Below are 114,636 nucleotides of genomic sequence, written 5' to 3'. Positions count from 1 at the left end.
AGTTATTGGAGTGCCTTTATTTAACGGTTTTCTCCACGCCTTTATTATCTCGTACACAAAAGAAAGGGGAACGCGCATTCCTCTCCCACTTACTCTCTTTGGTCGTTGAAGTGGGAGTCTCCTGCGCGAAATAGGATGAAACAATTTTACAAACTTTCTTACGTTTTTTATTATCTTATAACTTCTCATTTGTCGCAATACCTTTTTATAAATAAAATACGTAAGTTTATTTAGTTTTAAACAAAAATGTTCGGAAAATGAGGGATGCTTGATGAACATCACCATGCATTGGGAGAAAAGCTGGAAAGATGAATTTGCCAAACGTATTGAACGTGACGGCCCGTGGTCAAATTGGGAATTATATGAGTTGGCGCTTGAAGCAACGAAATCGTTAGCTATCCCTCAATTTGATGGGCTACAAGCGCCAAAGCATTTACCGCATGTAACGATTTTACCTCATCAATATGAGGTCGCACGCCAAGTTGTTGAACAAATGAACGGGAAAGCGATTTTAGCTGATGAAGTTGGACTTGGAAAAACGATTGAAGCCGGATTAATTTTAAAAGAATATATGATTCGAGGTCTGGTGAAAAAGGCGCTTATTCTTGTTCCTGCATCCCTCGTTTCACAATGGGTGCAAGAATTAAATGAAAAATTTTTTATTCCTGCTGTTGCCCAAAAAAAAAGCTACGTATGGGAACAATGCGATGTTGTCGTTTCATCCATTGATACCGCCAAAAAGCAACCACATCGTGACATCATTTATGAACAAGCATATGATATGGTCATTATTGATGAAGCGCATAAGTTAAAAAACAATAAAACGAAAAACTACGAATTTGTTCAAGGATTGAAAAAAAAGTTTTGTTTATTATTAACAGCAACACCGATCCAAAACCGCGTCGAAGAAATTTTCCACCTCGTTTCCTTACTGAAGCCTGGACATTTAGGAAATGCCGAACAATTTCAAAAAAGGTATGGAAAATTGCGGACATTACATGATGATGCCCATTTAAAAGAGCTCATTCGCAAAGTAATGATTCGTCATCGTCGCCATGATACTGGTATTGAGTGGACAAAACGGCACGTTGAAACGTTTTTTATTGATTTCTCAGAAGCGGAGCGAAATGTATATGAAACGATTCAACAGTTGAAGACTCATTTTTCAGATACATCGCTGTCACATATGACATTGTTGCGTGAAATATGTAGCAGCAAAGAAGCGCTTTTTTGCACGCTAAAGGACATGCTTGAACAAAAACCGCATCTTGAAACGACAATCGGGGCATTGTTGCAAACAATGAACGACATTACCGACCACGCAAAAGCGAAAAAAGCGTTAGAGCTCATTCAAACAATAAACGATAAAGTCATTGTCTTTACGGAATATCGAGCAACACAATTATATTTGCAGTGGTTTTTTAAACAACACGGCATTTCGTCTGTACCTTTTCGCGGTGGTTTTAAACGAAGTAAAAAAGATTGGATGAAAGAGCTATTTCAGCATCGTGCACAAGTGTTGATCGCAACCGAGGCAGGAGGAGAAGGAATTAACTTGCAGTTTTGTAATCATGTCATTAACTACGACTTACCATGGAATCCGATGCGTCTCGAACAACGAATCGGGCGTGTTCATCGCCTCGGTCAAACAAAAGATGTGCACATTTACAATTTTGTTGTACGCAATACGGTTGAGGAACATATATTTACGTTATTATACGAAAAAATTCGTTTATTTGAACGTGTCGTTGGCGAATTAGATGATATTTTAATGAGGTTGCAATCTCCGACGTTTTCAAATCATTTAGAACGTATCATTGTCCAATCGAAAAGCGAAGGAGAATTAAAAATTAAAATGCAAAATTTTGTAGAAATTTTTGCGAATATGGAGGATCGCACGCATGCAGCAACATGACATTCAATCGTTTCTTGAACGTTTTTTCACCTCCACCCATTGTCCGATTCTAGAACGGAGCGATGGGCATCTCCGCGTTCAACTGACCGTTGAAATGGATAAACAATTAATGAATCGCCCGTTTTATTGGCATTACGTTGAACGCATCGGGGCCGTTGGTGAGCCATTAGAGCTATCATTGATTACAAAGCCGTCTATCGCTGAAAAAGGAGAACATATTCACTTCGGTTCCCCACGTCTTCATCAAATTTTTTCTGTTGCTAAAATGAACGGGCGCTTCGTCCGTCTGTACGAACGAGTAACTGAACGCTCTGTCGCTCTTCATCCTTGGCTTCATACAAACATATTGCTTTCATATGAATGCGATCGGAAACAAGATCGTTTATTGTCGTTAGGCATCCATCTCATCAGTGGAACGATCGTCGAGTCATTTTATGACGTGTTAAAAGAAAAGCAATGGATCGCCACAGTACCTGACTATTGTTTTACGATTTCTCCGATCATTAAGCCAATGAGTGGATTTGCGCGACTCGAAGCATATGTCGAACGTCTAATGGCATCAGAAACGCACGAGTGGGCGAATGAAGCGCGAATACGCTGGGAAGAAGATTTGGCGTTGTTGCAACATTTTTACGAAGGTGTAGAAGAAAAACAGGAAGAATACGAAAATGAAAAAGAAGCGTTGCGCCAAAGATATGAACCGAGAATTCAAATTTCAGTCATCAACGGTGGGTTATTTTATTTGCAGGCGAAATAAGGCTATCTTTCGCCTTATTTTCGCCTAAATAAAAGAATGATTGCATACGGAATGACGCCGAACCAACGGTATAAAAACGGCTGCTTTTGTTGTTTTTTCAATTCTTTCTTTTGTTGTCGTTGTTTTTTCCGTTCCTCTTTTGGTTGGTCTAAATATCGCACGACTTGTTCAGTCATAAACTTGACATAGTCGTTTCCTGCCATCGTTCATCACCTCGATGCTAGTATCGTCAAAAACGGGACGATTTAAGCATGAGGACAATGTTTTCTACAATGTCATCTACCGTGCGATTTGTTGTATCAATTGTTATATGCGCTTCATGATACCACGGAAGTCTTTGTTCAAATAGCTGTTTCATTTTCTTTTGTTTATTTTCCATCAATAGCGGTCGAGTCGCATCATCACCTAACCGCTGAAGCAATTCATATAACTCGCAATGCAAGTAAATGACGATCCCATGCTTGCGCATAAATTGACGATTTTCTTCTTGAATCACAATTCCGCCGCCTGTTGTGATGACGACATGTTCCGTTGGAAGCTTCTTTAATACTTCCCGCTCATACGCACGAAACGCCCCTTCCCCCTCTTCTGCAAAAATGGCCGCAATCGTTTTTCCGACTTGCTGTTCAATATATGCATCTGTATCTATCACAGGTAGCTGCAATACTTCTCCTAACCGTTTTCCAACCGTCGTCTTTCCTGCCCCCATAAATCCTGTTAAATAAATCGCTCTCATGTTCTCTCCCCCCTCTAGTACAGTTCTTTCCATGCTGATATGTCGTTTGTTAATGCGTCAAATTCAAATTGGACGTCATAACGAAATTGCGCATTCGTCACACACGATACATTGACAGACCAGACAGCCTTACCGATCCTTGTTGCAGTATACGTCGCTTGCCCATGAACAAATGAAACTGCTTGGCTTAATGATGGCACGTTTTCTGAGGTGTTCGCAAGTGTTTGTTTCACATGAGTGAGCGTTTGTTTCATTAAATAATCCGCTTCATACCATTTCTTTTCTTCTTCATAAAACTGTATTTCTGTATTGTACAATGCGACAGCATGAAGAAAAAGCGCGCTAATTAACAATGAACACATAACGGTAAATGGAAAAATGACACCTTGTTCATTTTTTGTTTTCATGAAAAGACGGGATAAACGCCTCATACTCATCCCCCTTGTCCGTTAGTACATGAACACGAATGCCTGTTTGTTCTTTTTCATATGATACATGTTGAATAAATTGAAGCATAATTTCATGTCCTGTACTATTCACACGTCGCCGAATAATTGTCCCATACTTTTCGTACGTTACACGCTCACCCGTCCATTTATCGAATCGAATCGTTGTCCCATATATCCAAACGTCTTTTGATTCTCTTAGTTCAATTTTTGCTTGTTGAATAAAAACAAGCCACTCGAAATAATGAAACTCTCCACGTTTTACTGTATAGTTCGATGCTAGATGAAATGTTGTTATCAATAAAGATAAAACAACGAAAAAAATCATTAGCGACATCAATACTTCAATTAACGTAAAACCTTTTTCTTGTTGAATCATTGCAACAATGGCTCACATCTTTCCTTTGTTCGTTTCAACCAATCTTCCCAACGGACACATCGCTCACCGGAACGCATAAATAAGGAAAATGCTTTCTTTTCCCGCACAACGATCGTTTCGTTTACAAACCGCTCGCTCATCATTGCCTCATATAAAATTTGATTTGCGATCGTTTCTATTTTCTTGTTTTCTCGTTCCACAACAACGATTGTCCAATTGGCAATTAGCATCGCTATAAGCCCACCCCATAAGCTTAATGATACGAGCAGTTCAAAAAACGTAAAACCGCTACAATTTTTGCACATACAATCGCCCTTTCCCTAATTGAAAAACGATTTTATATTTTTTACTCCCGTACGCTATGAGTAGCGTCCCAGCCTTATTGATGTTACCGTTTGGATAGTAAAACAACGGTGGAGATAATGTACCCATTTGAATTTGAAAGGGGGAAGGAAAAGAGCGAGCGAGCAGCTCCTTGCCAAACGTTCTCCCTTCTTTTACTTGATAACGACATGTGTCAAAATAAAACATGATAGCTACCGTCTTTTTGCGACTAATCGCATATTGTTGAGCATATAACATATCGTTGCTAAACTGTTCTAAAAAATATTGTAACTGTCGCTCGGCCAACACTTGTTGAAGCGGCGGAACGGCAAACAACATAATGCCTGTTACGATAAAAAGAACGATTAACATTTCAATCAACGTAAATCCTCGTTCATTCACTTGCTAAAACGTCCCCTTCGCTCGTAATGACAATTTCTTTTCCATTTGGACAACGATTGCCTTCGATATATTTTCCATCTACTAACTGCTGAACAGTCGGAATGGTTCCATATTCCATTTCATATGCTTTTACTTGGGATTGTACCATCTTAAGAAAAGCAGAACATCCTTTGTTATTAATCATACTGTTATGTTTTGTCACATTTGGGATGGTAATTAAAATTAAAATAGTAATAACCATTAACACAATTAACATTTCAATTAATGTAAAGCCTTTTTCATTTCGCATACATATCCCCCATTATATGTGATTTAATAACTGAAAAATTGGCCATAACATGGCGATATACATGAAGATCACAAAAATGCCGATACAACTAAGCAACAATGGTTGAATGATATATACAATTTTTTTTAGACGATTTTCTAATTTTTGTAATGAAAATTGGCTGTAATGAAATAATTCTTGAACTAATTCTCCGTTCGACTGACCGTGACGAATGACAAACGACAGCTCCTTTTCGTAATACTTCCGCTGCTGAATCATCTCATCTAGCTTTTCGCCTGCACATAGTTGCTGTTTCATCATTTTTGCTTCTTCTTTTAGTAATGGCAGATGGGATTGATGTTCAAAAATTTGTAGCGCCTCATAAATCGATAGCCCTCCTTTTAACAAGTGGCTTAATTGTAAAGAAAACACTTGCGTATGAAACGAGACAATCCATGAACGAACGATAGGAAACCTCATGAGCAAATCCATTTGCTTATAAATGGGCCACGAACGAACGACAAACAAGTAAAACAATCCAAACAAAACGAACATCATGAGCACAACGGAAAGTATACGTGGAAGCCATACAGTAATCGTAACAATGAAAGTAGAAAAAGATGAACGAGCATGAAACGAAGAAAGAAGATGAGAAAACTGCGGAGCTAATACTTGTTGAAACATAAAAAACATCATCATACAAAAACTAAAAAGAAATAATGGATAACGCAACATGCGCTTCACTTGCTCAACGTAATGCGCCCTCATTTGTCCAATTTCCCCCGCTTCAATAAATCCGTGAGCCAATTGTCCATGTTGCTCAGCAAAAAATATATATCCTAAAAGATAAGGATGGAATTGGATGCGAGAGAAAGCTTCATGAATCGGCACACCTGCCCACAATGCATGTATACAAACGTCCAAATCACGTTGCTTGGCAGCAGGTTGCTGAATTTGCAAAAACTCAATCGCCTGAGCAAGCGAATATCCTTTGCTGAGTAATTTGCCAAGTTGAATGAAAAAAGCACTTTGCTCCCGTAACGACCAATTACAGCGTCGCTTCATCTAACAACCAACTCTCCATGACGCTTTCGTGTAAAAAACCAAGCGCAATCCCTTTTTTAATGACATCTTTTAATCGAGTATATACATATGTGGCTTCTTCTCCTTTCGCTGCTCGCATCGCTTTCGCTAGTTCCCTTCCATATAGCAGTTCATAAACGCCTGCCCGCCGAATCGGTCGATATTGCCGACAAAAAGGCGAACACTCCCCTTCACAAAATGGGCACTTCAGCTGCACAAGTCGCTGTGCTGTCACAGCTACTAATGTTTGCGCCATTTCTTGAAATGGCACCCCGAACTCAAGGAGACGATAAATTGCCCCAACAGCATCTTTCGTATGCATCGTCGTTAAAACAAGATGTCCTGTTAGTGCAGCACGCACAGCAATTCGCGCAGTTTCAGCATCACGAATTTCTCCGACCATAATGACATCTGGATCGTGTCGCAAAATCGCTTTTAATCCTGCAGCATACGTGATTCCTGCTTTTTCATTTACTTGCACTTGCAACACATCATCCGCCCGCTTTTCCACAGGATCCTCCAAGGTAATAACATTTCGCTGAAAATGATGACGGCATATGTTTAACAAGCTGTATAATGTTGTCGTTTTTCCTGATCCGGTCGGTCCTGTAAAAATAATAAGCCCATGAGAATAATTTAATAACGCGAGCAGCTTTTTTACCGTTGAAGGAAATAGAGCGAGTTGGTTGAGCGGAAGAAATGCGTGTAGCGGAAGCAAGCGGATGACTAAACTTTCGTCATAGATGGTAGGCAACGTTGATAAGCGGAGATGTACAGTCGTGTAGGCAATATTCATTTCCATCGCTCCGCTTTGTGGACGCCGGCGTTCACCAATATCCATATCAGCGAGGAATTTAAAATGCGCCAGCAACCGTTCACACGTCTGTTTCGATAACACATTTTTCGTAACGAGCATCCCTCCTAAACGAAATTGGACAAGCGCATCATGTTTGCGTGGAATGATGTGAATGTCGGAAGCCTGAAGAATATAAGCTTCTTCAACAAGTCGATCAGCTAGCTGGTCAATAGCCTGCAACGCCATCCCCCCTTCTCCATTTTTTCGTCTTCATTATTCAACATCTTTCGTCAAATTCCTGCTTCATCCGTAAAAAAATTCAAAAAAAATATTCACCCATATGTGGGTGAACGTCATGAAATACATACGCGACGATATTTTTTCGCAATATTTTTTAATGGTAAGCATGGAGACACACTCCTCTCTTCACTTTTTATACATGTTGTATAACTTTTGTTTAATTTTTGTGCATTAATTTGTTTTAAAACTTTGTGAACATTGCAAAAGAGATAGAAAAAAAGACCTATACATACATTTCCATTGTGAAAATACATGTATTATAATGTAAATGAATGAACATATAGGAGTGAGATATAATGGACCAAGTATTAAAAATTACAAGCGTCCTTGCCGATCCGACTCGTTACGAAATTTATCAGTATATTGCTAGAAAACATCAAGAAGTAACCGTTCAAGAAATTGCTGATGCTTTTCATATTCATCCGAATGTTGCTCGTCTTCATTTGACAAAGCTTGAAGATGTCAACATGATTGTATCTGAAACAAAAAAAACAGGAAAAGGTGGAAGACCGAGCCGAATATATCGTCTATCCGACGATGTCATTCAACTTCATTTTCCGTTTCGTGATTACCAGCTGTTATCAAAAATCGCTATTCAAGCGATGATGAAACTCGGAGAAGCGGGGAAACAGGCGTTATATGAAACAGGAAAGTTATTCGGTCAAGAACTTGTGCAACAACACGTTCAATCGATGCAAACGCTTGACCAATTAAGCATTGAAGAAAAAATGAACATTTTACAAAAAGCGGCCGAAGCCGCAGGATTTTATCCGACGTTCCATTATAGTGAAAATCAAGGAAAGATTTATTTTGAAATTTTCAACTGTCCTTTTAAAGAAATTGCATTTACGCATCCGGATTCCGTCTGCTATATGCATAATGCCTTTTTAAAAGGAATGTTAGAGGTATTATTTACAAACGCTGAACTTGTAACGGAAGAAATTATGTCATCTGGCTGCCATTCATGTACATATCAAGCCATTCTTAAAAAATAGAACGTTTACACAACCATTTCATGTACATTATAATAAGTAAGGGAAACGGTCAGAAAAGGAGGGATACATATGGATCGTATGTTCCGCGTCTTGTCGTTTTGGACAGGGATTTTCGCTGTTATGTTTTATCTTGGCCATATGCATACAACGTCATTATTGTTTCTCAGCCAAACAGGGTTCTTTCTTTTGTTAAGCTACTTAAAATTAACAGAAAGAATGTACATTTACATTTTCGGTGCGTATTTAACGGTCTTCTTTGCCGGATTTACGTACTGGACAACGTTTATGATGGTCCCTGGCATGGGCGAATAAAAAGCGATGAGTGCATCTCATCGTTTTTTTATGTAAAAATCGGAATGTTCATGTTTTTTTGTTGAATCATCACTTGAAACGCTCTTCCGATGTCGCCCATCACTAACGAGCGAATGGCACGATTGTATCGATTTTGCTCAGAAAATGGATTCGGGTCATGATGCTCAATCAATTGATTTAAAATGCCGGCCTGCAACAAAAATTCATCTTGACGCCATAAATAGGTAAATGTCCAGCCGACCTGTTCCCCATAAAATCGCAACGCATCCCACTGAATATGTGTCGTGAGATCCATTTCTCCCGGATAACAAAGCGGATCATCAATTAATTGATGGCGGTAATAACCGCGCAAGCTTCCTTTTTGTCGTGCTGGATGTTTCCATTCTTCATCTGTATAGCCATAATCAACGGTAAAAATAATTGCTTGATCAATAGCACGATTAAGCTGAAAAATAAACTTTTTCATCGCTAACGGAATTTCAAATCGTTGCCCGTCAACGAGTTGAATGTTTCGCTCTGCTAAATATTGTACAATCTCCTCGTCTTCTAGCACATAACGTTGTTCAACAAGCCGATCGTCTTCGACCGTAACAAAACATTCATATATTTGACCATTCCGCCTTTCAATGACATGAACAGGAAACGCATCAAATAATTCATTGCTAAATACAATGCCAGAAAAAGAAGATGAAAGCTCAGCGAAACTGGAAACGATACGTACATGATCGTTAAACGGTGCGAGCATTTCCGCTTGTTTTTCCCGATGATACGGACTTGCTTCAACAATCATATATTGACCGCTTAAAAATGTTTCAGGCGATCGTCGCTTCCATTGTTCTAACACAGCATAAGCCAAGCGACCGGTTCCTCCACCGATTTCACATATGAATGGAGGTACACCATATGTTTCCATTAAACGAACGAAAACATTTGCAAACATATGACCAATGACATTGCCTACGTTGCTCGTTGTAATAAAATCACCTGTACGCCCGATTTTTTCTTTTCGTTGCATATAATATCCGTACTGCTCATCATATAATGCCCATTCCATGTATTCCGCATATGACAAACGTTTATTTCTCATTTTTTCTAACATTTTTTATTCGCACCCTTTTTCACTATTGACATAGTGTTAAATTTGTTATATTGTTAGATCAGTAGCTTAACTATATCCCCTCCCATTATAGGAATAAAACATCCCCCAACCCCCCTTCTCTGTATGGAGAAGGGAGTTTTTTTGTTTAAAATCCGTTTAAAAATGGATTCGTATCCATCTCCGCTCCAATCGTTGTTTCTGGACCATGTCCGCATAACACAACCGTTTCTTCAGGAAGAACAAGGAGCTTGCGATGAATACTTTGTAACAGTTGGTCGTAATTTCCTCCAGGCAAATCGGTGCGGCCGATGCTTCCCGAAAACAATACATCTCCTGATATAATCGCTTGAGCATCTTCCACATAGTATGATACACTGCCCGGAGAATGTCCCGGCGTTTCAAACATATGAAGCGAAAACGCACCAATCGTTAATGTTTGCTCTCCTTCAAGCAACTTGTCCGCTTCTTTTACAATCGTCGCTTCTCCCATAAACAACAAAGAACCATTTTTCATCGGATCTGTTAACCAATGCTGTTCTTTTTTATGTACATATACAGGAATGGACCATCGATTTCTTACATCGTCAACAGCCCCAATATGGTCAAAATGAGCGTGCGTAAGCAAAACAGCTAGCGGCGTCCAACCGTTTGCTTCAATATGCTGAATCAATTTTTCTCCTTCGCTACCTGGATCAAAAACTAAACATGTCCCATCTTCATGGGCAAGCACATACGCATTTGTTTGCAACGGACCTAAAGGGATTCGTTCCCACTTCATTATATTTCCTCACTTTCATTCCATATTCTATTCTCATTGTACACGAACAACATACGTTTTGCACCTCGACAAACGTAACAAAAACGATTACAATGGAAAAGGGGTAATCGGTGTACATAAGGAGGGGAAGTTATGCCGACAGGGATCATTTTAGTTGTGATCTTTACGTTAGTGACGTTGCTCGCTGCTTACGGTACAATCCGTTCATTGCGCGAGAAAAATTTCCTCGGCGTCTTGTTCGGATTAGGAACAGTTGCCGTATTCGGTTGGTTTACAATTATGACTGTGATTCATCACGGATATCCAGTTGCCCGTTAAAAAGACGCCAACGCATATTGGCGTCTTTTTACGTGCGAGCAAGGGCAGTCATAAAAATGCCGATGCTGTCGTTGTAAATGGAAGGAAACTGAGAAAACGGAAGCGGATTTACCCCTTCGCCAAGTTCAATTGTGTAACCACATCGTTTCCAATTGAGAATAAACCAATCGCGATATCCTGCATGACTATCAATGTAGCGAATAGGTGTATAACCACTCCATTTCGCAAATTCATTCACTTCCTCTTCCGCTTCAGGTGGCTCACATTGTTCATATCCCCAATAAATTTCTTTTCCTTGCGTATGAAAAGCCAGCACTTTAAAAAAATTTCGTTCCGTTGTCAGCTTTGCCATCGCCTGCACTTCTGGTTCTGTTAATGGAGAAAATCCTGGAAAATCACGTGGGGCTGGTTTTTTTGGGATTTTCCTTTCCTTTTCTACCTCCCATTTTGCGGGAAATTGATTATTTAAATCCACCCCGTGAATATTTGCTTTCCATTGCGAAAAATCATCGCTTCCTTCGTTTATGCGCAACACTTCATCTGCGTAATGTTGTGCTGCTTTCCTCCCGTGCAACACAAGGTCAACCCCATCTGGATTGACCATTGGCACAACCGATAGTGTCGTTTTTTTATACAGCAGTTGCACATCATACCCACAAAGATGTTGGCTTTCCTCTATCGCTTGCACATAGTCGCGCACGAACGCCATTACGACTGCTGAAGTAATCCATTCATTCGCATGAAATGACGCATTCATATGCACATGTGTTTTCCCTTCACCAATTTGCAATTCAATAATCGGCTTGTTTAACACACTTCGTCCAATCTCCTGTATACGAACAATGGAATGATCCCGCAATTGATCAATATCATGCATGAATGTCGAAAAATCGTACATCTTTCTCTCCCCCTTGCTTCATTGTATGAAACATGAATTTGTCCATATGTATCAAACGTAAAACAAAAAAGCTAGCCCTATCATCAGAGCTAGCTTATTGTTTATTTTCCTGCTTCTTATTGTAGAAGCGCAACAAGTCACCATATACAATTTTATCAGAGTAATCAAGCTCTTGACGCGCCTTTTCCATATACGGTTCACAATGAGACGCATCGACTTCTGTTCCGGTTTTCTTATCGTAACATGCATTTTTCGTATATACATAATCTTTCGTTACAAAGCTACCATCACGAAGAACAACAAAGTCAAGCTTATCTTTCGCGAATAAGTCTTCACCAAAATGAATTTGATTGCGTGTATTAATGCCAAGCAAATGAAGCAATGTCGGCTTCACATCAATTTGTCCAGATACTTTCGAAATCACTTTCGGATGTTTATCCGTCACACCAGGAATATGAATGATTAACGGAACACGTTGCAATTGAATGTGATCAAACGGTGTAATTTCGTCCTTTCCTAAATATTGAGCCATCGCTTTATTATGATTTTCAGAAATACCGTAATGGTCCCCATACATAATGATGATGGAGTTTTCATATAGCCCTTCTTTTTTCAACTGCTCAATAAACACTTTTAACGCCTCATCCATATATCGAACCGTTGGGAAATAACGATTTAGCGTCCGGCTATTTGATGTGTACTCCGGAACCATTTTATCTTCTTCCCCTAACTCAAATGGGAAGTGGTTCGTCAACGTAATAAACTTTGCATAAAATGGTTGTGGCAATGTTTTTAAATGTTGCACAGATTGTTCAAAAAACGGAATGTCTTTTAAACCCCAACCAACTGAATTTTCTTCCGTAATGTTATAATCTGTCATCGAGAAGAAGCGATCATACTTCATCGATTGATACATGACGTCACGATTCCAAAAACTTTTGTTATTTGCATGGAATACAGCTGAATAGTATCCGTAGTTTTTCAATATTTCTGGCGTTGCGTTATACTCATTTGTCGCATGCGTGAAAAAGACAGCACCACGACCAAGTGGATATAACGAATTTTCAATTAAAAACTCCGCATCAGATGTTTTTCCTTGTCCTGTTTGATGATAGAAGTTGTCAAAGTAATAGCTTTGTTTAATAAAGTCGTTTAAAAACGGCGTAATTTCTTGACCGTTTACCGTATTGTTAATGACAAAGCTTTGGAGCGACTCCATCGAAATAACGATGACGTTGCGCCCTTTTGCGATGCCAAACAATTCTTTGTTCGGTGCTTTTTCGTTTGCATTAATGTAGTTTTGAATATCCACTAATTCGTTGCTATCCGCTAATGCACGTTGCGCTTTAGAACGCGACTGTAAAATGATATCGTACACATGATAGTTGTATATACCTAAATTTTTAATCAACATTTCCCGGTCAAACGTGCGCGTTAACAACTCTGGGCGCTCTGTTTCCGCCAATCCTAAGTTAAATAAAGCAATCGCTGCGGTCGCAATAAAATATGTGCGACGAAAACGTTTTGTCGCTGGCACATATTGCGCAATAGACACTTTTTTATACGCGATCCAAGCAAGTAGAACAACGTCAAGGAAAAAGAAAATATCAGAAATATTCATTAACTCAAAAACACTATTTCCTAAATCGCCCATGTTGTTCGTTTGAAACAGCACAGGAATGGTAATAAAGTCACTAAAAAAGCGATAAAACATGACGTTCGCATATAAAACAAATGAAACGATGAAACTCGTGATGACAATATAGCGATTCCGTCGTTTTTCGCTCATAAATAATGCAAGCCCAAAAATAAATAACAGGAAGCTTAATGGACTAATAAATAAAATGAACTCCTGCTTCCATGACTCAATTTTTATATCGAAACTATTTTTATAGACTAAATACGTTTTCAACCATAAAAGCAATACCGTCAAAAGAACAAAACGGTAGTTTTTCATATGCTCTCCCTCCTTTAATCCACTACACATCCGATACTCATTCTATGCTGTATGAGGTACATCCGTTTTTTTTACATTTTTTTATCTTAACCAAGAACAATATTAATACTTTCTTAACAAAAAAGCAACTGTTATCTTAAACTATAAACGGTATAATAGACAAGTCGCACATCCACATAGGACTGTTTTACACCTTTTCTTATGAAAATGCAAGACGTTTTTTTTCGACAAATTTTGGACAAAAAAAACAGACGAGCGCTTCGTCTGTTTTTACAACATATTTGTTTTGACTAGCCATGCGCCACCGATCACACCGGCATCGTTTCCAAGCGTTGCAATGACAATGTCAGCAGCTTCAGCGACGCGCGGGAACGCAAAGCGTCTGAAATGACGAGCAACCGCTTGCGCTAACATATCCCCTGCTTTCGATACACCGCCACCGATGACAATTTTCTCTGGATTTAAACCGTTCGCTAAATGAGCGAGTGCTAAACCGAGATGAAACGTCACTTCATCAACAATTTGTAGCGCTAATGCATCGTTTTCTTTCGCGGCATCAAACACATCTTTCGCAGTAACGACTCCTGTTTGTTTCCATACGTCGCGCAACCGGCTTGGCTCATCGGTTTGTTGCAAGCGCTCTGTCGCGATACGTGCAATACCTGTTGCTGAAGCAATCGTCTCTAAACATCCTGTTTTGCCACAATTACAAGGAGCCCCTCCTTCTGGAATGGATGTGATATGACCAATTTCACCACCAGCGCCGTTTGTTCCGTGCACGATTTGGCCGTTTACAATCACACCGCCACCAACACCTGTGCCCAGCGTAACAAGGATTAAATTTTTTGCGCCATCGCCTGCCCCTTTCCACATTTCTCCGATCGCTGCAATATTCGCATCGTTATCGACGACGACAGGAAGTCCTGTTTCCATTTCTAACCGATCTTTTAAAGGGTAGTTTTTCCATCCTAAATTGACAGCTTCATAAATGTCCCCTGTCGCCATATTGACCGGTCCTGGTGCACCGATGCCAATGCCGATCAACCGTTCTTTTGATTCATCTAATTCACGTAACTTTTCATCAATCGCTTTTGCAATGTGTGTTGTAATATGTTTCCCTTGTTCGGATTTATCCGTTGGAATCTCCCATTTACAAATGATTTCCCCATACATGTTCACAAATGCTAATTTGACTGTCGTTCCGCCTAAATCTACACCGACTAACCATTGTTCCATTGTTCTTTCATCCCTCTTTCTCTTTTTTCTCGTTCGATTTGCGCTTCATGACGCAAAATAAGAAGCGCCATTTGATAATCTTTTACGTCAATGAGCTGCGCTTGAAATAATTCTTTCAGTTCGTCTTCCATCAATTCTAAATCAGCGAGACGGTCACCGACGTAAATAATCGTTCCATATTTTTTTAATAACTGTTGTACATCATATACAGATTTCATTTTCTTCACCTATCGTGTATAAGCGTTTTCAATCTTCATATTCTAAATGTATAAAGAAAACAAAAGGGCGTCAAGAACTGAACAATGACTTTGCTATATTTTTCACATTTTATCGATCCGGATCTTTCGGATGCAAGACAGTCGGTCGTCGATTTTTTAACGGAATTGGGGAACGGATGAGCACATCGCGCATCCCGCGATATGAAAATGGAATAAACGGCCATAAATATGGGACGCCAAACGATTGCATGCGAGCAAGCATAACTAACCATGCAGTAATACCAACAACGTAGCCAATGACACCAAATAATGCTGTAACAACGAGCAAAGCGAGGCGAACGAGCCGATTGGCTAGTCCTAGCTCATAACTCGGTGTCGCAAACGTCCCGATCGTCGCCATCGCAAAATATAAAATGACTTCGTTAGAAAATAAGCCAACCTCAACCGCAATTCCACCAATCATCAATGCTGCAACAAGTCCAAGCGCTGTCGCTAAGGCAGATGGGGTGTGAATAGCTGCCATCCGCAACATATCTAATCCAAATTCGATCAGTAAAATTTGTCCAAACAACGGAACATTCCCTTCCGTTGATTTTGCGACAAACGATAATGCATGTGGCACGAGCTCTGGTGTTTTCATCCACATATACCAAAGCGGTAATAAAAAAATCGATAGCCATACCGCAAGAAACCGAACAAAGCGCAAATATGCACCAACAATTGGTTTATTTCTATATTCTTCTGCATGCTGCAGATGATGCCAAAATGTTGCAGGTGTAATTAACACGCTCGGAGACCCATCGACAAAAATGAGAACATGTCCTTCATATAAATGAGCTGCAGCCGTATCTGGCCTTTCTGTATAACGAACGACAGGATATGGGTTGAAGTGCCTGCCTGAAATAAATTCTTCTACCGTTTTTTCCCCCATTGGCAAGCCGTCTGTATCAATTTTGGCTAATGACTGTTTCACTTCTTCCACAATGTGTGAATTCGCAATATCTTCAATATAACAAACACAGACATCCGTTTTTGAACGGCGACCAATTTGCATATATTCCATTCGTAATGAACGATCTCGCACGCGCCGTCTTGTGAGCGCTGTGTTAAATACAATCGTTTCCACATATCCATCGCGTGCACCTCGAACAACACGCTCCATATCTGGCTCTTGAGGCCCGCGCACAGGATATGTGCGTGCATCAATTAAAATCGCTTTTGCCATTCCGTCAACGAACAAAGCGGTCGGCCCTGCCAACACACCATCAATTACCCGTTCGAAATCATCTGTTTGATCCAACTCTACATACGGAAGATGCGTTTTTAATAATTTATCTAACGGTTGTTCATCTAATGTGCCATTTGGTAGCTCAGATAATAATTTCATTAAATAATGAAGAATGTCATCTTTCACAAATCCGTCAATCATAAATAACGCCATGTCTTTTCCAGCATAATGCACGTCTAAGTAAATGACGTCAAAACTTTTCCCTACTCCAAGCTTTTCCTTCATATATGAAACGTTTTCTGAAAGACGTGAAGATACTCGTTCCACTCCAATCACCTACCTTACATTCATTACCATTCATCTTTGACACATGTAAATGTATTCATACATATTTCCTGTCATATGCACATACATTTTTACAAATGTAAGCTTGACCGGGGGAATGAAATGAAACGTCTATTATTGCTATTCATATGGCTATTTGCATTTGTCGTCATCGTCCAAATGTTTGGGAAACCAGCCCGTGAGACGATTATGTTTTTTCCTATTGATCCAACCGTTCGCTTTACAGATACTCAAACGAAATTATTGTTGCAACCAAAAAAGAAAGAAACACGCTATGTCGTCGACTGGATCGTTACCTCATCGCTTGATCGAACCGCTTACTTACGACAAGATATTTCTTTGCTATTTGCTAACGGGCGACTTATTTCTATGCAATCAAAATGGAAAGAAAACGGAAAAAGCCTTACTCAAAAACAACATGTTGAGCAAATAGGAAGTCGATTATTTCAAGCCATTTCTTATCATCAAGGAGAGTTGCATAACGGCAATGATATTCGAAGCAGTCAAAAAATGAGCGGGGATGTATTGTACGTTATCGACTCGTCTTTCACATCATTTCAATCGTTTCGCAAGGCGACAACTAGCGAGCAAAAAAGATGGGCAAACACATTAAATAAACAAACAGAAACGATTGTAAATAAACCGGCAAAACAAATGGGCGATATATTGCCAAAAGATGATTATTATCATTTATATTTAACGGAGCTTGTTCAATATAATGAACAGCCATTTATGGATTTAACAACAAAGCAAACGGAAGTGATGATCGGGAATTTATGGGAAGGGTTATACAAAAACTATTTTTTAGGCATAAAAAAACAGAACGGTTCCATTGAATCACCAATCGGCAGCACCGTTCCACTTATTTTAATTCACAAACATTACAGCAAGTTATTTGTCGTTACTGAAACAGCAGATGGAGAGCTCGTCATATTAAAGCAACTGCTCGAGCTCGCGCAGTAACCGTTTATATTGTTCATCGTTTGGATTGAGCTGTAACGCACGTTTCACCGCTTGTTTTGCTTGTTCGTAATTTTTTTCTTCCGCATACAATAACGCTAAATAGTAAAGCGCTTCATGAAAGCGATCGTTTTTTTCAAGTGCATCATATAAATATCGTTTCGCTGCATCGTAATCTTTTTGTTGAATGCGAATATACGCACGTAAAAAATCCGCTTGATCGGCTCGGGCATCTTGTTCACTAATCGTCGCTAACATATGCTCTGCCTCTTCATATTTCTGCTCATCAATGTATTGTTTGGACAGCGCAAGAACGAGCTGAGCTTGATCGGCTGGCGTTCGTTGAAAACCGATATATAAACAGACGACCGTCACGACCGCCGTCAATAAAGCCGCAAACCATTGTCCAGGACGACGACGCTCTCTCGGGAGATGAACAACACTTGCTGCTAAAAATCCGCCTATTAAACCGCCAATATGGCCAGCATTATCGATATTTGGGACAACGAATCCAAACGCCAAATTGATCCCGATAACTGTTAACACATTCATTCCAATCGTCCGAAAAAATAAGTGTGGATGCACTTTACCAAAATACAGCAAGGCACCGAAACATCCGAAAATTGCCCCGGACGCCCCAGCGGATACAGACGGTGAAAATAAAAAACTAGCAAGTGATCCTGCAAAACCGGCAAAAATATAAATCAATAAAAAGCGAAAAGAACCGTACAATTTTTCAACTAATGGCCCTAAGTAATATAATGCAAACGTATTCATTAACAAATGTAAAAAACCAATATGTAAAACGATTGGTGTAAAAAAACGCCACCATTCTCCTTGTAAAATAAGCGGGTTAAATTTCGCACCGTATTGAATGAGCGTCAACGTATTTGTACTTCCGCCATTCCATTCTAAAATGAAAAACATGATGACTTGCAAAGCAATAAATACGTATGTCCATCTCGCCTTACCGCGCTCAAATATGCGCCGTTCGTTTTCATACACTCGCTCAGCAAACGATAAAACGTGCTGCTTAAATGTTTGTAATTCATGTTGTAAAATGGGGGAATCGTCAGGTACATATACTTTTAATGGTTGTTGAAACGATGTACTTAGTTCATGGAGAATCGAATGCATATTGTTTGCGTGCATAACAAATGTTTGCATATGTACTCGTTCCGTTGTTAGCGAATGATGAACGTACAGTTCCCAATCGTCAACTGGTGGATACATCATCACATAGATGTTGACAACTTCAAGTTGACGACGAAATTGCCGCCTCCGCCATTCATCAATAGCAATTAGCGCCTGTTGCATATTATTTTTTAGCGAGATGCTCCAATCAATATCAGCGCGGACGAGACGAATAAGCGGTGCTTTTCGCATGCGCGTGGACTGTAGCCAAACTTCTCGTTCATCAGGCGATAAATAAACGATTTCATAGTTCGCTTGCAAAAGTTGAAACATCATTTGCCAATATACAAAATCAAAGCGAATGCTCAACCTTTCCTCTCCCTTCACTATCATACCCTTCTTTTACCACACTCTTTTACAAAGCGCAACTATTTGTGCTTTTGTAAAAACAATGTCGGCACAAGACGATGGCGAATAAACGGAATAGACATTCCCCATTGCACCGCTCGCTTTTGAATCGCTTCTCGTTTCAATACTTCGTTTAATAGCCGATAACGAAATCGATAAAGAATAAGCCCAACCACTAAGGTAACAATCAATGTTTTTCCATTCAATATAATCACCCCTTATTTTTACCGTTCCCTTTTCTTGCGATAATTATAAAAAGGTTGCCTCGGAATGAGACAACCTATTGTAAGCCAACGCGTTTCATCACATCTTTTAACACCGTTGCAGAATGAGTAAATTTTTCTTTTTCTTCCTCATTCAACTGCAATTCAACAACTTCACGAATACCGTTTCGGTTTACGATTGCTGGTACGCCAATATAAATATCGTTTTGACCATATTGTCCTTCTAAATAAGCCGATACAGTCAGGACGCTATTTTCGTTTTGCAAAATGGCTTTTGTTAAACGAACAAGGCCCATAGCTATGCCGTAATATGTTGCCCCTTTTCGTTCGATAATTTGATATGCCGCATCGCGCACGTTAACGAAAATTTCATCTAAATCTTCTTGTTTATATTGTTGCTTTTCCTTCATCATATCAGCAATTGGGCGGCAACCAATAAATGCATGACTCCAAACAGGTAACTCTGTATCGCCATGTTCACCAATAATATAAGCATGTACGTTACGTGCATCGACATGAAAATATTCACCTAACAAATAACGGAAGCGCGCTGTGTCTAAAATTGTACCTGAACCGATGACACGCTCCTTTGGTAACCCTGAAAACTTCCATGTCGCATATGTTAAAATGTCAACCGGATTTGTCGCAACAAGGAAAATGCCATTGAATCCGCTTGCCATCACTTGATCAATAATATTTTTAAAGATTTTTGTGTTTTTTTCCACTAAATCTAATCGTGTTTCCCCTGGTTTTTGATTTGCCCCTGCCGTTAACACAACAAGATCTGCATCTTTGCAATCTTCGTAATTGCCAAACCAAATTTTTGTTGGCGATGGAGCAAATGGCATCCCATGGTTTAAGTCCATCGCATCTCCTTCTGATTTTTCTTTATTAATATCAATGAGAACAAGTTCTTCTGTCACTCCTTGGTTTAAAAGGGCAAAAGCATAACTTGAACCAACAAAACCTGTTCCAACTAAAACAACACGATTCACTTTATTTGGCATTTTTCTTCCACCTTTCGTATATATCATTTTACAATATGTGCATTGTTTATCTGTTTCATACTTACATTGTACACTGTTTCACAAAGCTTATAATGCATGAATTATTAACATTTTGTTAATTTTTTCTCCTGTATGACATGAAAGCGTTTATACTGTTTTGTTATTCGCTTTCACAAACAACGATTCCTTCATTCGTGATGATCATTTGGACAGGGATATCGTGTTGTTCAGTCGGCAACATAGAAACGATTTGACAATCATATGCCAGAGAAATTGTATCGTTCGGAAAATCGCCCAAATAACGATCATAGTATCCCCCACCGTAGCCAAGACGATAACCGTGGCGATCAAAAGCGAGTCCAGGTACAAATAACAATTCCATTTCATGTTTTTGTACTTCTTTCGTTTCTTCAACAATTGGTTCATATAAGTCAAAAAAAGAGCGTTCCGTTTGTTGAAAAGAACGAATCTCTCGAAACGTCATTTGCCCCGTTGCTACGTCGCACCTCGGGATTGCGACTCCTTTCCCTTCTTGCCATGCCCGCTCAATAATAGCGATCGTATCCACTTCAATTTGTCGCGACATCGTAATACCGATTACATGTGCCTTTTGCCAACAATGTTGTTGAAATAATATGTCGTGAATCACGTTTTCCTTTTTCTTGCGTTCTTCTGTTGGCATATGTAAGATGAGTTGTTTCATTTGTTGGCGCAATTGTTTCTTATCCATTATCCTTCCCCCTCTTCATAAAAAAGTAAGCAGCAGGAAAAAAGTTCCTACTGCTTACTTTGTTTCACGATGAAGTGTTGCTTTTTTGTCACGTGGGCAATATTTTTTCAATTCAAGACGCTCTGGATTATTGCGCTTGTTTTTTGTTGAAATATAGTTGCGTTCGCCGCATTCTGTGCATGCTAACGTAATATTTACACGCATCGTTCTTTCCCTCCAAACAAAAGTATTGTAATCACACCTTTCCATGATATCATTTTTCTTAAACAATTTCCATATGAATTTTATACGTTTTGATATTGCCGAATTTTCTTTATATAGTATTTCGTATATTCCTTCGCTTTTTGAGCATTTGTCGCTTGGGAATAAATCGTCAGCGTTGGTTCATCTAGCTTTGGTAAATCGACAGTTACATGCGGACAAATATATGAAAATTGTCGATTTTCCATGAAAATGATGTATGACAGCTACATTCCTATGTATAATAAAATGGGGTGATAAACATGATCGAATATACATTTATTGGGCTCGTTTCTTTTGCAGTTATATTATTGCTTCTTTCTTTCTTTCAAAAAGACCGCGTGAAAGAAGTAGAAGAACAAATAGAACAGCTGACGTTATCTACGATGCAACAATTATATGAAATAAAAAAGCGCGTGAAAGCGGTTGAAGAAGAATTACTTGTTGGAATGGAGCCATTTTCAAAAGAGGAACAAATATGGAGTCTACATAAACAAGGATGGACGAAAGAGCAAATTGCCCATAAGCTCAACATGCCGATAGATGAAGTGAATATCATGATCGCGAGGAATGAACGATGAGAAGAACAACACGTGCATTTGCGGCTGGAATATTATTTGCTACAACCATACTAGCGATCGTTCATTATACAAATGATAAACAAAAACAAAATGATGCCATCAGCCAGCAACAATATGAACAGCTCGTTGCAGAACGAAATCAACTTGCTGACGCGCTAGAAAAACTAAAAAAAGAAAAAACAACACCATCTCAAAAAGAAACGTACATTTATACGTTGACAATCGCAAAAGGGGAAGCAAGCCGTGACATTGCCAATCGACTTGAACAAGCGCATATTATTGATGACGCGCAATCATTTTTAACATATCTCGATACACATCAATTGACGCGCGCTGTACGCCCCGGCACATACGTCGTAACAAGCGACATGTCCTATGAACAAATTGCTCGAAAAATAACAAAATAAGGATGTCCGCAACCGGGCATCCTTTTTATTTAGTCGTTTAAATCGTAATGTTTTCCCTTTACTAAATAAAATACGTTCTCAGCGATGTTTGTCGCGTGATCTGCAATGCGTTCAATGTAGCGAGCCGTAAATGATAGTTGCGTAATTTGCGACATCGCATCTGGATAAGCTTTTGTTCGCTCAAGCAATTCCCGAATTGTTTCGCCATATAGACGATCGACCTCATCGTCCATATCGGCCACTTTTTTAGCCGCAACGACATCTTCTTCATAATATGCCTTTAATGTTAATGAAAGCATATTTACAGCAATTTCATGCATTTTTTCTAACTTATTTAATGAGATGACAAACGGCTGTTCACCGATTCGAATGGCTGATTTTGCAATATTGACTGCAAAGTCCGCCATGCGCTCGACATCTGTTGCGATTTTAATTGCGACAATAATTCGGCGTAAATCAATTGCGACCGGTTGTTGCTTCGCAATTAATAAAATGGCAAAGTCGTTAATCTCTTCGTCAAGCAAATCTATTTTTGCATCATTTTCAAGCACTTGTAATGCTAAATCGTTATTTTTTGTTTTTAACGCTTCAAATGATTGAGTTAACGCGATTTCTGCAAGACTTCCGAGCTGCAATAATTGGTCGCGCAACGTTTGTAAATCGTAATCAAATTTTTCACGTACAGCCATATTCACTCCCCCTTTTTATCATTTTGAAAAAATCGTGCGAGCGTACCCGCACGATTTTTTATCCGAATCGACCTGTAATGTAATCTTCTGTTCGTTTATCGTCTGGATTGGAGAATAACTTATCTGTATCGCTATACTCGATCACTTCACCGTTTAAGAAAAAGGCTGTTTTATCAGAAATACGAGCAGCTTGTTGCATGTTATGTGTAACGATAATAATGCTGTAATTTTTCTTTAACTCCTGTACAAGTTCTTCTACTTTTAATGTAGAAATTGGGTCAAGCGCAGATGTTGGTTCATCCATTAAAATGACATCTGGTTCAATCGCTAAACAGCGCGCAATACATAAACGTTGTTGTTGTCCGCCCGATAATCCGTATGCGTTCGTATGCAAGCGATCCTTTACTTCGTCCCAAATCGCTGCACCGCGCAAACTTTTTTCAACGATTTCATCTAAAATTTTCTTGTCGCGAATGCCGTGAATGCGCGGGCCGTATGCAACGTTGTCATAAATCGATTTCGGGAACGGATTCGGCTTTTGGAATACCATGCCGACTTGTGTACGCAATTCTTCCACACGATACGATTTATCAAAAATATTGCGACCGCGATACGTAATTTCTCCAGATGTACGTACATTCGGTACAAGTTCAATCATTCGGTTTAACGTTTTAATATATGTCGATTTTCCACAACCTGACGGACCGATAATTGCTGTTACTTCATTTTCATAAATATCTAAGTCAATATTTTTTAACGCATGATGTTCGCCGTACCATAAGTTTAAGTTTTTTGTCCGATACACAACATTTCTTTCTCTTTGTTCTTCAGACTGTTTATTTTTACGTTCTTTCACAACTGTTAATTCCATTAATAAGTTCCCCTTTCAACGCGCAATTAATAACGTTTTTGAAACTTGTTGCGAATGAAAATAGCAATCGAGTTCATAAAGATTAACACAACGAGCAACACGACAATTCCCGCTGCTGCTACATGTTGAAAGTCAGCTTGTGGGCGTGACGTCCAGTTGTAAATTTGCATCGGCATAACAGTAAATGTATCAAAAATACCACGTGGCAAATAAGCTAAAAACGTCGGAATACCTAAAACGACAAGCGGTGCTGTTTCACCGATTGCACGGGATAAAGCTAAAATGCTGCCTGTCAAAATACCAGGAATCGCAGCTGGGAGAACGATGCGATAAATCGTTTGCCATTTTGTTGCTCCCATACCATACGATGCTTCCCGTAATTGATTTGGCACGGCGCGAATCGCCTCTTGTGCCGCAACGACGATGACAGGTAAAACGAGCAAGCTCATCGTTAATCCTGCAGCCATAATGCTACGACCTAAATTAAGTTCACGAACGAAAATCGTCAAACCGAGCAAACCGAATACGATAGATGGAACACCAGCTAAGTTCGAAATGTTCGTTTGAATAAAATCTGTAAAGCGATTTTTTTTCGCATATTCCTCTAAATAAATCGCTGTTCCGACTCCAAGAATGAGCGAAACAGGCGCAACGATGACCATAAGCCATAATGAGCCGACCAATCCTGCTTTAATTCCTGCGTTCTCTGGCCGACGAGATGGAAAGCTATTTAAAAAGTCGATATTTAGCCAGCCAATTGCTTGAGTGAATATCCGATATAGAAGGACGACGAGAACAATTAATCCAAATAACGTAGCTAGAAAAAATAAAAATTTTAACACGTTGTTGCGCAACAGGCGACCGTTCATATGTTGAACGACACGTTGTTTATCAATTAATTTTTCCATGATTAATACTCCTCCCTAAAGCGACGAGAAATGTATTGCGCGAGTAAGTTCATGGCTAATGTGAACACGAATAACGTCATCCCGACCGCATAAATGCTGTAATAAACTGTTGTTCCATATCCAGCATCTCCCGTTGTCACTTGAACAATGTATGCTGTTAACGTTTGAATCGATTTTGTCACATCAAACGTAAAGACTGGAGACGAACCACCCGCTACTGCTACAATCATCGTCTCACCGACAGCACGAGAAATTGCCAGCATAAACGATGCCGCAATACCTGACGTCGCTGCAGGAAGGACGACTTTTAACGCCACTTCTAACTTTGTTGATCCGAGAGCGAGCGCTCCTTCACGAATGGAGTTTGGTACGGAACTCATTGCATCTTCAGATAAAGAAGCAACCATTGGAATAATCATAATTCCCATGACAATTCCTGGGCTTAACGCGTTAAAAATCCCGAGATCTGGAATGATCTTTTGTAAAAGAGGTGTGACGAACGTTAATGCGAAAAATCCGTACACAATCGTTGGAATTCCCGCCAACACTTCTAATGTCGGTTTTAATACTTTTCTTGTTTTTTCAGACGCATACTCACTCAAGTAAATCGCTGAAGCTAAACCGATTGGAATCGCAACAATCATCGCAATCGCTGTTGTTAACAGCGTTCCTGTAACAAGTGGTGCAATACCAAACGAGCCCGTTTTTTCATCCCACGGAAGCCATTCTTTGCTCGTTAAAAATTCAACAATAGACACTCGTTCAAAGAAAATAAACGTTTCAAATAACAATGTAAGTAAAATACCGATTGTCGTTAAAATAGAAATTGTTGCTGTCAATAGTAACAATTTTGGCATTAACCATTCAACAAACTGTTGTCCGCTTTGTTTTTTCTTATTTTCTTTAATCATTTCACGGACAGAATATGAACGATTCCCATCTGTCATCGCCATAATATGAAAACCCCTTTCCAATTTCATGACAAGATGAGAAGCAACGATGTTGTCGCTTCTCATTTTTACGTTTTGTTATCTCAATCCTTCAAGCCTTTTCAGTTGCTCTTGATATTGTTCTTCTGGAAGCGCTACGTAACCAACTTCTTCAGCAAATTCTGCACCGTTTTCTAATAAGAATTTCGCAAAATCATATACCTGAGATTTTTCTTTTAATGATTTTGTATTCGCATAGACAAATAACGGGCGAGAAAGTGGTGCATATTCGCCACTTTGGATCGTTTCATGCGTTGGTTCAACCGGACCGTTTCCATTATCAATTGGTACAGCTTTTAATTTATCTTTATTTTCGATGTAATACGCAAATCCGAAGTAACCGAGAGCGTTTTTGTCGCCCGAAATTCCTTGAACAAGGACGTTATCATCTTCAGATAATTGCGCTGTTTTGTTTAACGGTTGTCCATCTAAAATGACTTCATCGAAATAATCAAATGTACCAGAGTCATGTCCTGGCGAGAACAATTTAATTTCTTCATTTGGCCACTCTGGGCGAATGTCTGACCATTTTACTTTGTCATCACCGCTTACTGCACCTGATGTGAAAATTTTCTTTAGCTCATCGACTGTTAAATAATCGACCCAGTCGTTATCTTTATGCACTAAAATAGAAAGTCCATCGAATGCAATTTTGAACTCTTCAAATTGAATGCCGTTTTGTTCAGCAGCTTTCTTTTCTTCATCTTTAATTGGACGAGAAGCGGTTGAAAAGTCTGTTTCCCCTTTTGTAAACTTTTCAAATCCGCCACCTGTTCCGGACAAACCAACAGATACTTGTACATCTGGTTTTTCACCCGCATACGCTTCAGCGGCTGCTTCTAAAATTGGGTAAACTGTCGATGATCCATCAACAACAACGTTACCACTTGATGCTTCTCCACCATTTTCGCCGCCTTGTTGAGCGCCACCGCCACAAGCAGTTGTAAATGCTAATACAGCGCTTGTTACACTTGCGAGTGCAAACCATTTGTTTTTCTTCATCTTTTGATTTCCCCCTACTTTTTTCATTAATTTTTGTCCCACGAGTTATAGAATAATGGAAACGTATTAAATTCGTTTTAAACGAATGTTAAGCTTTTGTAAATTCGCTTTCTTCTATCTTTCCATTGTTTGTTCATCATTATTCAACGGTTCAGTAGGGGTCTGCTCATTTGATTGACGCTGCGCTTTTAAGTCGAAATATGCATCTAAAATTTTTCTTCCGATGTAGTTATTAATCGGATAATGGTTTCGCGGATTTTGATATACCCACGGCACGACGACAGCAAATGCAACTTCTGGGTTGTTGTAAGGTGCGAAACCAACTAGCGTCAAATTGTACGTCGATGTCATTCGTTTCGATTTGATTGGTCCATCATAAAACGCCTGTGCTGTTCCTGTTTTTCCTGCTGGATCATACGGAGCATTCGCAAAAAATGCCCGCGCTGTTCCGTGCGAACCGTGCATGACGCGATAAAATCCTTCTCGTACACGCTCAATATACTCTGTTTTCATATCAATCCGATTTAACACTTTCGGCTCAAACGAATAAATAACGTTTCCGATTTGATTTTTTTCGCTAATTGGTTCACGAATTTCTTTTACGACATGTGGCTGAATGCGATATCCTCCGTTGGCAATCGTTGAAACGTATTGCGCCATTTGGATTGGCGTATATACGTCAAACTGTCCAATCGCTAAATCAAGCAAGTGACCAGGAAGCGTACTTTGTCCAGGCCACCCGATAATTTCCCCTGGCAAATCAATCCCTGTTTTCACACCTAAACCGAACTGATTAAAATATCGCCGCATAATCGAAAACGCTTCTTTTTTAATCGGCAACGGTTGATGCGGACGATATGTAGAACCTGCGATCGCAATAGCTGTTTTAAACATATAAACGTTTGACGACATTTCAAGCGCTTTTAAATCGTTCATCGGTCCAGGACGAATACCGCTATGCGATTTTTTCGTCTTGGTTCCTTTAATATATAACGGCTCATCAATAAGCACTGTACCAGGTCGAATGACGCCGGTTTGAAAACCGGTTAAAACAGTAGCACCTTTCACTGCTGATCCCATCGCATAAGCAGATGTGATTGTTCCAAGGGCATAATCTTTGAACACTGCTTTCCCATTCTCATCACGTGTATACAGTCTCCCTGCTAACGATAAAATTTCCCCCGTATTCGGGTCCATCATGACAACAAAAGCGCGATCAAGCAATTCGGTTCCACCGCGCCGCTTCATTGTCGTTAATTCTTCTTCAATAATTTGCTCGACGCGTTTTTGTAGCTCCATATCGATCGTTAAAACGATGTCTTTCCCGCGTTGTCCTTGCGATATTTCAATCGTTTCAATAATATTCCCCGCTTTATCGGTCACATTTTTTATTTTTGCTTTTTGTCCGCGCAACACATCTTCATATTGAGCTTCAATGTAACTTTTTCCGACGCGGTCATTTCGGCTGTAATCGCGCGCTAAATAATAGTCAAGCTTCTCACGCGGCAGCCCTTCCTCTGACGATGTAATATTTCCAAGCACCGTGCGAAATGTATCGCCATATGCATAATGGCGGTTCCAATCGGTCGTCACATCTACGCCCGGTAACTCTTCTAAATGTTCGCTAACAACCGCATATTCTTCGTCCGTTACTCCTTCATTTTTTATCATTTGCGGCGTTAAAGCGTATCCACTATTCATTTCCCGAAAAATCGCAACAACTTCAAGTTCACGTTCTTTAATCGTTTTTACATCTTCTTCTGTAATGCGTTCGAGTTGTAGTTGGTAAATATCTTTATCTGTTAATTTTTTAGCGCGAAACTGCTTCCATTCTTTTTCTGTAATTTTTTCTTTCGCTTTTTCTTCATTAGTCAAAATCCAATAGTCTTTTATATCTCGTTCTGTCACCCGATCTGCCGGCTTTTCAATGTATGTTGCTAACTTTTTCGCTATCGCAATCATTTCTGACGGCTTGGTTGTTTGCGTACGTGTATACGTGATCGCATGAAGCGGTTCGTTATCGACGACAACTTGATAGTTTCGGTCATAAATTTTCCCGCGCGGTGCTGGCGTGTTGACTATTACGTTTTCTGTCCGCTCAACTTCTTTTCGATATTGTTCACCGTAAACAATTTGAATGACGCCCAATCGTAAAATAAGCGCGGAAAACAGTAAAAACACAATAAAAAATAGCACATTTAAGCGAAACGGCAACTGCATTCTTTTTTTCTTTTTTTTCGCTTTTTGAGCATGTTGTAGTTGTCTCAAAACGAGCGAGCACCTCCTTTACTTGCTCCTTCCTCATTGTAAAAGAAATGCTCGCAAATTTCTACATAGAAAGTCGAATGCGACGCACAAAAAAATAAATAATGAAATAACCGGCTCCGACAATTAACATTAATAATGGAATCGCCTCTTTTGCATCAAATAACGTAATGGCTAATAAAAACAACAAGACAGACGTTGCACGGCCACCGTTCAAAAATAATTCTCTCATCACAATATATTCAATGCGCCACTCCTTTGCACGATTGCTTTGTCCAATGACGTCAAATGTAAACGACAAATATGGGACAAGCAAAATCGGATAACCAACAGCAATAAGCGCACCGTATACGATCAGTTTGAAGTAGGATAAATCGAACACGAGCAAAAATACAGAAGCATACAATAGCACGCCACCAAATAAAATGGCATGCAGTCGCCAGCGTTGCTTTATATATTTAGAGGCAAGCGAATACGTAATAAACGAAACGACCGCATTGACGAAACCGAATACGCCAAGTGCTTTTTCTGTTCCTGTTTCCATAAATAAGAAAATAGAAACGATAAACACAAATGTTCCTTCCCGAAATCCTTGAAAAAAGTGGGCGTTTGTAATCATTTTCCAATTTTTATTTTTCTTTCGTTCATCGTATACTGAACGAAGCGCAAATCGTCCTGATGAACTTCTTCGGTGTAAGAAAAAGCTGAGGATCACGGCAGCGATAAACAAACATAGAGAAGCTAAAAAAATCGCCATATACCCCGTAAACTTCTCACTTGAAGCGATGACCCATCCAGCAATTGGGGGGCCGATCATTCCTGCAACGGACGTCATCGCCCCAAGCAGCCCGTTAAATAAATCGCGCGTATCTGGCTCTGTAATTTCAAACGTTAATACGTTAAATGCTAACCAATAAAACCCATAGCCAATACCGAGCAATCCGCCAAGTAAAAATAAATGGTTCATCGCTCGATCCCCGCTAAATAATACAACTAAAAAAAAGAGCGCTAGAAACGTGACGCCCACTCGCAAAACGATGACACGATCAATCTTTTTCGCGATTTGTCCAGCAACAATAAATGCAAGTGGCTGCCATGTCACAATAGCTAAATTGTACACACCTAACGCATGGAAACTATTTGCTTTTTTCCAAACGTATACGTTCACAAACGTATTCGACAAAGCAATGCTAAGCGAATACAATCCGCCAATAGTTAATAATAAAAATAATTGTTGATGCGTGCGAATATGCGCCATCATTCGTTTCCATCTGTTCATAGGCAAACTCCCTTTCTTGACAAGTAGTTTGCCTACTCTTTTACAGCGATATACAAAAAGAGCTCGACAAATTTTGTCGAGCTCTTTTTTGTTATTTCGCTGCTGCGTAACGTTTTGCAACTTCGTCCCAGTTTACAACATTCCAAAATGCTGCAATATAATCCGGACGACGGTTTTGATATTTTAAGTAGTACGCATGCTCCCATACGTCTAATCCTAAAATTGGTGTTTTTCCTTCCATTAATGGTGTATCTTGGTTTGGTGTGCTTGTTACTTCAAGTTGACCGTTATGAACAACAAGCCACGCCCAACCAGAGCCGAAACGTGTTGCTGCTGCTTTTGAAAATTCTTCTTTAAATTTTTCGAAGCTACCAAATGTGCTGTTAATTGCTTCCGCTAATTCCCCTGTCGGTTCGCCACCGCCATTTGGTGAAAGAATGGTCCAAAAGAGCGAGTGGTTCGCATGTCCTCCTCCGTTGTTGCGAACAGCTGTGCGAACGTTTTCAGGCACTGCGTCTAAATTAGCCATCAGTTCTTCAATCGTTTTGTTTTGTAATTCTGGATGACCTTCGAGTGCTGCGTTTAAGTTAGTTACGTACGCGTTATGATGTTTTGTGTGATGAATGTTCATCGTTTCTTTGTCAATATGTGGCTCTAACGCATCGTACGCATAAGGCAATTGTGGTAATTCAAATGCCATGCTTCATTCCTCCTTAAATTATATTATGTAATCGTCCACTAATGAAACCGATAAATCAGATTAAGAAACAGAAAAGTTTCATAAGTGAACCTACTTTAAGAGTACCAAAATGAATCGAATGTTTCAAATTATTTGCAAAAAAAAACTCGCTGATTGACTCAGCGAGGCAAATGGACCCTGCAGGACTCGAACCTGCGACCAGACGGTTATGAGCCGTCCGCTCTAACCAGCTGAGCTAAGGGTCCAATTTATCCGATGGTAATTCTAGCAAAAAAGGTGAAGATCGTCAACACATGAAACGTGTGAGACAAAATGGTTGTGCAGCAAACATAAAAAGAAGTAGAATGAGAAATGATGCTTTGTAAAGGATGTGATGATGATGTGGAAACGATTGTTACAAAGTCTTTATTCTCCTGTACATATCGCTCGCTTTCGCTTTCATCCGATTGGAAAGGCGATTAGCTACGTGTTTTTTTTATCGCTTATTGCAACGTTGCCGATGGCCATTTACTTCACGATGAGCATAAACAAAATGATCGGCTCAACCAACCAACTATTAAAAGAAGATCTCCCGCCATTTGAAGTCGTCGATGGAACATTGACATCAAATGAAAATGAACCAATCGAGCTCACTTATCCGAATGTAACGATTTTGTTTGATAGTACAGGAACGCTCACAACGGATGATGCAGAGCGTTACACAAACGCTGTTGCCTTTTTGAAAGAGGAAATTGTCCTTGTCGCCAATGGACATGTTCAAGCCTATCCATATGCTATGATGCAAGTAGATCGTTTTACAAACGAAGACGTATATGCGTTTACTCGAACGCTTCAATCGTTGCTTCCTATTGTCATTTCGCTATCGTTTCTCGTTTTATACTTTTTCACATGTACGAGCAAGTTTCTTTACGTGACTGTCCTTGCGTTCATCGGTCTGATTTTCCGCGAGACGTTAAATAAGCGTGGAACGTATCGCCATATGTGGAGCATATCGGCTTACTCCATCACACTAACAACGATCTTTTTTACTATGATGGAAGCGTTGCAAATTGTCGTTCCTTATGCTGTCGCTTTAGACTGGTTTGTTTCTGTAACGATTTTGTTCGTGTCGATCAAAGAACTTCCTTCCAATCGAGTAGGAGGAGGTGATTAACCTCCTCCTACTCGATTAATTTGAATGCTGCCCTGAACCTCCCGATGGCTAAAGCCACGGGGTTCTTGTGTACTATAGAGCTTCTTCCATACCTTCGCATGGATAGTAATTGCTGTTTTATTTGTGCACGCACAGCACGTCCCCCCTTCGACAAATACAGACAAAGAATACCAAAATAATATCAATACCATGTTAAAGAAGTGTAAAGCAATGTAAAGGAAATGTAATTTTTAAGCATATATTTCTTGGACAAGCCATATGGATTAGGAAAGAAGTACAAAGCGGGGGAATGTCATGAAAAAAGTTTTCCTCTTTCTCGTCCTTATTGCCATATGTGCGATTGCATATCACGATGTAACAAAAGGAACCATTTATACAGCTAGCGTCAAAAAAACAATCGAGCAAACAAATGAGCTGCCATATCGTGAAGTAACTGTTCAACGAGGCGATACGCTCCTTTCTATCGTCGAACGCGAAATGAACGGAAAATTGCCGGTGTCGATCGATCGGCTGATTGACGATTTTCAAACGTTGAATCCACATGTAAACGCTCAATCACTTCAAATCGGTAAAACATATCGTATTCCGCTCTATAAATAGAAATAGCAAAAACATTGTCAACAAATAAGAAACATTGCTACAATAAAAAATGATTTGATCAATACGTTAAAGGAGCGATTGACGCGTGAGTGAAATCATTCATCGTTCGAAAACCCGTCCCGTTCGCGTTGGAAACATTACGATTGGCGGGAACAACGAAGTCGTCATTCAAAGTATGACGACAACAAAAACACATGATGTAGATGCAACCGTTGCTCAAATACATCGACTTGAAGAAGCTGGATGCCAGATCGTTCGCGTCGCTTGCCCTGATGAAAGAGCAGCAAACGCGATTGCTGAAATAAAAAAACGCATTAATATTCCGCTCGTTGTTGATATTCATTTCGACTATCGCCTTGCTTTAAAGGCGATCGAAAACGGTGCGGATAAAATTCGCATTAACCCAGGAAACATTGGAAAACGAGAAAAAGTAGAAGCGGTCGTCAAAGCAGCGAAGGAACGTGGGATACCTATCCGCATCGGCGTAAACGCTGGCTCACTTGAAAAACGCATTTTGGAAAAGTACGGATATCCAACGGCGGATGGAATGGTCGAAAGCGCTTTGCATCATATTCGCATTTTAGAGGATCTTGATTTCCAAGACATTATCGTTTCCCTGAAAGCTTCCGATGTTCGTTTAGCGATTGAAGCATATGAAAAAGCCGCGCGCACATTTGACTATCCGCTTCACCTTGGCATTACTGAATCGGGTACGTTATTTGCAGGAACAGTAAAAAGCGCGGCGGGACTTGGCGCCATTTTAAGCAGAGGAATCGGCAACACGGTGCGCGTATCTCTTAGCGCTGATCCTGTTGAAGAAGTGAAAGTGGCGCGTGAATTGTTGAAAGCGTTCGGTCTTGCAGCAAATGCAGCGACATTAATTTCATGTCCGACATGCGGGCGAATCGAAATTGACTTAATTAGCATTGCGAATGAAATCGAAGAATATATTGCAAAAATTAAAGCGCCAATTAAAGTAGCTGTACTTGGTTGCGCAGTGAACGGACCAGGAGAAGCGCGCGAAGCGGACATTGGCATTGCAGGTGCGCGTGGCGAAGGCTTATTATTCCGCCACGGAAAAATTGTACGTAAAGTACCAGAAGAAACGATGGTGGAAGAATTAAAAAAAGAAATTGATAAATTAGTCGAAGAGTATGCGCTGAAAGGAAAACGAAAATAAGAGGGGATTTTCCCCTCTTATTTACCAAAATCGGACGAAAAAGCTTAAAATAATGGAAACAGCACCAATTCCAATCGCCCAAGCACCTAATGTTTCTGCTCCTCGACGCTGAGCGATAAATCCAAAAATGATGCCGGCTGCTCCCATAATGACTGGCATAAGGAAAAGAGAAACAACCGATAATGCAAGTGCAAGCCAGCCAACGCCGCGACCGCTTTCTTCACGATCCACTTCTTTTTCCGAAAATCGAGCTGGCTCAGCGATTTCACTTGCTGTTTCTTCCATAAAATCCCGTTCAACATTTGGAACATTATCCACTCTTGCATTGTCATACGATCGACGCAGACGTTTATTGGCCATGACAATTCCCTCGCTTTCGTAAAATGAGGAGCACTATTATTATGGAATAAGTGGTGCATTATTATAGATGTTACTTTATGTCAATGTTATAATGGGCAAGGAAATCACATGAGAGAGGATGGACAAACATGGTCAAACGACGATTTGGCATTGATATCGATGGAACAGTCACGTGCCCAAGTACGTTCATTCCATATTTAAACGCATCGTTTCAAAAAAACTTAACACTTGATGATATTACCGATTACGATTTAGTTCCTTTTTTAGACACGACTGAAGAAAAATTAAATGAGTGGATGGAACAATATGAGCCGATCATTTATAGCGAAGCGCCTCTTGCGAATGGAGCATTAGAAGTCATCAATAGTTGGAAGGACGAGCATGAATTGTATTACATTAGCGCACGTGGTCGCCACTTATATGAGATAACAGAAAAATGGTTTCAACAACATAGTATTCATTATCATCACATAGAGCTTGTCGGTTCGCATGATAAAATTGAAGCAGTAAAAAAATATAAGATCGACGTCTTTTTTGAAGATAAATATGATAACGCTTGTGATATTGCTGAGCAATGTCTCATCCCTGTCATTTTGTTTGATACTCCATATAATCGCGGTCCTCTCCCGAAAGGAGTCATTCGCGTATACAATTGGCATGAAGCAAAACAGCAAGTAGAGCAATTGTTTGCAACAACAAGCTGACTTACATGTCAGCTTGTTGTTGACACATCGGGCACGTTCCATACACTTCAAACTTATGCCCAGAAATCGCATATCCTTTCAAATCCTCCGCTAATTCAGCCATCGGACACGTCACAAGCTCTTTTGTTTTTCCACATGACATACAAATAAAATGATGATGGTGATGATGCACATTGCACGTAAACCGAAAACGCTTCTCTCCAGAAAGTTCTGTCATTTCCAAAATACCTAGCTCAACAAATAACGCCAAATTGCGATAAACTGTATCAAAGCTAAGCCCCGGATACCGTTCTTTCATCACATCGAGCACATCTTTTGCTGTTAAATATTTATCCGTATTCGCAAATAACTCAAGCATTTCCTCGCGCTTTCCTGTGTACTTAAACCCTTTTTTTTTCATTAATCGTAGCGCTTCAGAAACGTTCACGCATTGTCATCCTCTCTTCCATTTTTTCCACATAATCGCCCCAATTAATATACACACAGCTAACAATACAATTGTTCCACCAGGAGCTAAATTTAAATAATAAGAAAGAAATAAACCGACAATCACAGCGAACTCACCAAATGCAACAGACAACCATAACGCCTGTTTAAATCCTTTCGCGATCCGAATGCTTGCTGCAACCGGAAGCGTCATAAGTGACGATACGAGCAAAATGCCGACAATTCGCATCGAAGCGGCAATAACGAGCGCAACTAAAACAATGAAAACAAAATGGAGCGCTTTGACTTTTACCCCTGATACTTGTGCATATTCTTCATCAAATGATAAAATAAACCATTCTTTATAAAACAAAAAAATGACAGCGAGCACAATGAAAAAAATAATACTAATGGTCCATACGTCCGTCCGACTAACTGCACTTACGCTCCCGAATAAATACGAAAACAAATCTGTATTAAACCCATCTGCAAGCGAAATAAAAATAACGCTTAGCCCAATGCCCCCGGATAAAATAATCGGAATAGCTAATTCTTGATAATGTTTATACACCGTACGCAATTTTTCAATAAATAACGAACCGACAACGGAAAATGCCATCCCAATATAAATCGGATTGAACGTCGCAAAGGTTAAAAATTTTTTTTGCACAAATAAGCTTGCTGCAATTCCCGCGAGTGTGACATGGCTTAACGCATCGGCAATAAGCGATAGCCGGCGAACGACAATAAACACACCTAAAAGAGGGGCTAGCAAACCGATTAATACGCCGACAATAAACGCGTTTTGTAAAAACCCATACTGAAACAATGCCTCTAGCATATCCCCTCTCCTTTCTATGCATGATCGTGAGCAAGTAAATGAAGATAATGCCCGTAAAACGATGCTAAATCTTCCGTTTTAAGCTGTGCGAACTGTTGCACACTTCCGTGAAAATGTAAATGTTTGTTTAAACAAGCTACATGCGTCACTTTTTCCGTAATCGTTCCAATATCGTGTGTAACAAGAAGCAATGTCATGTGATACTGCTTATTCAACCGTTCAAGCATGTCATAAAAGCTTTGCACATGATGCGCATCGACCCCGACAGTCGGCTCATCTAAAATTAAAAATTCGGGTTGTGACACAATTGCACGAGCAATAAATACCCGTTGCTGTTGACCACCTGAAAGTTCGCCAATGTTCCGATTGATCAATGGGCCCATGCCAACAGCGTCAATGGCTTCACGTACCGCCATTTCATCGCTTTTTTTTAATCGGCGAAACAAGCCGAGCTTCCCGGTTAAACCGCTCGCTACAACTTCATACACCGTAGCAGGAAATCCGGTATTAAAGCTATTAGCCTTTTGGGATACGAATCCAATTTTGTGCCAATCTTTAAACTGCTCAATTGGCGTGCCAAATAAAAAAATACGTCCCGTTTGCGGCTTTAACAACCGTAAAATACATTTTAACAACGTCGATTTCCCTGAACCGTTCGGACCAACTAAACCGACGAAAGCGCCTTTTGGAATGTGAAAATTGATCTGTTGCAAAACATCTTCATCTTCATAGCGAAACGAGACGTTCTCAACACGTAAAATATGTTCCATCATTTGACCACCTTAATTCAAAATGATTCCGATTCAACTGTAGTATAGCGCATTTGTTTTCATTAATGAATAGCCGATTTAAATTTCGCCCCGCGCACTTCTTGTGTATTCATAATTGTAATGAATGCATTTGGATCAATTTCATATACAATTGACTTGAGTTTCGTCACTTCCAAGCGCGTAACGACGGCATAAATGACTTCTTTCTGTTCATCGGTATATCCGCCTTTTCCTATCAACTTCGTCGTCCCGCGTCCAAGGCGATTTAAAATCGCATCTGACACGTCTTCGTAACGATCTGATACGATAAGAACTGCTTTTGTTTCATCTAGTCCTTGAATGACCGTATCAATCGTTTTAAAAGCAATATAATACGTTAAAACCGAATACATCGCTTGTTTCGGCCCAAATACAAACGCTGCCCAAGTAAAAATAAAAACGTTCATAAACATCACAAATTCCCCGACAGAAAACGGCAACTTTTTCGTCATTAAAATGCCTAAAATTTCTGTTCCATCTAATGAGCCACCGTGGCGAATGACAAGTCCTACACCTGCACCAAGAATGGCCCCACCAAACACTATTGATAAAATGGAATCTGTTGTAAACGGGGATACATGGTGTAACAGCCGCTCCATGACAGCTAAAACAACGATGGAATAAAGCGAGGAGAGCATAAACGTTTTCCCGATTTGTTTATAGCCAAAATACATAAATGGCGCATTTAGCAAAATGACGAGCGTCGCAAAGTTCAACCACGCATAATTTGGAAGAATGTGATCAAGAATTAGGGAAATACCAATCACTCCGCCGTCAATAATTTCATTTGGCACTAAAAATAATTCGATTGATAATGCAGCAAGCGTCGCACCAATCGTCATCATGACAACGCGATACAACAAATGGCTAATCGTCTCTTTTTTATGTTGTCTCTTCATTCCAATCTCCCCTTTCATCTATTTCATTATACCATTTGCACACCTTCTTTTTTCCTTTCATATCGTAAACAAGGAGGGATGTAACGTGAATGTGTATCATAAAATCGTCCAACGTAAAATGAAGTCCATGACGGCAAACGAGTTAATGATGTATGCAAAAGAGTACAACGTTTCACTTTCGCCACAAGAAGCGGATATTATTATTCAAATGATGCGCGAAAAAACGATTGATGTGTTTAACGAACAAGCGAGGAAAAATTGGATTCGGGAGCTCGCTAACCGCACATCGCCGCAACTCGCTAAACAAGCCAATGACTTGATTCGCCAATTTATACAGTAAGAAGGCTGCCAACTAGCAGCCTTCTACCCAGCAATTTTTTCGCGAACGTTCGGATCAAACTGTTGTGCACGCAACATCGCAATTTCAAATTTATATGGCGGTTTCGCAGACGCTTTCCCACCAACATATGGCGTTTCTAAAATTTTTGGCACATGCATGAGCTGTGGATGATGCACAATGTAATTTAATGCGTCAAAACCGATATGACCGAAGCCGATATTTTCATGACGGTCTTTTCGGCTTCCGCATGGATTTTTGCTATCATTAATATGCAATACTTTTAGCCGATCAAGTCCAATGATGCGATCAAATTGCTCTAATACGCCGTCAAAATCATTCACAATATCGTATCCTGCATCGTGTGTATGACACGTATCAAAACAAATGGACAGCTTATCATTATGGGTCACACCGTCAATGATTTTCGCCAACTCTTCAAAGCGACTTCCACATTCTGATCCTTTCCCAGCCATCGTTTCGAGCGCAATTTGCACATGCTGGTCATTCGTAATCACTTCATTTAGCCCTTCAATAATTTTCGCAATACCTGCTTCAATGCCCGCTCCAACATGCGCGCCAGGGTGAAGGACGAGCTGTTTCGCACCAATCGCTTCTGTCCGTTCAATTTCCGAACGTAAAAAAGAAACGCCAAGTGAAAACGTATCTGCATTTATCGTATTGCCAATATTAATAATGTACGGGGCATGTACGACAATTTCAGCAATGCCGTGCTCTTTCATATGGGCAATTCCTTTGTCGATGTTTAGCTCTTCGATCGGTTTACGCCTTGTATTTTGTGGTGCTCCCGTATAAATCATAAACGTATTTGCTCCATACGATACAGCTTCTTTACTTGCAGCTAATAACATCTCTTTGCCGCCCATCGATACGTGTGAACCGATTTTTAACACGCCATTCTCTCCCTTATTTCTTTTTCTATTTCTTTTTCGCTTTTTGTTTTTTCAACTGCTCCCGCAATTTTTTCTTATATCCCGGTTTTACTTTCTTTTGTTTTTTCGCTATTTTTTCGACAAGCTGCTCCACTTCATCAACTTTTTTCTCTTTTTTCCGCCCGTTCCATGCATCGAGCTCCACCCATTCGCCATGACGCAAGTCGCGATGGAGAAAACGAATTCCTTTTTTCTCTAACTTCACTAGCGCATGTTGGTCTGATTGTTCGTAAATCGTTGTGGCAATACCTGTATAGCCAGCCCGTCCTGTTCGTCCAGCACGATGAATGTAAAAGTCTAAGTCTGTCGGAAGCTCATAGTTCACGACGTGGCTAACGCCTTCAATATCAATTCCGCGCGCTGCCAAGTCTGTCGCAACAATATATTGAAATTGCAAATCGCGAATCGCTTTCATCATTTTTTTTCGCTCGCGTGGGGTTAGATCCCCATGTAGCACCCCTACTTTTAATCCTTTTTCAATTAAACCGTTTGCTACTTCATTGGCTGTTTTTCTCGTGTTCACAAACACAATAGCTAAATACGGGTTATAAGCAAGCAATACATCGTGCAAAAGCTGCAAACGGTCACGGTGGCGAAGCGGAATAAGAATATGATCAATCGTTGGTGCTGATGCTTGTTTCGGAGCGACATGAATGTGAGTCGGATTTTCCATATATTTTTTCAAAAACGGTTTTAACTTTTCTGGAATCGTTGCAGAAAAAACAAGCATTTGTAGATCCTCTGGCATTCGTCCTGCCACGCGATCGACATCTGTAATAAATCCCATATCAAGCATGACATCTGCTTCATCAACAACAAGCATGCGAGCTGTATGGACAAATAACGCTTGTTCGCGAACGAGATCATCAATGCGCCCAGGTGTCCCGATGACAATATGCGGCTGCGTTTTCAGCTTTTCCATCGCCCGTAACTTATCTGTTCCACCGACAAAACAACGCGCTGTCACACGATGATCATGTGGACAAAATTTCGTAATTTTTAATACTTCATGATAAATTTGCGTCGCCAATTCGCGCGTTGGCGCTGTGATAACCGCTTGTACTTCCTCAACGTGCGGATCAATGCGCTGAATGATTGGCAATAAATAAGCATGCGTCTTTCCTGTTCCCGTTTGCGACTGGCCGATGACGCTTTCACCACGCAACACCGCAGGAATGACACGCTCTTGAATCGGTGTTGGTTTATGAAACTTTAAGTGATGAATCGCTTCTATAATAAACGGGTGAAACGCAAAACGTTCAAACACGGTTTCCCACCCTCTTTCTCATTCAGTGAAAAAATAAACCTGTTACACATTATATACGAACATAAACGGTTCATTCAACTATATGAGCTTCGCTGCATATCGTAATATAGATGAAAAAAGCACAAAGCTTCACCATGTAAAAGAAAGGAGGAACGCCATTGCGACATCCATTTATGTTTCCATCTTCTCGTTCACCGATGCCACCAATGTGGCGACACCCTATGACGCCACAAGCACAAGGAGGCATGTTTTCGCGATTATTTGGCAGCCAACTCCCTACACAGGCACTTGGCGCTGGCGGAGCATTTCCGAACATTGATTCGATGTTAACGAATGTACAAAAAATGTTAAACATGGTTCAAACGATTACACCAATGGTGCAACAATACGGTCCACTCATTAAAAGCTTCCCATCGATGATGCGGCTTTTTCGCGAAATAAAAAAATCTGACACAACAAACGAAACGAATGAAACAGCAAGCGAAACAAGCGCTGCGACAACAGAGCAACAAACAAAGAAAAAACAACGTCCCGTCCCAACAAAGCGCGAACAAAAACAAGAAAAAGCGAATGAAAAAGGGGGGTCTGTACCAAAACTATATATTTAACTTTTGTATGTTCGCCCCTTCTTTTATATAATGAAAACGACAAACACGCCAAGAAGGAGCGATCCATATGGAAGTCATTAAAATTACGCCACGCGGATATTGTTATGGAGTCGTCGATGCGATGGTCATCGCCCGCAACGCTGCACTCGATCCGACGTTGCCAAGACCGATCTACATTTTGGGTATGATCGTTCATAATAAACATGTAACCGATGCATTTGAAGAAGAAGGAATTATTACACTTGACGGCCCGAATCGACTTGAAATTTTAGAAAAAATCGATCGCGGAACAGTCATTTTTACCGCTCATGGCGTTTCACCTGAAGTCAAACAGCGTGCAAGAGAAAAAGGGCTCGTTACAATTGACGCTACGTGCCCCGATGTCACAAAAACGCACGACCTCATTCGCGAAAAGGTAGCTAACGGCTATGAAGTCATTTACATCGGAAAAAAAGGACACCCTGAGCCTGAAGGAGCGATTGGCGTTGCTCCGCATGCCGTTCATTTAATTGAAAAACCTGAAGATGTGGAACAGCTGAACATTCAATCGAAACGAATTATTGTGACAAATCAAACGACAATGAGCCAATGGGACGTTGCACACATTATGGAAAAAGTAAAAGAAAAATATCCACATGTTGAAATGCATCGGGAAATTTGTTTAGCGACGCAAGTGCGGCAAGAAGCCGTTGCTGAACAAGCAAAAGAAGCGGATGTCACGATCGTGGTCGGCGACCCAAGAAGCAATAACTCGAATCGACTTGCGCAAGTGTCCGAAGAAATTGCTGGAACGAAAGCTTATCGCGTTGCTGACGTGACAGAAATCGACATTGAGTGGATTAAACATGCAAAAAAAGTAGCGGTCACTGCTGGCGCATCCACGCCAACACCAATCACAAAAGAAGTGATTGACTTTTTAGAACAGTTTGACCCGAACAATCCAGAAACATGGAAACGAGAAAGAAAAGTACCGCTAACAAAAATTTTACCAAAAGTGAAAAAAAGAGGCGAATAAGCCTCTTTTTTATATGAACGTAAATGGTTCTGTATTCACTTGCGACACGTATATATCAACTGCAAATTTTTGTTGTGCGCACATCGTTTTTAATACGTGCGCTACCCCTTCTTTCATCACCTTTTCGACATGATGCCCCGGGTCAACGACGCTTAAACCGAGCATTAACGCGTCATGTGCAACGTGATAATATAAGTCCCCTGTCACATACACATCGGCACCGCTCATTTTTGCTTCGTGAATATATTTATTTCCGTCACCGCCGATGACCGCTACTTTACGAACGTGATTCGTCAGCTCGCCAACGACACGAACAGTCGGCACACGCAATGATGTTTTCACGTGTTCAGCAAACTGTTGTAACGTCATATCTTCACTTAACGTTCCAATTCGCCCAAGACCATAGGCCGTTCCTTTATTGTCAAGCGGATATACATCATACGCCACTTCTTCATATGGATGAGCTTGTAACATCGCTTGAACAACCTTTCTTTGCAAACGTGCAGGAACGATCGTTTCGATACGTACTTCTTCTACTGTCTCTAGCTTCCCTTGTTGGCCGATAAATGGATTTGCTCCTTCTTCTGGTAAAAACGTGCCTATTCCTTCGCTATTGAATGTACAATGGCTATAATTTCCGATATGTCCAGCACCGGCATCGCCAATTGCTTTGCGCACCGCATCTGCATGTGTGCGTGGCACATATACGACGAGTTTTTTCAGCGGCTCTTCGTACGTTGGTACGAGAACGTCAACGTTTTGCAATTGCAGCGCTTCAGCGAGCCAGTCGTTTACACCGCCCTTAGCTATATCTAAATTCGTATGGGCAACATAAACGGCTATATGATGTTTCATACATTTCTCGATCATGCGACCATACGGCTGATCGGTCACAATATGTTTTAACGGGCGAAAAATCGGTGGATGATGCGCAATAATTAAATCAATGTGCTGTTCAATCGCTTCATCCACTACATGTTCTAATACATCTAACGTAATCATGATGCGGCGAATCGGCTTGTTTAACGTACCAATTTGCAAACCGATTTTATCGCCTTCCATCGCTAAATGTTTTGGAGCAAACTGTTCGAACAGTTGAATGATTTCATATCCGTTCGGTGTTTTCATCGCTTCAAGACCTCCTCTACCATACGTAATGTTTCGATCAGCTGATGTTTCTTTTTCATTGCTTCTTCCTTTTTCGCATGTTTCAGTTGCTCGATGACATCACGCCAATGATTCATTTCTAACGCCCATTTTTTTTCAAATACTTCATTTCGCTCTTTCAATAAAAACGGACCGAGCAACAATTCGACATGAAGCTGCGTATATGGCCGATAAGGATTGCCGCGCTCCGCAACAAGCACTTCGTAAATTTGCCCATCTTCTTCTAAAATGCGTTCATCCATTAGCTCCCACCCATTTTCTAACAGCCATTTCCGTACGATATGCGCACCGACATTCGGCTGTAAAATGAGACGCTTCACAGCTGTTAACTTTTCTTTTCCTGCTTCTAAAATGTTCGAGATGAGCGTTCCACCCATCCCGGCAATCGTTACACAATCCACTTCGTTTGGCGCTACAACTTGTAGGCCGTCTCCTTTACGAACGGAAATGACGTGAGAAAGTCCGCATTTTTCCACTTGTTGCTTTGCTGAACGAAACGGCCCATCTGCCACTTCCCCCGCAACCGCTTTTGTTATGTATCCGTGCAAATATGCATAGCATGGCAAATATGCATGATCTGAGCCGATATCTGCAAGTATGCTTCCTTTTGGAATGAATGAAACAACCGTTTGTAGTCGTTTAGATAGCTGTAATTCATTCAATGATGATCACCACACTTTTTTCTTCAGTTTATCATGTTTTGCAAAAAACGAAAAATCCCTTCACCGAAGTAAAGGGACTTTTTTGCTTCGTTTATTTCAATTCAGCAAGCCATTTTGCCATTTCTTCTGCTTGATCCGCAGGCACTAACCCTCCAGGCATGCTTCCGCGACCGTTTATGATGACTTCTTTAATTTGCTCAACAGATAGACGGTCACCTACACCTTTTAATGCTGGACCAACGCCACCTTCATAGTTCGCACCATGACATGCCACACAGCTTTTTTTGTAGATGTCTTCTGGACCAGCAGCTGCTGTTTCTTCTGTCTTCGCGCCGCCTTCTTTCTCTTTCGCAACTTCTTTCATATCTCCAAGGCCTTTCACAGACAGAAAGAAAACAAGACCAATTCCCATTACCATAATAAGTACAAATGGGATTAACGGATTGCGATTCATACTTTACCCTCCCTTATGTAATAAAGCATGTCTTTCAAAATGAAAACGTTACAAACAATTTTATTGTACTTTAAATTCCCATAAAGGAAAAGCCCATATGTAAATTTTTTAAATGAAAAAGGAAGAAAAAAGAAGAATGATGCCGACAACGCCTGAAATAATGAAATACATAAGCGAAAAACGCCAACCGATGAACAGCCAGACGAAACAATTGCACATGACAGTTATAGCTAATACGACCGCGTTTCCTAAAAAGTAAAACTCGCATGCGCGAATAGAGAGAAGAAGAAGTGATAAAGCACCAACAATTAAAGCAATATGAGTTATCATTTTGTTTTTTGCTAAAAAACGAACAGCAACAAAACAAATTATGACAAAAAGTGACAAAATGAGCGTTTGCAAAACAAACAACAATTCAGTAAAATAAATGACAAGAAGAACAAAAGGTAAAAAAATACCGATCATCATGGCGGTTGCGCGAATCGCCCATGTCGGAACTTGCTTCACCGTTTGCTCGGCGTCATCGCGGTTCCCTTCCGTGTACAGTGCAAGCAAAAAGTCGCAATATTGTTCCGGCAACAGTCGCGTTTGTTTCCAATACTTAATTTCGTTAATAATGATTTCTTTTCGTTTTTGTTCCATTGAACACGCATACCTTCCTAAATAAAGAAATAGCTTACTTCCATTGTAAGAAGTAAACTATTTCTTGTAAACGGTTATTCTAAAAAGTCTTTTAAGCGTTTGCTACGGCTTGGGTGACGTAGTTTCCGCAGCGCTTTTGCTTCAATTTGGCGAATGCGCTCGCGCGTTACACCGAACACTTTTCCGACTTCTTCAAGCGTTCGCGTGCGTCCGTCGTCAAGGCCAAAGCGAAGGCGAAGAACATTTTCTTCCCGATCTGTTAGCGTATCTAACACATCTTCAAGCTGCTCTTTTAATAGCTCATACGCTGCATGTTCAGCTGGAGATGTCGCATCTTGGTCTTCAATAAAATCGCCTAAGTGGGAGTCGTCTTCTTCACCAATCGGTGTTTCAAGCGATACAGGCTCTTGGGCAATTTTTAAAATTTCGCGCACTTTTTCTGGCGTTAAATCCATCTCTTCTGCAATTTCCTCTGGAGATGGCTCGCGTCCTAAGTCTTGTAAAAGCTGGCGCTGAACGCGAATGAGTTTGTTAATCGTTTCAACCATATGGACAGGAATGCGGATCGTACGCGCTTGGTCAGCAATCGCTCGCGTAATCGCCTGGCGAATCCACCATGTGGCATATGTGCTAAATTTATATCCTTTGCGGTAATCAAATTTTTCGACCGCTTTAATTAAGCCCATATTTCCTTCTTGGATTAAGTCAAGGAAAAGCATGCCGCGACCAACGTAGCGTTTCGCAATGCTAACAACGAGGCGAAGGTTCGCTTCAGCTAAACGACGTTTCGCTTCTTCGTCCCCTTGTTCGATGCGTTTGGCTAGTTCAATTTCTTCTTCGGCTGACAATAACGGAACACGACCAATTTCTTTTAAGTACATGCGAACAGGGTCGTTAATTTTTACACCTGGCGGAACGCTTAAATCATTTAAATCGAACTCTTCGTCTTTTAAATCGTCGAAGTCTGGAGCATCTAAGTCCTCATCATCTAGATCGGATTCACCGATGACTTCGATTCCTTGTTCGTTTAAATACTCATAATATTCGTCCATTTGATCAGAGTCAAGATCAAACGGGGATAATCGCTCAGCGATTTCTTCATAGGTAAGAACACCACGTTTTTTACCTAGCTCAACTAATTGTTCTTTGACTTGTTCTAACGTTAAATCGGAATGTGTTGACTTTTCAGCCATTTATTCCCCTCCTTCCAAAATGCAAACACTTTCGCATCGCGATAATTTCACTCGCAATGCGTTTGGCGCACTCATAATCTTTTTGCCGTTCGGCTTCGCGTAGCTGTGCTTCTTTTTGCTTAAGCAATTGCTCTTTCGGATAATTGAGCACGCATTGAATGTAATCTTGTAACTCTGCTGATGAGATGTCTTCATTGATCGGCATCATCGACAGCTCTGTAACAATGCGTTTTAATTGCGGATCATGAATGCGTTCAAGTAACGAGCTTACATCGGGTTCGTGTCCTTCTTCGTAAAACGCATATAAATAAGCGACAATAGCGCGGTGTTCTTCGATGTTAAACGCACCTTCGATCGCTTCTTGAACAGTAAAGGCGATCGCTTTATCGCGCAACATATGAGCGATTAACATACGCTCTGCTTTTTGAAAAGCGGGTAGTAATTTCGCTTGAACAGGCGCCATCACTGTTTCGCGACGTTCTTGTTTTCGCTCTATTTGCTGTTTCTTTCCGTACACAGCCATTTGTTCGCGTAACGCATCCATCGAAATGGAAAATTCATTCGCTAATTGGCGTAAGTAATAGTCGGCTTCAATTGCGTTCGATAATCGGCTAATTTCTTTTACCGCTTCTTCAATATAGCGAAGACGTTCGCTTTCGTTTTGAAGATGGCGACCGCGTTTTAAATATTCAAGTTTAAACGCCGTAAGCGACAAACTCGCATCGAGCACATGATGACGAAAGCGGTCAGCACCGTATCGACGTACATATTCATCCGGATCGAGCCCATCTGGCATCATCGCAACTTTCACATAGCAGCCAGCCTCAACGAGCGTCTCAGATGCTCTAAGCGCTGCATCTATCCCTGCTCGATCGCCATCATAACAGACGATCACAGATGAAGCATTGCGCCGAAGCATGCGTGCTTGTTCTTCTGACAGAGCCGTTCCCATCGTGGCTACCGCGTGGGAAATGCCAGCTTGCACAGCAGCAATCACATCAGCAAACCCTTCAAACAACACAACTTGCTGTTTCTGTCTCATCGGCAAACGCGCTTCATGAAAGTGGTATAAAATGTTGCGTTTATTAAAAATAGGCGTCTCAGGACTATTCATATACTTCGGATCTTCGTTTCCGAGCGTTCTCCCCGAAAAAGCCACCGTTTCTCCTTGATGGTTATGAATCGGAAACATAACGCGATGACGGAAGCGATCAAAATATGAGTCCTCTCCCGATTTTTTCACAATCAATCCCGCTCGTTCCATAAGTGGAAGGGAGAAACCTTTGTTTGTTAAAAATGTGACAGCTGCATTCCAAGATGGCAAAGCGTAGCCGATTTCAAACTTCTCGATCACCTCGCGCGTAAATCCACGATGAATTAAGTAGCTTAATGCTTCTTCTCCTTCATTTGTATGCAGAAGCAAATGATGATAAAACTTTTTTAATAGCTCATGCGCAGCGATCATCGTTGCCGTTTCCGTCCGTTCAGCTATTGAATGATCATCAACGACGTACGATAAATCGACATTCGCTCGTGGTGCTAATCGTTTCACCGCTTCAATAAATGTGATCCCTTCTATTTCCATTAAAAACGAAAACACATTTCCGCCTGCTCCACAGCCGAAGCAATGGTAAATTTGTTTTTCCGGTGAAACAGAAAAAGAAGGTGTTTTCTCTCCGTGGAAAGGACATAATCCAAAATAGTTGCGTCCTTGCTTTTTTAGTGAGACATAGTGTTGGATGATGTCTACAATATCGACTGAGCGACGAATGTGTTCAACCGTTTCTTCAGGAATACGTTGTCCCATATTTCAACAACTCCAAACATATTTCGACAAAACTTGTTGCTGCAATAGAAATGTCTTGTATGTTTTTATTCTCCATCGCGCGAAACAATCCTTCTTTTTGGGAAAAAAATATTGTCGAAAATCCCGATGCATTGTCACTTGACAATTAGCTATAAATAGTTTATTCGTCCTATGTTAAGTCTAAACCTGTTTTATCACAATTTTTTATTATAATACAAAAAACATGAGTTGGCTATAAAAATGCACAACAGTTTTTATTGAAAAAGGAAAAGCACATATCACATCATGTGACTGTGCTTCATCGTTTATTTTTCTCTTTTCCGCATAATATTCATGATCACGTTCGCTGTTTCTTCGACTGCTTTATTCGTCACGTCAATGACTTCACAACCAATTTTCTTCACAATGCCATCAAAATATTGCAGTTCTTCTTTAATGCGATCGATGTTTGCATAAATAGCTCGATCATCTAAGCCGAGCGACTTTAACCGTTCGCGACGAATTTCATTTAGCTTTTCTGGGCTAATTTTTAACCCGAAACATTTGTCAGGCGACACTTGGAATAGTTCTTCTGGCGGATCAACTTCTGGGACGATTGGCACGTTCGCCACTTTAAACCGTTTATGGGCTAAATATTGTGATAACGGTGTTTTCGATGTACGCGATACACCAATTAACACGATATCGGCTCGCAAAATGCCGCGCGGATCACGACCGTCGTCATATTTTACCGCAAATTCAATGGCTTCAATTTTTCGAAAATAATCTTCATCTAAAACACGAATAGGTCCCGGTTCGCAACGTGGCGTCATTTGTAGTAACTTCGCCATTTGTTCAATAAGCGGTCCGATAATGTCGTATACAGGAACCCCTTCACGCGCTGCTTCATTTAATAAAAATTGGCGCATTTCCGGCACAACTAACGTAAACGCAATAATACCTCGGTTCATTTTGGCTAAAGCAACTACTTCCGATAACGTTTCCACATCTTCCACGTAAGGAACACGCCGGAATTGAACGAGTGCCCCTTGAAACTGACTCCCTGCTGCCTTGACAACGAGCTCGGCCGTCTCTCCTCCCGAATCGGATACGACGTATACGATTTGACTCATGTTTTTCCCCCTTTAAAGCACGTCTTCTTTCGCTAACGCGACAAGCACCTTCGTCATATTTGTTTTCGTGATGCGCCCGATGACTTCGTATCCTTTGTCCACTTTTTTGACGACAGGCATCGCATCAATTTGTTTTTCAATTAACTTTTGGGCGACATCAATAAGCAAATCATCTTTTTCGCAAAATGTAATATTCGGCATTCTTGTCATAATAATATTGACAGGGATAGACGTCAATTCTTGTTTTCCGATGCTCGCGCGAAGCAAATCTTTGCGGGACAAAACGCCGACAAGCAACGATTCGTCATCTACAACAAACAACGTGCCGACATCTTCTAAAAACATCGTGACAATCGCATCATAGACGCTCACGTTTTCATTAATGACGACAGGAATAGACTGATAGTCGCTCACTTTAATTTTTTTAATTTTATCAGCAAGCAACTGAGTTCCTGTTTTTCCTGTATAAAAATAACCAACACGAGGTCTCGCTTCTAAATACCCAGCCATCGTCAAAATGGCTAAATCCGGCCGCAATGTTGCCCGCGTTAAATTAAGCTTCTCAGCAATATGCTCACCTGTGATCGGCCCATGATCTTTGACGATTTGCAAAATTTGTTCTTGACGTTTATTGAGTTCGATTGTTGCTCACCACCTTACAATAGGCTACAAGACCATATTATAATTCATCTTCATATTTTGCAAACAAAAGTGGGAAGCGGACAACGTTATATTTGTCCGCTTTCACCTTTTAACGTATGGAGCTGTTGTAAAAACCGTTTCGTCTTCAACGAAAGACCTGAATACTCATCATAATAAGCCGAGATGATGGCTTGTAGTTGTTGTTTCGTTTCTTGTTTGACAGCGATTTGACCGATGCGGGACAAATCTACGTAGTAAAAAAGGCGAAGTAATTTTAAAACCGATGGAGTCATCGGAATGCGGTGTGGATCGCGCTCAAAACAGCGGTGGCAAAGAAATCCTCCTTCTGTAATCGAAAAAGCAAACGTTCCTTCTTTTTGCCCACAAACTGCACAGCCATCTAACTTCGGATACAGTCCAAATGCCGAAAGCAACTTCATTTCATATATGTATGTTAATACTTCGGCATCCAGTCCTTCATTTATATACGTGAGCGTTTGTAAAAGAAGTTCAAACAAATATGGATTCGGGCGTCTTTCTTCCGTCGCTTTATCCGTTAATTCAACAATGTACGAGGCATACGCCGTTAAAAAAATATCTTCGCGTATATGCCGCATCGTTGAAAGCAATTCCCCTTGATGTAAATTCCCGACGCCACGACTTTTTTGGACGAGATATATTCCGTATGTAAACATTTGCGTAACAGAAGAAAGGCGGCTGCTCGGCTTTTTCGCCCCTCGTGCCATCGCAGCAACCTTTCCCCATTCGCGCGTAAATATCGTTACGATTTTATTCGTCTCCCCGTAGTCAGTCGTTCGAATGACAATTCCTTCACATTTTTCAAACATATAACATACCCTTCCGAAGTTAAAGGACGTGGTAATCTCGTTCAGTTAAGTGACATGATAAATCATTGGCCTGCTCTTGCGCTTCGCGTTCTAGCTCCTTAAACAAAAGGTACGTATCAATATTTCCTGTTTGACTAAACAGTTTCCAAGTAAAATCGAGCATCGAACCACACCTTTCTCTCGTTAGTTGACGGTTATTGAGGAGCTCACTTGTAGTTTGCTCTTGTTTCGCTGTCACGATGTCTTTTAAAATTTTACATCTTTAATATTCATCTTCGCGATAGCCAAGGTCTCGCAACTGCGCCATTTTATTACGCCAGTCTTTTTGTACTTTAACCCATAGTTCTAAAAACACTTTTGAGCCTAATAGCGCCTCAATATCGACGCGCGCACGTTGGCCAATTTCCTTTAACATTTGACCGCGCTTGCCGATAATAATTCCTTTTTGTGAATCGCGCTCAACGATAATGGTCGCTGCGACATACACCGTATCGCTATTTTCGCGGCGCTCGATCGAATCAATGACAACCGCAATGGAATGCGGCACTTCTTCTCGTGTCAAATGAAGCGCTTTTTCGCGAATAAATTCAGCAATAATGAACCGCTCGGGATGATCTGTCACTTGATGTGCTGGATAATATTGTGGCCCTTCAGGCAAGTAGTTTTTAATTTGTTGCAACAACGTTTCTACATTGTTTCCTTGCAACGCTGAAATAGGAATGACTTCCGCAAATGAATGGAGCGAGCGATATTGCTCAATCAGCGGCAGTAAATCGTCCGGATGCACTTCATCAATTTTATTAATGACTAAAAATACCGGTGTTTGTACATGTTTTAACCGTTCGATAATAAATTCGTCACCGCGACCGAGCCCTTCTACAGCGTTCACCATAAATAAAATTAAATCGACTTCCTGTAGCGCGCTTTGCGCTACTTTGACCATAAAATCGCCAAGTTTATGCTTCGGCTTATGAATGCCTGGCGTATCAATGAAAATAATTTGCGCATCATCTGTTGTGTACACACCTTGAATTTTATTGCGCGTCGTTTGCGGCTTATCGCTCATAATTGCAATTTTTTGCCCAATGACGCGATTTAAAAATGTAGACTTTCCTACATTTGGTCTTCCGATAATTGCTACGAATCCTGATTTATATCCTTCTCGAATCATAGAGACCTCCATCGCATAAAGTATGCTTACCGTTTATTTTACCAAAATATGAACACGACTTCACTACTATTTATGAAAATATAAAGAATTTTTAAAAAATACATACATATGAGGAAGGAAAATGGAAATTCCAATGATAACAGCAACGATCGCAAAAACGAGCACCGCACCTGCCGCTAAATCTTTCGCTTCTTTCGCTAGCGGTCGGTACTCGTCCGTCACTAAATCGACCGTCCGTTCAATTGCGCTATTGACGATTTCCAAACTAATGACTGCTCCAATCGTCAAAAGCAGCACAAGCCATTCCATTTTCGTGATGCGAAACACCATTGCAGCAACGATGACAACAATCGTTGCCGCTAGATGAATGCGCATATTTCGCTCATAACAAACTGCCAGGCGAATGCCGTTTAAGGCGTATAATACGCTAGCAACAAATCGCTTCCAGCGCACCATATGTCATCTCGTTAAACCGAATTGTTGTAGTAGCTGCTCTTGTTTCGCAAACATCACTTTTTCTTCTTCTTCCGTTTCATGATCATAACCGAGCAAATGTAAAAAGCCGTGCACCACTAAAAAACCGAGTTCGCGCATAAACGAATGACCGTACTCTTCTGCCTGTTCGCGCGCTTTCGGCACAGAAATGATAATATCCCCTAACACCGGCGGCAAGCCCGCACCGACAATTTCGATTTCTTCTTCCCCCATTTCTTCAAGCGCAAACGAAATGACGTCTGTCGGTTGATCTTTTCCACGATAATCGCGGTTAATTTCACGAATTTTTTCATTGTCAACAAACGTGATGCTCACTTCTGCGCCATCTCGTACGTTTTCTTCCTTTGCGGCATGCTGCAATAACTGTTCAATAAGCTCAATCTGTTCTTCTGTTATTTCATTCGTTTCATCAATAAAATCAATGATTAACACGAAATCTCCCTCTTTCTTCGTCAAAGTGCAAAAAGGACCCACGCCAACGCAGGTCGCATTTACATTCCAGCATCTTCATATGCAGCGATAATTTTGCCGACAAGTGGATGGCGTACAACATCAGCTTGCTCTAAAAAGACGAATGAAATTCCGCTTACATTCGTTAAAATTTCTTTCGCAATCGCCAGCCCAGAACGAACACCTTTTGGCAAATCCACTTGTGAAATATCACCGGTGATAACCATTTTCGAGCCGAAGCCAAGGCGCGTTAAAAACATTTTCATTTGCGAAGGCGTCGTATTTTGCGCCTCATCTAAAATGACAAACGCATCGTCTAACGTTCGCCCGCGCATATATGCAAGCGGAGCAATTTCAATCGCACCGCGCTCAATTAATCGTTGCGTATGCTCATGACCTAGCACATCATGAAGCGCATCGTAAAGCGGCCGTAAATACGGATCGACTTTTTCTTTTAAATCACCCGGCAAAAAACCTAAGTTTTCGCCCGCCTCAACAGCCGGACGCGTTAAAATAATTCGCTTGACTTGTCCGCTTTTTAGCGCTTGTACAGCCATAACGACAGCCAAATATGTTTTTCCTGTTCCTGCTGGCCCAATACCGAAAATTAAATCGTGGCGCTGAATCGCAGAAACGTATTGACGCTGACCAAGCGTTTTGACACGAATCGCTTTTCCTTTTGCATTTTTTCCAATTTCTTCGTTGTACAGTTCCACAAAGTAAGAAATCGTACCGTTTTTCGCCATTTGTAGCGCATAAAGCACATCTCGCTCGCTAATGACAATGCCTTTACGAATAACAAGCAACAAATGGCGAAGCAATTCATCAACAAGTTCAATATGTTGCTTGCTTCCCGAAACGCTGACTGCTTCCCCGCGCGTCACAATTGAAACACCGAGTTCTTGTTCAATGCGCTTTAAATGAATATCGTGCGTACCAAATAAAGCGAGCGCTTCATCTGCATTTTGTACGTTAGGATAAATTGTGACAAACTGTTCCGACATTCCTCAGTCTCCTTGAATAATTGGTTGTGGTATCGCAATATTTTCAATGACTTGGTAATGCATTTCTACTTTTACTTTACCATTCTCTTTCGCCTCATGCAAAACTTTTTCACCTTGGATGATCGCATCCGCAGGCAGCTGTCGCTTTAACTGTTCACGCGCGATTTGTTTCGCTACTTCCCTTGCCTGATCGTATGAATATTCGCGAACAGCGACTTCTTTTTCTTGCCACACTACTTTTTCATAACGAATCGGTAGCGTCCATGTCAAAAAGCGAAACGTTTTTTCATCGACTTGTTTTTCAAATGTTGAAAATTTCTCTTTATGATTCCAAAAAAACGGAATTTTCCATGACCAAAAACGAACGTAATGTGTTTCGCGTTTTTTCCCTGTAAACATATAAAACGTTGTTTTCATCGGAACGACGACCGCAGACTTGTACCACGTCTCCCCTAAAATTTGACCGCGCGCTGGCACGATCTCCGTCTGTCCTTCTTTGCCGATAAATCCGGAAACGAGCAACTGCCCTGGAACGACATGATCATTCACTTCTACAACCGCTTGACCTTGCTCAACAAACATGTACGTAATGACCGCTTTTTTCTTTGCAACAAGGTGTTGTGGCGTATTCGATTTCGTCTGTTTCGGCTGCTTTTTTTCAACTACTTGGCAATATAACGTTGTCCCGCGCCACTCGACACCAATCCACGTAATTGTGTCCATATTGTTCATTAACGTTCGTTGAATCGCTTCGGGAGTCGGAATGACAAATTGCAACGCCCCACGCTCGACCCCCATTTTTTTTAATTGCTGCAACACCGTATGTTCTGTTTCAGGGTTCGCCCCTGTCACTTCAATGCGCCAAATCATGTTGGATAATAAAAAAACGATACATATAAAAGCAAAGATCCCGACGACGATGCCGCTATTTTTCCATGACGCTTTCAACCAAAATGGTGCACCTCGCCGTTCGAGAAAATATAATTTACAACCGCTTTTTCGCATCGCTGCTCGCACACGGCGAATATCGCGAAGAAACATGTAACACGTTAGCGAGTTTTCTCCCTCTCTCCTCACGTTCCATACGTATATCCCGCGGCGTGTAAATTCATTTAATAACCGTTCTAATCCTTTCCCAACAATACGTATGCGCAAGTTTCCTGACGCTCGATACATCCATTCGTTTTTCACACCCGCCCCCCCTATTCTTCTAAATATAATACTTGGTTGATTTTCCCTTCGAGCAAAATTTCTTCAGGTAAAATCGTTTTAATCGTGAACGATTCCCCTTTGACAAGCAACTGGCCGTTTTTTAACAATAAGCGCAATTCGCGATCTGTAAACAGAAGCAAACCGCGATGGTTTTCTATGTAGATATGAATATGACCAATCATCGTAATACGGGGGAGGTCAGCAACAACGTCCGCAGGTAATTCCATTTGATTCGTTAGCCATTGTTGCATTTTGTTTTTCCATTTTTTCATCATAAACAAAACCCCCTTTCATCTCATATGTATGAGCGAAATGGGGGTTATAGCACTTATTTTCTACCAAACGGACGCTTCGCACGCGGTGGACCGAGCACTTCTGAAAAAATAACACCTTGCACGAGCGGATGTTTCGGCAATTGTTTTGCTTTCGTCTGCTGCTTCACTGTTGGCTGTGAAACGACGATTTGCTCCTGTTCTTGTTTGACCGCCCGTCTCGTTCTTTGTTCAACTTCTGTCACAACAGCTGTCGATCGTTGTTCTTGCTGTTCTTTTCGTTCCACCGTTTCTTCCACTGCTTTGATCTGTTTTCCAATCCAAGAAATAAACGCTCCTAAAATAAAGACGACAAATATGTTGTCAAGAAGCCACTCAATGAGCATCATCATTCATTCCTCACTTTTGCTCATCATCCGGATGTTGCGTCAGCTTGCCAATCGAGTCGCGCATATTCGTATCCGCCATAATGTTTTTCAAGTTCATGTAATCCATGACACCGAGCTTTCCAGAACGAAGCGCTTCTGCCATCGCAAGCGGCACTTGTGCCTCCGCTTCAACTACTTTTGCTTGCATTTCCTGCACGCGCGCTTTCATTTCTTGCTCAAGCGCAACGGCCATTGCACGACGTTCTTCTGCTTTTGCTTGCGCAATTTTTTTATCCGCTTCGGCTTGATCTGTTTGCAACTCCGCCCCAATGTTTTTTCCGATATCAATATCTGCAATATCGATCGATAAAATTTCAAACGCTGTCCCTGAGTCTAACCCTTTGGTTAATACCGTTTGCGAAATCATATCTGGATTTTCAAGCACTTTTTTATGGTCATGTTGGGACCCGATCGTTGATACAATACCTTCCCCGACGCGAGCAATAATCGTCTCTTCCCCTGCGCCACCGACTAACCGATCAATATTAGCTCTCACGGTAATACGCGCTTTCGCCTTCACTTCAATACCATCCATTGCGACACCTGAAATAAACGGCGTTTCAATGACTTTTGGATTCACGCTCATTTGTACCGCTTCTAACACGTTTCGGCCAGCTAAATCAATGGCAGCACAACGTTCAAACGTTAAATTAATATTGGCGCGTTGTGCAGCAATTAAAGCATTAACGACGCGGTCGACATTTCCACCTGCTAAATAATGGCTTTCTAATTGGTTAATCGTCACATTTAGTCCTGCTTTTTTCGCTTTAATTAATGGATTAATGACGCGCGATGGAATGACGCGACGCAATCGCATGCCAATAAGCGTAAAAATGCTAATTGGAACGCCGGAAGCAATGGCTGAAATCCAAAGCATAACCGGAACGAATGAAAAGAAAACAGCTAACAATACAAGTCCTAAAGCAATCGCAATAATGAATAACACTTGATCTGGCATCATATGATCTCCTCCTCTTTTTTCCATTCACGAACAACAATTTTTAACCCATCGACATAAACGACTTCAATCGGACGATTTCGCTCTATATATTCTCCTTCTGTAACGACATCGACACGCTCGTCATCAATAAGTGCTGTTCCTGCCGGACGCAACACCGTCAATGCCACCCCCCGCTTTCCAATTAAATCAACACGCGCGTCATGAGAAACATATCCTTTTTCATTTCGCTGTTCATCAGTAAGTACGATTTTCTCAAAAAGCATCATCTTCTTTTTGCTGACTCGACTTAACCATAATCCCATCATGAGCGCGCTAACGACAGCTACCGCTAAAGAAACAGTAATAAACGGGGAATATTTGGCGGCTAAAAATAAACTCCAAAGAAGCGTCCCAAGCCCAAGCAAGCCGATTACCCCACCTGGCACAAACAGCTCAATGACTAACAAAATAAGACCAATAGTAAATAACATGATCGCTCCGAAAGTTGTTAAACCAGCCGCTAAATGCGATGAGAAAAAAAGCAAAAAGCAAACGAGGCTCCCCGTTCCTTTCCATCCCCAGCGCGCATCGTATAGTTGCCAAACAAACAACACGCTGCCGGCGATGAGTAAAAGCGCAGCAAGAAACGGATGCGTAAAAGCAATAATGAAACCGGCCATCGTTTTTCCTCCCTTCACCTTTTATTATGTACGTATGGAAAGAAAAAAAGTTTCAAAAAATAGAAAAACACCTTACGATATCGTAAGGTGTTTTTAGCTTAAATGTTGTTGAACAAGTTTGTTCACGAGCGATCCGTCCGCTTTTCCTTTCACTTTCGGCATGATCGCTCCCATCACTTTACCCATATCCGCTTTTGAGGAAGCGCCCACTTCGGCAATCGTTTCTTTCACGATTTGCACAAGCTCTTCTTCGCTCAACTGCTTCGGCATGTAAAGTTCAAGAACCGTAATTTCTTCCTTGACTTTATCAACAAGGTCTGTGCGACCAGCTTTTTCAAATTCTTGGAGGGAGTCTTTACGCTGCTTTAATTCGCGAGAAAGTACGGTTAATTCTTCATCTTCGGTCAACGTTTTGCCAAGTTTAATCGCTTCATTTTGCAAAGCGGATTTCACCATGCGAATGACCGACAATTTGTCCTTCTCTTTGTTTTTCATCGCTTGTTTCATATCATTGTTCAAACGTTCGAGAAGACTCATAAATACACCCTCTTTTAATATTTGCGCTTTCTAGCCGCTTCAGACTTTTTCTTACGTCTTACGCTTGGCTTCTCATAGAATTCGCGCTTTCTTGCTTCTTGCAACGTACCTGTTTTTGAAACCGCACGTTTGAAGCGACGAAGAGCATCTTCAAGCGACTCGTTTTTACGAACGATCGTTTTTGACATCCTACTTCCCTCCCTCCGAACAAAACCGCTAATCCTTGGTACATGTTAAAACATGTACTTTCAAAGTATAATATAACCAAGCTCATAAGTCAACTTCTTTTTATGAGCTTAGCCGAATGGCTTCATGAGCATCGTCAATGACACGAACAAATTCCCCTTCGTTATATGGATAGCCTGCTTTTGTAATTTTCACTTTCACGAGTTGACCGACCATTTCTTCTGTTGCTGGGAATTTCACTTTTAAATAGTTATCCGTATAACCGACATATAATCCGCTCGTTGGATCTTCTTTATAAAGCTCTTCTGGAATGACTTCAAGCACTTGTCCTTCAAACTTCGATGCATACTCCTTCGCTAATTGATCGGAAAGTGCAATTAAGCGATGAACGCGCTCATTTTTTATTTCTTCGTCAACTTGATCTGGCATTCTTGCGGCTGGTGTGCCTGTCCGTTTTGAGTATGGAAAGACATGCAGTTCGGAGAAGCGTTGCTCGCGAATAAATTCATATGTTTCCATAAATTCTTCTTCCGTCTCCCCAGGGAAACCGACGATTACATCTGATGTTACAGCTAAGTCTGGAAATACTTCACGTAAACGAGCTAGTCTCTCCGCAAAAAATTCCGTCGTATATTTGCGGCGCATTCGCTTTAACACCGCGTTTGAACCAGATTGCAACGGAATGTGTAAATGACGGACGATTTTATCCGATTGTCTCAATACGTCGATCACTTCATCTGTAATTTGGCTCGCTTCAATCGATGAAATGCGCAAACGTTTTAATCCTTTTACTTGCTCATCAATATCGCGCAACAACATGGCGAAATTGTAATCTTTCATATCTTCTCCATATCCGCCTGTATGAATGCCCGTCAATACAATTTCTTTATATCCCGCGTCAACGAGTTGTTGCGCCTGACGAATAACTTCTTTCGGATCGCGCGAGCGCATTAAACCGCGCGCCCATGGAATAATACAAAACGTACAAAAGTTATTGCATCCTTCTTGGATTTTCAGCGATGCGCGTGTTCGATCCGTAAATGCAGGCACATCAAGCTCTTCATATACACGCGTTTTCATAATATTGCGCACACCGTTAATCGGCTGGCGTTGTTGTTTAAACTGCTCAATGTACTCTAAAATTTTGCTGCGATCTTGTGTCCCGATGACGATATCGACACCAGGAATCGCCATAACTTCCGCTGGAGACGTTTGCGCATAACAGCCTGTTACACATACGACCGCATCAGGATTGCGGCGCACCGCGCGACGAATGACTTGACGGCTTTTTTTATCGCCTGTATTCGTTACTGTACACGTATTAATAACGTATACATCGGCGTGGCTTTCAAAGTCTTTTCGCTCGTATCCTGCTTGTTTAAATAACTGCCAAATCGCTTCTGTTTCGTAATGATTCACTTTGCATCCTAACGTATGAAATGCAACCGTTGGCATGTAGATCACCTCACTTAAGTTCCCATTCATAAGATACAGCGGATAATGCATATAATGGCGCTGTCTCTGCCCGTAAAATACGTGGCCCAAGACTGCATGCGACGAATCCATGTTCTTTTAATAACGCCACCTCTTGTTCAGAGAGGCCTCCTTCTGGTCCAAAAACGATGAGGAGAGAGTCCTCCTTGCTCATCGTTTGAAGAAGATGAGCAAACGAACGGTGACGTCCTTCTTTCGCCTCTTCTTCATACGCAATATATTTATAATTGATGTCGCGCGCCCATGCAATAAGTTCACGAATCGTCATCGGAGCACAAACAGATGGCATGTAAGCTCTGTGCGACTGTTCAGCCGCTTCTTTCACGATTTTTTGCCAACGTTCCACTTTTTTATCCCCTTTTTTCTCGTCCCATTTCACGATCGAACGAGAGGTGATAAGCGGAAGAAACCCTTTTGCTCCAAGCTCTGTTCCTTTTTGTAAAACGAGTTCGTATTTATCTCCTTTTAGCAATCCGCTTGCGACATATACGTGTACAGGAAGTTCAACGTTTGCCTCTATCCATTGTATAATACGGCAGCGAACAAAATCATTGGAAATTTGTTCGATCTCACAAAGCATCGTTTCACTACGTTCATTACAACAAAGAAGGCGATCCCCTTCATTCATGCGCATCACCCGTCCGATATGATGGACGTCATCGCCAGAAATCATGACGTGATCGCCAACGATTTGCTCGTTACGTACAAAATACCGTTGCAACACGAACACCCTTTTTATTGTTTTTTCGCAATAAACGCAACCCAGTCTTCCATCGTTAACGTTTCTTCAATGGTAAAACCAGCACGAAGAAGCCCTTCCTTCACTTCTTGTTTTTTCGTTTGAATGATACCTGATGTAATAAACACACCATCTGAACGCAACAGACGATACGCATCGTCGACAAAACGAAGAATAATTTCAGCTAAAATGTTTGCTACGATAACATCTGCTTGTTCATCGATTCGATCAAGTAAATTGTTTTGCGAAACGGTGACAACATCGTGCACTTTATTTAACTTCACGTTTAATTTTGCACTTTCTACCGCAACTGGATCTAAATCGAGCGCATGGACACGCTTTGCCCCTAACATCGCAGCCGCAATGCTTAAAATGCCTGATCCTGTACCGACATCAACGACTGTATCCCCTTCTTTAACCGTTTTTTCAAGCGCTTGAATACACATAACTGTTGTCGGATGCGTCCCTGTACCAAACGCCATGCCCGGATCTAGCTCAATAATTAATTCATCGCTTGAAACCGGTTCATACGTCTCCCATGTCGGAACGATCGTAAAGCGCTCAGAAATTTTGACAGGGTTATAATATTTTTTCCACGCTGTTGCCCATTCTTCTTCGTTCACTTCGCTAATTGTAATTTTATTTCGTCCAATATCGATGTTATATAGCATTAAGTTATTAATCGCTTGTTTAATTTCTTCGACCGTTTCACCTAAAAAACTATTCACCGGTAAATATGCTTTAATAATGACGCCTTCTTCGGGGTAATCGTCAGGATTGAGTTGGTAGATTTCCCCGTAAGTCGTTTCTCGTTCTTTCGTTAGTTCAAACGGATCTTCAATGACGACACCACCAGCACCCGCTTCGTGTAAAATATTCGAAATTGCCTCAACCGCTTCGTGTGTTGTATGAATGCTTATTTCTGACCATTTCATAAATCTACCAACTCCTCCTTCACGTTACTCCCCTTTAAATGCTCGCTTCACTTTTGCAAAAAAGCTGTCTTCTTGGCCATTCCCTTGACTGAGTTGTTCAAATTCACGCAACAATTGTTTTTGACGTTCCGTTAATTTCGTTGGTGTGACAACACGAACGCGAATGTGTTGATCTCCTTTTCCGTACCCATGCACATTCGGTACTCCTTTTCCTTTCAAACGGAATTTTGTACCTGTTTGCGTACCAGCTGGAATTTTCAACTTCACTTTACCGTACAACGTTGGCACTTCAATATCCGCTCCGAGCGCGGCTTGTGTAAACGTAATTGGCATTTCACAATAAATGTCATCGCCATCCCGTTCGAAAAACTCATGTGGTTCAACGTGGAAAACGATATATAAGTCTCCGGATGGTCCTCCGTTTATTCCTGGTTCACCTTGACCCGCTAGACGCAATTGTTGGCCATCATCGACACCAGCTGGAATTTTGACATGAATTTTTTTTCGTTTTTTCACACGACCTCTTCCATGGCACGTTGTACATTTTTCTTTAATAAACTGTCCTGTACCGCCACAATAATGACAAACGCGGCGGTTTACGATGCGACCAAACGGTGTCGCTTGTTCAATCGTTAATTGTCCTGTACCGTGACAATGTGCGCACGTTTCTTTTTTCGTTCCCGGCTTCGCACCCGAACCGTGGCACGTATCGCACGTTTCTTCACGCGGAATTTCAATATCCGTTTCTTTTCCAAATACCGCTTCTTCAAATGTCAACCGCATCGTATATTGTAAATCGGCCCCTGCACGTGGCGCGTTCGGATCGCGTCGGCGACCACCGCCAAAAAAGCTGCTAAAAATATCTTCAAAGCCGCCAAACCCACCAAAGTCAAAATCAGCGCCACCAAATCCGCCAAACTGCTGGTTCGGATCGGTATGGCCGAACTGATCATAGTGGGCACGCTTTTGATCGTCGCTTAACACTTCGTATGCTTCTTTAATTTCTTTAAACTTTTCTGCCGCATCGGGCGCTTTATTAATATCTGGATGATACTGTTTCGATAACTTCCGATATGCTTTTTTAATTTCTTCCTTTGTTGCGTTTTTACTCACACCGAGCACTTCATAGTAGTCTCGTTTACTCATGATCACCCACTCCCGACTCGTTCACATGAACGTAATTTTATCATTGTCTCATCTTATTGCGCAATATATTTCATGTTTCCATAGCAAAAAAGTCAAAGCCAAGGCAGGCCTGACTTTGACTTTTTCGTTTGTTTACTTATCTTCTTTCACTTCTTCAAATTCTGCATCGACGACGTTATCGTCTTTTTTGCCTTCGCTTTGTTGAGCTTGCGCTTGTTTAGCTGCTTGCTCGTATAGCTTAATTGAAAGCTGTTGGACAACTTCTTGTAGCGCATTTTTCTTCGCACGAATGTCTTCGATATCTTTTTTCTCAAGCGCTGCTTTTAACGCATCTTTTGCTTCTTGCGCTTTCTTCACATCCGCTTCGTCTACTTTTCCTTCCAATTCTTTTAATGTTTTTTCTGTTGTGAAAATGAGATGATCTGCTTCGTTGCGAAGTTCCACTTCTTCTTTCCGCTTCCGGTCTGCTTCTGCATTTTCTTCTGCTTCTTTAATCATGCGTTGAATTTCTTCTTCAGATAAGCCAGAAGAAGATTTAATTGTAATCGATTGTTCTTTATTTGTACCTAAATCTTTCGCACGCACGTGTACAATACCGTTTGCATCAATGTCAAACGTTACTTCAATTTGCGGCACACCGCGCGGAGCTGGTGGAATGTCTGTTAATTGGAAGCGACCGAGCGTTTTGTTGTCGGCAGCCATTGGGCGTTCACCTTGTAAAACGTGAATGTCTACCGCTGTTTGATTGTCCGCTGCCGTCGTGAAAATTTGCGATTTGCTTGTTGGAATTGTCGTGTTACGTTCAATTAATTTTGTAAAGACGCCACCCATCGTTTCGATACCGAGTGAAAGTGGTGTCACGTCTAACAACACAACGTCTTTCACGTCACCAGCAATGACGCCACCTTGGATCGCTGCACCAATTGCGACAACTTCATCTGGGTTTACGCCTTTATGCGGCTCTTTTCCGATTTCTTTTTTAATTGCTTCTTGAACAGCTGGAATGCGCGTTGAACCACCGACAAGAATAACTTTATCGATGTCCGCAGGCGTCAATCCAGCGTCTTTTAGCGCTTGACGAACAGGACCCATCGTGCGTTCAACTAAGTGTGCAGATAATTCTTCAAATTTTGCGCGCGTCAACGTCATTTCTAAGTGAAGTGGACCGTTTTCGTTTGCGCTAATAAAAGGCAATGAAATTTGCGTTTGCATCACGCCAGAAAGTTCTTTTTTCGCTTTTTCCGCTGCATCTTTTAAGCGCTGCAATGCCATTTTGTCTTTCGATAAATCGATGCCGTGTTCTTTTTTAAATTCTTCAACTAAATAGTCGATGATAACTTGGTCAAAATCGTCACCACCAAGATGGTTGTCACCAGCAGTAGCTTTTACTTCGAATACACCGTCACCTAGCTCAAGAATGGAGACGTCAAACGTACCGCCACCAAGGTCGTATACGAGAATCGTTTGATCTTCATCCATTTTATCTAATCCGTACGCTAATGCTGCCGCTGTCGGCTCGTTGATGATACGCTCGACTTCTAAGCCTGCGATGCGGCCCGCATCTTTTGTTGCTTGACGTTGCGCATCGTTAAAGTAAGCTGGGACAGTAATGACCGCACGTGTCACAGGTTCGCCTAAATATGCTTCTGCATATGATTTTAAGTATTGTAAAATCATCGCAGAAATTTGTTGTGGCGTATATTCTTTTCCTTCGATTTGTACTTTATAGTCTGTACCCATATGGCGTTTAATTGAAATGATTGTGTTTGGGTTTGTAATCGCTTGACGCTTTGCGACTTCACCAACTAAACGCTCACCGTTTTTAAACGCAACGACAGATGGTGTCGTACGACCTCCTTCTGGGTTTGGAATAACTTTTGGTTCACCGCCTTCTAATACAGCAACGCAAGAGTTTGTTGTACCTAAGTCAATACCGATAATTTTGCTCATCACATAATCCCTCCTTATTGATTTACTTTGACCATTGCTGGACGAATAACACGATCTTTTAATTTGTAGCCTTTTTGAAACTCTTCGACTACTGTATTCGGTTCATAGTTTTGATCATCAACTTGCATGACTGCTTGATGCACATGCGGATCGAACGGCTTTCCAACCGATTCAATCGCTTCAACTCCTTCTTTTTTCAGCGCTTCAATTAACGAACGATAAACCATTTCCATTCCTTGCAAGAGCGATTTTGCTTTCTCATCTTCCACTTGCACTTGTAGAGCACGTTCAAAATTATCTAAAATCGGCAACAAGTCAGCAACTAGGTTTTGCGCGCGATATTTTTCAGCAGCTTCCATATCTAAGCGCACACGGCGACGATAGTTGTCAAAATCAGCATGTAAACGAAGTAAACGATTTTCTGTTTCTGCTAACTTCGCTTCGAGTTGCGCAATTTTTTCATAAGCAAGCGCTAACTCATCTTTTTCTTCTTGTTGTGTTTCTTCACTTTGCACTTGCTCATCTTGCAGTTGCTCATTTTGTACTTCTTCATGTTGTTCAACAGTTTCATCATATGTACGCTGTTCTTTCTCCATCTTCTCACCTCCCTCAAACACTTGAAAAGCGGATGGGGAAACTCCCCATCCATTAATATTGACATCGCTAATATTTTTGATACCACATCGTTAATACCTTCGATAAATCGGTCGCAACAAGGTTTAGCAATGAAATGACGCGCGAATATTCCATACGGGTTGGACCAAGAACTGCAATCGTGCCAAGCTTTTCTCCGCCAACAGAATATGTTGCTGTAATTAAACTACAGTTTTCCATTCCTTCGACATCGTTTTCTGTGCCAATTTTCACTTGAATGCCTTGTTGCTTATGTTTTCTTAACAAGCGATAAAATTCTTTTTCTTGTTCAATGACATTAAATAAGGCGCGAAGCTTATTAATGTCGTTAAATTCCGGTTGACGAAGCATATTCATTTTTCCGCTTAAAAACATTTGCGCAGGCGCATTTAAATCTAAAGAAGACGAAATCATACGCAACATGTGGTCGTAGCTTTGGATATGTTCACGAAGAACGAGCGCAACTTCCGTTTGAATTTTATCTGCTAAATCTTCTAAAGGCACGCCCGTCAACCGATCATTTAAAATGTTTACCATTTTTTCAACATCAGATGGCGGAATAGACGGCGGGAGCGTCACGACGTGCTTTTCTACATATCCCGTATCCGTCACAATGATCGCAACGGCTGTTTCCGCGTTTAGCGGAACGATTTGAATTGTCTTTAGTTTATGTTCCTTTACCGAAGGACCGAGAACAACTGTTGTATAGTTCGTTAAGTCTGATAAAATTTGTGCCGATTTTTGAATGAGCTTTTCTAATTCATATATTTGTTCATTAAAAATTGATTGAATCGTTTGTACATCTTTTTGCGTTAACCGAACTGGCGGCAATAAATGGTCAACATAATAACGATATCCTTTTTGAGACGGAACACGACCCGAGGAAATATGCGTTTTCTCGATAAAACCAAGCTCTTCTAAATCTGCCATTTCATTACGAATGGTCGCTGAACTAAACGTAATTTGATCCTTCTTGGATAACGTCCGCGAACCAACAGGTTGCCCAGAACGAATAAAATCATCGACGATAATTTTTAAAATTAACAATTGGCGATCTGTTAGCAACGCTTATCACCTCTGTTAGCACTCTAATAAAGCGAGTGCTAAATCTATTATTAAGGTATCAAATTGCACTTGTCATGTCAAGATGAAACACCAAGAAACGATTGGAATACTTCATTGCCGAGCAATTTGCCGCGATGGGTAAGAACAATCGCCTCGTCTGTCTCCTCAAGTAATCCGTTTTGTTTTTGCCGTGCAATCGCTTCACTAAAAACTTCATGCACTGTTTTTCCATATCGCGCTAAAAATTCTCGTTTGTTTACCCCTTCTGTTTTTCTTAATCCTAGAAACATATGCTCTTCCATTTGCTCTTCTTTTGAAACGACATGTGTATCAATGTATGGAAGCTTCCCGTGTTCAATGAGTTGGATATATTTTTTAATCGGTCCAACGTTTACATATCTTACACCGTTCATATAGCTATGAGCTCCTGCGCCAAATCCGTAGTAGTACTCGTTATTCCAATATGTCATATTATGCCGGCTATACAACCCTTTTTGCGCGTAATTGCTCAGTTCATACTGCACATAACCGTGCTTTTCCATTTGTTCCATAACGATTTCATACATATAAGCCTCTTCTTCTTGACTCGGTAACGACAACATATTTTTTTTCATTAAATTGTAAAACACCGTTTTCGGTTCAATAATTAATGAGTAAGCAGAAACGTGCTGAATCGGCAATGAAAACGTCATTTGCAACGTCCCTTTTAGTTGAGCGATCGTTTGTGTCGGCAATCCGTACATTAAATCGATGTTTATATTATGAAAACCGAGCTCGTGTGCTCGTTCGATTGTTTCGATCGCCGTTTCTTTCGTATGCGTACGTCCAATGCGTGTTAACAGCTCATCGTCAAACGTCTGCACCCCAAAACTAAGGCGATTGACTCCCCATTGCTTGAGCACACGCAGCTGTTCGTCACTTACTCCATCTGGATTCGCTTCAACGGTAAACTCCACATTTGAAGCAAGGGGAACTATGCGATGAATGGCGTGCAATAATCGATCGAGTTGTTTGGCGGTAAGCGACGTCGGCGTTCCCCCACCGATAAATACCGTTTGTAATCGCAGGGTCGGAAAACGTTCAAACGTCCGTTCCATTTCGATGATTAATGCATCAATATAAGCATCAACCGGTTGTTGATGTAAAAATACTTTATTGAAATCACAATAATGACAAATGTGCGTGCAAAACGGGATATGAATATATGCTGCTTGAATCATTGATTCCACCCTTTTCTATACAAAAAACCGCAGAAACATTCTGCGGTTATTTTTGGTCGTCCATCTTTAACACAGCCATAAACGCTTCCTGTGGCACTTCAACAGAACCGACTTGCTTCATGCGCTTTTTCCCTTCTTTTTGCTTTTCAAGCAACTTTCGCTTACGGGAAATGTCGCCCCCATAACATTTAGCTAACACGTTTTTACGCAACGCTTTAATCGTTGAACGGGCAATAATTTTATTGCCGATAGCCGCTTGAACAGGCACTTCAAATTGTTGGCGCGGAATTAAATCTTTTAATTTTTCAACGATCACTTTTCCGCGATCGTACGCCGAGTCACGATGGACAATAAACGATAAAGCGTCGACTTTTTCACCATTTAATAAAATGTCCATTTTTACAAGCTTAGACGGCTTATAGCCGATCAACTCATAGTCAAACGATGCGTATCCTTTCGTGCTTGATTTCAAAATGTCAAAGAAATCATATACGATTTCAGCAAGCGGCAATTCGTATGTCAACGTGACGCGCCGCTCGTCTAAATATTGCATATCTCCGAAAATGCCGCGTTTCTTTTGACATAATTCCATGACAGGACCGACGTAATCGTTTGGCACCATAATTGTCGCACGCACGTATGGCTCTTCGACGCGGTCAATTTTTTGTGGATCTGGCATGTTTGATGGGTTATCGACAGCTAACTCTGTTCCGTCTGTTAAATATACTTTATATACAACGCTTGGCGCTGTCGCAATGATGTCAATATTGAATTCGCGCTCTAATCGCTCTTGAATAATTTCCATATGCAAAAGCCCTAAAAAGCCGCATCGGAAGCCGAAACCGAGCGCTTGTGACGTCTCTGGCTCAAACTGCAACGCTGCATCGTTTAATTGCAGTTTTTCTAACGCCTCACGCAAATCGTTATAGCGCGCTGTATCGATTGGATACAAACCGCAAAACACCATCGGATTTAATCGGCGATACCCTGGAAGCGGTTCGCTCGCTGGATTGTCCGCATCGGTAATCGTATCCCCGACGCGCGTATCGCTGACGTTTTTAATCGAAGCCGTTAAATAACCTACATCACCGACCGTTAATTCATCAACAACTTTCGCTTTCGGTGTAAATACTCCGACCTCAACAACTTCAAATTCTTTTCCTGTCGCCATCATTTTAATTTTTTGACCCGCTTTGACCGTTCCTTCGACAACGCGAATATATGCGACAACCCCGCGATACGGGTCGTACAACGAATCAAAAATGAGCGCTTTAAGCGGCGCATCTGGATCTCCGGATGGAGCAGGGATTTTTTGAACAATTTGTTCTAAAATTTCGTCGATCCCAATGCCGACTTTTGCTGATGCCAACACCGCTTCTGACGCGTCAAGACCGATGACATCTTCAATTTCTTGTCGAACTCGTTCAGGGTCGGCACTTGGTAAATCAATTTTGTTAATAACAGGCAAAATTTCTAAATTGTTATCAATCGCTAAATATACGTTCGCAAGCGTTTGTGCTTCAATACCTTGCGCCGCATCAACGACTAAAATCGCACCTTCACACGCCGCTAAACTACGCGAAACTTCGTACGTAAAATCGACGTGGCCAGGCGTATCAATCAAATGTAAAATGTAATCTTCTCCATCTTTTGCTTTGTAATGAAGCTGAACAGCGTTTAGCTTAATCGTAATGCCACGCTCTCGTTCTAACTCCATTGAATCAAGCGCTTGTTCCTTCATTTCGCGTTCAGATAGCGCACCTGTCTTCTCGAGAATGCGATCAGCAAGCGTCGATTTGCCATGATCGATATGTGCAATAATCGAAAAGTTACGAATGCGATCCCTTCTTTTTAATCTTTCTTCACGATTCATCTATATTCCACTCCTATAATTTCCGAAATACGCTAGCTTTGATTATAACAACAACGTTTGCAATATTCAACGCAAAAAAAGAAGGCGGAGTGCTATCCCGCCTTTTGCGCAAATGAAAGCATTTGTTCAACGAGCGAATGAACGAACGCTGCAAGCTTCTGTCCTGCCTTTGAAAACATGTTAAACGCTTCAATTTGTTGCAGTTTTTCTTTTTTCTCTTCAATAGATTGTCCGAGCACAATCGTTTCATCTTTTGATACGTGTACGACTCGCTCAAGCGACGGGTCGTTATACCCTTTCATTTTCCGCATTCCTTCGTTCGCTTGTTGCATGCCGAGCAATACACCAACTAAAAAAATGACGGCGATGAGTAAACTTTGAATCGTAAATTTCACCATCTTACTCACCTACTTTTTTTCTGCTGGCTGTTTCGCATTGACCTTTTCCGCCTGCCAATAATATTCGCTAAATACGTCAGCAACAGCTGATACTGTCCGATACAATTCTTGGAACGTGTTATCCACACCACCAAATTCAATTAAAATGGCGTTTTCTGATAAATCTTGATTAAACTTTCCGTTTGTGCCAGCTCCTTTTTTCTCAAACGTTCCGCGACTTAACCCCGGATATTTTTTTTCAAGTAACTCGTGCAATTTCGTGACAAGCTGCAAATTTCTTTCATACTTTGCGTTTTCCCCGCCGATAATAAACGACACCCTCGCATAGTTGACCCCGTTAATCGTTACGGTCGTATCATTGCGGCGACGAGAATCACGGTGAATATCAATCAAATATTGCACGTCACGATTGTTCGCCATCGCTTCAACGACCGTTTTACGCGACATATCATACGCTTGATAATATTCCATATTGCTTTTTAATAATTTGCTTATAAAGTCGGTTGTATCGACAACCGCACCAATGCCACGCTTTTCTAGCTCTTCTCCTAATTTTTTGCCCACTTTTGTTACATTCACGGTCGGATGATGGGCAAAGTTTGGATTCGTTACCCCTTTTAACGCTGGCAAATACGACTCTTGTGTATGCGTATGATAAATGTAGACTACTTTTTTCCCTCCCGTCGTTTGTGACGGCGCAGGAGCAGGTGGTGTTTCTTCCTCTTGAAGCTGTTCTTGCGCAGCTTCTCGCTCAGCAAGCAATACTTCTAAAGGGGGCGGCGATTCGTATGGGATGTTTGTAAAATCCGTTCCTTCCCCAGCTAAAATAATTTCACTATCGTACAACGAAAAGCCCGGTAGTTCTCTTCCTAGCAAGCTGCGCGGATCATTAAAGTTGACGCTTGTCGTCAGTTCGAAAAAATATGTGGAGTACGGTAGTTGTTGTTTTTCTTTCGGCAACATTTCCCGAAAGTACGCATTTTCAAACGACAGCAAATGTACGAGCGATTCCGCTGAAAAACGATGCGCCACTTCATGAACGGAAGAAGAAGAAAGACGATATGTCGACGTCGCTGTCATTGTAGCGACAACTGTCAATGTTCCCATAAATGTAAACAAAATAAATATAAACCACTTTTTTATACTTGTCCCGTGAACGGTCACCATCATTTTCATCATTTCACCCTTTCAAAGCTTGTCTACTCTATCAATATGACAACGCTTTGAAAGATAGAACGAAAAACTAATGGGTGTACGTTCCAACGTTTTCTTGATCGATGTGATGATGTAAAGCCGCATTTAACCCACTAGCTAATATGTTCGCCATCTCCTCGATAAATAAATCGACCTCTTTTGGCGTAACCATTAAATTATGGCCGAGCGGGGCAAGCACTTCATAAATTAATTGCCGCTTTTCTTCTTCATCTAGCATGCCAACCATGCCTAAAAAAGCAGAACGATTTGACTCATTCGGCAAATCTTCTTCCGTCAATTTTTTTCTCTTTCCGAATACAAAATTAGCTGGGGCCAACGCGCGCGCTGCTCGATTGCCTTCTTTCATCTCACGACCGAGATGTTTTAACAATAAATCAATTGTATCGCTTGCAATCGATACGGCATCAACGACCGTCGGCACTCCAATCGCAATGACAGGAATACCTAGCGTTTGTTTACTTAGTTCTTTCCGTTTATTCCCAACCCCTGCTCCTGGATGAATACCTGTATCTGAAATTTGAATCGTGGCGTTTACCCGTTCGATCGAACGGGCAGCTAATGCGTCAATAGCAACGATAAAATCCGGTTTAATTTTTTCCACGATACCCGCAATAATGTCGCTCGTTTCCATTCCGGTCATCCCCATCACTCCTGGAGCGAGTGCGCTCACAGAGCGAAATCCGTCTTGAACACTTTCAGGCTGCAGTTCAAATAAATGGCGCGTTACGACTAAATTCGAAACAGCAATCGGGCCAAGTGCATCTGGGGTGACTTCCGCATTCCCTAACCCAACAACAAGACAACTTGCTTCTTGAGGAATACCTAGTTGCTGTAAAAATGAATGAAAATGTTTCGCAAATAGTTTTTCTACTTTTTGCTGTAAGTCGGTGTCTTGCGTTCGAATGCCTTGCGCTTCAATCGTTAAATATTTTCCAGCTTTTTTTCCTAACGTTTTTGCGCCTTCCTCTGTCACTTCTACAAACGAAAAATGGACCCCGTCTTCTTCCCAATCGCGAATGGATACCCCTTCAAGCGAAGTCTCCTGCTTGCTTTGTAATCGTTCCTCAATGGCAATTTCATGCGCTTCAATCGCTAAATCCGTTCGCACGCTATATGGTCGTAAATCAATCATGCGATCCCCTCCATCACTTTCATTGCTTTTTATCATTTGTTTTATCCATTTTCCTCCTTTTTCATACAATCGTACTTTTCCGGCTTTGCCCTATTGCATAATTAAGAGCAGTTTGGTAGAATATCACTTGTTCTTATTGTTCATCGAACTGTCGCGTATTGAACGTATATATTTGCGATCGGTTAACGGAGGTGAAAAAAATGGCAAACATTAAATCAGCAATTAAACGTGCAAAAACAAGCGAAAAGCGTCGCGCTCACAACGCATCTATGAAATCAGCAATGCGCACTGCAATCAAAAAATTTGAAGCGCTTGTTGAATTAAAAGACGTGGAAAAAGCGAAAGAAGCTTTCGCATTTGCAACGAAAAAAATCGACAAAGCAGCTAGCAAAGGCTTAATCCACAAAAATGCTGCAAATCGCTATAAATCACGTTTAGCGAAAAAATTGAACAGCATTACAGCATAATGAAAAAACAGCTTGTCATACACGGCAAGCTGTTTTTCCATATTTCGGAGGGGAAATATATGTTCCATTGGGTCAAAGAGCGGTTAAAAACCATTTCATTATTTGCTCAACTGTCTGATCAGGAATTAGATGCAATTGTACATATTGCGACCGTGCGAACATACAAACCGAAAACGCTCGCCTTTATGCAAGGTGATCCGCTCGATCGTGTTTTTTTCATGATTAATGTCGAGGCGCTACAACAAAAGCGGTAGATTGTCTCTCTACCGCTGTAACTTTAAGAAAAACAACTGCAACAACAACTGTTTGTCCATCGCGCTGCTTTTTAGCGCATAGTCGGTTTCCGCTAAGTCGTATAAAATATGCATCAGCTGCTGCTCCGAAAATCCGCTCGCATAACCTGCTGCCACTTTTACACGAAACGGATGAACACCTAACATCGAGGCGATTTGTTGTTGTCCGTACCCTGTTTTCATCAGTTCTTTCACTTCATAAATGAGCCGAAATTGGCTTGCTAACAACGCCACAAGCTTAATCGGTTCTTCATTTTGCCGCAACAAATCTTGAAGCGTTTGCAGCGCAGCTGGAATGTTTCGTTTTGCCATTTGTTCAACGAGAACAAATACGTTTTGTTCGAGCGTGCGCGACACAAGCAAACGAACGTCGCTAGCTGTAATTGCGCGATGTTCGGCAAAAAGCATGAGCTTTTCGATTTCGTTTGCCAACGTGGCTAAGTCTGTCCCTGCTAATGTAAGCAATACATCAATTGCGTCATCATCGATTTGACATTGTCCTTTGATCCATTGCTTTAATTCTTTTTCATTCAGCGGCTTCGCAACGATGACATGTGCTTTTTTTAATAACGCTTTCGTCACCTTTTTACGTTCGTCAAGTTTTTCATATGGACCGATAAAAATGACGCTTGAGAACGGTGCTGGTTGCTCGATGTAAGCTTCTAACCGTTTGACGTCGTGCTCTACTTTTTCTTTTCCTTTTTCCGCTGTTAAAAAATACGGCTGTTTGACAACCACAACTTTCCGCTCACCGAGAAACGGGAGCGTTTCTGCGTCTTCAAGCGCTACTTCAATCGGCGTCTCTTCGCAATCATATGTACTGACGTTCCATTCACGCTCTTCATCCGATAACGCTCGTCGAATAATTTGCTCATGCGCTTGTTTCATTAAAAAATGCTCCGTGCCATATATGACATATAGTTGTTCCATGTTCTCTTCCCCATTCTTCATCCACTCTCTTTAAAGAACATACAACGTTTCGGAGCATTTTACAAGGGAGTTAGCAAACGAAAGTTGCCAACTCCCATTTATCTAAACGTTGGAAAACAAGCCCTAGGAACTCATTTGTCCAACGGGTATCCTTATCTTTTCCGTTCTCGTGCGATCTATTTGTGACAACTGTTGTCAACAATGTAGATTTTCTCTCTTTTTTCCCTTATACTAATGCTGAGAAAGTAGGAGGGATGGTCATGAACGAATTTGAAAAAAACGTTCAATGTACGCGCAACGATGCTGTGGACTCGGCTGTTGGCTTCATCGTATCATTCGGTTTTTTCGCCACAATGTTCATTATTGCCACACTCGTTAAATTTTTCGGTGCATAATGAACGCAGAAAAGAGATTGCCATTTGCAGTCTCTTTTTTCTTGCATATTATGGCGAAAACGTTTGAATGGTGCTTATCCGCTTATGAAAACGAATAACGATGGCCCCTTGTTCATCCGTGCGAAAGATGTGGACGTTATGTTGACGTAAGCGGTCAATCACTTCATGATGCGGATGACCGTATCGGTTGCGTCGGCCAGCTGAAATGAGCGCCACCTTGGGACGAATATGTTGTAAAAATGGTTCAGACGTTGACGTTTTGCTTCCGTGATGACCAACTTTTAAGATGTGAACAGGCAACGACCGATATGTGCTTATGATTCGCCGCTCCCCTTCTTCTTCTAAATCGCCGGTAAATAGCCAATATGCCCCTCCCATCCATGCATACAACACAACAGAACGGTCATTTGTCGTCGTTTCGTTTCCAAACGGAGAAAGAATATGAAATCGAGCTTCTCCGACCGCCCAACGATCGCCATTTTTGACCATTTGCACACGAGCGCCTTTTTTGCTCGCTTGCTCAATTAACGTTTGTTCCAAATCGTTTCGTTGTTGTTGCATACCAACCATCAATTTCCGGACACGAACTGCTTCGAATACATCGCCCGCATCCCCAATATGATCAAAATCTCCATGTGTTGCAATAAGCGCATCGATCGTACGCACACCTTTGGCCTTTAAAAACGGAACGAGCACATCTTCCCCGACACGAAATGACTGCTTTCGCTTTTTCCACAATTCATCGGCAAATGACATCGTTCCCCCGGTATCAATGATATAAATCGCCTTTCGATATGGAAGTTCAATATATATACTATCTCCTTGTCCAACGTCTAACATAACCACTTCCCCGCTCGGACGAAAAAACGGTGAAATGAAATGGATAATAATCACAAAAATAAACGAAAAACGAAAAAGATGTGCTCGCTTTTGTTGTTCAAATGAAAGGAATAAAAGACAGATGGAGAGAACATAAGCAATGATTAACAACGCTGGCGGGCGACCGAGCGTAAGCATCAACGTATCGGAAAGTGAAGTCACAAGCGCATTTGAATGAGCGATGACTACCGTCAATCCATATATGATTAACGGGCTAAGAAACGGGATACATATATGGGCAAATAACGCTACAAACGAAAGCGGCAAAATAATAAACGAATAAAGCGGAACAAAGATGACATTTAACGGGATCGATAAAAGAGAAATTTCGTAAAAATGATAAAGCAAAAGCGGCAATGTACTCATTTGTGCAATAAACGATGTCGCAAACAACTGTCGAATAACAGAGCGTTGATTTTGAATGAATGAGGAACAAATGATTAGCGCAAAACAAACGAGGAAAGATAATTGGAAGCCAAGATGAAACATCGTATACGGGTCTTTTGCTAATAAAACGAGGCAAGCGATGCTTAATGAATCGATTGTGCGCAGACGAGAAGAAGCGAGAAAAAAGCAACTCGTCATAATTGCAGCGCGCATGACTGACGGTGCAGCTCCTGCTAAAATGACGTACATCGGAATGCATCCAAGCAATATCATCGTCGCTCGTTCCCTTGTTATACCGAGACGAATGAATAAATAAAAACAACCACCGACAAGCAACGTCATATGCAAGCCTGAAATCGCAAGCAAATGAATCAAGCCTAGCTTTTGGTAACTTAAAAGAACGGTCGGTTGCATGTCGCTTCGTTCACCGTAAATCAACGCTTGCATAAACGCACTAACGTCATTAGGAAAATGATTACGAATATAGCGAATGCCTTGTTGCCGAATTGTTTGTAATCGTTCAATAAGCGTCACGTTCGTGCGCACGCAACGGTCGAAGGAAACGGGGCGAACGATCCAATGAATATGTTGCTGAAACAAATAACGACGATAATTGAAAGCGTACGGATTTGTCGGCAAAGAAGGACGCTCAAGCGTTCCTTTGAGCAAACATGTTGCCCCTATTTGAAGCCTTTCCCATTGTCGCTTTTCCTGCTCGGTTCGGAGACGATAAGCAAGTTGCAGCCGTTCATTTTGCCATTGAACAGTCGTTTTCACTTGATCCCCATCAATATAAATTGGGGCAATGAATCGCACAAAAAAGGTTGTCTCATTTCCCGAAAGTTTCGTCACATTATGCGCATCTACCCATTTGCTCCATAACGAGAAGAACAAATAACAGCACATGCACGCGAAAAATAACGTACGCTTACGCCAAAATAAAAAGAAACCATACCCAAATGACAACACAAAACAAACAGTTGATTTTATTAACATAGACAAGACGGCCAAAACGGCCGCCATCGCCACGTAAACGATATCTCATCTCCCCCTTGCGTGCAAAAATGTCGGAATGGATTCCATATCAAACGGGACGTGCTTTACCGTTACACCGGCTTGTTCAAACAACTGTAAAGCAAACGGATGATTTTTGTAGTCATTGGCATAATAAACTGCTTTGATCCCACTTTGAATAATCGCTTTACAACATTGTAAGCAAGGAAAGTGAGTGACGTATATTTCCGCTCCTTCTGTTGGCACACCAAACTTTGCACATTGCAAAATGGCGTTCATTTCAGCATGAATGGTGCGCACGCAATGGTTGTCAATGACATAACATCCTTCATCGATACAATGCGCCCCACCTGCGATCGAACCGTTATATCCCCCAGCAATAATGCGCTTATCACGCACAATTGTTGCTCCGACGGCTAGCCTCGTGCATGTGCTGCGCAGCGCTAATAAATGGCTTTGTGCCATAAAATATTGATCCCATGTAATTCGCTCCATCTACTTCTCCCCCTTGTCCATTATGCCTTTAGTTTATCGCCAATTTCAGCGAACGACAATTTGTTCTTTTATTTTTTCAAACGATTTTTGACCGATTCCGTTGACATGAAGTAAATCTTCCGCTTTTTGAAATGGGCCGTGCTCCTCACGATACGCAATAATGGCGGATGCTTTTGTCGGACCAATTCCTTGTAACGTTTGTAGTTGTTCAATCGTTGCTGTGTTAATGTTAATTTTTCCGTCTGAACTGCTTGCATGGTCAGTTATGGCCGTTTCTGTGCTTATTTCTTCTCCTTTTTTTGGCACGTAAATGACCATTTCATCATGCACTTTCATCGCAAAATTCACTTTCGTTTCATCTGCTTCTTCGGTTAGCCCTCCCGCAAGTTGAATGACATCATGAACGCGGCTTGTCGGGGCGACTTCATATACTCCTGTTCGCTTTACCGCTCCTTTCACATCAACGACAATGGACGCTTGTTCTTCTTGTTTCGCTATTGGCTGTTCATTTTGTTCTATTTGTTCTTCTAAAGGAAGTGTTGTTGTTTCGTCTTGTTGCTGCATAGTCCAAATGATCGCTCCAATGACCATTGCCCCAATATATATCCAGCGTTCATACGTTTTTATCCACTTCATGCTTCCACCCTTTCATAAAAAGCGTCATCATTGCATACATATGACGTATAGCGTGACGGATAAGGGGGGATACCGTTGAATATAGGGTTTATCGGAACAGGAAACATGGGAACGATTTTAATTGAGTCGTTTATTAATGGAAGTGCAGTGAAGCAAGAACAACTGTTCATTACGAACCGGACGCTTGAAAAAGCGTACAGCATACAAAAACGTTATCCGAACATACATGTGATGCAAACGAACGAAGACGTCGTGAAACATGCCACGATCATTTTTATTTGCACAAAGCCGTTGCACATGCCTGCTCTGTTGCAAAAACTACGTCCACACTTGAGCGATGATCATTGCATCGTATCGATTACAAGCCCGATATCCATTCAACAACTTGAATCGCTCGTTCCATGCCACGTCATTCGTGTCATCCCAAGCATTACACATCGTGCGCTTGCCGGCTGCTCTTTAATCACCGTAAGCGAGCGTTGTATGGACGTATATCGGACAATGATCGAACAGCTCTTTCGCTCCATTTCCCGTCCAATATACATAGACGAGCCTATTACGCGCATCGCTTCTGATTTAACAAGCTGCGGTCCTGCCTTTTTCAGCTACTTAATTCAAAAATTTATCGATGCTGCAGTTCAACAAACGTCCATTACAAAAGAACAAGCAACGACGTTAACAACGCATATGATCATAGGGCTAGGTGCATTGCTTGAACAACAATTGTATACGCTACCGACATTACAAGAAAAAGTATGCGTCAAAGGTGGCATTACTGGAGCAGGCATTGAGGTGTTAGAGAAAGAGGTTGGGGATTTGTTCGTTCACCTCTTTCAAAAAACGCATGAAAAATTTTACGAAGAAACAGAAAAAGTGCGCCAACATATTGATAACATTCGCGATTAACTTTAAAAATCCTGCTAATAAAAAGTCCCAAAAGTGTTTGCTTTTGGGACCTTATTTTTGCGCGATGAAAAAAATGCGCTCACTTTCATTTGTCGGCTGTTGTTCCGTAAAATCCGCCCATACATGCAACAAGCGAAACCCTGCTTCTTTTAACCACGCTTCGTATCGAGCAACGTCGTACGTTCGCTGCACATGCACTTCATCGACTCGCTCATACACACCTTCTTCTAATTGAACGAAAAACGTGAGTTCATGTTCAACGCTATGTGGCCATGAACTCGGATAACAGTTCCATATATAACTCACTTGTTCATCATTGCTGGCAAACGTCCCATGATGCAAAAAAACGTTTTCCATTTTAAACAAAGAATGCACATCAAATAAAAACAATCCACCCGGACGCAATTGATCGTATGCGCGCGAAAACGTGGCGGTCACGTCTTCTTCCTGTAATAAATAATTGAGCGAGTCACAAAAAATGACGATCGTATCAAACGGCTCAAACGGGCCAAAATCGCGCATATCTTGTTGAAAAAATGAGAGATCGCCCCCGCGCTCTTGCGCCTTCATTTGCGCAATAGCCAACATTTGTTCTGACAAGTCGACACCGGTCACTTCAAACCCTTTTTCAGCTAACCGAATCGCAAGCTCCCCCGTACCGCATCCGAGATCAAGAAGCCGCTTTCCGACTCCGTAAGAAGCAACGGTTCGTTCAACGAGTGCACACCACGCATCATACGGGGCATCGCTCATTAATTGATCATACCAACTCGCAAACCGTTCGTACGTCATGCTCCGAGATCACTCTCAATTTGCTCAAGCGGCGCATCGCCCCATAGCCGTTCGAGATTGTAATATTCCCGATCTTCTTTACGGAATACATGGACGACAACATCCCCTAAATCGACTAAAATCCAACTTGCTTCATCAAAACCTTCAACACGTTTTACTAAAATGTCATGTTCTTCCGCCTTTTCTTTAATTTCGCGCGCAATGGCTTGTACTTGTTTATCTGAATTGCCATGGCAAATCATAAAGTAGTCAGCGACAGGCGAAATGCCTTTCATATTTAATGCCACGATGTTCTCTGCTTTTTTTTCATCTGCTGCTTGTACGGCAACCCGTAAAATATCCCGTTCTGTCATGATGAAACCCCCTTTAATTTTTTCGCTATATCATTATACGTATGAAACGTATCCGGGTAAATCGGCTCATGTTTATCCATTAAAAATTGAATCGTATTTTGAAGCGCCCGAAAAAGCGCACGATCTAAATGTTCTCGCGCCAACGCTCGCACTTCGTCAACGCCCGGAAACGAGCGATTAGGCTCAATATAGTCCGCAATATATACGATTTTCTCAAGCAGCGTCATATTTGGACGCCCTGATGTATGATAACGAATCGCCTGCAAAATTTCCTCATCTTGAATGCCGACTTCCGTTTGAACTAAGTATGCCCCAACCGGCGCATGCCATAGCTCTGGGCTATATGATAACAGGTCTTGGGGCATTTGTTGTTCCATGATGATGCGCTTCATTTCTTCTTTCGTACGGAATTTGGCGTAGTCATGAAAAATCGCAGCTAGCTCTGCCTTTTGAACATCCGCACCATATAATTTCGCAAGTTCAATCGCTGTTTCCATCACACCTACTGTATGAATGTAACGTTGTTCTTTTAATTGCTTGCGCACGATTGCTAACGCTTCTTCACGTTTCATACAACCGATTCTCCTTTATATATAATTGAACCGCTTCAGGCAACAAGTACGTCACGCTTTTTCCGCTTTGTATACGTTCACGAATGAGCGAAGAAGATACCGCAAATCCGGGCACGTCGACTTCAATGATCGGGTAAGGCGTACAAAGCGAATAACCCGGACGTTTCACACCAACAAATTGCACAAGCCGAACGAGCTCATCAATTCGATACCAATGCGGCAAATATTCGACCATATCCCCGCCAATAATAAAGTAAAATATAGTATGCGGATGCTTTTTCTTTAACAAGACGATCGTATCATACGTATATGATCGCTCTTTTCGCTCTAATTCAATCGTTTCAACGCGAAAGTGCGGCTGATTCGCAATCGCCGCATGCAACATATTGACGCGATGCATATGATCTGTCACTTTTTTGTCTTTATGCGGCGGAATGTAGTTTGGCATAAACCATATTTCATCGAGCTGCAACTCCGTTCGTACATCATCCGCAATTAATAAATGCCCGTAATGTGGCGGATCAAACGTCCCACCTAAAATGCCTACTTTTTTCACCGCGCCGCTCCTATTTTGGTAACACAATTTGTTTATGTTCACGCGATTCTTTATATAACACGATCGTATGTCCAATGAGTTGGACGATTTCCGCCCCCGCTCCGCTCGCTAATTGCTCTGCAACGACTTCCTTCTCTTCATCGCAATTTTTTAATACGCTTACTTTAATGAGCTCTCTCGCCTCAAGCGCATCAGCAATTTGTTTAATCATATTGTCATTGACGCCACCTTTTCCTACTTGAAAAATTGGCGCTAAATGATGAGCTAAAGAACGTAAAAATCGTTTTTGTTTTCCTGTTAACATGGTTTTCCTCCTAACTTTTGAATAACAAGTTGTTCCATTCGTTTCGTATTTGGAAAGATGCCTGTCCATTTTTCAAAGGCTAGCGCCCCTTGATAGACAAACATCCCGACGCCGTTTTGCACGCGCGCACCTTTTTCTTTCGCTTCTTGCAACCATTTCGTCATTAGTGGATTATAGATGATATCGCTGACGATTGTATCTTTTTTTAAATTCCGAAGAGAAATTGGCATCGCCTCCACATGCGGATACATGCCTACAGACGTTGTGTTAATGACGATGTCATACTCCGCTAAACGCTCTTCTCCTTCTTCAAGCGAATACACATCTGACTTTTCTTTTTTAATAAACGCCTCGGCTTTCCCTGCCGTACGATTACATACATCAACAGCGGACACATGATGTTGAAGAAGGGCAAAATAAATGCCTCGGGCCGCTCCACCTGCACCAACAAGCAATATGCGCGCGCCACATAATTGGACGTTCATTTGCTCGCATAAAGCTCGGACAAATCCTTCACCATCCGTATTATAGCCAACCCATTTCCCCCGTTCATTGACGACCGTATTGACCGCACCCATTTGTTTTGCTGTTTCGTCTAGCTCATCCATATATTCCATGACCGCTGTTTTATGCGGAATTGTCACATTAAAACCGGCACATTGCAACGCTTTTAATCCTTGTACCGCCTCTTTTAACATATGTGGCTCGACATGAAATGCGTGATAATGTGCATCGATGTGTAACGTCTGAAACGCATCGTTATGCATAAGCGGTGATAACGAATGATGGACAGGACAGCCGATAAGCCCAAATAGTTTCAAAACTCCTCTCCCCCTTTGCGTTAAATAAGCGATTTGCGCAACATGACACCGACACCTTTTGGCGCATACGCAATCACTTGAGCACCCGGCTCATGACATGTCACCCAGCCGAGACCTGAAAAAACGATATCTGTTTTTGACTCTTTCAGCGTAAAATGATGGGCGACAAGCGGTGGCAATTGTTCGCAATAGCTTTTGCGCGGCGGCTGCAACAGTTCACCAAGATGTTTTTCATACAACTCATCCGCATGTTCGCGTTTCGTCCGATGAATAAATAATTCATTTGACATATAACATACAAATGGACGTCTTCCGCCACTCATATAATCTAACCGGGCAAGCCCCCCAAAAAATAACGTTTGCTGCTCGTTTAATTGGTATACTTTCGGTTTAATTTCTTTTTTCGGTGTAATGACTTTCAAGTCTTTTTTATCGACAAAATGAGCCATTTGGTGATGGTTAATAATTCCTGGCGTATCATAAAGCGCCGCTCCGTCATCAAGCGGAATTTCAATCATATCTAATGTCGTTCCCGGGAAATATGACGTCGTAATGACGTTTCCTTTCCCAGTTGCTTCTTTAATGATACGGTTAATAAACGTTGATTTTCCAACATTCGTACAACCGACGACATACACATCTTTCCCGTTGCGATACTCATCGATCGCCGCCATCACTTCTTTCATTCCATGCCCTTTATTAGCGCTCACTAAAAAGACATCGCGCGGTTGTAAACCGAGCTCCCGCGCCGTTTGTTTCATCCAGCGCGTTACCTTCTCATGCTTGACGGACTTCGGCAATAAATCGACTTTGTTTCCGACAAGAAGCACATCTTTTTTTCCAACAAATCGATGTAAGCCCGGCAACCAGCTGCCATTGAAATCGAAAATGTCAACAATTTTCACTACAAGGCCATCTGCTTGTCCGATGCCATGCAAAATGTTTAAAAAGTCGTCATCAGTTAACGATACGTCCTGCACTTCATTATAATGTTTTAAACGAAAACAGCGCTGACAAATGACAGGATCGCGCTCAAGCGCTGAAGGGGGCGCGTATCCGATTTTCGTTTCGTCTTCCGTTTGAATCGTTACTCCACATCCGATGCAAATCACTTGTTCACTCATCATGATCACTCCCAATGAATCATACCTTTTTTTCGCATGATATTTAAAATTTTTCGTTCAACGTTTCGATTAATGCGAGTAAAAAACCCGTCTGTTTGCGCAACAGGAACGACTAAAATCGTATATAATCCGAGCCGATTGCCGCCAAACACATCGGTAAGGAGCTGATCGCCAACGACAACGACTTCTTCTTTTTTCAGCTTCATGTCGCGCAACGCTTGTTGAAACGCTCGCGTCAACGGTTTGCGCGCTTCGAAAATAAACGGAATGCCAAGCGGTTTCGCAAACGCTTCAACTCGCTTTTTATTATTATTAGATACGATCGTCACCTGAATGCCGCTTTGCTTCATTTGTTCAAACCAGCGAGCAACATCTGGCGTTGCTAGCGGGCGATCCCATTCGATTAACGTATTGTCTAAATCTGTAATAATCCCTTTTATTCCTTTTTCTTGCAAATGCTCTGGGGTAATTTCAAAAATACTTTTCGCATGTTCGTTTGGCAAAAAATATTTTAACATACTTCCTCCATCCTCCCCTGTTTTTTACATAAATAAACAGATTGTAAAATTTTTCGACAAAATCCAACAATCTTCACATCCTGTGGATAACTTTATACACATCATCCACACGCATTTTTCAACATTCCATCACCTTTATAAACAATAAATCCACAACTTATCCACCATCACATGTGGATAATCAGAACGATTGTTCTTATTTTCGATTTATGGTAAAGTGAAAATGAACCTACCATTATATGTATACATGAGCCGTTGTATACCTAAGGAGGCGAAAAAAATGCAAGGTTTGCCTGACGACTTACTCCTTGAATCATACTACAAAGCGAAAGAATTACAATTAAACAAAGAGTTTATCCAACTTATTGAAGACGAAATTTTCCGGCGCTGTCTCCACCATAAACTAAAGCAATCATCTTCAGCTTGAGCCTTTATTGGCTCTTTTTCTTTTGCCCAAAAAAGCCGAGCCGTTGTCCCATTTTCACTTCAAGCGGTGGCACGATATGTTCGTCTAACGTAAATGCATTTTTTTCAAACAATAACACGACCGTTGAACCGAATGAAAAATATCCGATTTCCTCCCCTTTTTTCACATATTCACGCTCGTGCGTCCATTCAATGCTGTTGACAAACATCGCTCCAACTTTCACAATGGCCATATACATACCATTTGTACACAGTTCGGTAATTTTTCTGTAATTTTTAGAAAGAGGGTCCTTCCCATACTTCAATCCAAGGCGATTAACCGGATACGACTTTCCGCCAAGCGTCCATTGCTTCACAACTTCCCCACATATTGGACTATGAATGCGGTGATAATGGCTTGGACTTAAATACAAAATAATGAACGTCCCATGCAAATATTTTTCAGCGATATGATCGTCGCCAAGCATTTCACGAATGGAATACGTTTTTCCTTTGACGATAATTTCTTTTTGGTCCGTAATGATGCCGACATCTTCAATAACCGCATCGACAGGGCTGACGACGCTGTCAGGATGTTCATCAATAGGACGAAGCCCTTCTTTTAATGTGCGAACGAACAATTGTTGAAGCGTCTCATATTCATGCAACTTTTTTTCCATTTCTTCTTCATTGACTTTATATACTTTCGCATAAGATGGAATAATAAACCGACTCCATTTTGAGCACGTAAACGAAGCGAGCCACTTTGACGTAAGCGGACGGTTCGTCAATTCAATGAATAAGCGATATAACCATTTAACCAACGGTTTTCCCCCCTAAAGTAAAGAATATCCTTTACTAGTTTGCTTATTATCAATAAAATATTAGTAGCCGAGTGATATTTTTGGCAAGTGGGTCGGCACGATTTAACTAAAGGAGTGAACATGTATGTTTTTATCCGATCATATTGATCATACCATTAAAAAACTGAAAGCGCATATGGCGAACGTATTGACGTTGACGAATTTAAGCTTAGGCGGCTTCGCAATTTTATTTGCGGTGAAAGGACAGCTAAACGTATCTGTGCTATTTATTTTTCTTGCAGCACTTGCCGACCGTTTTGATGGGACGGTCGCTCGGAAAATGAATATTGAATCCGACTTGGGGAAGCAATTGGACTCAATGAGTGATATTATATCATTTGGAGTAGCACCTGCACTATTACTTTATCAAGGATTATTGCACGAATTTGGCGCACCAGGCTCATTTTTCACGATTTTTTATATCGGTTGCGGCGCATTTCGTCTTGCGCGCTTTAACATTACCGAAAGCAACGGCTATTTTACCGGTTTGCCGATTACAGCAGCAGGATGTTTATTGACGCTAAGCTACTTGACGATTCATTACTTCCCACCTTACGTCTTTATTTTTATTATTTTCACGCTTTCTCTTTTGATGGTCGGCTCATTCAAGCTAAAGAAAATTTAACCCTTGAAGGTTTCCACTTCAAGGGTTTTTTTCGTACAAATTTCCCTTTTCAAACATTCGGATAAATTATATGATAAACTTGGATTTATTTTTCATTCTACAATTAGAGGTGATACCATGGACCGTACGTCCTTAATCGGGCTCATTCTTGGCATTGTCGCTGTCGGAGCCGGAATGGTGTTTAAAGGGGTAAGCCCAGCTGTGCTCATTAACCCTGCTGCGATTTTAATCATTTTATTAGGGACAGCGGCCGCAGTGACAATCGCCTTTCCAACGAAAGAAATTTCGAAAGTGCCGAAATTATTTGGGGTTATTTTTAAAGAGTCAAAAACGCCAAAAATTGAGGAACTCATCCCTCTGTTTGTTGAATGGGCAAACATCGCTCGCCGCGAAGGATTGTTAGCGTTAGAAGCAAAAGTGGCTGAAATTGATGATCCGTTTTTGCGCAACGGATTAAGTTTAGCCATTGACGGACAGTCACAAGAATTTATTCGCGATGTCATGACGGAAGAAATCGAAGCGATGGAAGAACGCCATTTAGCGAATGCGACGATTTTTACACAAGCCGGTACATACGCCCCAACGCTTGGGGTACTTGGTGCCGTCGTTGGATTGATCGCCGCTTTGCAAGATATGTCTGATATTGAACGTCTCGGTCATGCGATTAGTGCGGCGTTCGTTGCGACACTTATGGGGATTTTCACCGGATACGTCCTTTGGCATCCATTTGCGAACAAATTAAAACGCAAATCGAAAGAAGAAATTAAAGTGCGGCAAGTAATGATCGAAGGGGTACTTTCCATTATTGAAGGGCAAGCACCGCGGGCGATTGAACAAAAATTAGCTTCGTATTTACCGATGAACGAACGTCAAAAACTTTTAGGACAAGGAGCCCAAAATAATGGCGAAAAAGCATAAAAAACATCATCATGAAGAACATGTTGATGAAAGCTGGTTAATTCCGTACGCCGATTTATTGACGTTATTGCTTGCGCTATTTATCGTATTATTTGCGAGCAGTCAAATTGACTCGAAAAAGTTTATGGAAATTGCGCGCGCCTTCAATAGCGTATTTACAGGCGGTACAGGAGCGTTGCAATATTTAAGCCCTATTGAGCGGGAAGAAATGGACTCGGTCATCAAAGACTCACCAAATCAAAAACCGTATGTCAAAATTTCAAAAGAAGAATACGAGGAGTTAAAAAAGATTCAAAGTAAATTTAATGAATACGTGAAAACGAGTCAATTAAGCGGTGAATTGTCTGTCGCCATAACAGAAGAAGGGCTGCTTGTCACGATCGCCAACGACGTATTGTTCGACTCAGGAAGTGCCGATATTAAACCGCAATATCGCGATGTCGCCAAAAAAATATCAAACTTGCTTGTCATGAATCCACCGCGCAACATCGTCATTAGCGGACATACGGACAACGTACCGATCAACAATGCGAAGTTTGCTTCAAACTGGGAATTAAGCGTCATGCGCGCCGTTAACTTTATGAAACTTTTGCTTGAAAATACAAAGTTAAATCCACAATTATTTAGCGCAAAGGGATACGGTGAATTTAAACCGATCGCTTCCAATGCGACACCAGAAGGACGCGCCAAAAACCGACGCGTAGAAATTTTAATTATGCCACAAGAGCCAGCACAATAAAAGCGAGGGAACCCCCTCGCTTTTTTCATCCCGTCAATATATCGCCATTCGGGTAACGAATGTTTGTTTTTTTCGGTTTCGCAATCGAATAAACGAGCGTTAACGGGCCAAGTTTCCCAAACAACATGACGACGATGATCAGCATTTTTCCTACTGCTGACAAATGCGGAGTCATATTCATCGAAAGCCCAACGGTCCCAAATGCAGATACAACTTCAAATAAAAGAACTAAAAATGGAGCATCTTCGGTAAGCGTTAAAATCATCGTGACAAGGAAAATAAACAACATGCTCATCGATGCAATAGCCAGCGCACGTAAAATGGTCGTATGGCGAATCGTTCTCATTCGAATTGTTGTTTCTTCTTTTCCTTTTAAAAAGCTCATGACCGCAAAAATAATGACCGCAAATGTTGTGAGTTTAATCCCGCCACCGGTCGATGTGCTTCCTGCCCCGATAAACATAAGGAAAATCATCAGCATCGCTGTCGGATCTTTAAGTGAACCGATATCAACTGTATTAAATCCAGCTGTTCTCGGGGTAATGCCTTGAAAGTACGCTGCCCATAGTTGTTCGCGAAACGGAAGCGAACCGAGCGTCTTCGGGTTATTATGTTCAAATAAAAAGATGGCAACAATCGCTAGAACGTTTACAATAAGCGTCATCACTAACATCAGCTTCGTATGGAGGGATAACTTTCTCCAACGGCGTTGGTACAATACATCAAATACGACTGTAAAACCGAGTCCCCCAACGATGATTAATAAAGTGATCGTCACGTTGACAATGGGATTGCCGACAAAGCGTGATAAATTGTCAGGCCATAACGCAAATCCAGCGTTATTGAACGCGGCGATCGTATGAAAAAGGCTGTAATATAGCCCTTTCGCCCATCCCATTTTCGGTACCCAATCAATAGCTAGCAAAATCACCCCGATACATTCCATAAACAAAGAAAATAACAGTAAATTGCGCGCCAAACGAATGACACCGCCAAGCGATGGCTGATTTAACGCTTCTTGCATCAACATGCGTTGCTTCATTCCGATTTTTTTTCCAAGCATAATGACGACGAGCACCGCAAACGTCATAATCCCAAGCCCACCAACTTGAATAAGTATCATTAAAACAACTTCTCCAAATACGGTAAACGTAGAGCCTGGGTCGATCGGAGTTAATCCGGTCACCGTTGCTGCAGATGTTGAAAAAAATAACGCATCAAGCCAACTAATTTCTCGCTCCGTCGCAATTGGCAGCTTTAACAATACCCCACCCACAACAACGAGAAAGAGAAACATAAAAGCTAGCAGTTGAGGTGGTGTGAGTTTTAACGGCTTCATAATTCTCTTTCTCACCATTCATCCTTCTTTCGTGTATATTTTTACAATTTTCGATTATACATCATTTTCTTTTACAAAACAAAGGGACAAAAAGAAAAAAAGAAAAATGATGTGTCCAAACACGAACAAGTTTTCTAGCGCATATACATACATAAGCAACAAATGACCACTTGTGAGGTGAACGATGATGGGCACCATTTTCTCTGCACTTGCTTTGTTTATAAAAGAGCTTGTCTTTTTAGTTTCTTATGTGAAAAACAATGCCTTTCCGCAACCGCTTGATGCAAATGAAGAAGCGATGTATTTAAAACAGATGGCTAATGGAGATGAATACGCCCGAAACAAGCTGATCGAGCATAATTTACGTCTCGTTGCGCACATTGTGAAAAAGTTTGAAAACACCGGAGAAGACCCAGAAGATTTAATTTCAATCGGCACGATCGGGTTAATTAAAGCGATCGAAAGCTACTCAACCGGAAAAGGAACAAAGCTTGCCACGTATGCTGCCCGTTGTATCGAGAATGAAATACTTATGCACTTGCGTTCGCTCAAAAAAACAAAAAAAGATGTTTCCCTTTACGATCCAATCGGGCAAGATCGTGACGGAAACGAAATTAGTTTGTTAGATGTATTAAAGTCGGAAGATGAAGACATTATTGACACGATTGAAAAAAGTAACGAACTTGAAAGCATTGCCCAACATTTACACGTCCTTGACGATCGCGAACGTGAAGTCATCATTAGCCGCTTCGGATTAAATATGCAACCTGAACGCACCCAGCGCGAGATCGCCAAAAAACTCGGCATTTCTCGCAGCTACGTCTCCCGCATCGAAAAACGCGCATTAATGAAGTTATATCACGAATGTTATAAACACGAGAAAGGGAAAAAAGGATCGTAGTTAAAAAGGTGTCCCACACGCACTCGGGACACCTTTTCATACGTTACTAAGCTTCCGTCTATTTCCTATGCGTTTTTCAATATAATATACAAAAATGATGACTACAGCCCAAAACAAAAAGTGATTGAAAAGGACAAGCAATGGATGGCTGCTCCCCTTCACGAAACTTCTCCGATGGCGCCATCATCCTGTCCGCTTGAGCAACGATGTTTTCAAACTTTGACTGAAACGCTTTTTCATAATGTCTTTTACATCCCACTACGTTCAGATAACTCGAAGAAGAACTCACGATCATCGGTGCGCGTCCAAGCGTCTTTACATCCCACTACGTTCAGATAACTCTCAAAAATGTCCTGCACGGCCGTTACATTTTTAAAACCTTTACATCCCACTACGTTCAAATAAAACCTGACGACGGGGCTTGTCGGTGATGTTTCAAAAATCAATCTTTACATCCCACTACGTTCAAATAAAACATACGACTTCCTTGCCGGCGCCAAGCGTCATTTCGTTCCACCTTTACATCCCACTACGTTCAAATAAAACTGAAGAAGGCGCGGATGTATTGCATTTTCTCTTGTCAATCTTTACATCCCACTACGTTCAAATAAAACGGAACAACCGTCAACCCAAGCGACTACACATTTGTCTTTACATCCCACTACGTTCAAATAAAACTTGATGGTTGCTGTAAAAGATCGTCCTTTGTTGAGTTTCTTTACATCCCACTACGTTCAAATAAAACTTGTTTAATTTCCTGGCACAAAGCAAACTTCTCCGCTTTCTTTACATCCCACTACGTTCAAATAAAACAGGCGAAGCTATACGCTCAGACTATGCATATGTCAACTTTACATCCCACTACGTTCAAATAAAACAAAACACATATTAGCAATATGCTAACGTATTACAGACTTTACATCCCACTACGTTCAAATAAAACACATTGTGTCCCTCGCTGCGTTTGTCTTCTTTTTCTTTCTTTACATCCCACTACGTTCAAATAAAACCAGCCGGGACATTCTAGTATATTATTCGGAGGGAATGGCTTTACATCCCACTACGTTCAAATAAAACGCCATTCATCCTCCTTCACAACCTCCGGGACAACCTAACTTTACATCCCACTACGTTCAAATAAAACTGACGTAAACTTTCTTGATTTGATCTTTACCATCGACTTTACATCCCACTACGTTCAAATAAAACTTCAATACGCGGTCAATGCCTTCGAACATTTCCGCTAGCTTTACATCCCACTACGTTCAAATAAAACTCAAATTCATCTTCACTATATATATATTTTTTATTCTTTACATCCCACTACGTTCAAATAAAACGAAACACGATCGTACACGTTATGTGTATCGCGTACCTTCTTTACATCCCACTACGTTCAAATAAAACTAAACTTGAGATGAACAGTCTTCCCAGATATACGCCCTGCTTTACATCCCACTACGTTCAAATAAAACTTGAACTTTCGCCAGAGATTAAAGAATTGATTGCAACTTTACATCCCACTACGTTCAAATAAAACTGACGTAAACTTTCTTGATTTGATCTTTACCATCGACTTTACATCCCACTACGTTCAAATAAAACGCAGGTTTATAATGTACTTGTAAGGAAAGTATAATAATAACTTTACATCCCACTACGTTCAAATAAAACTTGATGAAAGCGGTCAAATGTATATTGATTTTGAAGCATCTTTACATCCCACTACGTTCAAATAAAACTCATGATTTTTTCAGCAGTTGAACCGGCAACGATTTTAACTTTACATCCCACTACGTTCAAATAAAACGAAACACGATCGTACACGTTATGTGTATCGCGTACCTTCTTTACATCCCACTACGTTCAAATAAAACGGTGAAGTGATTGAAATTAGTGACGATGACCTTCCATTCTTTACATCCCACTACGTTCAAATAAAACTGAGAAAAGGGAAGCCCGTCGATGTTGTTACCTTATCGACTTTACATCCCACTACGTTCAAATAAAACCTATTCAGTGTGCTTGCAAATTCTCGCTGATCCAGCTTTACATCCCACTACGTTCAAATAAAACGCGCCATCGTAAACAATCGCTCATTACCATCGTTCACTGCTTTACATCCCACTACGTTCAAATAAAACTTCCGAGTTCCCATTCCACGCTCATAATTATCCAACTTTACATCCCACTACGTTCAAATAAAACTTTAATACCTCAACTGCCTGCATTAAACGATCTGGCACCTTTACATCCCACTACGTTCAAATAAAACTTTGAGTTTTTCCCCCAGCGAAGTTTTCCGCAATAGACCTTTACATCCCACTACGTTCAAATAAAACATAATCAGTTTTGGAATTGGTTTTACATTTATTCTCTTTACATCCCACTACGTTCAAATAAAACTGATGTCGGCTAAATTTTGAAACGTCTCAACGAAAATATCTTTACATCCCACTACGTTCAAATAAAACCATCAATTCTTGCGCTCAGCACGGATATGGAAATCAGCTTTACATCCCACTACGTTCAAATAAAACCTGCATTCCATGTCACACGCTCTACGTGTTTAGGTGACTTTACATCCCACTACGTTCAAATAAAACGCGTGAATATCATTAATTTTCGTTGCTTCGTATGATACCTTTACATCCCACTACGTTCAAATAAAACGGAACATCAAATCCACCTTTTTCAAACGCTTCAATCTTTACATCCCACTACGTTCAAATAAAACTATTAAAGCTCCCAGTTCCTGCGCCTCCAGTTGTTCCTGCTTTACATCCCACTACGTTCAAATAAAACCATCGTACGTTTCTTTCTCCTCCCCCCATTTCTTTTTGCTTTACATCCCACTACGTTCAAATAAAACTATGTTGACGGCAAACCCTATGCTACTTTTGTTTACTTTACATCCCACTACGTTCAAATAAAACCGATCATCGCCCAATCCTTCCGTTCCTTCCTTTCCTTCTTTACATCCCACTACGTTCAAATAAAACCAAAAGAGATCGCCGAACATCTGGGACGATCACAAGAGACTTTACATCCCACTACGTTCAAATAAAACATGTTATCTGTACCGATGTTTCATTATACAGTTTAGAAACTTTACATCCCACTACGTTCAAATAAAACCGGTATGCAGTTTTTGTATACTAAAACCATCTGGTAAAACTTTACATCCCACTACGTTCAAATAAAACAGTTTCCCGTCAGACGGTTTTTGTTGCGATTGTACTTTCTTTACATCCCACTACGTTCAAATAAAACGAATGTTAGACCAGCTTGGCGCTGCGCTCCCTGTCGCCTTTACATCCCACTACGTTCAAATAAAACGCACAAGTGTAATCCACGTTCCATGTGTGAATCGCCCGACTTTACATCCCACTACGTTCAAATAAAACAGAACCGATCAAAACCATCGCGTTGAATACAGGATGCTTTACATCCCACTACGTTCAAATAAAACGCATCTTATCTCCCCCTAAATACATACGGTATTTTCTTTACATCCCACTACGTTCAAATAAAACCGTTTTCCTTCGTACTCCCATACCATCCCATCACCGCTTTACATCCCACTACGTTCAAATAAAACGCCCATCCAGAATTTAATTTTTGAAGCAACAGAATTCAACTTTACATCCCACTACGTTCAAATAAAACTCGCGCTCCCCCTATGCCCCGAATTTTTCGCCTAATTCGGCTTTACATCCCACTACGTTCAAATAAAACACCTTCTTTTAATAAAAAACCTTCCTTCCAAAACGGACTTTACATCCCACTACGTTCAAATAAAACAGCAATTTTATAATTTTGATTGTTCCAAATACATACCTTTACATCCCACTACGTTCAAATAAAACCCCCTAAAATCCAAAAGCAAAAAGTGCTGTCATATCAACGATTTTTGGAAAGCGTTGATATGACAATCTTCTGCGTTTTGCAGTAAAGTGCCGGTTGTGTTTTTCTTCTTCTTTAAAAATACCGCATTTTTCATTGATATATCAAGCGTTTTGACCCATTTTTTAAAAGTCTAGGTTCACTGCAAATGTTAAAGAAACAATTCATCAAAGTTTTTTTCTTGTCCAAACACTTGCTTTTTGATGTTCTTCGGATTAGCCACCTCGTAAATATAGATGGAATCCTCATCTTCATCAATGATTTGATCAATTTCATTTAAACATTTCATCAACAAACTTTTTGTGATTTCCCCCTCGAACACAGAGTTTTGCGTCCATGTTAAGTATTCCCTTAATTTTTTGCATACTTTATTCACGCGTTTTTCTCCAACATCGTACGTAATAATTACAAACATATTACCACCATGCCTTCAACGGTTTATAAGGTTCATCGCCAATGAAATGCTTAATCAGCTTATAGCATTCCAGACGAATAAAATACCGATAGCTTACTTTTCGCTTCAGTCTTCGATGTTGTACGGTTGTTGATAGCTTCTCATCCCACTCTTTAATAAAACGCTTTTTGCCTTCTTCATTTAGCAAGACCATCCCATCTAAAAAGTCAAAATGCTTCTGAGTAATAATGCGGTTGTTAATGCAAGAAATAATCACTACGTCGACAATCAATGGCTTGAAAATCTCGGATAAATCTAGACATAAAGAAAACCTTTTCGTTGACGGCTCATGTAAAAAACTAATCGTCGGGTCTAATTGTGTTTTATAAATTTCCGACAAAACGGCCGTATAACAAAGTGAATTTCCAAACGAAATAAGCGCATTTAGCGGATCCTGCGGCGGTTGTTTCGTTCGTTTTTCAAAGATAAAATCTTGCCTCAAAATCGCATTAAATGACTGATAATAATGTTGACGAATGCGCCCTTCGATTCCCATTAGTTCTTGAACTGTCGTGGCACTATCCATCTTTTTTGCTTCCTCTTCGATAGCTTGCACATATTGTTCTGTTTTTTCTTTATACCGGCGAATATTCCGTAACATATGGTGAACCGCGCTTTGCAAAAATGCCTTTGCCATGTATAACCGTTTTTTCCAAGTCAAGATAATGGGCGCTTTGTCGCACTACTGTAAATCCTGAAACTTTTTTATTCCGCGGACAAAACGTTCCTGCATAAAAGCCATAATAATTAAATACATGAAGATGAACATCGTGCTGGCTCAATAAATTTAATAGCGATGAGTTTAAATCTATTTCTCCAAATACATATAAATTGTCCGTTTGATGAACAGGAAGACTTTTTTTATTTTCTTCTTCATCAAAAAAGTATAGCGTATTGTCTTTTCTTTTTAGCCTACCGTTAGAAAAAATGTAGTGATCCCTTAACATTAATCATCACCTTCCAGCGCAAAACAAAACTCATAATACGCGCATTTTGTACAATAAGGCAGTTTTTTTAGCTTCGGTGGAGAAGCGGAGTGAACGATTGCATAAATTTCCTTTATCGCCTTTTCAATTGCTACCTCATCTTTTTCCGTTAGTTCTATTTCTTCCGTTTTCCGCTCTTTCGTATAGCTAATTAACCCCTTCTTCTGAACGCCTCGCTTCTTCAACCCATATAGGTAATACAGCATTTGAAACCGATCTGCCTCTGACATTTTACTTGAAAGTTTAATTTCACGAATGTACTCTCCATCCAAAGCATCTAACTTAAATGCATCATCTACTAAAATTTCCCTATCTTCCAAACGTGGATAAGCTCGTTCGTGTAAAATCTTCCCTTCTATAACCCGCTCATGTTCATTTTCCATCGCAATTCCTTTTGAAAACAACCATAATTTTCGCTTGCACACTTTGTAATACTGCATTTGCACACCGCTAACCATGAATAAGCACCTTCTTAATGTTGATTGGATGAAGGTTTGTCCAATAAAATCCCCTTCCCTTTCAACCGTTCTCGATTAAAGTCGTATTCAACTTCGGCAATATATATATGATCAAATGGCTTTGGCAAACGCTCCGACACATATTTTTCTGCTACATATCGCTGAACGCTAACCGTTTTCTTTTCAATTTCCATCCGTAATTCCAAGCGTTTTTTCCATTCTTTTTCTTTTTTATATCTCTCGAATAGATGCTCAATCTGATCATACATTTGCCGCGTAATGATCTGGATGTTTTGAATATCACGTAGCTTTTGTTGTGCTTCTCGTTTATCCATTCCATATGGATCAAGATTGTCGAACATGTATAAGGCATCTTCAAACTCTTTCAAAAATGATGTTCCTTTTAATCTTTCTCGATCATATAGTTGCTTTACCATTTCTACCTTGGCACGTTCGTCAACAATTTGGTGATCGTATGGCTTTAACAGCCGAATGCTCTCATTTACAAGATGTTCGTTATATACTCGCGGAATACCAGAAATATTTTCGGTGAAAATATGAATATTGCAATTGTCATGGTCTAGTGCTCTTTTACGGTAACAACGGCCGAAACGTTGAAATAAGCTATCTAACGTTGACATCTCTGTAAACAAATAATCAAAATCAATGTCAATACTTGCCTCGACGAGTTGCGTTGTAATCCAAATTCCTCGTTCATTCTTTTCATTAAATTGTTTAATGTGTTTTTCCAATAGCTGACGATCTTCTTGTGTAAACTGTGAATGAAGTAAGTAGATAGGGACTTGTGTGTCACAATCTAAAAATTTATCATAAAGACTCATTGCCTGACGAACAGTATTGACGATGACAAGCACTTGTGATGTTTCGCCCAAGTTTAACATTTCTCCAATCACTTCTTCTATCCCCTCAGAACGTAGGGAAATTCGATGACGGTGGACACTTGTGTCAATGAACTCCTCGATCGCAATCTGGTCGTCGTTAATCACGTTTCGCTGTTTTAGCTCTTCTAAATATAAAGTTGGAAGTGTGGCAGTCATAATCATAAATTTTCCGCCTACACGATGAATCATTTCGAGCGATTTAATCAACATCGCTGCAATGCGTGGTTCATATGCTTGTATTTCATCAATAACTACTTTCGCATTTGCCATCGCTGATAACTCTTTTTCAAAACCTTTATAGTAAAATGGAAACTTTAAAATTTGGTCTATTGTTGTAAGCAATAGCTTCTTTGCATAATGCTCAGACTGTTGCTTTAATTCTTCCCAATTTTCCTCTTTGTCTACTAAATAATGCACACTTGTTGAGTGAAGCAATCCAACGGCATCATACCCCATTTTCTCTTTTATTCGATCATAAATCGCATTTATACTTACCCGAAGCGGTAATGTGAAAAATGCTTTATCATCTTGAATCCATAACAATGCCGCTTCCGTTTTCCCCATTCCTGTTTGGGCAATCGCGATCACATGCTTATCGCTATGCTGTTCAGCAAATTGTTGCAAATCGTTTTTATGAAATCCTTGTTTTTGCATATATTCATTGACATTTGTATAGATCGATTTTTCCACATCGCTTTCAACATCAATATGCGCAGACGCTGCATGGTCTAAACGATGCAACAATCCTTTTATCATGACATATTTCCAAAATTCTTCTCCGTCATGATATGTATATCTTTTTAACAATCGATCGACGAATCGATATGAGAATTTTTCTGTCATAGGTAAACCCATATGTTCAATTAGTTCCGGTAACTGTTGTTTTATATCGTTCTCTAAAACATGACGAATCATTTCCTTGTCCGGATGCTGGTCACGCTCATGATGATAACCAACCGCGTGAATGAGTAGTCGCTCTTCTTCTTTCGTGAGGTCTAGTTGTTTCAGCGGGATACATCCTACTGATAAATAATTGTGAGGTACATTTGCTTCCATATCCGTTTCTAATACAGATTCACGAATTGCCTGTCGGATTTTATTTTGAAACACCGTATTCGCTTTGCCGACATCATGATACTGCACAGCAATTTCTAACAGCTTCCACATCCTCTCATCCATCAACATAAATTTGTGACCGTAAGCGTCTTTTAGCAAATGTAAATTATAAAGGAGACGATCCGTATGTTCACGAATCGTCTCTCTTCCCTCCGATTTTGCATAAAAAACCATCATTGCCCCTCCTACAGATGATAAAAAACTAGTTCCCCGTCTTCATCAATCCATACTCCTTCTGGCGCCTCAATCCCTCTTTGTACATAACCAACATTAATTTTTTCCCACTGCCGAATCCCATTAACAATTTCATATTTCCAGTTGAGTTGATAAGGGATACTTTTTGTCTCTCGATCAAGAAGATGGCTAGGAATATAAGCGTTCCATTGTACAGTTTTCTCTTCTTCAAACTCTTGAACGTCCACGAGTTTATATTCATCAATCCGAACTAAATCTTCCCAACGCCCGAGGCTGTAATGAGTTGTATTATGCTCAATAGCATGAATGATTTGTTCTAATATGTGCTGCTCTGCTTCGACATGGATTAATAAATGGACGTTATGCAACAAGTGCGTGTACATTGGCATTGTCGTGATTTCATTTTTATCGTAAGAAAATTCAACTCGCGCTAGCCCATCTAGAACAAGTGGAAAACTTGATAGTTCTTTCTTTTTGAAAAAATAATATCGTTGATAATCAAGCAGCTTTGCTTCATACGTTCCCTGTACACTCAAGCGCATCGGGATAAACTGATTAGCATCAAGCAAAGCATGAATCATTCCTTTTACGGTTGAATATGGCGGAAGGGGATACGTTTCCGCCACTTTGGAAGCAAACGGCTTTTTATAGCACGCTGTTTCTTGAAATAGTTTTAATCGTAACGCCTTCATATTTAAACACCGTAATACGATTGGATTTGTTTTGAAACATATTGGAAAAATGGTTCGACAGGCATCACTTGTTCATTAAATAAATCATAAAACTCTCCTTCATTTGCAAACACGCCGCTTAATATGCCAATTCGTGTATCTTTGCCGATTGCTTCCCCAGCAAATGTTTGTTCCATTGTTTCCTTAATTGGCTTTGTTTGTATAGCCCATCCATTCGCTGTTGCACTTAACTGTACACGCCCAAGGAAAAATGGATTTGCCACGTTATACATTCCACCGATGACGAAAAGTGGGGCTAAATTTTCTTGTCTCCCGCGAATGTTGCGGTTTAGCACTTTTAAAACTTCAAGCAGCTGGAGTACACGATTCACTTTTTCTTCGTTCGGAAGTTCAATCTCCCCATCTACACCGACACGGTTTAAGTCAATGGTAAGCGTATATGTGTAAAAGCTATGGTGTTGCTCAATATTGGCTAAGTTAGCATCTTGTCCAATGCGGCTTGCAAGCCCCATGTTGTTTAAAAATTCCAAATCACTTTTGTACGGCTCAAGCGAGATCGCATGGCTTAATCGAACAACAGCGGGGCGCTTTTGTGAATTTTTATCCGTTTTTAAGTAACCAAATAAGTCCATTTCAACAGAGTCGTTAATCGTCACATCTTTTTTAAATTGAACAACCCCGCTTGCTTTGTCAACCGTATCTAAATTCCACCCAAACAGCTCATTTCCAAGGCGAACGATATCGTAGCGAATGCTTTGGCGTGAAGCATATGTATATACTTCACCATCGCCACGATGAAATTTTTTCAGCTCTGAAATATTGGCAATTCCTTCTCCATAGTTTAATGAGTTTGCTTGAAAAATGACGGTCATCGTTAACGCTTTTTTCATGCTTGGACTTCCTCCTCTTCTTTATATTGGTTCGCAAGTAATCCAGCGATAAATGCATTTGCCACTGTCGCAAAATCTAAATCCCGTTCGTGTAACGCATTCAAGAAAATAGGGGAAATTGGGCGATCTGCTGACATGTAAATACGCAAAAGCGTGTCCATAAAATTTTTTCTATTTCCTGCTTTCGCAGCGTTTAACAAACGGTAAGCAATGCTTGTTACTTTTTTCTCCGATCCGCTTGAACGCATAATCGCGTCACGGATTTCCCGTCCTTGCATAAACAACGCGCTTACTCTTTTATCTGTCGAGGCCACATCTCTCACTCCTTTTTTAAACTGCAAAATTCGATTTCGCTCCCGCACAGCAATGTACGGGCCAATAGAGCCTCTTTCATTTTTGATACAATCAAGCAAATAGTTATAGATAACATAAACGGGATCAGCCCCGCGCAACACATATTGCACAAACTGCTCGCGATAGTCGTATGATTTGATGTGATCAAGCCTGTCTGCATATTGTTTGAAATAGTTGGCTAAGTAAATAGGAAGGTGGTAATAATTCAAGTGTGTTTTCTTACTGCTATAATCCGAAAAAAATTCTAGGAAAAATAAGTGATCGATCACATACTCTGATTCTTTTTTTACGCTTTGAACGAGTTGACTGACGATCTTGTTAAAAGGCTCCCTTTTTTTCTTTAACTCCCTAAAATGATTGTTTTTTTGCAAAACCTCGGCAAAAGTGGCATCCGTCTGAACAAAACCTGCATACAATCGTCGTTCTGTTTGTTCATTTATTCCTTCGTTTTTGTAATAAATGGTCGAGCCAATAGGTGCGAATAAAAGCACAAGTTTCGCTAATGAAGATAATGGTTTAGGTTGCTGACTATCAAAATGCCAACTAAAGTTAAATGCGTTATCTTTCGCAACACCGATTGGAGAAAATACCATTTCTTCAAAGTTATAAAAAGCAAGATGTTCATTAAAAAGTAGACATTTATTTATTTTTGTCTTGACGTATTTTTGTACTTCTTCTAACGTTTTTTTCTTCCATGCTCGTTTTAATTGTTTAAACGGTTGATATTCACTCTGTTTTTCTAACAAAGAACTTATCGCTTCAATAGAATGACTATCTCTAAGAGCATATTCCAACTGTAGATCGCTAATCACAGGCAACACGTAACTTTTATAAAACTCCTCTACATGTCCATTCAAGTCCAAACTATTCTTTGTCACATTTAAAAAAGATACTTGTCCAAAAAAAGACTGTAATATAGCGGCTTTAAAATAATTGAAGGTCAATTTTTCGTTAATCTTTTCTTCATTCACAATATTTTTAAACGCATGAATACATTTTAACAGCTGATCCATATGTTCGTATTTTTTTATTTCCTTCATTTTGTCAACAATGTTTTCTAATTCATGGCTAGAGAAATATTTAAGAATTCTTTTCCCCGTATCTGATATAACTTTCTTTATCGCTGTCAAATGCTTTTTAAACTGTTCTTCGTTCTCCACCTGTTCGATGTAAGCATCTAACCTGTCACATTCCCTTCTAGCAACACTATACTCCTCCAATAAATACAGAAAATATGCTCTTGGCAATTGCGGAAGTACATCGGTATCAAGTTCAATTCCCCACGGCTTAACCGTCACGCTATCTTTGTATTCATCGCTAATGATTCCTTGTTTCCGACCATATTCAAATACACGATATAACCCCACAAGCCCCATGTTGACCATCCATTCACCCATGCGCAGTTCAATTCTCATTCCCTCACCTCCTCTACTTCAAGCATTCCGAATCCTTGATTACGCCGCTTGGACAAACCGAGCTGATAAAGTAATTGTAAATCAGCAGGATCTCCGCTCATCTTAAATAAGCCATGATACGTGGTGAAATATAAATGCTGTTGTTCTCCATACTTTTCAGTAAATTGACGATTAGATTCTTTGATGACCATCTTTTTAAATCGAATAGGTTGTATCATCAACGGTCTGCATAATCCCGTGCCACGATATTCAGACAAAATTGTATCGGCTAAATAGTTGATATGTTTTTCATAATTCTTGTCATCTGGTGCAATTGGCGATTTGTTTTCATCTTCTACTAATAAAGGCGAGAGCGTTCGAAAGACAACCGTAGATGATGTAATCTTTTTTTCATCTCCCATGACTATTTTTCTTCGAGTAAATTCATATCCTTTATACTTAAAGCTTTTTTGACTTTGCAAACCGTTATATACATGAAGCAAAAATTCATAATCAGGTGAACTAATAATAATGCGTAGTTCATCTAACTCAATTTCATCACCTTTGAAGCGGAAATTTTTTAAAAATGGCGAGAAAACAAAAGGTTTTGTTGCATTTGCTTGCGCATATAACCGCTCGTAATACTCCTCACTGGATGCCCGTATACTTTCTTTAAGAATTGAAACAATCATCATTCGGTAATGAAGCGGTATTTTTTTTACTTCAAACGAACAAATGATCCTCATAATACACCTCCTTTTGCCCCATTTTATCGAAAAAGAAAAGAAAATGTTGTCGTTTTTTGTCAAATAAAACTAAATTTCAGGAAATTTTCATAATTTAAAACATGACATATTCAATCATTATGTTAATAAATTCGGAATCAGAAGCTCCCAAATATTCATCTATCTTCTTCATTTTCTTGACATAATATTTAAATATAAAAATAATAGGAAAGGGAGCAAAAAATATAGAGGACAAAGGAGGAAGTTTATTTTGTTTAGAGCCGTATTTTCTTTTCTCATCGCTTTCACTATTCTCTTTACTTCTTCTGCATACGCCCACCCCGGAAAAACAGACGCAAACGGCGGGCATACTTGCCGCACAAATTGCGAAAAATGGGGGCTAAAAACAGGAGAGTATCATTATCATGATAAAAACGGCAACATTATTCGCCAAAAAAGTAAAGCCGCGGGTGTTCCTGCTATTCGTATAAATTCAAAACATATCGTAAAGGTCATTCGTGTAGTAGATGGCGACACGATCGATGTACGCTTCTCCAACGGTGCAACATCACGAGTTCGTTTCATTGGGGTTAATACACCAGAAACCGTCCATCCTCAAAAACCAGTCGAGAAATATGGGAAAGAAGCGTCTAATTATACGAAAAAACGATTAACTAACAAAACTGTCACACTCGAATTTGATGTCGGGGTAAAAGATAAATACGGTCGATTCCTAGCGTACGTTTGGGTTGGAAAAGAGCTTTACAACGAAACGCTCGTCAAAGACGGATACGCACGTGTGATGACGATTCAACCAAATGTAAAGTATCAACAACGTTTTCTTGAGGCTGAACGAAAAGCACGCCAACAAAAGAAAGGTCTTTGGAACGTATAAACAACATAAAAGCTGTTCCGAACAACACTTCGGAACAGCTTTTTTAATCCTTATAGGTACGATAAAAACATCAAAATGTTTTTTGGCTAACATTTTTTTATTGATATTTCAATTCCTCATAGGTACGATACAAACTACAGGATCTCCGTTTGGATTTGCCCACATCACATCATAATTTCAATTCCTCATAGGTACGATACAAACCCCAAAAAGTGTTGATAAATCAACACATGGAAAAGCTATACAATATCATTATACATACATCCGAAAATTCAGTCAATAGTCTATATCCGTTGATACAACTGAAAGAGTGACAAAATACAAACTGTCGTCGATCCCCCGGGGTTTTTGCAAGATTGGAGGTCGACGACAGTTGTGAAGTTTATCACAAATAAATTTTATTAAAAACAGTCTCCTGTTTAGAGACTGTTTTATGCTTCGGCGTTCACTTCCGCGATAATAACAAAACCGATGACAGCTGTAATGACTAAGCCTGTAATCATCCACATCATCATGCATTCCCCCTTTGCCCATTTTCTTTTATTTTACATGTTTTTTCTTTGTACGAAAACAGGGGAATTTACTGTTCATTGTCTAATTTGCGCAAATATGTGTTGGCGCGGTGAGAGAAAATGATCGATGCAAGCATAAGTACGAATACGCCTCCGATTACGAGCGGGCGCTTTGTTGCGTCGATCGCTTCTGGAATGAGTGTGCCGATATATAAAAACGCACTAAGCGCAAATAAAACGAGACTATATGCTTTGTAGTCACGCGCTTTTCCTAACCAATTTCGCCTTTGTTGTTCCAAAACAACCGCCCCCCTTTCCTTCCTTCAATGTATCATAGAAAAGAAAAAAGGGGGCGATGTAATTTATGCCAAAGCTTGTGCTAAATCTTCAATTAAATCATCCGCATCTTCTAAGCCAACAGAAATGCGAATAAGTCCGTCCGTAATGCCGAGTTCAGCACGACGCTCTTTCGGGATAGAGGCGTGCGTCATTTTTGCAGGGAGGGAAATTAAACTTTCGACCGCTCCTAAACTTTCCGCTAGCGTAAAGTAGCGGACGCGCGTGAGCACTTGTTCTGCTTTTTCGGCATTTCCAACGTCAAATGACACCATGCCGCCAAAGCCGCGCATTTGTTTTTTCGCTACGTCATGATTCGGATGCGACGAAATCCCAGGGTAATACACGCGCGTAACAGCTGGATGATTCGTTAAAAATTCAACGATTTTGCGCGTATTTTGTTCATGTTCTTCCATGCGAATGCCGAGCGTTTTTATGCCGCGCATCAATAACCACGAATCTTGCGGACCGAGAATACCGCCTGTCGAGTTTTGAATAAAATGGATGTCTTTCGCTAGTTGTTCGCTATTGACGACGACAAGCCCAGCGACAACATCGCTATGACCACCTAAATATTTTGTCGCGCTATGAATGACGATGTCTGCGCCAAGCGCAATTGGTGTTTGCCAATATGGTGTGCTAAACGTGTTATCGACAATCGTTAATAATCCATGACGTTTCGCAATCGCTGCTGCCCCTTGTACATCCGTAATTTTTAAAAGCGGATTTGTCGGTGTTTCGATATAAATGGCTTTCGTATTTGGTTGAATGTGCGCTTCAATATTCGCTAAATCGCTCGTATCGACAAATGTCGATGCAATGCCAAGACGGTTCAACACTTTCGTCATGACGCGGTATGTGCCACCATATACGTCATCTGTTAAAATGACGTGATCGCCGCTATTGAACAACATCATGACGGCAGTAATGGCTGCCATGCCTGAACTGAACGCAAAGCCAGCATATCCTTCTTCCACATCTTTAATAAGCTCCTCTAGTGCATGGCGGGTCGGGTTGCCTGTACGTGAATATTCATATCCTTTATGCACGCCGACCGCTTCTTGTTTATACGTGCTCACTTGATAAATTGGAACAGAGACAGCCCCTGTATGCACATCTCCCGCAATGCCGCCATGAATCAATTTCGTTTTTCTTCTCACATTACATCCCGCCTTCATAAATATGTTTACTTAAATATCGTTCGCTGCTATCTGGAAAAACGACGACGATGTTCGTTCCTTCCTCCGCCTGTTCCGCTTCTAATAAAGCGGCATGAAATGCGGCACCAGATGAGCTGCCGACAAGCAGTCCCTCTTTTTGCGCAAGCTCCTTGACGCGACGAAACGCATCGTCATCTAAAATCGTATGGATGGCATCAAAATAGCTCGTATCCATATATGGTGGCAAAAATTCCATGCCGATGCCTTCGGTGCGATGTGGACCCGGTGCTCCACCGTTTAAAATCGAGCCTTCTGGTTCAACGATGACCGTTTTTATCCGCGCATTTTTCTCTTTTAGAAATTTCGCCGTCCCCATAAATGTGCCGCCTGATCCAGCACCAGCAACGAAAACATCAATTTGTCCGTCCAGTTGCTCCCAAATTTCTGGTCCGAGCGTTTTATAATACGTGCGTGGGTTAGCTGGATTTTCAAACTGTTGTGGGCAATAGGAGTTTGGAATTTCAGCGGCGAGCTCTTTCGCTTTCCGAATCGCCCCTGCCATTCCTTCGCTCGTTGGCGTATTGATGATGGTTGCGCCAAGTGCGCGCATGAGTTGTTGTTTTTCGATGCTGAACTTTTCGGGGACGCAAAAAATGACGCGAATGTTTTTTCCGATCGCCGCAAGCGCAAGACCGATCCCTGTATTGCCTGCCGTCGGCTCGATAATCGTTCCACCTTCTTTTAACTTGCCTGTCGCTAGCGCATCGTTTAACAATTCTTGACCGAGACGATCTTTGATGCTTCCGCCCGGGTTAAAATATTCCAATTTCGCAAATATGCGTACCCCTTTTGGCAGCGGAAATTGCGTAATTTCAACGATTGGCGTATGGCCGATCAATTCATGCACGTTTTTCGCTACTTTCATGTTGTGACCTCCCAAAAGATGAAAAGAAGGAGAGGATGCCTCTCCCTATTTATTTAATTCATTCACCATTAATTGAACAAGTTCAGATGAATGAAGGGCTGCTTTTTGTAAAAATTGTTCAAACGATATGTTTGACTCTTTACCAGCGATGTCTGATAACGCGCGAATGACGACAAACGGGACGCCAAATTGGTGGCATACTTGCGCAATCGCAGCGGCTTCCATTTCGACGGCATATAAGTCTGGAAATTGTGTGCGTACAAAATCGACGCGCGCTGGATCGTGCATAAATGAATCGCCTGTCGCAATTAATCCTTTCGCCACTTGAATATCGCGAATGTGCGCTGCACTCGTTTCGGCTGCTTGTACTAATCGCTCATCTGCCGCGTATCGCGCTGGCATGCCCGGCACTTGACCATATGCGTAACCAAATGCCGTCACGTCTACATCATGATGAACAACTTCGGTTGAAATGACGATATCACCAACGTTTAGCGACGGCGCAAAACCGCCAGCAGAGCCTGTATTAATCACAACATCTGGCGCAAAACGTTCAAGCAAAATCGTTGTTGACATCGCTGCGTTTACTTTACCGATACCTGATTTTAATAAAACGACGTTCGCTCCGTCTAATGTACCGCTATAAAATGAGCAATTTGCTACCGTTGTTTCTGTTCGGTTCGCTATTTTTTCTCGTAAAATGGCTACTTCTTCTTCCATCGCTCCAATGATCGCTATGTTCATCGTTTCAACCTCTTTCACCTATTGTTTGACAGCCTCCATCAACCAAACGAAGCGATTCATCGGCGTAAATGTGACCGTAAAACCATGTGTAGTAAACATATGCTCTAAGGCAGGAATTGTCGTGTAATATTCGCGCTGTAAGTCTTCCGCTAAATCGACGAATCCTTTTTGTTTCGCTTCTGCGATCATCGCCTCGTACGCTTCGTGGTTAATAAACGCTGTATCCGCAAACACTATTTTACCACCTTTATGAAGAAGTGTGCTATACTTGCCGATCGCTTCTTCTTTTTCTTGATCTGTTAAATGGTGAAAAGCATATGTGCTCACGATCGTATCGATCGGTTCATTTGGCAAAGGAAACTGTAAAAAGTCTCCGTCTTCAATCGTCGCATGACCGAGTTTTTCTTTGGCGAGCTCACGCATCGGTGCAGACGGTTCAATGCCATATACGGTTTTATTCGCCTCAATTAGTTTTTTCGTTAAATTTCCTGTCCCAACCCCAAACTCTAACACGACGTTGCCGCTTTTTTCAACAACTGTATTTAAAATCGTCTCATATCCGTCAAATACGTCGCGATATTGTTCATCGTGCCCGTATACTGACGAATCATACGATTGTGCCCAATTCTCAAAGATGTCTAAAAACTCACGTCCCATGATGTCACACTCCATTAAATATAATAATTCCTATAAGTATAGTATGAATTAAATGTACTGCTGTTCTCAATCTATCACATTTTTTTTAGATGTTCAATGGAAATGTGTTAAACTACGTGTAGAGAGGAGGAGGACGATGATTACGTTTGATCTCATTCAAGATAAAGTGGAATTTTTCGAAGCGACGGACTTAGCGGCGTTAGAGAAAAAAATTAATGAGCAAATTGAACATAACAAAGCGATTATGCTTGAAGTGCATCATGTTTCGTATCAAATGCAACTGTTAGAAAACGGACAACGTCTTTATAGCGCGATGGTGCATTTTAAAGCAAAAAAATAGAGCGTCACGGACGGCGCTCTATTTTTTTAAATTGTTGTACTTTTGTTGGCTTCCACCCTTCATTTGTCACCCATTCGATAAACACTTTATAATGTTCCGTTTTATCTTTTTTGGAGACAGTAGCAACAGCATGATTCGGGCTTCCTCCATTTCCGATAAACCAAACGATCAAATCAGAAGAAGAAATGCCAGTCGCATAACTAATCGCATCGAGCATTTCTTTCCAATCAACTGAATTTTTATCGTATTGTGTCACATGTGGCTCCGATTGCGTTGTACCGATCGGCTGCCATGACGGATTGACAATCTCACGGATGACGTTTGAGTTTGGATCATCGACAACCGTTTCTTCAACGGTGTCGTTCGATTGTTGCTCATTTATTTCTGTTTCCGTTTCGGATGGTTGCTCATCGTTTGGCGGCTCATTTGTCTCCACTTCAACCGATTGTGGAGATGTGTTTGTTTCTTTCACCGGACGGTCGTTGGCGAACAACCATTTCCATCCGAAAAATAAAATAAGCGCAAACACAATCGCAATGAACGTATTTAATACGCGGTTTACTTTTCTTTGTTTTGAACGTTTCGCAAAACGGCTGCTCACTCTTCGTTCATTCCTTTCTGTTCCAACTCATATGTTGCACGAACGATATCGGCAAAAATGGCGTTCGTGACAGAAGCGGCTGATGCTGTTTCTAATTGTACCACAACGAGCGCATATTTTGGACGGTCAGCTGGAAAATAACCTGCAAACCATTTGTTTACGAGTCCTTCTTCCCCCGTTTCTGCCGTTCCCGACTTTCCTGCGACGGCATAAGGCAATGGTTGAAACGCGCGACCCGTACCTTCGGAATGCGTCACAACGAGTTGTAAAAGCTCTTGTAATTTATCAATCGTCTCTGGACGTAACGAATCTGTTGTTAGTCGCTTCTCGTCGAAGGTGAAAAATGTTGTACCGTTTTTATACATCATTTTTTGGGCGATGCGCACTTGCTTTGCCTCACCGCCGCGTGCAATTGTCGCCATCATATTCGCCACCGCAAGCGGTGAGACACGCACATCTTTTTGTCCGATCGCCGTTTGGGCAACAGCAAGCGGAACGTTTTTGTCTCTTTCATCCGTCCAAATTTTCCCTTGCTTCTCTTCATGAAGCGGACGAAACGATTCGAAGTGATATACATCTCCTTCCCAGCCGACACGCGGAAATAGGCCGAGTTTTTCGGCATATATATCAAACATGTTTTTATCCATAGCGATCAACTGTTTTCCTAACTCCGCAAATGTGTTGTTGCAACTAATCGCAAAGCTCTCTTCAAACGTGCGCATACCTTTCTTTTTTTCTTCCGGCTCACCGTTAATTTTTCGATCGCAGTTAAACGTTTGTCCGTGAACAAGCCCGTTTTCAAGTGCCGCTGCTGCAACGACAACTTTAAAAACAGAGCCCGGCACTTGAGGAAGAAGAGCACGGTTTTCCGCTGCTCCGTCTTTATACGGATCCCGTTCATCAATCGCCGGGGCGCTTGCAAGCGCAACAACGTCGTTTGTTTCGACATCGAGCAAAACGACAGCGCCTTTTTTCATCCCATGTTGGGCAATCATTTGTTCGATGCGCTGTTGGATCGTGCGATCAATCGTTGTTTGCACCGTAATTGGATAAAACGGATTTGCCTGCTCTGTATATTTCACATCCATGCCAAACAGCGGCTCACCGCGAGCGTCTACGTGATACAATAGCTTCGTTTCCCCATCAGGAATTAAAAATTCATCAAACGAACTTTGCAAACCAGCAACGCCGATTTTCGTTTTTGGCGATAATTTTCGCTCCCCGTACCGCTCCCCAAGCAACTTTTCGCTTTCTCCAAGAAAACCGATGACGTGTTGGGCGTATTTTTCCTTTAGTTCGTATTGTTTATGAACAGCGATGACACCGGGAATATGCAGCTTGTTAATGCGTTCCATTTGCCACGGTTGAAGCTGAATGGGCCGTTGTCCGTCATGCAAAATGATCGGACCTTTCGCCTCTTCAAGCTGTCGTTTCAACACTTCTTTTGGCACGGAAATGATCGCAGCAATTTGATCGATTGGCCAGTCCATTTTTTTTAAAAATGGAAATAAAACTAGCGTCGGAATGTATTCATATGTGAGCGGCTCGCCGTTTCGATCAACAAACACACCGCGACCATCATCGATGACGAGTTGTTCCGTTCGCTGAGCAACGCTTTCCTCAATTAAATTGATCCCATGAAACGATTCGGTGCTCACAAGTTGTAGCTGAACGAGCCGACCGACCAAACCGAATATCGCTAATTGAATAATTGTTAATATGATGACGATTCGTTTTTTTTCCATAAAAAACACCTCGTCTTCATTGTCGACGAGGTGTTGGATTTTAAAACCTATTTTACTGCGATGATTTTTACAACCATATCGCCGCCAGGCGTATGAACGGTTACTTCTTCGCCAACACGGCGGCCGATGAGCGATTTCGCAATTGGAGAGTCGTTTGAAATTTTTCCTTCAAACGGATCAGCTTCTGCACTACCGACGATCGTATACGACTCTTCTTCCCCATCTGGAAGCTCGACAAATGTCACCGTTCTTCCAAGCGATACGACGTCTGTGCTTTCTAAGTCTTCTTCAATAATTTTCGCATTGCGAATCATATTTTCAAGCATTTGAATGCGCGATTCAACGAACGCTTGCTCATCTTTTGCTGCATCGTACTCCGAGTTTTCGGATAAGTCCCCGAAGCTGCGCGCAATTTGAATGCGCTCTACGACTTCTTTCCGCTTCACCGTTTTTAAATATTCAAGTTCTTGCTCAAGTTTCTCCTTCCCCGCTTTCGTCATTGGGTATTCTTTTTCCATTGACATGACATTCACTCCTTTTATTTATGTATGGAAAATGTACGAACGGCTCGTTCGTACAAAGACAAAAAGTTTACATATTATCTATGCTATGGTATTACAAAATAGACTTTTGTTCAAGAATCGTTTGAATTTTTGTAACCATTAAATCGATGGCAACGTGATTATGGCCGCCTTCTGGAATAATAATGTCGGCATACCGTTTCGTCGGCTCAACAAACTGATTGTGCATTGGACGCACGACGTTCACATATTGTTCGATGACCGATTCAAGCATGCGACCGCGCTCTTTAATGTCGCGCAATAAGCGGCGAATAATACGAATGTCGGCATCCGTATCAACGTACACTTTAATATCCATTAAGTTGCGCAATCGTTCGTCTTCTAATACAAGAATGCCTTCTAAAATGATGACATCTTTCGGCTCGACGCGAATGACTTCGTTTGAACGAGTATGAAGCGTATAGTCGTATACAGGCTTGTCAATTGGTTCGTAATTCAAAAGTTTATTAATATGTTCAATAAGCAAATCATTGTCAAAAGCAAGTGGATGATCGTAGTTTGTTTTTAATCGTTCTTCAAACGGCAAATGACTTTGGTCTTTATAGTAAAAGTCTTGTTCAAGCATTAAAATGGAATGTCCTTGAAAATGTTCATAAATCGCTTTTGTAACGGTCGTTTTCCCCGAACCAGAGCCGCCTGCAACTCCGATGACAACCGGTTTCTTCCTCATGTTAGTGCCCCTTTCTCATCATGTTGTATGGGAAAACTTCTCGATCGACTTTAAAACGAACAATTTGGAGCGGATGACGAGCTGCATCAAGCTCATTTCCTTCTTCATCCCAAATTTTTTCAATGACTTGTGTAAAATTTTCGATTTCAGGTCCGAAAAATTCAACTTCATCGCCTGGTTTAAAGAAGTTGCGCTGTTGCAACGTCACGATGCCTGTTTCTTTGTCGTAGTCAAGCACAAGACCGACGAAATCGTACGTCGTCTTTTTGCTATGAACGCCAAACATTTGCTCTTTATAGCCTGGAACACCTTCAAAAAAGGCTGGCGCGGTGTCACGATTCGCACATTTATCGAGCTCATCTAGCCACTCTTTGCGAATGACGAAATTGTCAGGGTCTGCACAGTAGGCATCAATGACTTTGCGATACACGCTAACGACGGTTGCGACGTAATGAATGGACTTCATTCGCCCTTCGATTTTTAAACTATCAATACCGAGCTCAATCATTTTTGGAATCGATTGAATTAAATTTAAATCTTTCGGGCTCATCGCAAACGGATCGTCGTTTTCATCAAACAATGCGATGGCACGGTCTCCTTCGAGCTTGTACAAATCGTAATCCCAGCGGCACGACTGACAACAGCCCCCACGGTTAGAATCGCGCGCAGTCATATGGTTGCTTAATACACAGCGACCAGAATATGCAATACACATTGCACCGTGAATAAATGTTTCAATTTCAATATCGACTTTTTCTTTAATTTCGCGAATTTCTTCCGCGCTTGTTTCGCGCGCTAAAACAACCCGTTCAAGCCCTTCTTCTTTCCAAAATTGCACCGCTTTCCAGTTTGTAAGCGACTGTTGGGTACTTAAATGTACTTCTAATTTTGGTGCGACGCGACGTGCGGTTTCAATAATAAGCGGATCCGCGACGATAATGCCATGCACACCAACACGCTCTAAACCGCGCAAATAATCTTCAAGCCCCGGAATGTTTTCGTTATGTGCGTAAATGTTTGTCGTCACGTAAATTTTTGCGCCATATTTTTTCGCAAATTGCACACCTTCGGCCATTTCTTCAAGCGTAAAGTTGTCGGCATTAGAACGAAGACCGTATTCTTGTCCGCCGATAAAGACAGCGTCTGCTCCATAATGAACAGCCACTTTCAACTTCTCTAAGTTGCCAGCAGGCGCAAGCAACTCTGGTTTTTTCACAATGACGCGCTTGCCATTGATAATTTGTGATATGCTCATGAAGGCTCCCTCCTTTTCGTTTAATATGTTTAATATACCGTTTCTTTAAAGAAAAAGCCGGTGTCTAACGGGCGATGTGTCGGCTGAATCGCTTCAATGCGCGCAAGCAGTTCACCTTTTTCCTCTTCGTATTGCTCGCGATTTTCTGCACATAAATCAATGGCGCGGCGATATAATTTCGTTACTTCTGTAATATAATCTGGCTCATGAAGCACGCCGTCAATTTTAAAGCTATCGATTTTGGCGTCAATCATGTCTTCAAGTTCATCAATAATGCAAATATCATTAGGGCTCATAATGTGCGTACCGTTTTCATCTTCAAAAATCGGATATTTGTTGTCGCGTTCTTTGTCGTACAAAAAGAGCCCTTTTGCGTATTTCATTTGTTGAATTTCCATAAACTTGCCTTGATATTCGAAATAGTTACCGATGAGGGAACGTTTCGATTGGAACATGCATGTCATTCCATGTACTTGCACTTCAATTTCCACTTCCGCATGATTTTTAATATCAATGATTTCTTCCATATTCAGCTCGCGGGCAAGAACGGCACGTTTTGCTCCTTTTCGTCCCCAATAGTTGCAAGCGTACCAGTTTGTCGCTGTCGTTTCTGTATTCCAATGAAGTTTCATATGCGGTGCTACTTCCCGTACTGTCATTAAGACAGCTGGGTCGCCAAACACGATCGCATCGACTTGTTGCTCTGCCAAAAAGCGGACATAGTCGCTCAGTTCATCAACTTTGTCATTATGAAAAAGTGCGTTCATTGCCACATATACACGTACATCGTTTTTTCGAGCGACTTGCATCGCATCGATCACATCTTGACGTGAAAACTCACCTGCTAAACGCAAGCCGTACCGTTGTTCACCAATGATGACGGCATTCGCTCCTGCTTGTGCGAGTTGTTCAATATGCGCCACGCTCGTTGGCGTAACAAGCAATTCTGGTTTTTTCATTCTATTCACCTCGTTTTCTCGATATCGCCATTCCGTCACCGATCGGAATGATGACTGTCTCATAGCGTGGATGCGCCATAAGCCATTCGTTATATGCTTGAATTTTTTTAATGAGTTGGCGAATACGTTTTTGTTCCACTCGTTCGTCTAAAGCGACAAGACCTTTAAACAAGACGTTATCCGTTATAATGATTCCTTGTTCGCTTAAAAGTGGCTCGTACAACTCAAAAAAGCGGCGATATTGTCCTTTTGCCGCGTCAATAAACAATACATCAAACGGAGCATGTTTTTTTACTTCATCGCTTATATGAAGCGCATCGCCAAACAATAACGTCATTTGCGCTTTTGTATTCGTTTGTTCTGCATAAACAAGCGCTTGTTTGTAGCGCTTTTCATCTCGTTCAATCGTGACAATGTGCGCATTTGGCAACGCTTTTGCCATGCGTATGGCGGAGTATCCAATCGCGGTGCCAATTTCTAAAATGCGCGTCGGTTGAACAAGTTTTAAAATGTGCAACATCGTTTCGATGCTGAGCGCATCCATAATCGGCACATGATGTTCATGTGCATATTGTTCCATCGCTACGATCGCTTCTTCTTTTTTTGGTAGTAATCGTTCTAAATAATGAATCATTTCCTCATTTACCAACGAACTGTCCTCCTCGCAAAAACAAGAGTTCAAACGAATTGAACTCTTGTTTCATCACGATCCATAACTTCATATATACTACCATAAATAAAAACAAAAAGCGAACGTTTTATTGCTTTCCGATATATTTTGCCTTCTCGCGATTATGTTCGTCAAGTGTTTTTGTAAAAATGACATCTCCGGCTGGCGTCGCTAAAAAGTAAAAATAGTCCGTCTCCGCTGGATGAAGCGCCGCGTGGATCGACACCTCGCCTGCGTTCGCAATCGGTCCCGGTGGAAGTCCTGTATACATGTACGTATTATACGGGGAATTCACTTCTAAATCTTTATAATATACACGTTGTTTATGTTTTCCAAGCGCATATAAAACAGTTGGGTCTGTTTGTAATGGCATACCTTTTTCTAATCGATTGTAAAACACGCTTGCGATTTTTTCGCGATCCGCTTTTTCCGTTGCTTCTTCTTCAATAAGTGACGCCATCGTTAGCAATTGATGGACGGTCAAGCCACGCGCTTCCATGTCTTCTGTATATTTTGCTAATACTTCTTCCGTTTTCGCAACCATGGTTTCAATGATTTCTTCGAGCGCAGGTTTTTCTTCTGTAAAGGAATATGTCGCTGGAAATAAATATCCTTCAAGCGCATAGCGAATGTTTTTATTTAAAATGTTCGTTGTTAAAACGGAAGGATATTTTTTTATTAGCTCATTGATATAGGTGCGATTAGTTAATTTCGCCATAATGTCTTCGGATGAATAGCCTGTTTTTTGCGAAATGATCGTTGCAATTTGCGTTAGCTGTTTTCCTTCTGGAATCGTTATTTTTAACTTTGCTTCTTTGACGACTTTTCCTGTTTTTAGCTTGTCTACAATTTGCGCTACCGTCATTGCTTTTGTAAATGTATAATTACCCGCTTGAAAGTCGGCGTGGTTTTTAAATTTCACATAATAGCGAAAAATGGTCGCATTTTTAATCACACCGTTTTTTTCTAATACATTCGCAATCGTATACACCGATGAACCGATTGGAATTTCTACTTGAATTGGTGTTTTGTCGTTCGGATCAACCGGCTGCAAGGCGGAACGAATATATGCAAACAAACCGATGCATGCGGCAATCATCAACAATAACAAAGGTGCGGTAATATATAAGACAATTTTACGCACCGTTTTCGCTTCGTGCTCTTGTAACATGCGTCATCCTCCCCTCACTTTTGACATTATACTACAAACACCGACACGACATAAAATCGAGTAGGAGGAGGTG

129 protein-coding genes, 1 tRNA gene, 3 pseudogenes and 1 CRISPR repeat array are annotated in these 114,636 nt (G+C 41.0%); of the genes and pseudogenes, 27 read left to right on the top strand and 106 right to left on the bottom strand.

What is annotated here, in order from left to right; genetic code table 11:
* The 3 genes and pseudogenes from ABEV15_RS01385 to ABEV15_RS01375 all read left to right on the top strand — a co-directional run.
* Positions 1–234 (top strand): annotated as a pseudogene (locus ABEV15_RS01385) (hypothetical protein); the annotation flags it as partial.
* A 37-nt stretch (positions 235–271) separates the two neighbouring features.
* Positions 272–1,915: a DEAD/DEAH box helicase gene (locus ABEV15_RS01380; RefSeq protein WP_498852166.1), complete on the top strand. Its 1,644-nt coding sequence runs from the start codon at positions 272–274 to the stop codon at positions 1,913–1,915.
* On the top strand, positions 1,902–2,672 hold the full coding sequence (locus ABEV15_RS01375; RefSeq protein ID WP_429634090.1) for a YqhG family protein: 771 nt from the start codon (positions 1,902–1,904) through the stop codon (positions 2,670–2,672). The genes ABEV15_RS01380 and ABEV15_RS01375 overlap by 14 nt, the downstream gene beginning before the upstream one ends.
* A gap of 14 nt (positions 2,673–2,686) precedes the next feature.
* Here the strand turns inward: ABEV15_RS01375 and ABEV15_RS01370 are convergent, their stop codons facing one another.
* The 9 genes from ABEV15_RS01370 to comGA are packed head-to-tail and all read right to left on the bottom strand — an operon-like array spanning position 2,687 to position 7,346.
* Positions 2,687–2,875, bottom strand: coding sequence for a YqzE family protein (locus tag ABEV15_RS01370; RefSeq protein ID WP_429634088.1), 189 nt, complete (start codon positions 2,873–2,875; stop codon positions 2,687–2,689).
* A gap of 26 nt (positions 2,876–2,901) precedes the next feature.
* Positions 2,902–3,408, bottom strand: a complete 507-nt coding sequence (locus ABEV15_RS01365) for a shikimate kinase (RefSeq protein WP_429634086.1) — start codon at positions 3,406–3,408, stop codon at positions 2,902–2,904.
* Between the two features lie 14 nt (positions 3,409–3,422).
* The gene (comGG, locus tag ABEV15_RS01360; protein ID WP_498852165.1) at positions 3,423–3,839 is read right to left on the bottom strand and encodes a competence type IV pilus minor pilin ComGG; all 417 of its coding nucleotides are present in this window, start codon (positions 3,837–3,839) and stop codon (positions 3,423–3,425) included.
* Positions 3,799–4,233 (bottom strand): competence type IV pilus minor pilin ComGF, encoded by a 435-nt coding sequence (comGF, locus tag ABEV15_RS01355; RefSeq protein ID WP_429634082.1) that lies wholly within the window; start codon positions 4,231–4,233, stop codon positions 3,799–3,801. The genes comGG and comGF overlap by 41 nt, the downstream gene beginning before the upstream one ends.
* Positions 4,230–4,538, bottom strand: coding sequence for a competence type IV pilus minor pilin ComGE (comGE, locus tag ABEV15_RS01350; protein ID WP_429634080.1), 309 nt, complete (start codon positions 4,536–4,538; stop codon positions 4,230–4,232). The genes comGF and comGE overlap by 4 nt, the downstream gene beginning before the upstream one ends.
* Positions 4,522–4,959: a competence type IV pilus minor pilin ComGD gene (gene comGD / locus ABEV15_RS01345; protein WP_429634078.1), complete on the bottom strand. Its 438-nt coding sequence runs from the start codon at positions 4,957–4,959 to the stop codon at positions 4,522–4,524. The genes comGE and comGD overlap by 17 nt, the downstream gene beginning before the upstream one ends.
* Entirely contained in the window at positions 4,952–5,248 is a 297-nt protein-coding gene (gene comGC, locus ABEV15_RS01340; protein WP_429634076.1) for a competence type IV pilus major pilin ComGC, read from the bottom strand. The genes comGD and comGC overlap by 8 nt, the downstream gene beginning before the upstream one ends.
* 12 nt (positions 5,249–5,260) lie before the next feature.
* Positions 5,261–6,292: a competence type IV pilus assembly protein ComGB gene (gene comGB, locus ABEV15_RS01335; RefSeq protein ID WP_429634074.1), complete on the bottom strand. Its 1,032-nt coding sequence runs from the start codon at positions 6,290–6,292 to the stop codon at positions 5,261–5,263.
* Complete coding sequence (gene comGA / locus ABEV15_RS01330; protein WP_429634162.1) at positions 6,276–7,346, bottom strand: competence type IV pilus ATPase ComGA; 1,071 nt, start codon at positions 7,344–7,346, stop codon at positions 6,276–6,278. Before comGA ends, comGB begins: the two co-directional genes overlap by 17 nt.
* A gap of 356 nt (positions 7,347–7,702) precedes the next feature.
* Here comGA and ABEV15_RS01325 point away from each other — a divergent pair, with 356 nt between their 5' ends.
* On the top strand, positions 7,703–8,401 hold the full coding sequence (locus tag ABEV15_RS01325; RefSeq protein ID WP_429634072.1) for a helix-turn-helix transcriptional regulator: 699 nt from the start codon (positions 7,703–7,705) through the stop codon (positions 8,399–8,401).
* A 69-nt stretch (positions 8,402–8,470) separates the two neighbouring features.
* Positions 8,471–8,713, top strand: coding sequence for a DUF2626 domain-containing protein (locus ABEV15_RS01320; RefSeq protein WP_429634070.1), 243 nt, complete (start codon positions 8,471–8,473; stop codon positions 8,711–8,713).
* Positions 8,714–8,741: 28 nt separating this feature from the next.
* On the opposite strand, the gene ABEV15_RS01315 is transcribed toward ABEV15_RS01320, so the two are convergent.
* Together ABEV15_RS01315 and ABEV15_RS01310 are read right to left on the bottom strand one after the other, a co-directional pair.
* Positions 8,742–9,812 carry a class I SAM-dependent methyltransferase gene (locus ABEV15_RS01315; protein WP_429634068.1) on the bottom strand — a complete coding sequence of 357 codons (1,071 nt, stop codon included), beginning with the start codon at positions 9,810–9,812 and terminating at the stop codon, positions 8,742–8,744.
* Between the two features lie 145 nt (positions 9,813–9,957).
* Positions 9,958–10,590 carry an MBL fold metallo-hydrolase gene (locus ABEV15_RS01310; protein ID WP_429634066.1) on the bottom strand — a complete coding sequence of 211 codons (633 nt, stop codon included), beginning with the start codon at positions 10,588–10,590 and terminating at the stop codon, positions 9,958–9,960.
* A gap of 132 nt (positions 10,591–10,722) precedes the next feature.
* Between ABEV15_RS01310 and ABEV15_RS01305 the strand changes: the two genes are divergently transcribed.
* Positions 10,723–10,908, top strand: a complete 186-nt coding sequence (locus ABEV15_RS01305; RefSeq protein WP_498852164.1) for a DUF2759 domain-containing protein — start codon at positions 10,723–10,725, stop codon at positions 10,906–10,908.
* A gap of 28 nt (positions 10,909–10,936) precedes the next feature.
* Here the strand turns inward: ABEV15_RS01305 and ABEV15_RS01300 are convergent.
* From ABEV15_RS01300 to ABEV15_RS01280, 5 genes and pseudogenes are all read right to left on the bottom strand, one after another.
* Positions 10,937–11,852, bottom strand: a pseudogene (locus tag ABEV15_RS01300) (M14 family metallopeptidase).
* Between the two features lie 48 nt (positions 11,853–11,900).
* Entirely contained in the window at positions 11,901–13,763 is a 1,863-nt protein-coding gene (locus tag ABEV15_RS01295) for an LTA synthase family protein (protein ID WP_498852163.1), read from the bottom strand.
* 270 nt (positions 13,764–14,033) lie between these two features.
* Positions 14,034–14,999 carry an ROK family glucokinase gene (locus ABEV15_RS01290; RefSeq protein WP_498852162.1) on the bottom strand — a complete coding sequence of 322 codons (966 nt, stop codon included), beginning with the start codon at positions 14,997–14,999 and terminating at the stop codon, positions 14,034–14,036.
* Positions 14,984–15,217, bottom strand: coding sequence for a YqgQ family protein (locus ABEV15_RS01285; RefSeq protein ID WP_429637364.1), 234 nt, complete (start codon positions 15,215–15,217; stop codon positions 14,984–14,986). The genes ABEV15_RS01290 and ABEV15_RS01285 overlap by 16 nt, the downstream gene beginning before the upstream one ends.
* A 109-nt stretch (positions 15,218–15,326) precedes the next feature.
* A complete protein-coding gene (locus ABEV15_RS01280) occupies positions 15,327–16,730 on the bottom strand; it encodes a spore germination protein (protein ID WP_498852168.1) in 1,404 nt (467 codons plus the stop codon).
* Between the two features lie 162 nt (positions 16,731–16,892).
* Here ABEV15_RS01280 and ABEV15_RS01275 point away from each other — a divergent pair, with 162 nt between their 5' ends.
* Positions 16,893–17,753: a hypothetical protein gene (locus ABEV15_RS01275; protein WP_429634058.1), complete on the top strand. Its 861-nt coding sequence runs from the start codon at positions 16,893–16,895 to the stop codon at positions 17,751–17,753.
* On the opposite strand, the gene ABEV15_RS01270 is transcribed toward ABEV15_RS01275, so the two are convergent.
* The 6 genes from ABEV15_RS01270 to ABEV15_RS01245 form a co-directional block, all read right to left on the bottom strand.
* Complete coding sequence (locus ABEV15_RS01270) at positions 17,724–19,277, bottom strand: rhomboid family intramembrane serine protease (protein ID WP_498852161.1); 1,554 nt, start codon at positions 19,275–19,277, stop codon at positions 17,724–17,726. The two genes, ABEV15_RS01275 and ABEV15_RS01270, sit on opposite strands and share 30 nt — an antisense overlap.
* Before the next feature lie 35 nt (positions 19,278–19,312).
* Positions 19,313–19,507 (bottom strand): protein YqgO, encoded by a 195-nt coding sequence (yqgO, locus tag ABEV15_RS01265; protein ID WP_498852160.1) that lies wholly within the window; start codon positions 19,505–19,507, stop codon positions 19,313–19,315.
* Between the two features lie 65 nt (positions 19,508–19,572).
* The gene (locus ABEV15_RS01260; protein ID WP_498852159.1) at positions 19,573–20,523 is read right to left on the bottom strand and encodes an L-lactate dehydrogenase; all 951 of its coding nucleotides are present in this window, start codon (positions 20,521–20,523) and stop codon (positions 19,573–19,575) included.
* Positions 20,524–20,683: 160 nt separating this feature from the next.
* Positions 20,684–21,253, bottom strand: a complete 570-nt coding sequence (locus ABEV15_RS01255; protein WP_498852158.1) for a 5-formyltetrahydrofolate cyclo-ligase — start codon at positions 21,251–21,253, stop codon at positions 20,684–20,686.
* A 54-nt stretch (positions 21,254–21,307) separates the two neighbouring features.
* Positions 21,308–21,457: a 50S ribosomal protein L33 gene (gene rpmG, locus ABEV15_RS01250; protein ID WP_429634048.1), complete on the bottom strand. Its 150-nt coding sequence runs from the start codon at positions 21,455–21,457 to the stop codon at positions 21,308–21,310.
* 80 nt (positions 21,458–21,537) lie between these two features.
* Positions 21,538–21,702, bottom strand: a complete 165-nt coding sequence (locus tag ABEV15_RS01245; protein ID WP_498852157.1) for a hypothetical protein — start codon at positions 21,700–21,702, stop codon at positions 21,538–21,540.
* Between the two features lie 54 nt (positions 21,703–21,756).
* Here ABEV15_RS01245 and ABEV15_RS01240 point away from each other — a divergent pair, with 54 nt between their 5' ends.
* Positions 21,757–22,074 (top strand): hypothetical protein, encoded by a 318-nt coding sequence (locus ABEV15_RS01240; RefSeq protein ID WP_498852156.1) that lies wholly within the window; start codon positions 21,757–21,759, stop codon positions 22,072–22,074.
* Positions 22,071–22,481 (top strand): endolytic transglycosylase MltG, encoded by a 411-nt coding sequence (locus tag ABEV15_RS01235; protein WP_429630751.1) that lies wholly within the window; start codon positions 22,071–22,073, stop codon positions 22,479–22,481. The genes ABEV15_RS01240 and ABEV15_RS01235 overlap by 4 nt, the downstream gene beginning before the upstream one ends.
* 29 nt (positions 22,482–22,510) lie before the next feature.
* On the opposite strand, the gene phoU is transcribed toward ABEV15_RS01235, so the two are convergent.
* The 9 genes from phoU to ABEV15_RS01190 all read right to left on the bottom strand — a co-directional run bounded on the left by phoU (position 22,511) and on the right by ABEV15_RS01190 (position 31,429).
* Entirely contained in the window at positions 22,511–23,170 is a 660-nt protein-coding gene (gene phoU / locus ABEV15_RS01230) for a phosphate signaling complex protein PhoU (protein ID WP_004889514.1), read from the bottom strand.
* Between the two features lie 58 nt (positions 23,171–23,228).
* Positions 23,229–24,041, bottom strand: coding sequence for a phosphate ABC transporter ATP-binding protein PstB (gene pstB / locus ABEV15_RS01225; RefSeq protein WP_192948257.1), 813 nt, complete (start codon positions 24,039–24,041; stop codon positions 23,229–23,231).
* Positions 24,042–24,067: 26 nt separating this feature from the next.
* The gene (gene pstA / locus ABEV15_RS01220) at positions 24,068–24,949 is read right to left on the bottom strand and encodes a phosphate ABC transporter permease PstA (RefSeq protein ID WP_498852155.1); all 882 of its coding nucleotides are present in this window, start codon (positions 24,947–24,949) and stop codon (positions 24,068–24,070) included.
* A gap of 2 nt (positions 24,950–24,951) precedes the next feature.
* Positions 24,952–25,902, bottom strand: coding sequence for a phosphate ABC transporter permease subunit PstC (gene pstC / locus ABEV15_RS01215; RefSeq protein WP_498852154.1), 951 nt, complete (start codon positions 25,900–25,902; stop codon positions 24,952–24,954).
* Positions 25,903–25,977: 75 nt separating this feature from the next.
* Positions 25,978–26,940, bottom strand: a complete 963-nt coding sequence (locus tag ABEV15_RS01210; RefSeq protein ID WP_498852153.1) for a PstS family phosphate ABC transporter substrate-binding protein — start codon at positions 26,938–26,940, stop codon at positions 25,978–25,980.
* Positions 26,941–27,054: 114 nt separating this feature from the next.
* Positions 27,055–29,208, bottom strand: a complete 2,154-nt coding sequence (locus ABEV15_RS01205; protein ID WP_498852152.1) for a peptidoglycan D,D-transpeptidase FtsI family protein — start codon at positions 29,206–29,208, stop codon at positions 27,055–27,057.
* A gap of 61 nt (positions 29,209–29,269) precedes the next feature.
* The gene (locus ABEV15_RS01200; protein ID WP_429630763.1) at positions 29,270–30,484 is read right to left on the bottom strand and encodes an MFS transporter; all 1,215 of its coding nucleotides are present in this window, start codon (positions 30,482–30,484) and stop codon (positions 29,270–29,272) included.
* A 91-nt stretch (positions 30,485–30,575) separates the two neighbouring features.
* Positions 30,576–31,184: a superoxide dismutase SodA gene (gene sodA, locus ABEV15_RS01195; RefSeq protein ID WP_429630765.1), complete on the bottom strand. Its 609-nt coding sequence runs from the start codon at positions 31,182–31,184 to the stop codon at positions 30,576–30,578.
* Between the two features lie 171 nt (positions 31,185–31,355).
* Positions 31,356–31,429 (bottom strand) — tRNA-Ile (locus tag ABEV15_RS01190).
* 128 nt (positions 31,430–31,557) lie between these two features.
* Here ABEV15_RS01190 and ABEV15_RS01185 point away from each other — a divergent pair.
* The 3 genes from ABEV15_RS01185 to ispG all read left to right on the top strand — a co-directional run bounded on the left by ABEV15_RS01185 (position 31,558) and on the right by ispG (position 34,117).
* A complete protein-coding gene (locus ABEV15_RS01185) occupies positions 31,558–32,337 on the top strand; it encodes a DUF1189 domain-containing protein (RefSeq protein WP_498852151.1) in 780 nt (259 codons plus the stop codon).
* A gap of 294 nt (positions 32,338–32,631) precedes the next feature.
* Positions 32,632–32,937, top strand: coding sequence for a protein YqfZ (gene yqfZ, locus ABEV15_RS01180; RefSeq protein WP_429630769.1), 306 nt, complete (start codon positions 32,632–32,634; stop codon positions 32,935–32,937).
* 85 nt (positions 32,938–33,022) lie between these two features.
* A complete protein-coding gene (ispG, locus tag ABEV15_RS01175) occupies positions 33,023–34,117 on the top strand; it encodes a flavodoxin-dependent (E)-4-hydroxy-3-methylbut-2-enyl-diphosphate synthase (protein WP_429630771.1) in 1,095 nt (364 codons plus the stop codon).
* Between the two features lie 21 nt (positions 34,118–34,138).
* Here the strand turns inward: ispG and ABEV15_RS01170 are convergent, their stop codons facing one another.
* Positions 34,139–34,477: a DUF4190 domain-containing protein gene (locus ABEV15_RS01170; RefSeq protein WP_429630773.1), complete on the bottom strand. Its 339-nt coding sequence runs from the start codon at positions 34,475–34,477 to the stop codon at positions 34,139–34,141.
* 128 nt (positions 34,478–34,605) lie between these two features.
* Here ABEV15_RS01170 and ABEV15_RS01165 point away from each other — a divergent pair, with 128 nt between their 5' ends.
* Entirely contained in the window at positions 34,606–35,181 is a 576-nt protein-coding gene (locus ABEV15_RS01165; RefSeq protein WP_429630775.1) for a hypothetical protein, read from the top strand.
* A gap of 1 nt (position 35,182) precedes the next feature.
* On the opposite strand, the gene ABEV15_RS01160 is transcribed toward ABEV15_RS01165, so the two are convergent.
* The 4 genes from ABEV15_RS01160 to ABEV15_RS01145 form a co-directional block, all read right to left on the bottom strand.
* On the bottom strand, positions 35,183–35,608 hold the full coding sequence (locus ABEV15_RS01160) for a Fur family transcriptional regulator (protein ID WP_498852150.1): 426 nt from the start codon (positions 35,606–35,608) through the stop codon (positions 35,183–35,185).
* A gap of 6 nt (positions 35,609–35,614) precedes the next feature.
* Positions 35,615–36,448 carry a metal ABC transporter permease gene (locus tag ABEV15_RS01155; protein WP_498852149.1) on the bottom strand — a complete coding sequence of 278 codons (834 nt, stop codon included), beginning with the start codon at positions 36,446–36,448 and terminating at the stop codon, positions 35,615–35,617.
* A gap of 14 nt (positions 36,449–36,462) precedes the next feature.
* Positions 36,463–37,218 carry a metal ABC transporter ATP-binding protein gene (locus ABEV15_RS01150; protein WP_498852148.1) on the bottom strand — a complete coding sequence of 252 codons (756 nt, stop codon included), beginning with the start codon at positions 37,216–37,218 and terminating at the stop codon, positions 36,463–36,465.
* 62 nt (positions 37,219–37,280) lie between these two features.
* On the bottom strand, positions 37,281–38,156 hold the full coding sequence (locus tag ABEV15_RS01145) for a YitT family protein (protein WP_498852147.1): 876 nt from the start codon (positions 38,154–38,156) through the stop codon (positions 37,281–37,283).
* 85 nt (positions 38,157–38,241) lie between these two features.
* Here ABEV15_RS01145 and ABEV15_RS01140 point away from each other — a divergent pair, with 85 nt between their 5' ends.
* A complete protein-coding gene (locus ABEV15_RS01140; RefSeq protein WP_429630785.1) occupies positions 38,242–38,496 on the top strand; it encodes a DUF2624 domain-containing protein in 255 nt (84 codons plus the stop codon).
* Between the two features lie 23 nt (positions 38,497–38,519).
* Here ABEV15_RS01140 and ABEV15_RS01135 read toward each other — a convergent pair whose 3' ends face one another.
* Both ABEV15_RS01135 and ABEV15_RS01130 read right to left on the bottom strand, forming a co-directional pair.
* Positions 38,520–39,407 carry a deoxyribonuclease IV gene (locus ABEV15_RS01135; RefSeq protein ID WP_429630787.1) on the bottom strand — a complete coding sequence of 296 codons (888 nt, stop codon included), beginning with the start codon at positions 39,405–39,407 and terminating at the stop codon, positions 38,520–38,522.
* Between the two features lie 25 nt (positions 39,408–39,432).
* On the bottom strand, positions 39,433–40,713 hold the full coding sequence (locus ABEV15_RS01130; RefSeq protein WP_498852146.1) for a DEAD/DEAH box helicase: 1,281 nt from the start codon (positions 40,711–40,713) through the stop codon (positions 39,433–39,435).
* 158 nt (positions 40,714–40,871) lie between these two features.
* On the opposite strand from ABEV15_RS01130, the gene vrrA reads away from it, so the two are divergent.
* Together vrrA and ABEV15_RS01120 are read left to right on the top strand one after the other, a co-directional pair.
* Complete coding sequence (gene vrrA / locus ABEV15_RS01125; RefSeq protein WP_498852145.1) at positions 40,872–41,321, top strand: VrrA/YqfQ family protein; 450 nt, start codon at positions 40,872–40,874, stop codon at positions 41,319–41,321.
* A gap of 67 nt (positions 41,322–41,388) precedes the next feature.
* Positions 41,389–42,336 (top strand): 4-hydroxy-3-methylbut-2-enyl diphosphate reductase, encoded by a 948-nt coding sequence (locus ABEV15_RS01120; protein WP_429630793.1) that lies wholly within the window; start codon positions 41,389–41,391, stop codon positions 42,334–42,336.
* A 9-nt stretch (positions 42,337–42,345) separates the two neighbouring features.
* On the opposite strand, the gene ABEV15_RS01115 is transcribed toward ABEV15_RS01120, so the two are convergent.
* The 33 genes from ABEV15_RS01115 to gpr all read right to left on the bottom strand — a co-directional run bounded on the left by ABEV15_RS01115 (position 42,346) and on the right by gpr (position 72,038).
* On the bottom strand, positions 42,346–43,464 hold the full coding sequence (locus ABEV15_RS01115) for a Nif3-like dinuclear metal center hexameric protein (RefSeq protein ID WP_429630795.1): 1,119 nt from the start codon (positions 43,462–43,464) through the stop codon (positions 42,346–42,348).
* Positions 43,461–44,165: a tRNA (adenine(22)-N(1))-methyltransferase gene (locus ABEV15_RS01110; RefSeq protein WP_498852144.1), complete on the bottom strand. Its 705-nt coding sequence runs from the start codon at positions 44,163–44,165 to the stop codon at positions 43,461–43,463. Before ABEV15_RS01110 ends, ABEV15_RS01115 begins: the two co-directional genes overlap by 4 nt.
* A gap of 91 nt (positions 44,166–44,256) precedes the next feature.
* The gene (gene cccA / locus ABEV15_RS01105) at positions 44,257–44,619 is read right to left on the bottom strand and encodes a cytochrome c550 (RefSeq protein ID WP_429630799.1); all 363 of its coding nucleotides are present in this window, start codon (positions 44,617–44,619) and stop codon (positions 44,257–44,259) included.
* 108 nt (positions 44,620–44,727) lie between these two features.
* The gene (locus tag ABEV15_RS01100; protein ID WP_429630801.1) at positions 44,728–45,261 is read right to left on the bottom strand and encodes a hypothetical protein; all 534 of its coding nucleotides are present in this window, start codon (positions 45,259–45,261) and stop codon (positions 44,728–44,730) included.
* Positions 45,262–45,335: 74 nt separating this feature from the next.
* Positions 45,336–46,454 (bottom strand): RNA polymerase sigma factor RpoD, encoded by a 1,119-nt coding sequence (gene rpoD, locus ABEV15_RS01095; RefSeq protein WP_429635297.1) that lies wholly within the window; start codon positions 46,452–46,454, stop codon positions 45,336–45,338.
* Positions 46,447–48,261, bottom strand: coding sequence for a DNA primase (dnaG, locus tag ABEV15_RS01090; RefSeq protein WP_498852143.1), 1,815 nt, complete (start codon positions 48,259–48,261; stop codon positions 46,447–46,449). The genes rpoD and dnaG overlap by 8 nt, the downstream gene beginning before the upstream one ends.
* 305 nt (positions 48,262–48,566) lie before the next feature.
* Positions 48,567–49,373: a pyruvate, water dikinase regulatory protein gene (locus tag ABEV15_RS01085; RefSeq protein ID WP_429630807.1), complete on the bottom strand. Its 807-nt coding sequence runs from the start codon at positions 49,371–49,373 to the stop codon at positions 48,567–48,569.
* 12 nt (positions 49,374–49,385) lie between these two features.
* Positions 49,386–50,015 carry a transcriptional regulator CcpN gene (gene ccpN / locus ABEV15_RS01080; RefSeq protein ID WP_429630830.1) on the bottom strand — a complete coding sequence of 210 codons (630 nt, stop codon included), beginning with the start codon at positions 50,013–50,015 and terminating at the stop codon, positions 49,386–49,388.
* An 86-nt stretch (positions 50,016–50,101) separates the two neighbouring features.
* Positions 50,102–50,863: a DNA repair protein RecO gene (recO, locus tag ABEV15_RS01075; protein WP_498852142.1), complete on the bottom strand. Its 762-nt coding sequence runs from the start codon at positions 50,861–50,863 to the stop codon at positions 50,102–50,104.
* Positions 50,864–50,882: 19 nt separating this feature from the next.
* Complete coding sequence (locus ABEV15_RS01070; RefSeq protein ID WP_429630811.1) at positions 50,883–51,026, bottom strand: YqzL family protein; 144 nt, start codon at positions 51,024–51,026, stop codon at positions 50,883–50,885.
* 99 nt (positions 51,027–51,125) lie between these two features.
* Positions 51,126–52,034 carry a GTPase Era gene (gene era, locus ABEV15_RS01065; RefSeq protein ID WP_498852141.1) on the bottom strand — a complete coding sequence of 303 codons (909 nt, stop codon included), beginning with the start codon at positions 52,032–52,034 and terminating at the stop codon, positions 51,126–51,128.
* 66 nt (positions 52,035–52,100) lie between these two features.
* Positions 52,101–52,487, bottom strand: a complete 387-nt coding sequence (locus ABEV15_RS01060; RefSeq protein ID WP_429630832.1) for a diacylglycerol kinase family protein — start codon at positions 52,485–52,487, stop codon at positions 52,101–52,103.
* Positions 52,488–52,493: 6 nt separating this feature from the next.
* Entirely contained in the window at positions 52,494–52,961 is a 468-nt protein-coding gene (gene ybeY / locus ABEV15_RS01055) for an rRNA maturation RNase YbeY (protein ID WP_498852140.1), read from the bottom strand.
* Between the two features lie 59 nt (positions 52,962–53,020).
* Positions 53,021–53,983, bottom strand: a complete 963-nt coding sequence (locus ABEV15_RS01050) for a PhoH family protein (RefSeq protein ID WP_429630817.1) — start codon at positions 53,981–53,983, stop codon at positions 53,021–53,023.
* 3 nt (positions 53,984–53,986) lie between these two features.
* Positions 53,987–55,174, bottom strand: a complete 1,188-nt coding sequence (gene yqfD / locus ABEV15_RS01045) for a sporulation protein YqfD (RefSeq protein WP_498852139.1) — start codon at positions 55,172–55,174, stop codon at positions 53,987–53,989.
* Positions 55,175–55,185: 11 nt separating this feature from the next.
* Complete coding sequence (gene yqfC, locus ABEV15_RS01040; protein ID WP_429630821.1) at positions 55,186–55,470, bottom strand: sporulation protein YqfC; 285 nt, start codon at positions 55,468–55,470, stop codon at positions 55,186–55,188.
* 53 nt (positions 55,471–55,523) lie between these two features.
* Complete coding sequence (locus tag ABEV15_RS01035) at positions 55,524–55,856, bottom strand: YqfB family membrane protein (protein ID WP_498852138.1); 333 nt, start codon at positions 55,854–55,856, stop codon at positions 55,524–55,526.
* A 10-nt stretch (positions 55,857–55,866) separates the two neighbouring features.
* Positions 55,867–56,856, bottom strand: coding sequence for a flotillin-like protein FloA (gene floA / locus ABEV15_RS01030; RefSeq protein ID WP_429630825.1), 990 nt, complete (start codon positions 56,854–56,856; stop codon positions 55,867–55,869).
* Positions 56,853–57,515, bottom strand: a complete 663-nt coding sequence (locus ABEV15_RS01025) for an NfeD family protein (protein WP_429630827.1) — start codon at positions 57,513–57,515, stop codon at positions 56,853–56,855. Before ABEV15_RS01025 ends, floA begins: the two co-directional genes overlap by 4 nt.
* A gap of 93 nt (positions 57,516–57,608) precedes the next feature.
* A complete protein-coding gene (locus tag ABEV15_RS01020; RefSeq protein ID WP_003393899.1) occupies positions 57,609–58,052 on the bottom strand; it encodes a GatB/YqeY domain-containing protein in 444 nt (147 codons plus the stop codon).
* A 14-nt stretch (positions 58,053–58,066) separates the two neighbouring features.
* Positions 58,067–58,240: a 30S ribosomal protein S21 gene (gene rpsU, locus ABEV15_RS01015; RefSeq protein ID WP_003393897.1), complete on the bottom strand. Its 174-nt coding sequence runs from the start codon at positions 58,238–58,240 to the stop codon at positions 58,067–58,069.
* 100 nt (positions 58,241–58,340) lie between these two features.
* Positions 58,341–59,693 (bottom strand): tRNA (N(6)-L-threonylcarbamoyladenosine(37)-C(2))-methylthiotransferase MtaB, encoded by a 1,353-nt coding sequence (gene mtaB, locus ABEV15_RS01010; RefSeq protein WP_498852137.1) that lies wholly within the window; start codon positions 59,691–59,693, stop codon positions 58,341–58,343.
* Between the two features lie 10 nt (positions 59,694–59,703).
* Positions 59,704–60,453, bottom strand: a complete 750-nt coding sequence (locus ABEV15_RS01005; RefSeq protein WP_498852136.1) for a 16S rRNA (uracil(1498)-N(3))-methyltransferase — start codon at positions 60,451–60,453, stop codon at positions 59,704–59,706.
* A 14-nt stretch (positions 60,454–60,467) separates the two neighbouring features.
* A complete protein-coding gene (gene prmA / locus ABEV15_RS01000) occupies positions 60,468–61,406 on the bottom strand; it encodes a 50S ribosomal protein L11 methyltransferase (RefSeq protein ID WP_429633435.1) in 939 nt (312 codons plus the stop codon).
* A 24-nt stretch (positions 61,407–61,430) separates the two neighbouring features.
* Complete coding sequence (dnaJ, locus tag ABEV15_RS00995; RefSeq protein ID WP_498852135.1) at positions 61,431–62,552, bottom strand: molecular chaperone DnaJ; 1,122 nt, start codon at positions 62,550–62,552, stop codon at positions 61,431–61,433.
* Positions 62,553–62,684: 132 nt separating this feature from the next.
* Entirely contained in the window at positions 62,685–64,502 is a 1,818-nt protein-coding gene (dnaK, locus tag ABEV15_RS00990) for a molecular chaperone DnaK (RefSeq protein WP_339173448.1), read from the bottom strand.
* Positions 64,503–64,516: 14 nt separating this feature from the next.
* Entirely contained in the window at positions 64,517–65,098 is a 582-nt protein-coding gene (gene grpE, locus ABEV15_RS00985; RefSeq protein WP_498852134.1) for a nucleotide exchange factor GrpE, read from the bottom strand.
* Positions 65,099–65,165: 67 nt separating this feature from the next.
* A complete protein-coding gene (gene hrcA, locus ABEV15_RS00980; RefSeq protein ID WP_429633441.1) occupies positions 65,166–66,200 on the bottom strand; it encodes a heat-inducible transcriptional repressor HrcA in 1,035 nt (344 codons plus the stop codon).
* Positions 66,201–66,277: 77 nt separating this feature from the next.
* The gene (gene hemW, locus ABEV15_RS00975; RefSeq protein WP_498852133.1) at positions 66,278–67,420 is read right to left on the bottom strand and encodes a radical SAM family heme chaperone HemW; all 1,143 of its coding nucleotides are present in this window, start codon (positions 67,418–67,420) and stop codon (positions 66,278–66,280) included.
* A 46-nt stretch (positions 67,421–67,466) separates the two neighbouring features.
* A complete protein-coding gene (gene lepA / locus ABEV15_RS00970) occupies positions 67,467–69,293 on the bottom strand; it encodes a translation elongation factor 4 (protein WP_429633445.1) in 1,827 nt (608 codons plus the stop codon).
* A gap of 92 nt (positions 69,294–69,385) precedes the next feature.
* Positions 69,386–69,691, bottom strand: a complete 306-nt coding sequence (locus ABEV15_RS00965; protein WP_429633447.1) for a YqxA family protein — start codon at positions 69,689–69,691, stop codon at positions 69,386–69,388.
* 9 nt (positions 69,692–69,700) lie between these two features.
* Entirely contained in the window at positions 69,701–70,870 is a 1,170-nt protein-coding gene (gene spoIIP, locus ABEV15_RS00960; RefSeq protein ID WP_498852132.1) for a stage II sporulation protein P, read from the bottom strand.
* Positions 70,871–70,934: 64 nt separating this feature from the next.
* Entirely contained in the window at positions 70,935–72,038 is a 1,104-nt protein-coding gene (gene gpr / locus ABEV15_RS00955) for a GPR endopeptidase (protein ID WP_429633451.1), read from the bottom strand.
* A 200-nt stretch (positions 72,039–72,238) separates the two neighbouring features.
* Between gpr and rpsT the strand changes: the two genes are divergently transcribed.
* A complete protein-coding gene (rpsT, locus tag ABEV15_RS00950) occupies positions 72,239–72,505 on the top strand; it encodes a 30S ribosomal protein S20 (protein ID WP_004889444.1) in 267 nt (88 codons plus the stop codon).
* A 59-nt stretch (positions 72,506–72,564) separates the two neighbouring features.
* Positions 72,565–72,759 (top strand): cyclic nucleotide-binding domain-containing protein, encoded by a 195-nt coding sequence (locus tag ABEV15_RS00945; RefSeq protein ID WP_498852131.1) that lies wholly within the window; start codon positions 72,565–72,567, stop codon positions 72,757–72,759.
* A 9-nt stretch (positions 72,760–72,768) separates the two neighbouring features.
* Here ABEV15_RS00945 and holA read toward each other — a convergent pair whose 3' ends face one another.
* On the bottom strand, positions 72,769–73,749 hold the full coding sequence (gene holA, locus ABEV15_RS00940; RefSeq protein ID WP_498852130.1) for a DNA polymerase III subunit delta: 981 nt from the start codon (positions 73,747–73,749) through the stop codon (positions 72,769–72,771).
* 239 nt (positions 73,750–73,988) lie between these two features.
* Here holA and ABEV15_RS00935 point away from each other — a divergent pair, with 239 nt between their 5' ends.
* A complete protein-coding gene (locus ABEV15_RS00935) occupies positions 73,989–74,123 on the top strand; it encodes a YqzM family protein (protein WP_003393868.1) in 135 nt (44 codons plus the stop codon).
* A 48-nt stretch (positions 74,124–74,171) separates the two neighbouring features.
* Here ABEV15_RS00935 and ABEV15_RS00930 read toward each other — a convergent pair whose 3' ends face one another.
* From ABEV15_RS00930 to ABEV15_RS00920, 3 genes are all read right to left on the bottom strand, one after another.
* Positions 74,172–76,358 carry a DNA internalization-related competence protein ComEC/Rec2 gene (locus tag ABEV15_RS00930; protein ID WP_498852167.1) on the bottom strand — a complete coding sequence of 729 codons (2,187 nt, stop codon included), beginning with the start codon at positions 76,356–76,358 and terminating at the stop codon, positions 74,172–74,174.
* 72 nt (positions 76,359–76,430) lie between these two features.
* On the bottom strand, positions 76,431–76,898 hold the full coding sequence (locus ABEV15_RS00925; RefSeq protein ID WP_429633458.1) for a ComE operon protein 2: 468 nt from the start codon (positions 76,896–76,898) through the stop codon (positions 76,431–76,433).
* Positions 76,899–76,943: 45 nt separating this feature from the next.
* Positions 76,944–77,534, bottom strand: a complete 591-nt coding sequence (locus ABEV15_RS00920) for a helix-hairpin-helix domain-containing protein (RefSeq protein ID WP_498852129.1) — start codon at positions 77,532–77,534, stop codon at positions 76,944–76,946.
* A gap of 75 nt (positions 77,535–77,609) precedes the next feature.
* On the opposite strand from ABEV15_RS00920, the gene comER reads away from it, so the two are divergent.
* Entirely contained in the window at positions 77,610–78,440 is an 831-nt protein-coding gene (gene comER, locus ABEV15_RS00915) for a late competence protein ComER (RefSeq protein WP_498852128.1), read from the top strand.
* A gap of 51 nt (positions 78,441–78,491) precedes the next feature.
* Here comER and ABEV15_RS00910 read toward each other — a convergent pair whose 3' ends face one another.
* The 8 genes from ABEV15_RS00910 to ABEV15_RS00875 are packed head-to-tail and all read right to left on the bottom strand — an operon-like array spanning position 78,492 to position 83,480.
* Positions 78,492–79,232, bottom strand: a complete 741-nt coding sequence (locus ABEV15_RS00910) for a class I SAM-dependent DNA methyltransferase (protein WP_429633464.1) — start codon at positions 79,230–79,232, stop codon at positions 78,492–78,494.
* Positions 79,229–79,585, bottom strand: coding sequence for a ribosome silencing factor (rsfS, locus tag ABEV15_RS00905; protein WP_429633466.1), 357 nt, complete (start codon positions 79,583–79,585; stop codon positions 79,229–79,231). Before rsfS ends, ABEV15_RS00910 begins: the two co-directional genes overlap by 4 nt.
* The gene (gene yqeK / locus ABEV15_RS00900) at positions 79,582–80,157 is read right to left on the bottom strand and encodes a bis(5'-nucleosyl)-tetraphosphatase (symmetrical) YqeK (RefSeq protein ID WP_429633468.1); all 576 of its coding nucleotides are present in this window, start codon (positions 80,155–80,157) and stop codon (positions 79,582–79,584) included. The genes rsfS and yqeK overlap by 4 nt, the downstream gene beginning before the upstream one ends.
* Positions 80,147–80,713 carry a nicotinate-nucleotide adenylyltransferase gene (locus tag ABEV15_RS00895; protein WP_429633470.1) on the bottom strand — a complete coding sequence of 189 codons (567 nt, stop codon included), beginning with the start codon at positions 80,711–80,713 and terminating at the stop codon, positions 80,147–80,149. The genes yqeK and ABEV15_RS00895 overlap by 11 nt, the downstream gene beginning before the upstream one ends.
* Positions 80,714–80,723: 10 nt before the next feature.
* Positions 80,724–81,017: a ribosome assembly RNA-binding protein YhbY gene (yhbY, locus tag ABEV15_RS00890; protein WP_429633472.1), complete on the bottom strand. Its 294-nt coding sequence runs from the start codon at positions 81,015–81,017 to the stop codon at positions 80,724–80,726.
* Positions 81,011–81,838: a shikimate dehydrogenase gene (gene aroE, locus ABEV15_RS00885; RefSeq protein ID WP_498852127.1), complete on the bottom strand. Its 828-nt coding sequence runs from the start codon at positions 81,836–81,838 to the stop codon at positions 81,011–81,013. Before aroE ends, yhbY begins: the two co-directional genes overlap by 7 nt.
* A gap of 20 nt (positions 81,839–81,858) precedes the next feature.
* Positions 81,859–82,962, bottom strand: coding sequence for a ribosome biogenesis GTPase YqeH (yqeH, locus tag ABEV15_RS00880; protein ID WP_498852126.1), 1,104 nt, complete (start codon positions 82,960–82,962; stop codon positions 81,859–81,861).
* A 5-nt stretch (positions 82,963–82,967) separates the two neighbouring features.
* A complete protein-coding gene (locus tag ABEV15_RS00875; protein ID WP_498852125.1) occupies positions 82,968–83,480 on the bottom strand; it encodes a YqeG family HAD IIIA-type phosphatase in 513 nt (170 codons plus the stop codon).
* Positions 83,481–83,760: 280 nt separating this feature from the next.
* Here ABEV15_RS00875 and ABEV15_RS00870 point away from each other — a divergent pair, with 280 nt between their 5' ends.
* On the top strand, positions 83,761–83,907 hold the full coding sequence (locus ABEV15_RS00870) for a sporulation histidine kinase inhibitor Sda (protein WP_429633480.1): 147 nt from the start codon (positions 83,761–83,763) through the stop codon (positions 83,905–83,907).
* 4 nt (positions 83,908–83,911) lie between these two features.
* Here ABEV15_RS00870 and ABEV15_RS00865 read toward each other — a convergent pair whose 3' ends face one another.
* Positions 83,912–84,709, bottom strand: coding sequence for a phosphatidylserine decarboxylase (locus ABEV15_RS00865; RefSeq protein WP_429633482.1), 798 nt, complete (start codon positions 84,707–84,709; stop codon positions 83,912–83,914).
* 124 nt (positions 84,710–84,833) lie between these two features.
* Here ABEV15_RS00865 and pssA point away from each other — a divergent pair, with 124 nt between their 5' ends.
* From pssA to motB, 3 genes are all read left to right on the top strand, one after another.
* A complete protein-coding gene (pssA, locus tag ABEV15_RS00860) occupies positions 84,834–85,373 on the top strand; it encodes a CDP-diacylglycerol--serine O-phosphatidyltransferase (RefSeq protein ID WP_429633484.1) in 540 nt (179 codons plus the stop codon).
* Positions 85,374–85,490: 117 nt separating this feature from the next.
* Positions 85,491–86,291 carry a flagellar motor stator protein MotA gene (gene motA, locus ABEV15_RS00855; RefSeq protein WP_429635105.1) on the top strand — a complete coding sequence of 267 codons (801 nt, stop codon included), beginning with the start codon at positions 85,491–85,493 and terminating at the stop codon, positions 86,289–86,291.
* Positions 86,275–87,030, top strand: coding sequence for a flagellar motor protein MotB (gene motB, locus ABEV15_RS00850; RefSeq protein WP_498852124.1), 756 nt, complete (start codon positions 86,275–86,277; stop codon positions 87,028–87,030). The genes motA and motB overlap by 17 nt, the downstream gene beginning before the upstream one ends.
* Before the next feature lie 25 nt (positions 87,031–87,055).
* Here the strand turns inward: motB and ABEV15_RS00845 are convergent, their stop codons facing one another.
* Positions 87,056–88,387: a TrkH family potassium uptake protein gene (locus ABEV15_RS00845; RefSeq protein WP_498852123.1), complete on the bottom strand. Its 1,332-nt coding sequence runs from the start codon at positions 88,385–88,387 to the stop codon at positions 87,056–87,058.
* A gap of 169 nt (positions 88,388–88,556) precedes the next feature.
* On the opposite strand from ABEV15_RS00845, the gene sigK reads away from it, so the two are divergent.
* Positions 88,557–89,270 carry an RNA polymerase sporulation sigma factor SigK gene (gene sigK / locus ABEV15_RS00840; RefSeq protein WP_498852122.1) on the top strand — a complete coding sequence of 238 codons (714 nt, stop codon included), beginning with the start codon at positions 88,557–88,559 and terminating at the stop codon, positions 89,268–89,270.
* 246 nt (positions 89,271–89,516) lie between these two features.
* Positions 89,517–93,139: a CRISPR direct-repeat array (repeat unit 29 nt; unit sequence CTTTACATCCCACTACGTTCAAATAAAAC).
* 188 nt (positions 93,140–93,327) lie between these two features.
* On the opposite strand, the gene cas2 is transcribed toward sigK, so the two are convergent.
* From cas2 to cas6, 8 genes and pseudogenes are all read right to left on the bottom strand, one after another.
* Entirely contained in the window at positions 93,328–93,591 is a 264-nt protein-coding gene (gene cas2, locus ABEV15_RS00835; RefSeq protein ID WP_012574449.1) for a CRISPR-associated endonuclease Cas2, read from the bottom strand.
* A gap of 1 nt (position 93,592) precedes the next feature.
* A pseudogene (gene cas1b, locus ABEV15_RS00830) lies at positions 93,593–94,577 on the bottom strand (type I-B CRISPR-associated endonuclease Cas1b).
* Positions 94,577–95,074, bottom strand: a complete 498-nt coding sequence (gene cas4, locus ABEV15_RS00825) for a CRISPR-associated protein Cas4 (protein WP_498852121.1) — start codon at positions 95,072–95,074, stop codon at positions 94,577–94,579. The pseudogene cas1b and the gene cas4 overlap by 1 nt, the downstream one beginning before the upstream one ends.
* 14 nt (positions 95,075–95,088) lie before the next feature.
* Entirely contained in the window at positions 95,089–97,266 is a 2,178-nt protein-coding gene (gene cas3, locus ABEV15_RS00820; protein ID WP_498852120.1) for a CRISPR-associated helicase Cas3', read from the bottom strand.
* Between the two features lie 11 nt (positions 97,267–97,277).
* Positions 97,278–97,979: a type I-B CRISPR-associated protein Cas5b gene (cas5b, locus tag ABEV15_RS00815; RefSeq protein WP_498852119.1), complete on the bottom strand. Its 702-nt coding sequence runs from the start codon at positions 97,977–97,979 to the stop codon at positions 97,278–97,280.
* Between the two features lie 2 nt (positions 97,980–97,981).
* Complete coding sequence (gene cas7i, locus ABEV15_RS00810; RefSeq protein ID WP_498852118.1) at positions 97,982–98,869, bottom strand: type I-B CRISPR-associated protein Cas7/Cst2/DevR; 888 nt, start codon at positions 98,867–98,869, stop codon at positions 97,982–97,984.
* Positions 98,866–100,638, bottom strand: a complete 1,773-nt coding sequence (cas8a1, locus tag ABEV15_RS00805) for a type I-B CRISPR-associated protein Cas8b1/Cst1 (RefSeq protein WP_498852117.1) — start codon at positions 100,636–100,638, stop codon at positions 98,866–98,868. The genes cas7i and cas8a1 overlap by 4 nt, the downstream gene beginning before the upstream one ends.
* Entirely contained in the window at positions 100,635–101,363 is a 729-nt protein-coding gene (cas6, locus tag ABEV15_RS00800) for a CRISPR-associated endoribonuclease Cas6 (protein WP_498852116.1), read from the bottom strand. Before cas6 ends, cas8a1 begins: the two co-directional genes overlap by 4 nt.
* A 250-nt stretch (positions 101,364–101,613) precedes the next feature.
* Between cas6 and ABEV15_RS00795 the strand changes: the two genes are divergently transcribed.
* The gene (locus tag ABEV15_RS00795) at positions 101,614–102,237 is read left to right on the top strand and encodes a thermonuclease family protein (protein ID WP_091704360.1); all 624 of its coding nucleotides are present in this window, start codon (positions 101,614–101,616) and stop codon (positions 102,235–102,237) included.
* A gap of 580 nt (positions 102,238–102,817) precedes the next feature.
* On the opposite strand, the gene ABEV15_RS00790 is transcribed toward ABEV15_RS00795, so the two are convergent.
* From ABEV15_RS00790 to ABEV15_RS00770, 5 genes are all read right to left on the bottom strand, one after another.
* Entirely contained in the window at positions 102,818–103,048 is a 231-nt protein-coding gene (locus ABEV15_RS00790) for a YrhC family protein (RefSeq protein WP_498852115.1), read from the bottom strand.
* A gap of 63 nt (positions 103,049–103,111) precedes the next feature.
* The gene (locus ABEV15_RS00785; protein WP_498852114.1) at positions 103,112–104,245 is read right to left on the bottom strand and encodes a bifunctional cystathionine gamma-lyase/homocysteine desulfhydrase; all 1,134 of its coding nucleotides are present in this window, start codon (positions 104,243–104,245) and stop codon (positions 103,112–103,114) included.
* A 1-nt stretch (position 104,246) separates the two neighbouring features.
* Entirely contained in the window at positions 104,247–105,170 is a 924-nt protein-coding gene (locus tag ABEV15_RS00780) for a PLP-dependent cysteine synthase family protein (protein ID WP_429632163.1), read from the bottom strand.
* 45 nt (positions 105,171–105,215) lie between these two features.
* Positions 105,216–105,914: a 5'-methylthioadenosine/S-adenosylhomocysteine nucleosidase gene (gene mtnN, locus ABEV15_RS00775; protein WP_429632165.1), complete on the bottom strand. Its 699-nt coding sequence runs from the start codon at positions 105,912–105,914 to the stop codon at positions 105,216–105,218.
* Between the two features lie 18 nt (positions 105,915–105,932).
* On the bottom strand, positions 105,933–106,571 hold the full coding sequence (locus ABEV15_RS00770; protein WP_429635174.1) for a class I SAM-dependent methyltransferase: 639 nt from the start codon (positions 106,569–106,571) through the stop codon (positions 105,933–105,935).
* A gap of 136 nt (positions 106,572–106,707) precedes the next feature.
* On the opposite strand from ABEV15_RS00770, the gene ABEV15_RS00765 reads away from it, so the two are divergent.
* Entirely contained in the window at positions 106,708–106,911 is a 204-nt protein-coding gene (locus ABEV15_RS00765) for a DUF2536 family protein (protein WP_429632169.1), read from the top strand.
* Between the two features lie 4 nt (positions 106,912–106,915).
* Here ABEV15_RS00765 and ABEV15_RS00760 read toward each other — a convergent pair whose 3' ends face one another.
* From ABEV15_RS00760 to mltG, 8 genes are all read right to left on the bottom strand, one after another.
* Complete coding sequence (locus tag ABEV15_RS00760) at positions 106,916–107,512, bottom strand: YrrS family protein (RefSeq protein WP_498852113.1); 597 nt, start codon at positions 107,510–107,512, stop codon at positions 106,916–106,918.
* Positions 107,509–109,257, bottom strand: coding sequence for a peptidoglycan D,D-transpeptidase FtsI family protein (locus ABEV15_RS00755; RefSeq protein WP_498852112.1), 1,749 nt, complete (start codon positions 109,255–109,257; stop codon positions 107,509–107,511). Before ABEV15_RS00755 ends, ABEV15_RS00760 begins: the two co-directional genes overlap by 4 nt.
* Before the next feature lie 47 nt (positions 109,258–109,304).
* The gene (gene greA, locus ABEV15_RS00750) at positions 109,305–109,781 is read right to left on the bottom strand and encodes a transcription elongation factor GreA (protein ID WP_429632176.1); all 477 of its coding nucleotides are present in this window, start codon (positions 109,779–109,781) and stop codon (positions 109,305–109,307) included.
* A gap of 91 nt (positions 109,782–109,872) precedes the next feature.
* The gene (gene udk, locus ABEV15_RS00745) at positions 109,873–110,508 is read right to left on the bottom strand and encodes a uridine kinase (protein ID WP_429632178.1); all 636 of its coding nucleotides are present in this window, start codon (positions 110,506–110,508) and stop codon (positions 109,873–109,875) included.
* A 1-nt stretch (position 110,509) separates the two neighbouring features.
* Complete coding sequence (locus ABEV15_RS00740; RefSeq protein ID WP_429632180.1) at positions 110,510–111,763, bottom strand: peptidase U32 family protein; 1,254 nt, start codon at positions 111,761–111,763, stop codon at positions 110,510–110,512.
* Positions 111,764–111,792: 29 nt separating this feature from the next.
* The gene (locus ABEV15_RS00735) at positions 111,793–112,722 is read right to left on the bottom strand and encodes a peptidase U32 family protein (RefSeq protein WP_004889322.1); all 930 of its coding nucleotides are present in this window, start codon (positions 112,720–112,722) and stop codon (positions 111,793–111,795) included.
* Between the two features lies 1 nt (position 112,723).
* Positions 112,724–113,371 (bottom strand): O-methyltransferase, encoded by a 648-nt coding sequence (locus tag ABEV15_RS00730; protein WP_429632184.1) that lies wholly within the window; start codon positions 113,369–113,371, stop codon positions 112,724–112,726.
* Positions 113,372–113,480: 109 nt separating this feature from the next.
* On the bottom strand, positions 113,481–114,563 hold the full coding sequence (mltG, locus tag ABEV15_RS00725) for an endolytic transglycosylase MltG (protein ID WP_498852111.1): 1,083 nt from the start codon (positions 114,561–114,563) through the stop codon (positions 113,481–113,483).
* Positions 114,564–114,636 lie beyond the last annotated feature (73 nt).

It is taken from the genome of Bhargavaea massiliensis (genome assembly GCF_050480245.1).
Lineage (GTDB): Bacteria > Bacillota > Bacilli > Bacillales > Anoxybacillaceae > Anoxybacillus.
The sequence above is the reverse complement of the archived record's forward strand: the minus strand, read 5'-3'. Positions and strand labels throughout refer to the sequence as shown.

Excerpts from the sequence above, each read along its gene's own strand:
- ABEV15_RS01380 (WP_498852166.1), top strand. The coding sequence starts at position 272 with ATGAACATCACCATGCATTGGGAGAAAAGCTGGAAAGATGAATTTGCC.
- ABEV15_RS01375 (WP_429634090.1), top strand. The coding sequence starts at position 1,902 with ATGCAGCAACATGACATTCAATCGTTTCTTGAACGTTTTTTCACCTCC.
- ABEV15_RS01370 (WP_429634088.1), bottom strand. The coding sequence starts at position 2,875 with ATGGCAGGAAACGACTATGTCAAGTTTATGACTGAACAAGTCGTGCGA.
- ABEV15_RS01365 (WP_429634086.1), bottom strand. The coding sequence starts at position 3,408 with ATGAGAGCGATTTATTTAACAGGATTTATGGGGGCAGGAAAGACGACG.
- comGG (WP_498852165.1), bottom strand. The coding sequence starts at position 3,839 with ATGAGGCGTTTATCCCGTCTTTTCATGAAAACAAAAAATGAACAAGGT.
- comGF (WP_429634082.1), bottom strand. The coding sequence starts at position 4,233 with ATGATTCAACAAGAAAAAGGTTTTACGTTAATTGAAGTATTGATGTCG.
- comGE (WP_429634080.1), bottom strand. The coding sequence starts at position 4,538 with ATGTGCAAAAATTGTAGCGGTTTTACGTTTTTTGAACTGCTCGTATCA.
- comGC (WP_429634076.1), bottom strand. The coding sequence starts at position 5,248 with ATGCGAAATGAAAAAGGCTTTACATTAATTGAAATGTTAATTGTGTTA.
- comGB (WP_429634074.1), bottom strand. The coding sequence starts at position 6,292 with ATGAAGCGACGCTGTAATTGGTCGTTACGGGAGCAAAGTGCTTTTTTC.
- ABEV15_RS01325 (WP_429634072.1), top strand. The coding sequence starts at position 7,703 with ATGGACCAAGTATTAAAAATTACAAGCGTCCTTGCCGATCCGACTCGT.
- ABEV15_RS01320 (WP_429634070.1), top strand. The coding sequence starts at position 8,471 with ATGGATCGTATGTTCCGCGTCTTGTCGTTTTGGACAGGGATTTTCGCT.
- ABEV15_RS01315 (WP_429634068.1), bottom strand. The coding sequence starts at position 9,812 with ATGTTAGAAAAAATGAGAAATAAACGTTTGTCATATGCGGAATACATG.
- ABEV15_RS01310 (WP_429634066.1), bottom strand. The coding sequence starts at position 10,590 with ATGAAGTGGGAACGAATCCCTTTAGGTCCGTTGCAAACAAATGCGTAT.
- ABEV15_RS01305 (WP_498852164.1), top strand. The coding sequence starts at position 10,723 with ATGCCGACAGGGATCATTTTAGTTGTGATCTTTACGTTAGTGACGTTG.
- ABEV15_RS01295 (WP_498852163.1), bottom strand. The coding sequence starts at position 13,763 with ATGAAAAACTACCGTTTTGTTCTTTTGACGGTATTGCTTTTATGGTTG.
- ABEV15_RS01290 (WP_498852162.1), bottom strand. The coding sequence starts at position 14,999 with ATGGAACAATGGTTAGTCGGTGTAGATTTAGGCGGAACGACAGTCAAA.
- ABEV15_RS01285 (WP_429637364.1), bottom strand. The coding sequence starts at position 15,217 with ATGAAATCTGTATATGATGTACAACAGTTATTAAAAAAATATGGAACG.
- ABEV15_RS01280 (WP_498852168.1), bottom strand. The coding sequence starts at position 16,730 with ATGAAGGAAAAGCTTGGAGTAGGGAAAAGTTTTGACGTCATTTACTTA.
- ABEV15_RS01275 (WP_429634058.1), top strand. The coding sequence starts at position 16,893 with ATGAAACGTCTATTATTGCTATTCATATGGCTATTTGCATTTGTCGTC.
- ABEV15_RS01270 (WP_498852161.1), bottom strand. The coding sequence starts at position 19,277 with ATGATAGTGAAGGGAGAGGAAAGGTTGAGCATTCGCTTTGATTTTGTA.
- ABEV15_RS01260 (WP_498852159.1), bottom strand. The coding sequence starts at position 20,523 with ATGCCAAATAAAGTGAATCGTGTTGTTTTAGTTGGAACAGGTTTTGTT.
- ABEV15_RS01255 (WP_498852158.1), bottom strand. The coding sequence starts at position 21,253 with ATGGATAAGAAACAATTGCGCCAACAAATGAAACAACTCATCTTACAT.
- rpmG (WP_429634048.1), bottom strand. The coding sequence starts at position 21,457 with ATGCGTGTAAATATTACGTTAGCATGCACAGAATGCGGCGAACGCAAC.
- ABEV15_RS01245 (WP_498852157.1), bottom strand. The coding sequence starts at position 21,702 with ATGGAAAATCGACAATTTTCATATATTTGTCCGCATGTAACTGTCGAT.
- ABEV15_RS01240 (WP_498852156.1), top strand. The coding sequence starts at position 21,757 with ATGATCGAATATACATTTATTGGGCTCGTTTCTTTTGCAGTTATATTA.
- ABEV15_RS01235 (WP_429630751.1), top strand. The coding sequence starts at position 22,071 with ATGAGAAGAACAACACGTGCATTTGCGGCTGGAATATTATTTGCTACA.
- phoU (WP_004889514.1), bottom strand. The coding sequence starts at position 23,170 with ATGGCTGTACGTGAAAAATTTGATTACGATTTACAAACGTTGCGCGAC.
- pstB (WP_192948257.1), bottom strand. The coding sequence starts at position 24,041 with ATGGAATTAACAGTTGTGAAAGAACGTAAAAATAAACAGTCTGAAGAA.
- pstA (WP_498852155.1), bottom strand. The coding sequence starts at position 24,949 with ATGGAAAAATTAATTGATAAACAACGTGTCGTTCAACATATGAACGGT.
- pstC (WP_498852154.1), bottom strand. The coding sequence starts at position 25,902 with ATGGCGATGACAGATGGGAATCGTTCATATTCTGTCCGTGAAATGATT.
- ABEV15_RS01210 (WP_498852153.1), bottom strand. The coding sequence starts at position 26,940 with ATGAAGAAAAACAAATGGTTTGCACTCGCAAGTGTAACAAGCGCTGTA.
- ABEV15_RS01200 (WP_429630763.1), bottom strand. The coding sequence starts at position 30,484 with ATGAACAGATGGAAACGAATGATGGCGCATATTCGCACGCATCAACAA.
- sodA (WP_429630765.1), bottom strand. The coding sequence starts at position 31,184 with ATGGCATTTGAATTACCACAATTGCCTTATGCGTACGATGCGTTAGAG.
- ABEV15_RS01185 (WP_498852151.1), top strand. The coding sequence starts at position 31,558 with ATGATGATGTGGAAACGATTGTTACAAAGTCTTTATTCTCCTGTACAT.
- yqfZ (WP_429630769.1), top strand. The coding sequence starts at position 32,632 with ATGAAAAAAGTTTTCCTCTTTCTCGTCCTTATTGCCATATGTGCGATT.
- ABEV15_RS01170 (WP_429630773.1), bottom strand. The coding sequence starts at position 34,477 with ATGGCCAATAAACGTCTGCGTCGATCGTATGACAATGCAAGAGTGGAT.
- ABEV15_RS01165 (WP_429630775.1), top strand. The coding sequence starts at position 34,606 with ATGGTCAAACGACGATTTGGCATTGATATCGATGGAACAGTCACGTGC.
- ABEV15_RS01155 (WP_498852149.1), bottom strand. The coding sequence starts at position 36,448 with ATGCTAGAGGCATTGTTTCAGTATGGGTTTTTACAAAACGCGTTTATT.
- ABEV15_RS01150 (WP_498852148.1), bottom strand. The coding sequence starts at position 37,218 with ATGGAACATATTTTACGTGTTGAGAACGTCTCGTTTCGCTATGAAGAT.
- ABEV15_RS01145 (WP_498852147.1), bottom strand. The coding sequence starts at position 38,156 with ATGAAGAGACAACATAAAAAAGAGACGATTAGCCATTTGTTGTATCGC.
- ABEV15_RS01120 (WP_429630793.1), top strand. The coding sequence starts at position 41,389 with ATGGAAGTCATTAAAATTACGCCACGCGGATATTGTTATGGAGTCGTC.
- ABEV15_RS01115 (WP_429630795.1), bottom strand. The coding sequence starts at position 43,464 with ATGAAAACACCGAACGGATATGAAATCATTCAACTGTTCGAACAGTTT.
- cccA (WP_429630799.1), bottom strand. The coding sequence starts at position 44,619 with ATGAATCGCAATCCGTTAATCCCATTTGTACTTATTATGGTAATGGGA.
- ABEV15_RS01100 (WP_429630801.1), bottom strand. The coding sequence starts at position 45,261 with ATGGAACAAAAACGAAAAGAAATCATTATTAACGAAATTAAGTATTGG.
- rpoD (WP_429635297.1), bottom strand. The coding sequence starts at position 46,454 with ATGGCTGAAAAGTCAACACATTCCGATTTAACGTTAGAACAAGTCAAA.
- dnaG (WP_498852143.1), bottom strand. The coding sequence starts at position 48,261 with ATGGGACAACGTATTCCTGAAGAAACGGTTGAACACATTCGTCGCTCA.
- ABEV15_RS01085 (WP_429630807.1), bottom strand. The coding sequence starts at position 49,373 with ATGAGTCAAATCGTATACGTCGTATCCGATTCGGGAGGAGAGACGGCC.
- recO (WP_498852142.1), bottom strand. The coding sequence starts at position 50,863 with ATGTTTGAAAAATGTGAAGGAATTGTCATTCGAACGACTGACTACGGG.
- ABEV15_RS01070 (WP_429630811.1), bottom strand. The coding sequence starts at position 51,026 with ATGCTCGATTTTACTTGGAAACTGTTTAGTCAAACAGGAAATATTGAT.
- era (WP_498852141.1), bottom strand. The coding sequence starts at position 52,034 with ATGATTCGAGAAGGATATAAATCAGGATTCGTAGCAATTATCGGAAGA.
- ABEV15_RS01050 (WP_429630817.1), bottom strand. The coding sequence starts at position 53,983 with ATGTCGGAACAGTTTGTCACAATTTATCCTAACGTACAAAATGCAGAT.
- yqfC (WP_429630821.1), bottom strand. The coding sequence starts at position 55,470 with ATGATGAAAAAATGGAAAAACAAAATGCAACAATGGCTAACGAATCAA.
- ABEV15_RS01035 (WP_498852138.1), bottom strand. The coding sequence starts at position 55,856 with ATGATGCTCATTGAGTGGCTTCTTGACAACATATTTGTCGTCTTTATT.
- floA (WP_429630825.1), bottom strand. The coding sequence starts at position 56,856 with ATGATGCCAGATCAAGTGTTATTCATTATTGCGATTGCTTTAGGACTT.
- ABEV15_RS01025 (WP_429630827.1), bottom strand. The coding sequence starts at position 57,515 with ATGGCCGGTTTCATTATTGCTTTTACGCATCCGTTTCTTGCTGCGCTT.
- ABEV15_RS01020 (WP_003393899.1), bottom strand. The coding sequence starts at position 58,052 with ATGAGTCTTCTCGAACGTTTGAACAATGATATGAAACAAGCGATGAAA.
- rpsU (WP_003393897.1), bottom strand. The coding sequence starts at position 58,240 with ATGTCAAAAACGATCGTTCGTAAAAACGAGTCGCTTGAAGATGCTCTT.
- mtaB (WP_498852137.1), bottom strand. The coding sequence starts at position 59,693 with ATGCCAACGGTTGCATTTCATACGTTAGGATGCAAAGTGAATCATTAC.
- prmA (WP_429633435.1), bottom strand. The coding sequence starts at position 61,406 with ATGAAATGGTCAGAAATAAGCATTCATACAACACACGAAGCGGTTGAG.
- dnaJ (WP_498852135.1), bottom strand. The coding sequence starts at position 62,552 with ATGAGTAAACGAGACTACTATGAAGTGCTCGGTGTGAGTAAAAACGCA.
- dnaK (WP_339173448.1), bottom strand. The coding sequence starts at position 64,502 with ATGAGCAAAATTATCGGTATTGACTTAGGTACAACAAACTCTTGCGTT.
- grpE (WP_498852134.1), bottom strand. The coding sequence starts at position 65,098 with ATGGAGAAAGAACAGCGTACATATGATGAAACTGTTGAACAACATGAA.
- hemW (WP_498852133.1), bottom strand. The coding sequence starts at position 67,420 with ATGATTCAAGCAGCATATATTCATATCCCGTTTTGCACGCACATTTGT.
- lepA (WP_429633445.1), bottom strand. The coding sequence starts at position 69,293 with ATGAATCGTGAAGAAAGATTAAAAAGAAGGGATCGCATTCGTAACTTT.
- ABEV15_RS00965 (WP_429633447.1), bottom strand. The coding sequence starts at position 69,691 with ATGGTGAAATTTACGATTCAAAGTTTACTCATCGCCGTCATTTTTTTA.
- spoIIP (WP_498852132.1), bottom strand. The coding sequence starts at position 70,870 with ATGATGAAAATGATGGTGACCGTTCACGGGACAAGTATAAAAAAGTGG.
- gpr (WP_429633451.1), bottom strand. The coding sequence starts at position 72,038 with ATGATTGATTTACGACCATATAGCGTGCGAACGGATTTAGCGATTGAA.
- rpsT (WP_004889444.1), top strand. The coding sequence starts at position 72,239 with ATGGCAAACATTAAATCAGCAATTAAACGTGCAAAAACAAGCGAAAAG.
- ABEV15_RS00945 (WP_498852131.1), top strand. The coding sequence starts at position 72,565 with ATGTTCCATTGGGTCAAAGAGCGGTTAAAAACCATTTCATTATTTGCT.
- holA (WP_498852130.1), bottom strand. The coding sequence starts at position 73,749 with ATGAAGAATGGGGAAGAGAACATGGAACAACTATATGTCATATATGGC.
- ABEV15_RS00935 (WP_003393868.1), top strand. The coding sequence starts at position 73,989 with ATGAACGAATTTGAAAAAAACGTTCAATGTACGCGCAACGATGCTGTG.
- ABEV15_RS00925 (WP_429633458.1), bottom strand. The coding sequence starts at position 76,898 with ATGGAGCGAATTACATGGGATCAATATTTTATGGCACAAAGCCATTTA.
- ABEV15_RS00920 (WP_498852129.1), bottom strand. The coding sequence starts at position 77,534 with ATGAAGTGGATAAAAACGTATGAACGCTGGATATATATTGGGGCAATG.
- ABEV15_RS00910 (WP_429633464.1), bottom strand. The coding sequence starts at position 79,232 with ATGACGTACGAACGGTTTGCGAGTTGGTATGATCAATTAATGAGCGAT.
- rsfS (WP_429633466.1), bottom strand. The coding sequence starts at position 79,585 with ATGACAGAACGGGATATTTTACGGGTTGCCGTACAAGCAGCAGATGAA.
- yqeK (WP_429633468.1), bottom strand. The coding sequence starts at position 80,157 with ATGAAACGTGAAGAAGCGTTAGCAATCGTGCGCAAGCAATTAAAAGAA.
- yhbY (WP_429633472.1), bottom strand. The coding sequence starts at position 81,017 with ATGTTAACAGGAAAACAAAAACGATTTTTACGTTCTTTAGCTCATCAT.
- yqeH (WP_498852126.1), bottom strand. The coding sequence starts at position 82,962 with ATGAGTGAACAAGTGATTTGCATCGGATGTGGAGTAACGATTCAAACG.
- ABEV15_RS00875 (WP_498852125.1), bottom strand. The coding sequence starts at position 83,480 with ATGTTAAAATATTTTTTGCCAAACGAACATGCGAAAAGTATTTTTGAA.
- ABEV15_RS00870 (WP_429633480.1), top strand. The coding sequence starts at position 83,761 with ATGCAAGGTTTGCCTGACGACTTACTCCTTGAATCATACTACAAAGCG.
- pssA (WP_429633484.1), top strand. The coding sequence starts at position 84,834 with ATGTTTTTATCCGATCATATTGATCATACCATTAAAAAACTGAAAGCG.
- motA (WP_429635105.1), top strand. The coding sequence starts at position 85,491 with ATGGACCGTACGTCCTTAATCGGGCTCATTCTTGGCATTGTCGCTGTC.
- motB (WP_498852124.1), top strand. The coding sequence starts at position 86,275 with ATGGCGAAAAAGCATAAAAAACATCATCATGAAGAACATGTTGATGAA.
- ABEV15_RS00845 (WP_498852123.1), bottom strand. The coding sequence starts at position 88,387 with ATGGTGAGAAAGAGAATTATGAAGCCGTTAAAACTCACACCACCTCAA.
- sigK (WP_498852122.1), top strand. The coding sequence starts at position 88,557 with ATGGGCACCATTTTCTCTGCACTTGCTTTGTTTATAAAAGAGCTTGTC.
- cas2 (WP_012574449.1), bottom strand. The coding sequence starts at position 93,591 with ATGTTTGTAATTATTACGTACGATGTTGGAGAAAAACGCGTGAATAAA.
- cas4 (WP_498852121.1), bottom strand. The coding sequence starts at position 95,074 with ATGGTTAGCGGTGTGCAAATGCAGTATTACAAAGTGTGCAAGCGAAAA.
- cas3 (WP_498852120.1), bottom strand. The coding sequence starts at position 97,266 with ATGGTTTTTTATGCAAAATCGGAGGGAAGAGAGACGATTCGTGAACAT.
- cas5b (WP_498852119.1), bottom strand. The coding sequence starts at position 97,979 with ATGAAGGCGTTACGATTAAAACTATTTCAAGAAACAGCGTGCTATAAA.
- cas7i (WP_498852118.1), bottom strand. The coding sequence starts at position 98,869 with ATGAAAAAAGCGTTAACGATGACCGTCATTTTTCAAGCAAACTCATTA.
- cas8a1 (WP_498852117.1), bottom strand. The coding sequence starts at position 100,638 with ATGAGAATTGAACTGCGCATGGGTGAATGGATGGTCAACATGGGGCTT.
- cas6 (WP_498852116.1), bottom strand. The coding sequence starts at position 101,363 with ATGAGGATCATTTGTTCGTTTGAAGTAAAAAAAATACCGCTTCATTAC.
- ABEV15_RS00780 (WP_429632163.1), bottom strand. The coding sequence starts at position 105,170 with ATGAAAGTAGCGAAAAACGTGCATGAATTGATCGGCCATACGCCAATC.
- mtnN (WP_429632165.1), bottom strand. The coding sequence starts at position 105,914 with ATGAACATAGCGATCATTGGAGCGATGGAAGAAGAAGTAGCCATTTTA.
- ABEV15_RS00770 (WP_429635174.1), bottom strand. The coding sequence starts at position 106,571 with ATGGGACGTGAGTTTTTAGACATCTTTGAGAATTGGGCACAATCGTAT.
- ABEV15_RS00765 (WP_429632169.1), top strand. The coding sequence starts at position 106,708 with ATGATTACGTTTGATCTCATTCAAGATAAAGTGGAATTTTTCGAAGCG.
- ABEV15_RS00755 (WP_498852112.1), bottom strand. The coding sequence starts at position 109,257 with ATGGAAAAAAAACGAATCGTCATCATATTAACAATTATTCAATTAGCG.
- greA (WP_429632176.1), bottom strand. The coding sequence starts at position 109,781 with ATGTCAATGGAAAAAGAATACCCAATGACGAAAGCGGGGAAGGAGAAA.
- udk (WP_429632178.1), bottom strand. The coding sequence starts at position 110,508 with ATGAGGAAGAAACCGGTTGTCATCGGAGTTGCAGGCGGCTCTGGTTCG.
- ABEV15_RS00740 (WP_429632180.1), bottom strand. The coding sequence starts at position 111,763 with ATGAGCATATCACAAATTATCAATGGCAAGCGCGTCATTGTGAAAAAA.
- ABEV15_RS00735 (WP_004889322.1), bottom strand. The coding sequence starts at position 112,722 with ATGAAAAAACCAGAATTGCTTGTTACGCCAACGAGCGTGGCGCATATT.
- mltG (WP_498852111.1), bottom strand. The coding sequence starts at position 114,563 with ATGTTACAAGAGCACGAAGCGAAAACGGTGCGTAAAATTGTCTTATAT.